This window comes from Rhodococcus sp. NPDC003318 (assembly GCF_042879035.1).
In the GTDB taxonomy this organism is placed as follows: Bacteria; Actinomycetota; Actinomycetes; order Mycobacteriales; family Mycobacteriaceae; genus Rhodococcus_G.
In genome coordinates, this window is sequence record NZ_JBIAOU010000001.1 from 663,523 (window position 1) to 778,293 (window position 114,771).

The following is a 114,771-nucleotide window of genomic DNA, read 5'->3' on the forward strand; positions in this document are numbered from 1 at the left end:
CGCCTGGATTACTTTGGGGGGCACCCATCACAACCGGGCGGCGCCCCCCCCCCCCCCCCGGGGGGCGCCCCCGCCCCCCCCCCCCCCCCCCCCCCCCCACCACTGCGGCGACGCCGCAGGAGGGAACTCGTGGACCTGCTCAGCGAGTACGGGGATCAGCTGATCTCCGCGTTCTGGACGACGATCCAGCTGACCGTGCTGTCGGCGATCGGTGCCCTGGTGATCGGTACCGTCCTCGCCGCGATGCGGGTCTCCCCCGTCCCGGTGGCGCGCTGGCTGGGCACGGCCTACGTGACGATCTTCCGCAACACCCCACTGACGCTGATCATCATCTTCTGCTCGTTCGGCATCTACCAGACGATGGGGATCCGGCTCGCCCCGGAGAATTCCCCGACGTCGTTGGTGGACAACAACTTCCGACTCGCCGTCCTGGGCCTGAGCATCTACACGGCCGCGTTCGTGTGTGAATCGCTGCGGTCGGGCATCAACACCGTGCACGTCGGACAGGCCGAGGCGGGCCGCTCGCTCGGCCTGACGTTCGGGCAGAATCTGCGGCTGATCGTGTTGCCGCAGGCGTTCCGGGCGGTGATCGCCCCGCTCGGCAGTGTCCTGATCGCGTTGACGAAGAACACCACGATTGCCTCGGTGATCGGCGTCGCGGAGGCATCGCTCCTGATGAAGACGATGATCGAGAACGAGGCGGCGATCTTCGTCGTCGGTGGGATCTTCGCGCTCGGCTTCGTGATCCTGACCCTGCCGATGGGGCTGCTGTTCGGGTATCTCGGCAAGCGACTGGAGGTGGCCCGATGAGCGCCCAGGCGACCGTCCTCTACGACGCTCCCGGTCCCCGGGCCCGCGTGAACTACCGCATCGCGTCGGCGGTGGTCGCGGCCGCGCTGCTCGCCGTCGCGTACGCCGTGTACCGGGCCCTCGACGCGAAGGGCCAGCTCACCTCCGAGAAGTGGAGTCCCTTCCTCGAGGCCACGTCGTGGACCACCTACCTGATCCCCGGCATCCGCGGCACCCTGGTCGCGGCGGCCATCTCGATCGTGCTCGCCCTGATCCTCGGCGCGGTGCTCGGCATCGGGCGGCTGTCGGATCACCGCACGGTACGGGCGGTGTCCGGTGTCGTCGTGGAACTGTTCCGGGCGATCCCGGTGCTGATCCTGATGATCTTCGCCTATCAGGTGTTCGCCGAGTACGAGGTGTTCAAGTCGCGGTACCTGGCGCTGGCGGCGGTGGTGACGGGCCTGACGCTCTACAACGGGTCGGTGATCGCCGAGATCGTCCGGGCGGGCATCCTCTCGCTCCCGAAGGGACAGACCGAGGCCGCTCAGGCTCTCGGGATGCGCAAGAGCCTGATCATGCGGACCATCCTGCTGCCGCAGGCGGTCACGGCGATGCTGCCCGCGATCATCTCGCAGATGGTGGTGGCGTTGAAGGACTCCGCACTGGGCTACCTGATCGGCTATGTCGAGGTGGTGCGGTCCGGCCAGCAGCTCGGCGCCTTCTACGGCAACTACCTGCCGGCACTGCTGGTGGTCGCGGCGATCATGATCGTGCTGAACTCCGCACTGTCTGCGCTCGCGACCTATGTCGAGAAGCGGCTGCGGCGGGGACGCCGCGGTCGCGCCGTGTCGGCACCGACCGCGGTCCCCGTCACCGCCGTTCCGGGCATGGACCTGACCGGAAACGAACCGGAAGTACGCGGTTAGCCGAGTCAGCGGTCGAGGTCGCCGGCGTCCGTGCCCGCTTCGGCGAGTGCGGTTTTCACGACGTCGAAGGCCATGCCCTGCGGGTAGCCGCGGCGGGCGAGCATCGAGACCAGCCGACGCACCAGGCGATCGCGTTCACTGCTGCGCCCGCCCGGACCGTCGACCTCGAAGTCGAGTGAGGCCGATCTGAGCTTGCGGCGCACCAGTTCCGCGGCGCGCTCACGTTCGTCCTCGGCGTCGATCTGGTCGAGCGCGACGGCCGCGACATCCGGTGCCACGCCCTTGGTCCGCAGTTCCATCGCCAGGGCACGCTTGCCCTTGCCGGACCAGACGTGCCGGGAGTTGACCCACTGGGACGCGAAGGCGGCGTCGTCGACCAGCCCGACCTCGGCGAGCCGGTCGAGGACGGCGACGACGACATCCGCGTCGAAACCCTTGTCCGTCAGCTTCTTCGACAGCTCGGCGCGACTGCGGGCGCGGTCCGTCAGGAGGCGCAGGCACAGGTCCTTGGCCTGCGCCTCCTGCTCGGCGGGTGTCCGCGACGCGACATCGGCGCCGCGCCGCGGATCGGGCCGGCGGCGTTCCCGAGGGCGGTCCTCCGGGTCCACGGCGCGCGTCCTAGAAGTCGACCGGCGCGTCGTCGGTGTCCTCCGCCGTCACGTCGGCACCGATGCCCAGCTTCTCCTTGATCTTCTTCTCGATCTCGTCGCGGATGTCGGTGTTCTCGAGCAGGAACTTGCGGGCGTTCTCCTTGCCCTGGCCCAGCTGGTCGCCCTCGTAGGTGAACCAGGACCCCGACTTGCGGATGAAGCCGTGCTCGACACCCATGTCGATCAGCGAGCCCTCCTTCGAGATGCCCTGGCCGTAGAGGATGTCGAACTCGGCCTGCTTGAACGGCGGCGACACCTTGTTCTTGACGACCTTGACGCGGGTCCGGTTGCCGACCGCGTCGCCGCCGTCCTTGAGGGTCTCGATGCGGCGCACGTCGAGCCGCACCGAGGAGTAGAACTTGAGCGCCTTACCACCGGTGGTGGTCTCCGGCGAACCGAACATGACGCCGATCTTCTCGCGCAGCTGGTTGATGAAGATGGCGGTGGTGCCCGAGTTGTTCAGGGCACCGGTCATCTTCCGCAGCGCCTGGCTCATCAGGCGGGCCTGCAGACCGACGTGGCTGTCGCCCATCTCGCCCTCGATCTCGGCGCGCGGCACCAGCGCGGCCACCGAGTCGACGACGATGATGTCGAGCGCGCCGGAACGGATCAGCATGTCGGCGATCTCGAGCGCCTGCTCGCCGGTGTCCGGCTGGGAGACCAGCAGCGCGTCGGTGTCGACACCGAGCTTGCGGGCGTACTCCGGGTCGAGGGCGTGCTCGGCGTCGATGAACGCGGCGATACCGCCCGCGACCTGCGCATTGGCGACCGCGTGCAGGGCGACGGTCGTCTTACCGGAGGACTCCGGACCGTAGATCTCGACCACCCGGCCGCGGGGCAGACCACCGATACCGAGCGCGACGTCCAGCGCGATGGAGCCGGTGGGGATCACCGAGATCGGCTGGCGGGCCTCCTCCCCGAGGCGCATCACCGAGCCCTTGCCGAAGTTCTTGTCGATCTGCGCCAGCGCGAGCTCGAGAGCCTTGTCGCGATCGTGTGCCTGCGGTGCCATCGGTTGTCTCCTTGGTCAGCGACTGGTGTTCGGTCAGCAACTCGTGTCCGAGCGGGTCTTTCCTTCTGATGCCGTCACCGTAGAGGGGGGCACCGACAAACTCCGTCGGCGCGGACTGACGTGCACACTTCCAGCATAGGGGAACAGGTGTTCGAGTCAATGAGGCGGGACCGCGTGTCGACCCCGGCACGGGCAGCTACCAGCGGTTACGCGGCACCTCGAACTCGGCGCACAGCGCACGCCACACCTCGCGCGGTTCCCGGCCCTCCTCGATGGCCTGGGCCGCGGTCTTGCCGCCCAGGCTGAGCAGCACGTGGTCCACCAACAGCGATTCGCCGTACAGGCGGCCGAACTCGCCGTGCACCAGCTCGTTGAACTCGGTCAGTCGCACACCCGCCACGGTAGCCGGACGGGAAGCAGGCCGTCACCCCGGCGTCGACCCCGCGACAGCAGCGGCCCGACACACCGTCACCGGATCCGCGACGTCGGCGGCCGTGTCCGCCGCACGGCGCGCCGACTCCGCGAAGGACGGTTCGTCCAGCACCCGCAGCACCGCCTCCCGCAGCGTGTCGGCGCCCAGGGGACGTACCAGCAGCGCACCGCCCTGCCGGGCCGCCCGGTTCGCCAACTCCCACTGGTCACCGCCGCCGGGCACCGTGACGGCCGGCACGCCGGCCAGCAGCGTCTTCGCCAGCATGCCGTGCCCGCCACCGCACACCACCACGGAGGCGTCGGCGAGCAGTGCGTCCTGTCGACCCAGGCCGGCATGCGCCCACGGCGGCAGGTCCGCGGGTGGAGCGTCGAGCATCGACGCCACCACCCGAACGCCGGTGCCGTCGAGCGCCGCCAGCGCCGTCTCGAGCATCCCCTCGGCGCCGGTGTGCGCGGTGGACGGCGCGATCATGACCAGCGGACCGTCGCCGGCCGGCGGATCGAGCAGGTCGGCCGTCGGTTCCCACAGCAGCGGGCCGACGACGTGCGCGTGCTCGGGCCAGTCCGGGCGCGGCATCTCGAGCGCGGGCAGCGTCGCGATCAGCCTGGCTGCGGGACCGGGATCGTCCGCGGACAGCCCGACCCCGATCCGGGCCTCGGACCGTTGCCGCAGGCCCTGTTTGATCGACCGAGCGGTCGCGGCCCGCATCACACTGTCCCGCAGACGTCCCCGCATTCCCTCCCCCGGCGCGAGTCCGCTCCCGATCGGCGGCAATCCCCTGGACGGCGCGTACAGCGGGTGCGGGGACAGCTCCACCCACGGCACGTCGAGACGTTCGGCGGCCATCCCCCCGCCCGCAGTGAGGATGTCGGAGACGACGAGGTCGGGCAGCATCGCGCTCAGGTCGGGCAGGATCTCCGTGGAGATGTACGCCGCCCGCGAGTGGATCCGGGCACCCGCGTCCAGGTCGTCGTCCTGAGGCCGCGGCGCCAACCCTTTGAGCCTGCGCACCGAGATACCCGCCGCCCTCGCGTGCCCGAGCCACCGATCACCGGTGAACAGCACCGGATCATCGCCCGCCGCAAGGAATTTCAGACACAGGGCGATTGCGGGGATGGCATGACCGGGATCCGGTCCGGCGACGACGGCGACACGCATCCGACCAGGGTGCCACAGTCGCCGTTCAGCCGGACACGAGCGGCCCGAGAGCACGGCCGGTGAGCTCGACGATCCCCGGCTCGTGACCGTTGGCGACCAGGTTCACCACGATCCCGTCGATGCCGTGGTCGAGGACGCGAGTCTGGATCTGCTCGGCGACCTCGTCCGGGTCGCCGACGAACTGGCGGTCGGTCGCGGCGGCGCGGGCCTCGTCGGGCAGGGCGTCCAGATCCACCCCACGGGAGAGGAGGAACTCGCGCTGCAGCTGCCGGGCCCGGTCGCCGTCCTCGTCGATCATCACGAAGGCCAGGAAGCTGGTTTCGAGCGTGGTGCGGTCCCGACCCTCCTCCTCGCAACGCCGGGCGAGTGCGTCGAGTTTGCGTGGGAGCTCCGAGGCGTTGCAGATGATGTTGAGGTGGTCGGCGTATCGAGCCGCGTATCCGAACGTCTTGCGTTCACCACCACCACCGAGCAGGACGGGCAGGTCGTCGCGGATCCGTGGTTCGTTGATCGCGCTCTCGGTGCGATACCACTTGCCCTCGACCGTCGGGCGCTGCCCCCGCAGCATCGGCACGATGATCTCGAGGGCCTCGCCGAGGCGCTCGAATCGGTCGCCGAACGTACCGAACTCGTAACCGAACTGTCGGTGTTCGAGTTCGAACCAGCCGGCACCGATCCCGAGAACCGCGCGTCCACCGCTGACCACGTCGAGGGTGGTGACCGTCTTCGCCAGCATCGGCGGATTGCGGTACGTGTTGCCGGTGACCAGCGCGGAGAGCTTGATCTCGGTGGTCGCCATCGCCAGCCCGGCGAGCGCGGTGTACGCCTCGAGCATCGGCTCGTCCGGCTCGCCGATACCGGGCAGTTGGTAGAAGTGGTCCATCACGAACGCGGTGTCGAAGCCGGCGGCCTCGGCCTCGCGGGCCTGGGCCACGACGGTCGGGAAGAGTTCCCGCACGGGGGTCCCGTAGCTGAAGTTGGGCATCTGGTATCCGAGCCGAATACTCATGACGCCCAACGCTACTCCCCGGCCCCGGATCCCGCGCCGGGCCGCGAGGTATGCGCGGTATGCCCGATCAGAACTCCATGCCGGCGTCGGCGCCCATCTGCATCGTGGTGTTCGCACCGTCGAGGCTCTCGCGGATGATGTCGGCGTGTCCCGCGTGCTGGGCCGTCTCCCGCAGGATGTGCATCAGGATCTTGATGCCGCTCCACCACTGCCGCTCAGGCGACCAGGGCGCGGTCGGCAGCGGCACCAGCACATCGAGGTCGAGGTCGCGTACCGCGGCCTCGGTCTCCTCGGCCGCGGCGGCGTGGTCGGCCAGCAACGCGGCGAGGGTGTCGTCGGCACCGACCGTCCAGGATTCCGTACCCGCGGCCATGTCGAACTCGGCGTTCTCGTCCCGCTCGACCAGCGTGCGGATCCAGCCCCGCTCGGTACCCGTGACGTGCTTGAGGAGGGCGATCAGCGTCAGCTCGCTCGTAGTCGACCGGGTCCGGGCACCCTCCTCGTCCAGGCCCCGGTAGGCGATCAGGAACGTGCGGCGCTGCTCGGCGAGCAGGTCGAGAATGTCGGACTTGGCGTTGCTCCGGGATCCAGAGGTCGCTGCGCTGCGGGATTCGGTGGTCATGGCGAGGCACTCCCGAGGGGTCGGTTTCAACCGTGTCGTACCGGACGGATCCAGCCTACGACCGGGGTCCGACACGAACCGTCAGCCGAGCGCGTCGAGCGCCGCCTCGAGCGCGCGGTCGCGATCCTCGGGGACGAGGCCGATGCGGGTGCGCCGGTCGAGGAGGTCGTCGACGTCCAGGGCGCCCTCATGCGTGACCGCGAACGCGAGTTCGGCTCGGGTGACGTCGATTCCGGTGGCCACCGGGGTCAGGTCACCGGCCGCGGCGACGGCCGCGGACTCGGCACCGTAGCGGGCGACCAGCGCTGCCGGGAGTCCGGTCGGGACCACTCCGGCACCGACCACGGGCAGGTTCCGCGTGACACAGGTGCCGGCCGCGAGCCCGCCGACGCGCACCGCCGCGTCCACGCCCTCCTGCGCCATTCGCCGGTACGTCGTGAGCTTCCCGCCGACGACGCTGACCACACCGCTGCCCGAGGTCAGGACGGCATGGTTGCGGGACAGGTCGGCGGTGGCACCGTCGCCGCTGTCGAGCAGCGGACGCAGTCCGGCGTAGCTCGCCAGCACGTCGGCGCGGGTCAGTGCGACGCCGAGCGCGGTGTTGACGGTCGTCAACAGGAAGTCGATCTCGGCGTCGGTGGCGACCGGGACGTCGGGGATCTCGCCGGGCGCGGCCTCGTCGGTCAGCCCGAGGTACACGCGGCCCAACTGGGCGGGCAACGCGAACACGAAGCGGTTGGTGGCGCCGGGAATCGGGACCGTCAGCGCCGCGGTCGGATTGCCGAGCCGCTCCGCGGCGAGCACCAGATGGCTGCCGCGGCTGGGTTTGAGCGTGATCGCGGGATCGACCTCGCCGGCCCACACCCCGGTCGCGTTCACCACGGCACGGGGACGGACGGTCAGTTCCTCGCCCGTCCTCTCGTCCCGCAGCCGCACCGAGTCGCCGGTGACGTCGTACGCACCGACGCGAGTGAGGATCCTCGCGCCGTACCCGGCTGCCGTCCGGGCCAGTGCGACGACGAGCCGGGCGTCGTCGACGAGCTGTCCGTCGAAGGCCAGCAGACCGCCGCGCAGATCCTCGCGGCGGACGGCCGGCGCCAACGCGATCGTCTCCGCACACCCGATCCGGCGTGAGCGCGGCAGCACCGCGGCCGGGGTGCGCGCGGTCGCGCGCAGCAGGTCGCCCGCGAGAAAGCCGGTCCGCACCAGCGTCTTCTCGAACCCGCCCACCGACGGCAGAAGCGGAACCAGTTGCGGCAGGGCCCGGATCAGGTGAGGCGCCGTGCGGGTCATCAGGATGCCCCGTTCGACGGCGCTCTCCCGCGCGATCCCGACATTGCCGGTCGCGAGGTAACGCAGGCCGCCGTGCGCGAGCTTCGAACTCCACCGGCTGGTGCCGAACGCGAGGTCGCGGCGTTCGACCAGGACGGTGCGCAGCCCGCGGGACGCGGCGTCGAGCGCGACCCCGGCGCCCGTGACGCCGCCGCCGATCACCAGTAGGTCGATCGGCGCACCGTCGCCGAGTTCGGCCAGTTCGCGGCCACGACGCCGCGCATCGAGTGCGGTGGGTGCATGCGCGTACACGAGGAACTCCTAGCTCCGGGCGGTCAGATAGGCGTCGACCGCGGTGGTCAGCTCGGCGAGCAGGTTCTCGGGCCGCACCAGTTCCGCGACCATCGCCGCGGACTGCACCGCGGACTGGGCCATCAGCAGCACCATCGTCGCGATCGCGACGGGGTCGCCGCCGCGGATCGAGCCGTCGGCCTGGCCCTGCTCGACCGCGTCGACGATGCGGTCGAGCAGGGCGCGCTGACTGGTGCCGAGCCGGTCGACGACGTAGGTGACGAGGACCTCGGGATCCGACCGCAGGATCTTCACGAACAGGGGATGCGTGCGCACCGTGCCCGCCACCTGCGTCACCACCTCCACCAGTTGGGCCCGCATGGTCCCGGATCCGGAGGGCGGCGGCACGGTGAGCGCGATCTCCCTGGTCAGCAGGTCGGCCACGATCGCCTGGGTGTCGGGCCAGCGCCGGTACACGGTCGGCCGGCTCACCCCGGCGCGACGGGCGATCTCGGCGAGGGTGGTGCGCCGCATCCCGAACTCGAGCATGCACGTGCGCGCGGCGTCGAGGATCTGGTCGTCGACACTGCGGGCGGTGGGCTCGAGGCCGGGCAATTCATCGTTACGGATAGACATCGTGTGTAACACTGTAATGCATGACCGACACCACAGCGACCGGGTTGCCCGCACGACCGGCGAGCGCCGCCCCGATCATGGAGTGGGACGCCTGGGGCCTCGGGGAGTTCCGGAAGCAGCTCTCGCCGCAGGTCCTGGGGTTGCTCAGGGCAGCGCTCGGCGTCGACGCCGCACAGACCGCACCCCCGGAGGAATCCACGGTCACGCTGCGTCCGAGCACCCTCACCGACGCGCAACGCGCGGACCTGCACACACGACTCGGCGCCGAGAACGTCCACACCGACGAGGGCACCCGACTCCGTCATGCCGGCGGCAAGTCCACCCCGGACCTGTTGCGCCGCAAGGACACCGGTGCGCAGGACGCGCCGGACGCGGTCGTGCTCCCCGGCTCGCACACCGAGATCCTCGGACTGCTGCGATGGTGCGCCGACCAGCGGATCGCGGTCGTCCCGTTCGGCGGCGGCACCAGCGTCGTCGGGGGCCTGGACCCGGTGCGCGGCGAGTTCGCCGCAGTCCTCGCCCTCGACCTGCGGCGCCTCGACTCCCTCCTCGACCTCGACCCGGTGTCCGGGATCGCGGTGCTGCAGGCCGGGCTGACCGGACCTCAGGCGGAGGAACTGCTCGGCGCCCGCGGCTTCTCGCTCGGGCACTTCCCCCAGAGTTTCCAGTTCGCCACCATCGGCGGCTTCGCCGCGACCCGCTCCTCCGGTCAGGCGTCGGCCGGGTACGGACGCTTCGACGACATGGTCGAGCGCGTCGTCGTGGCCACGCCCGCCGGAACGCTCGACCTCGGTCGCGGTCCGGCGTCCGCCGCCGGGCCCGACCTGCGTGAGCTGGTCGTCGGTTCGGAGGGCACCTTCGGTGTCATCACCGAGGTCGCGGTGCGGGTCCACCGCGTTCCCGAGACCACCGCCTATCGGGCGTGGTCGTTCCCCGACTTCGACACCGGCGCGACCGCATTGCGTTCCGTCGTGCAGGCCGGGGCGGCGCCGACGGTGCTGCGCCTGTCCGACGAGGCGGAGACGGGCGTCAACCTCGCACTCGCCGGAGACATCGGGGGCGAGAGTCCCACGTCGGGATGCCTGGCGATCACCACGTTCGAGGGCACGTCCGACCACGTGCGGGCCCGGTCCGCGGAAGCGGGTGCACTGCTGGCCGCAGCGGGCGGCACCGACCTCGGTGACGGGCCGGCCCGGTCGTGGGAGCACGGCCGGTTCGACGCACCGTACCAGCGCGACGCGCTGCTCGCGGCGGGCGCGACCGTCGAGACGCTCGAAACCGCGACGCACTGGTCGAACCTGACGACCCTGCGCAGCGCCGTCACCACGGCCCTCACCGAATCCCTTGCCGCGCAGGGCACCCCACCGCTGGTGATGTGCCACATCTCCCACACCTACCCGACCGGGGCGTCGCTCTACTTCACCGTGGTGTGCGGCCAGACCGCGGACCCGCTGGCCCAGTGGGCCGCCGCCAAACGCGCGGCCGGTGACGCGATCGTCGCCGCGGGCGGCACCATCACCCACCATCACGCCGTCGGCCGCGACCACCGCCCCTGGATGGCCGACGAGGTCGGGGACCTCGGTACGACCGTCCTGCGCGCCGTCAAGGAGGCACTCGACCCCGTCGGAATCCTCAACCCGGGCAAGCTGATCCCGTGAACACGGTGACGGTCCTGACCAATCCGCACGCCGGCGGCGGCCGTCCTCACGAGGTGGCCGCAGCGGCGACGGCGCGCCTGCGGGTCCGGGGCCTCGCCGTCACCGAGATCGTGGGCGGCACCGCGGAGGAGGCCCTCGCGCTCACCCGCGCCGCCGTCGGGTCGGGCACCGACGCCGTGGTCGCGGTCGGTGGGGACGGTCTGATCAACATCGCGTGGCAGGCGCTGGCCGGCACCGGGGTGCCGCTCGGGGTGATTCCCGCCGGAACCGGAAACGACCACGCGCGGTTGTTCCACATCCCCGTCGACGACCCCGTCGCCGCCGCGGACATCGTCGCGGACGGCGACGTCGCGGCGATCGATCTGGGCCGCGTCCACCTGGAAGGCGGTGGCTCGCACTGGTTCGGCACCGTGCTGGCCAGCGGATTCGACTCCCTCGTCACCGAACGGGCGAACCGGATGCGGTGGCCACGCGGGCCGATGCGCTACAACCTCGCGATGCTCGCGGAACTGGCGAGCCTGCGCGCCATCCCGTACCGCATCGTCCTCGACGACCGCACCCTCGAGGTGGAGGCGGCGATGGTGTCGTTGGGCAACGGCACGTCGTACGGCGGCGGCATGCGCATCGCGCCCGCCGCGAGTCTGACCGACGGACTGTTCGACGTGATCGTCGTCGCGCCGGGCAGCCGGACCAGATTGGTGCGCCTGTTCCCGACCGTCTACAAGGGCACCCATGTCGAACTCGACGAGGTGCGGGTGTTCCGATCCCGCCGAGTGCGTCTGGAGGCTCCGGGAATCGTCGCCTACGCCGACGGCGAACGCATCACCCCACTGCCCGTCGACATCGAGACGGTGCCCGGCGCCGGGCAGGTCCTCGTCGGCGCACCGGTCACGTGAACCGGTAGAGCTCGAACCCGACCGCGCGCTCGGCGGCGAAGCCGTCGCGGGGGCCGGTTGCCATGGCGATCTGCGCAGCCGCCTGCTCGGCAACCGGGACATCGCCGAGCGCGGCGAGGTAGCGCGCGTGCTCGGTCAGCGACGCCACGGCCCGGTCGACGGTCTCCGTGACGTCGACCGCGTGCGTCACGCCGACCATCACGTTCACCGCCACCCACCGCACGCCGGTCCAGCGGGGTTCGGTGAGGTCGGGGAAGATCCACTCGTTGGCGGCGTCGGACACCGCGTCGAGCGCGGCCTGCCCGACCGCACGGTGGTCGGCGCTGTTGCGCATCCCCGGCGCCCACGTCTCGTGGTGGTTCATGGTGACGACGAGTTCGGGGCGGTGTCGGCGGATCGCGGCGGCGAGCGATCGGCGCAGTCCGAGACCGTACTCGAGGCGTCCGTCGGGGTGGCCGAGGAACTCGACCTCGCTCACACCGACAACCGCGGCGGACCGACGTTCCTCCTCTTCCCGCGTCCGCCCGCACTCCGCCGGTGCGAGTCCCTCGATCCCCGCCTCCCCGCTGGTCGCGAGGACGTAGCGGACGTCCTTGCCCTGCCCGGTCCACCGGGCGACGGCGGCCGCGCAGCCGTACTCGATGTCGTCGGGGTGCGCGACGATCACGACGCCGCGCTGCCAGTCCTCGGGAACGCTCTCGATCTCCATGCGTGTCAGGATGCCTCCCGGCCGGCCGGCGTGCGGGACGCGACGCGCAGATCCGTCAACCACAGGACCGCTCCGCCGATCGCGAGAGCCAGTCCGAGCCAGCAGACACCCGCCCATCCGTGCGTCGACCATGCGACCGATCCCAGCGCGGATCCCGTTGCGCCGCCGATGAAGTACGCGGTCATGTAGACGGAGGTGACACGCGCGCGGGCGTGCGGCGCGAGGGTGTAGACGATGCTCTGGTTGCTCACGTGCACACTCTGCAACGCCATGTCGGCGACGATCATCGCGATCAGGAAGGCAACCAGGTGCTGTGCACCGAGCCCGAACAGCGCCCACGACGCGCACAGCAGCAGCACTCCCCCGCCGGAGGTGAACTGGACGAGGCCGCGGTCCGCGAGCCGCCCGGTCGCGTTGGCCATCAGCGCTCCGGCGACCCCGGCCAACCCGACCAGTCCGATCGCGACGTCGTCGAGCCCGAACGGGTCGCCCGACAGGAGGAACGCCATGGTTGCGAAGACGACGCCGACGGACGCGAAGCTCACCGCCCCGAGCGCGCCGCGGATCCGCAGGCGTGGCTCGTCACGCACCAGCCGCCCCATCGACGCGAGGATCCCTCCGTAGCCCAGACCGAGGTCCTCACGCGAGGACGGCAGCGCCCGCCACAGCGCGAGCGCGATCACCACCATCACCACCGCGGAGACCCGGTAGACGGTCTGCCAGCCGCCGAGTCCGGACAGGAGACCGGCGACGCTGCGGGCGAGGAGGATACCGACGAGCAGGCCACTCATGACGGTGCCGACCGCCGTCGCCCGGCGTCCCGGCTCGGCCAGGGTCGCCGCGAACGGCACGAGCACCTGCGCCGCCACCGAGAACAGTCCCGCGATCCCGGTTCCGAGCATCAACCAGCCGATGCCGGGGGCAATTCCGCTGATCGCCTGTCCGGCCGCGGCGAGCAGCATCAGTCCGACGCTCAGGACCCGGCGGTCGAGCAGGTCACCCAGCGGGACGAGGAACAGCAGCCCGATCCCGTAGGTCACCTGAGCCACGGTGACCGTCACCGCCGCGGTGGACTGGTCGACGCCGAGAGCGTCGGCGATCGAGTCGAGCAGTGGCTGGTTGAAGTAGTTGCCGCCGGCGCACAGGCCGGTCGCCGTCGCCATGAGCAGCAACAGCGGCCGTGAGAGTGCGACGTGGGTTCGGGAGCCGGCGGTGGTGGTCACCCGTCCGATCCTCCGCGCCACCACGTCGATCTGTCACCCCGACCCCGCCTGGCCCCACACGCGGCGCACCCTCACACGCGGCTGGTGTCGTTCGAGTCGCTGTCCGAGAAGGCCTTGACCAACAGGTACACGCCGAACACCACGGCACTGATCGCGAGGATCCAGAACAGACCCTTCACGAGCACCCCGACCAGGGCGAGCGCGATCCAGATCAGCGCCACGATTCCGAGAATCTTCCAGAACACGTCCGTCTCCTCAGCTGTCGTCGACAACCATCACAGTTGGCCGTCGGGTGCCTCCAGCCTGACACGTCACCAACGGCAAATCACCAGCTCAGCGGCAAGATCAGGGAAAGATCAGGGTGATCCCCCATGTCCGTTTCGCCGGCTCGGGCGGGTGGAGCCGACCACGCTGTGACGGCCCTGACATAAGCTCGACCGGTCCCCACCCCACAAGGAGTTCGCACCGCCGTGTCCACCCGTACCTTCGGCGCATCGCCGATCACCGCGCGCGACCTCGCGCAGGTCGCCGTCTTCGCCGCGCTGATCATCGCGCTGGGACTACCCGGCACCATCACCGTCGGCGCCTCCGGTGTCCCGATCACCCTGCAGAGTCTCGGTGTGATGGTGGCGGGCGCGCTGCTCGGCCCGCGCAAGGGTGTGCTCGCCGTGCTGACCGTCATCGCACTGGGTCTGGCGTTGCCGGTGCTGGCCGGTGGCCGGACGTCGCTGACCTCCCTCTCCGGCCCCACCGCGGGCTTCCTGATCGGCTGGATCCCCGCCGTGGCCGTCATCGGCTGGCTCACGGTCAAGGCACTGCCGCGCTACAACGTGATCCTCGGGTCGCTGATCAACATCCTCGGCGGCGTCGTCGTGCTCTACACCTTCGGCATCGTCGGGATGCTGCTGCGCACCGACCTGACGCTGTGGGCGGCGCTGTCCGCGAACGTCACCTTCCTGCCCGGGGACATCGTCAAGGCGGTCGTCACCGCAGTGGTGGCCGCGCAGGTGCACCGTGCATATCCCGCACTGCTGACCGGTCGACGGGTGCCCGCGGCACCGGCCGCCGACCCCGCCTGACCTCGCTCGCACCCTCCCGATGAGTGAGATCCGGTTCCGATCCGTCGCCCACCACTACGGCGAGCGGGCGGTCCTCGCGGACGTCGACCTGACCCTCACCGAGGCCCGCATCGGCGTCGTCGGCGCGAACGGCAGCGGCAAGTCGACGCTCGCCCGGATGGTCAACGGCCTGATCCTGCCCAGTTCGGGGTCGGTCACCGTCGACGGCCTCGACACCGCCCGCGACGGCAGGAAGGTGCGACGCAAGGTCGGGTTCGTGTTCACCGACCCCGACCACCAGATCATCATGCCGACCGTCGCCGAGGACATCGCCTTCTCGCTCAAGCGGTCCGGGCTGTCGGCCGCCGAGCGGGGCGCACGTGTCATCGAGGTGCTCGGACGGTTCGGCCTGGCCGGACACGCCGACCACCCGACCCATCTGCTGTCGGGCGGCCAGAAGCAACTGCTCGCGCTGGCCGCGATCATGGTGACCGATCCGGAGGTGATCGTCGCCGACGAGCCGACCACACTGCTGGACCTGCGCAACACCCGCCTCGTCGCGGAGACGTTCGCGGCGCTGCCCCAGCAGCTGATCGCGGTGACCCATCACCTCGACCTGCTGACCGGATTCGACCGCGTCCTCGTCGTCGATTCCGGCGGGATCGTCGCGGACGGCTCCCCCGCCGAGGCGATCGGGTTCTACCGCCGGCTGGTCGCATGACGACTCTCGGCCTCTACCGCCCCGGGCACTCGGTGTTGCACCGGCTCCCGGCGGGAGTGAAGCTGGGCGCACTCGTGCTCGCGCTCGTGGCCTTGGCCGCTCTCGTGCGGACACCCCGCGACCTGATCCCCGCCACCGTCGCGGTCCTCGCCGGGTTCGCCGTCGCACGGATCCCCCCGCGTGTCGTCCTCGCGCAGCTGCGGCCGGTGTTCTGGATGCTGGCGTTCATCGCCGCGTTCCAGATCGTGTTCACCGGGTGGCGCCGCGCGCTCGTGGTGTGCGGGGTGCTGCTGCTGTCCGTCGCGATTGCGGCGCTGGTGTCGCTGACGACCCGCGTCCTCGACATGGTGGACGCCCTGCACCGGATCCTCGGGCCGCTGCGCCGGTTCGGCGTCGATCCCGACCGGGTCGGTCTGGTACTGGCGATGACCATCCGCTGCATTCCACTGCTCGCCGGGCTGGTGGCCCAGGTGACCGAGGCCCGCAGGGCGCGTGGTCTGAGCTTCTCGGTGCGGGCACTGGCGGTACCCGTGGTGATCGGCGCGCTGCGGACCGCGGACGCGATGGGTGAAGCGCTCGCGGCCCGCGGCGTGGACGACTGACGGCACACGACAAGGGCCCCACCGGACGTCGGTCCGGCAGGGCCCTGTGGCAGGTCGTGACTACTGTGCAGCCGGGCCTTCGGTCTTCGGGGCCGCGGCCGGGGTGGCCGGGGCAGCCGGCGCGGCGGGAGCGGCAGACGGGGTCGCGGTGCCACCGGCAGGCAGTGCCTCGCCCTTCATCGAGGCACGGATCTGCTCGAGGCGGCTGTGGCCGGCCATCTGGACGCTCGCCTGCTGCACCTCCATCATCCGGCCCTGGACCGAATTCTGCGCCAGCTCGGCAGAGCCGAGGGCGTTCGCGTAACGCTGCTCGATCTTCTCGCGCACCGCGTCGAGGCTCGGGGTGTTACCGGGTGTGGCGAGGGTCTGATCCATCGAGCGGAGCGAATCGGAGACCCGCTCCTGCATCTTCGCCTGCTCGAGCTGGCTGAGGAGCTTGGTGCGCTCGGCGATCTTCGACTGCAGTGCCATCGCGTTCTGCTCGACGGCCTTCTTGGCCTGCGCGGCGGCCTGCAGAGACTGGTCGTGCAGTGCCTTGAGATCCTCGACGGACTGCTCGGCGGTGACGAGCTGGGCCGCGAACGCCTCGGCCGCATTGGTGTACTGGATGGCCTTCTCGTTGTCGCCCGCGGCGGCGGCCTGATCGGCGAGGGTGACGGCCTGACGCGCGTTGGCGTTGAGCTTCTCGACCTCGTCGAGCTGACGGCTGAGCTTCATCTCCAGCTGACGCTGGTTTCCGATGACCGACGCGGCCTGCTGCGAGAGGGCCTGGTGCTGGCGCTGCGCGTCCTCGATTGCCTGCTGAATCTGAACCTTCGGATCCGCCTTCTCGTCGATCTTCGAGTTGAAGAGCGCCATCAGGTACTTCCAGCCCTTGACGAACGGGTTAGCCATGGGTTTGATCCTGCCTCCATCTGATGCGCCGCGTCATCCGCGACCCGATGCGCGACCGTCGCACACCGCCTCGTGCACTGCCCTCATGTACTGGCAAACCCACCGGACGCGATCTGGTGGTCTGGGTCCGAATCTACCGCGATCGGACCCCTCGCACCGCGCCCCGCGCTCGATCACCACACCGCCCTCTCGCGGCGGCGGCGAGCACGGAACGCGTTCGATCAGGCCGCGGCGAGCGCTGCAGCAGGCGGGCCCGGGATCACCATCAGCGTGTCCTCGTCGATGTGCGACGTCGTGCCGGCACGCACCGCGGACTGCGCGGCGGTCTCCACCGGAGGCACCGACGCCTCGGAACGCGTCACGGTGGAGTCGGACAGTGTCTCGCTCACGTCGTGCAGCACCTCGGACAGGGGCACGTCGAGGGCGTCGCAGATGGCTGCGAGCAGTTCGCTCGAGGCCTCCTTGCGCCCGCGCTCGACCTCGGAGAGGTAGCCGAGACTGACCCGGGCAGTGCTCGACACCTCGCGCAGCGTCCTGCTCTGGGCGACCCTGGTCCGCCGCAGACTGTCACCGATCGCTTCTCGCAACAACACGGTCATCCGGCACCTCCTTCTTCCGTACCCGACTGTCCGTTCAACGAGTCCTGTTCGTTCAACGAGGTTGAGTGGCGAATAGGTTCCCGACCCTATCCCGCCGTGTCCGATCGCACGCGACCGAGGAGGTCCGACACGGCCTCGACCACCGCGTCGCGGCGAATCTGCCAGCGGCTTCCGGACACCACGAGCTGACGGGTGTGGACCCCGTCCGGGCCCGCAACTGCGAGAAAGACAGTGCCGACGGGCTTGCCGTCCTGCGGATCCGGGCCCGCGACACCGGTCAGTCCGATTCCCCAGTCCGCGCCGCAGCGCGACGCCGCACCGGCCGCCAGCTCCGCCGCCGTGGTCGCCGCGACCGGTCCGTCCGCGGCCAGCGTGTCCCGGTCGACGCCGGCCAGTTCCGCCTTGAGTTCGGTGGCGTAGGCGATCAGCCCGCCCCGCAGGACCGCGCTGGCGCCCGGCACGCCCGCGATCGTCGCCGACAGCAGTCCCGCGGTCAGCGACTCGGCGGTGGCCACCGTCTGTCCGCGAGCGGTCAGTTCCGCGACCAGTTCGACGGCGGGTGTCCCGGCGACCAGTGGGTCGGTGGAGTCGTTCACGACACCGGAGGATGCGCGTGCACACCGGCGCGTAGCCGGATCGACTGCACCACGTAGTCCAGCCCGGTGACCACGGTGAGCAGGACCGCCACCCCCATCACGATCGCCGCGGCGGTCAGCCAGCCGCCGGACAACGGCAGCAGGTACAGCCCGATGGCGACGGTCTGCACGAGTGTCTTGAGCTTGCCGCCCCGACTGGCAGGGATCACGCCGTGCCGGAGCACCGCGAACCGGAGCAGGGTGACACCGATCTCGCGGACCGCGATGATCCCGGTGACCCACCAACTCAGGTCGCCGAGGATCGACAGTCCTACGAGTGCGGCCCCGATCAGGGCCTTGTCGGCGATCGGGTCGGCGAGTTTGCCGAAGTCGGTGACCAGACCGTACTTGCGGGCCAGCTGACCGTCGATCCGATCGGTGACGGCGGCGATCGCGAACACTCCGGTGGCGGCGATCCGCCACGCCGTGTCGTGGCCGCCCCCGGCGAACAGCGTCAGCAGGAACACCGGCACCAGGACGATACGCACGATCGTGAGCACGTTGGCGATGTTGAGCAGCGGGACCTCGTGCTCGGACACTGTCTCGGGATGGTCAGGGGTGGGCATCGCCACACCGTCCGATTCCCACCGCCCAGCAGTCATCGGCGCACCGACTGCGGTACGCACCGACGGACCACGCCCTTGTTTTCGGGGAGGCGGGCGGAGGCGAGTCGGTGCGGCACACGGCTCAGGATATCGTTAGCTGCCCGACTACTGTGCACCCCATGACTTCAAGCCCCAGCGCATCCGACCCGGATGCGCCCATCATCCGGCGGGCGCGCACTTCCGACATCCCGGACATCAAGCGTCTGATCGACATCTACGCCGGCCGCATCCTGCTCGAGAAGAACCTCGTGACGCTCTACGAAGCGGTGCAGGAGTTCTGGGTCGCCGAGCTGGGCGGCCGGGTCGTGGGTTGCGGTGCACTGCACGTGCTGTGGGCCGATCTGGGCGAGATCCGTACGGTTGCCGTCGATCCGGCCGTCAAGGGGCACGGTCTCGGGCACCGGGTGGTGGCGCGGCTGGTCGAGGTGGCCCGCGAGCTGGAACTCGAGCGGGTGTTCGTGCTGACGTTCGAGGTCGCGTTCTTCGGCAGGCACGGGTTCGTCGAGATCGAGGGCACGCCGGTGACGGCCGAGGTGTACGCCGAGATGTGCCGGTCCTACGACACCGGTGTCGCCGAGTTCCTCGACCTGAGCTACGTGAAACCGAACACCCTGGGCAACAGCCGGATGCTGCTCACGCTCTGACAGGATCGACACCCCACCGACATTTCTCACGGAGAGCGAGTCCGCAGTGCCCGTCATCGCAGTCGAGTACACGTACAGCGACACCACCGCAGCCGTCCGCGACACCGTGCGCCCCGACCACCGGGCGTGGCTCGGCGGCCTGGTCGACGCGGGAACCGTCCTGAGCACGGGCCCGTACGCCGACGGCCGCGGGGCACTGATCCTCGTCGCCGCAGCCGACGCGGAGACCGCCCGGGCACTGTTCGCGAACGACCCGTTCGCGAAGGCCGACCTGATCGAATCCGCACGGTTCACCGAGTGGACGCCGGTCATGGGCGCGTTCTCCGCGACCGAGAGCTGACCGACGACCACAGGTCCTTGCGCGGGCCCGGACCGGGCCCGCGCAGGGATGTCCGTCAGGCGCTGGCCTTCTCGCTGTCGCCGCGGGTCTTGATCAGGCTGGCGACCGTGGTCACGACGAGTACACCGACGATGAAGGTCAGCGAGAACGCGATGCTGACCTCGGGGACGGAGACGTGCTCGCCGCCGTTGACGAACGGCAGGGTGTTCTCGTGCAGCGCGTGCAGCACGAGCTTGACGCCGATGAACGCCAGGATGATCGACAGGCCGTACGACAGGTACACCAGCCGCTCGAGCAGGCCACCGATGAGGAAGTACAGCTGCCGCAGGCCCATCAGCGCGAACGCGTTCGCGGTGAACACGATGTACGGCTCCTGGGTGAGGCCGTAGATCGCCGGGATCGAGTCGAGCGCGAACAGGATGTCGGTGAACCCGATCGCGACCAGGGCGAGGAGCAGCGGGGTGACGAAGCGCTTGCCGTCGATCTTGGTGACCAGCTTGTCGCCGTCGTACTCGTCGGTGGTCGGCACGAACTTGCGGACGATCGACACGATCCGGTTGTCGCGCTTCTCCTCCGCCTCCGCTTCGTCGCCGTGGTCCTTGACCAGCTTGATCGCGGTGTACACGAGGAAGAAACCGAAGAGGTAGAAGATCCAGCTGTACGCGTTGATCGCGGCCGCGCCGACCGCGATGAACAGGCCACGCAGCACCAGTGCCAGCACGATGCCGATCAGCAGGACCTTCTGCTGGTACTCACGTGGCACCGCGAAACTCGACATGATGATGACGAAGACGAACAGGTTGTCCACCGAGAGCGCCTTCTCGGTGATGTATCCGGCGAAGTACTCGCCACCCGCACCCGTGCCCCACTGCCACATGACGAAGAGCCCGAACAGGATCGCGATCCCGATGTAGACGACCGACCAGAAGCCGGACTCACGCAGGGTGGGGGCGTGCGGTGTCCGCACGTGTGCGAAGAAGTCGAAGACGAACAGGCCCAGGATCACCAGACAGGTGATGATCCAGACCAGCGGGGTGATGTGCACCAGCATTCCTCCGGGGTCGGTGAAGACACCGGAGGTCTCTCCCGCCGTCCGTCACCCGACCGGCACGCGTAGCGTGCCGTCGGAACGTCCGACCGACAACCCCGGAGCGGCGACGGCGCCGATCGTGTTGACGAGGTTGCCACGGAATTCGGGGATACTCCCCTCCAAAGCCTCCTCATTCAATCACAGCCGCGGCCCCGTGCCACGATCGTGCAGGTCAGTCCGCCGCGGGCGATTCGTCCGGATCACCGCCGCGGATCGACCACAGCAACCCGTCCAGTTCATCCGGTTTGATCAGCACCTCACGCGCCTTGGACCCCTCACTCGGTCCGACGACGCCGCGGGTCTCCATCAGGTCCATCAGCCGGCCCGCCTTCGCGAAGCCGACCCGCAGCTTGCGCTGCAGCATCGACGTGGAGCCGAACTGGCTGGTCACCACCAGTTCGACGGCTTGGAGCAGCACGTCCATGTCGTCGCCGATGTCCGGGTCGACATCCTTCTTCTCGGCGGCCTTGGCGGTGGTGACGCCCTCGGTGTATTCGGGCTCGGCCTGGTTCTTGGTGAAGTCGACGACGGCCGCGATCTCCTCGTCGGTGATGAACGCGCCCTGCATGCGAGTCGGCTTCCCGGCGCCCATCGGCAGGAACAGTCCGTCACCCATGCCGATCAGCTTCTCGGCGCCCGGCTGGTCGAGGATGACCCGGGAGTCGGTCAGCGAACTGGTCGCGAACGCGAGCCGCGACGGCACGTTGGTCTTGATCAGGCCGGTCACCACGTCCACCGACGGGCGCTGGGTCGCCAGCACCAGGTGGATCCCCGCCGCGCGGGCCTTCTGGGTGATCCGGACGATCGCCTCCTCGACGTCACGCGGGGCGGTCATCATCAGGTCGGCGAGCTCGTCGACTATGGCCAGGATGTACGGGTACGGGCGGTACACCCGCTCGCTGCCCAGCGGCGCGGTGATCTCCCCCGACCTGACCTTCTTGTTGAAGTCGTCGATGTGCCGGACCTTGTTGGCCTGCATGTCCTGGTAGCGCTGTTCCATCTCCTCCACCAGCCAGGCCAGTGCCGCGGCGGCCTTCTTCGGCTGGGTGATGATGGGCGTGATCAGGTGCGGGATGCCCTCGTAGGGCGTCAACTCGACCATCTTCGGGTCGATCAGGATCATCCTGACCTCGTCGGGAGTCGCCCGCTGCAGCAGCGACACCAGCATCGAGTTCACGAAGCTGGACTTACCGGAGCCGGTGGAACCGGCCACCAGCAGGTGCGGCATCTTCGCGAGGTTCGCACTGACGAAGTCGCCCTCGATGTCCTTGCCGAGGCCGATGACCAGTGGGTGGTGGTCCTTGCGGGTGCTCGGCGCGGCGAGGACGTCCGCGAGCCGGACCATCTCCCGGTCCGTGTTCGGCACCTCGATGCCGACCGCCGACTTGCCCGGGATCGGGGCGAGCAGCCGCACGTTGTCGGTGGCCACCGCATAGGCGATGTTGCGGGCGAGCGCGGTGATCTTCTCGACCTTCACACCCGGGCCGAGTTCGACCTCGTAGCGGGTGACGGTCGGGCCGCGCGTGTAGCCGGTCACGGCGGCGTCGATCTTGAACTGCTCGAGCACCTCGCTGATCGCCTCGATCATCGACTGGTTGGCGGCGCTGCCGGTCTTCGGAGGGTCTCCCTCGATCAGCAACGACGCCGGCGGCAGCGTGTAGTCGCCCTCGACGACGCGGTCCGGGATCAGCAACTCGGGCTCGTCGTCGGCCGGCTTCGGCGCCGGTTTGGGAGCCGGCCTGGGCTTCGGCGCCGGTTTCGGGGCGGGCGGCTCGGCGGCCACGGCGGCGGGCGGTTCCGGGACGAGCACCTCGGTCGGCTTGTACGCGCTGTCGTCGAGCGGGTAGTTGGTGGCCGGGTCCGCGGGGCCGGGGTCGTCGACGGGATAACCGTCCGCGTCGAAGAGAGCCGGATCGTAGTCGTCGTCCCGGCGTCGCCGCGACGGGCGCAGGGTGCGCAGCCCCTTGAGGTAGTCGGGTGCGTGGTCGCCGTACTCGGATGCCGCGTCGTCGACGAAGTCGGGGTCGTCGGCGAAGTCGGGGTCGTCCCCGCCGTCGTACGGCTGGTAGTCGTCGTGGCGTGAGGTGCCGAACAGTGAGCGCAGCCGGCCCGGAACCTCCCGCACCGTGGTGCCGGTCAACAGGAGGACCCCGAATCCCATCGCGAGCAGCAGGAGCGGGACCGAGAGCCAGAAGGTCAGCCCGTCGGTGAGCGGTCCGCCGGCGGCGTAGCCGACGATGCCCGCACCCTCGGCGCGTCCGGCGGCGTCCCGGGGTTCGCCGCTGATGACGTGGAAGACACCGAGAGCGGGGATCGCGATCAGCAGTGATCCGAGCACGAGGCGCGGACGGACTTCGGGGTTCGGTTCCGACCTCATCAGGATGACCGCGATCACGACACCGACGATCGGCAACAACGCAGCGGCGCCGCCGAACAGTGCCCGGACCCCGGTTTCGATCCAGCTGCCGACCGGTCCGCCGGCGCCGAACCACATGGCGACGGCGATCACCGCGCTGACGGCGATCAGGCCGAGCGCGATGCCGTCGCGGCGGTGTCCGTGTTCGATGTCGGCGGCCCGTCCGACGGTCCGGGTCGTCGCGCCGACCCCCCGCGCGACGAGGGTCCAGCCGCGGCCGAGTCCGGTCCCGACGGCGCGGAGGGCGCCACCCGACGACTTCTTCTTCGCCGCCGGACGGCGGTTGGCCGGTCGCGGAGCGGTCGCCTTACGGGGCGTGGTCACGGTCTTCGTCGTGCGGGTGCGTGGCTTCGACCCTGATCCGGATCCACTCGACGCGCCGCGCGCGGAGGACCGCGGCGCGGACGACGCGCTCGTGGTTGATCGGGTTCCGGACTTACCTGCCATGCCGCTCAGGCTAGTCGCTCAGGCCCCATCGGGACCATCCGCAACACCCGCACCACTGCCCTCAGATGCCGCGGTCCAACGCCGTGACCGCGGCGACGGCGTCCTCGGGACCGTCCATGACCAGCCGGACGCGGTCCCGCCCGAAGGCGTGCAGCGTCAACTCGGCGGGTGTGCCGGACAGCACCACCTCGACACCGCCGGAACGTCCCAGGCTCGCCCGTCTGCCGTTGCCTGCGTCGAGGACGACCGCGCACGGGGCCTTCCGGTACGACCGCCTGCCCATCCTCCTGGCGAGGGTCCACAGGGCGGCGTCCCACGCTGCGCCCAGTTCCCGCGGTTCCCACTCCGGTCCGGCGCGGCGCACGTCCTCGTGGTGGACGAACATCTCCCCCAGGTTGGCCTGCGCGTCGATCGGTCGCAGCGGGGACCAGAGCGGCGGTCCGCTGTCGACGAGCGCGAGCAGCTCGGCATACGGCCGCGACGCGAACTCCGCCTGCACCGTCGCGGTGTGGAATGCCAGGGCCGGGACGAGGATCCCGGCGGAGGCGTCCGGTCGACGCTCGCGCACCACCAGGTGGGCCGCCAGATCGCGGGTGGTCCAGGTACCGCAGAGGGTGGGCGCGTCCGGCCCGACCTCGGTCATCGTCTGCACGAGGGCGTGGCGTTCGTCACGGGCGAGGCTCATGGTCGCGGAGGGTACCGTCCCCGGCCGTCGTCGGCAGTGCAGCGCGCATTAGCGTTCCCCCGGTGAGTGCCTTCGAGATGGTCGTGATCGCCCTGGCGGGATTCTGTGCGGGCGGGATCAACTCGATCGTCGGCTCGGGGACCCTCGTCACCTTCCCGACGCTCGTCGCGTTCGGGTACCCACCGGTGGTCGCGACGATGTCGAACGCGGTCGGGCTCGTCGCCGGTGGCGTCTCGGGCACGTGGGGATACCGCCGCGAGCTGCGAGGCCAGTGGGACCGGTTGCGGTGGCAGATCCCGGCGTCGCTGCTCGGTGCCGCAGTGGGCGCCTACCTGCTGCTGCACCTGCCGGAGAAGGCGTTCGTCACCATCGTGCCGGTGCTGCTCGTCGCGGCGCTGGTCCTGGTGGTGACCGGTCCACGAATCCAGGCGTGGGCGCGGGAACGTGCCGAAGCCGCGGGACGCAGCGCCGACCACGTCGGGACTGGCCGGATGGTGGCACTGACCGCGGGCACGTTCGCGGTCGGTGTCTACGGCGGCTACTTCACCGCGGCGCAGGGCATCCTGTTGATCGCGGTGATGGGCGCGCTGCTGCCGGAGTCGATGCAGCGGATGAACGCGGCGAAGAACCTGCTGTCACTGCTGGTGAACATCGTCGCCGCGACCGCGTACACGATCGTCGCGTTCGACCGGATCAGCTGGGCCGCGGCGGGCCTGATCGCGGTCGGCTCGCTCGTCGGCGGCTCGGTCGGCGCCCGGTACGGCCGACGCCTGTCCCCCACCGCGCTGCGGACCGCGATCGTCGTGCTCGGCGTGATCGGTCTGTGGCGGTTGTTGGCCTGAGACACGGATCGGCCCCCGGTGCGGGACCGGGGGCCGATCGAGTTTCGGTGTCAGACCCCGATGACGGTCGGGACGATCATCGGGCGACGGCGGTATTTGTCGGCGACCCACCGGCCGACGACGCGTCGCACGGCCTGCGCGATCCGGTGGATGTCGGTGACACCCTCGCCGGCGAGCCGGGCCAGCTCGGACTCCACCAGGACCGCCGCCTCCTTCAGTGCGGCCGGGTCGTCGGAGAATCCGCGCCCGGACAGCTGCGGAGTGCTCACCGCCTTGCCGGTGTGCTCGTCGACGGCGAGGGAGATGGAGATGAACCCGCCCTCCCCGAGGATCAACCGGTCCGACAGCGTCGAGTCGCCGACGTCGCCGACGGAGTTGCCGTCCACGTAGACGTGCCCGACCGGGACACGGCCGACGATCTCGGCGAGCCCGTCGACCATGTCGACGACGACACCGTCCTCCGCGAGGACGATCCGGTCCTCCGGCACGCCGGTCGCGGCCGCGAGCGCGGCGTTCGCCCGCAGATGCCGCCATTCGCCGTGCACCGGCATCGCGTTGGTGGGTCGGACGGCGTTGTACAGGTACAGCAGCTCACCCGCGGAGGCGTGCCCGGACACGTGCACCTTCGCGCTCTGCTGCGTGACGACGGTGGCGCCGCGCTTGGCGAGCCCGTTGACGACCGCGAACACCGAGTTCTCGTTGCCGGGGATCAGCGACGACGCCAGGACCACGAGGTCGTTGGCGCGGATGTTGATCTGCCGGTGCTCCCCTCGCGCCATCCGCGACAGCGCCGACAGCGGTTCGCCCTGGGACCCGGTGGAGATGAGGACGAGCCGGTCGTCGGGCAGGTTCGCGGCGGTGTCGATGTCGACGACGACGCCGTCCGGCACGGTCAGGTACCCGAGGTCCTGCGCGATCTGCATGTTGCGGACCATCGACCGCCCGACGAACGCGATCTTGCGGTTGTAGCGGACCGCGACGTCGACCACCTGCTGGATGCGGTGCACGTGGCTGGCGAACGACGCGACGATCACCCGCTGCGTCGCCTTGCCGATGACGCCGTCGAGGACGCCACCGATCTCGCGTTCGGGGGTGACGAATCCGGGGACCTCGGCGTTGGTGGAGTCGACGAGGAACAGGTCGACGCCCTCGTCGCCGAGCCGGGAGAACCCGGCGAGGTCGGTGAGCCGGCCGTCGAGGGGCAGCTGGTCGAGCTTGATGTCGCCGGTGTGCAGCGCAAGACCCGCGGAGGTGCGGATGGCGACGGCGATGGCGTCCGGGATGGAGTGGTTCACGGCGAAGTACTCGCACTCGAACGGACCGTGCGTGGTGCGCTGTCCCTCGACGACCTCGACGAGGGTGGGACGCTGCCGGTGTTCACGGCACTTGGCGGCGACCAGCGCGAGCGTGAACTTCGAGCCGACGACCGGCACGTCGGGGCGCAGGCGCAGCAGGAACGGCAGCGCACCGATGTGGTCCTCGTGCCCATGGGTGAGCACGACGGCCTCGACGTCGGCCATCCGGTCCTCGATGTGCGCGAAGTCCGGCAGGATCAGGTCGACGCCGGGCTGTTGGTCCTCGGGGAACAGCACGCCGCAGTCGACGATGAGCAGCTTGCCCTGGTGCTCGAACACGGTCATGTTGCGGCCGATCTCGCCGATGCCGCCGAGCGCGACGACCCGCAGACCGTTGTGGGGCGCCTTCGGCGGCAGTCCGAGACGTTCGGTGGGGTCGACGCCGACGAGTCCGTCGGGACGGTTGTTCGACTGCTTCTGCGACCGGCCCCCGCCCTGGGACCTGCGCCGGCGGGGCGTCTTCGCCGCGGACGACTTCTCGGGTGGGGTCGCCGCACCCGTGGTGGCACGCTCCGGAGGCGTCGCGGCCGCGGTGACCTCGGGAGCGGAGGTGGCCTCGGGTGCCGGCGCGGACGGCGGTCCGGGCTGTCGCCGCGCGCTGCGGCGGCGCGGCGGGCGGGTCACGAGAGTGCCCCTGCCGCACGGAGATCGGCGGCGAGGGCGTCCAGTTGCTCCGGCGTGGCGGGAACTTGTGGAAGCCGAGGATCACCGACCTCGATGCCCTGCAGCCGCAGACCGGCCTTCGATGCGGTGACGCCACCGAGGGCGCCGGCGGACCGGATCACCGGCAGGAGGCCGGCGTTGATCTCACGGGCCCGCACGACGTCACCGGACCGGTACGCGGCGAGCAGGTCCCGCAGACCGCCGGGCACGAGATGTCCGATGACGCTGACGAATCCGACGGCGCCGACCGACAGCCACGGCAGGTTGAGCGCGTCGTCACCGGAGTAGAACAGCAGGTCGGTGTTGGCGATCAACTCGGCACCGGCTGCGAGGTCGCCCTTGGCGTCCTTGACGGCCTTGATGCGGGGATGCTCGGCGAGCCGGTAGATGGTCTCGGTCGCGATCGGGACCACCGAGCGCGGCGGAATGTCGTAGAGCATCACGGGCAGGTCGGTGGCGTCGGCGACGGCGGTGAAGTGCGCGAGCAGGCCCGCCTGCGGCGGCTTCGAGTAGTAGGGGGTGACGACGAGGAGCCCGTCGGCGCCGGCCTTCGCGGCGTCGCGAGCGAGTTCGACACTGTGGGCGGTGTCGTTGCTGCCCGCACCCGCGACGATCTTGGCGCGGTCACCGACGGCGTCGATCACGGCGCGCATCAGCTCGAGCTTCTCGGATTCGGTGGTGGTCGGCGATTCGCCGGTGGTGCCGGCGAGGACGAGTCCGTCGCACCCGCCGTCCACGAGGTGGGCGGCCAGCCGCACGCCCGCATCCACATCCAGCTTCCCGTCGGCAGTGAACGGGGTCACCATCGCAGTCAGGATGGTGCCGAACGGGTGCTCGACTGGAGCGGATTCAGCGTTGGTCATGGTTGTCAAGGTTACCCGGTGGCGGTGCCCCGCCCGCACCACGTGCGGGCCGGACACACCGACGCCGGTCAGGCCCCGGCGTCGAACTCGCTGAAGGCGATCTCGGAGCCGTCGGACAGCTCCGCAATCTCGAAGTCCCCGAACACGTTCGGGGCCGCAGCGGACAGCTGACGCAGGCACTCGACGGCGACCCCGCGGATCTCGACGTCCGCGTGCTCGGTGGCCCGCATCGTGATGAAGTGCCGCCACGCGCGGTAGTTGCCGGTGACGACGAGTCTGGTCTCGGTGGCGTTGGGCAGGACCGCCCGAGCGGCCTGCCTGGCCTGGCGGCCCCGCAGCGAGCCGTTGGGCACGTGCGCGAGCGCGGTGTCGAGCGCTTCGAGGAGCTCACCGTAGGCGGCCCGGCTGGCGTCCGTGGCGGCCGCGAACAGCGCCTCGAGTTCCGGGTTGCCCGCCACTGCGGGCGGCACCACGACCTTCGAGTCCCGTTCGGGCACGGACCGCTGCGAGAGCTGCGAGAACGACAGGTGCCGATGCCGGATCAGTTCGTGGGTGCACGACCGCGAGATGCCGGTGATGTAGAAGCTGACACTGCCGTGTTCGAGCACCGAGTCGTGCCCCACCTCGAGCAGGTGTCGGATGTATCCGGCGTTGGTCGCGGTGCGCGGATTCGGCTTTTCCCAGCTCTGGTAACAGGCACGGCCGGCGAACTCGACGAGCGCCTCGCCGCCGTCGGCATCGGTCGACCAGGGCACGTCGTCGGGCGCGAAGAACTCCGTCTTCGCGATGAGCCGCACCTCGAGGGACACCGCTTGCCGCACCGCACACCCTTCCGCCATCTGCACTTGCCCGCACCCTATCCAACTTCCGTTCGTTTCCCTTCCGGACACCGATTCCCCACCTGGGTGCCACGTCGACGGTGTAGACCAGAGCGAGCGTCCAGTTGTTTGTCCCGAAGGAGCCCAGGTGACCCGCACCCGATCCCGACTGCTGCGCACGGCAGGCACCGTCGCGGCCGCCGCGCTGTTCGTCGGCGGCACCTCGAGCGTTGCCGCCCTCGCTCCCGCCGCCGTCGCCGTCGCCGTCGCCGACCAACTCGACTTCGATCGTTCGCTGCACCTCGACGGGGCGAGGAACGCCCGCGACGTCGGCGGCTACACGACGACGGAGGGGAAGACGGTCAGGACCGGGCTCGTGTACCGCACGGACACGCTGAACAATCTGAGCGGAGGCGACCTGACGAAACTCGAGTCGCTGGACGTGACGGTGGTCGACGACCTGCGGACCGTCTACGAGCGGAGCATCCAGCCGGACCGGATCCCGTCGGGGGCGACGGCCAACTGGTACGACGTCCTCGGCGGCTCCTCGCCGACCACCCTGGTCGACCTGAACTCCGCCTACGTCGCGTTCATCGACGGCCCCGGCGCGAGCGAGGCGTTCGCGTCGGTGTTGCGCGACATCCGCGACAGCGACGGTGCCGTGCTCTACCACTGCAGTGCCGGCAAGGACCGGACCGGCTGGACGACCGCGGTCCTGCTGACGATCCTCGGCGTGGACCGGGCGACGGTGAACGCGGACTTCATGCTCTCGAACGACTACCGCGGCACGGACGGTGTCACCGGCACCGGATCGATCGACGGGGTGCAGCAGGGCTGGCTGGACACCGCGTTCGCGACCGCCGAGCAGCGCCACGGCAGCTTCGACGCCTACGTGCGCGACGGCCTGGGCCTGACCGACGCGGACATCACGGTACTGAAGACCAAACTCCTCCAGTGACGTCACGGTGACGCCACAAGTCACCCTTGCGTGACGTCACACATGGAGGCACCATGGCGTCATGGACCTGTCGAACCACACCCGGAACCTGCGCCGCGACCTCACCGCCACCGCCGCCCTCGGAGACGAGAACACCCGACGCATCGCGGAGGCACTGACCGACGCCGCGGAGAGCTCGGCGCGCCTGATGCTGATCGACGCCCTGTCCGAGTTCGCGGTCGAGGTCGGAGCCGCCCTCGGCGACCGCGACGTGCACGTCCGGCTCACCGGCACCGAAGCGAGCGTCGAGGTCACCCGGACAGCGGCGCCGGACGAGGAGGCGGCGCCGGACGAGGAGGCGGCACCGAACGAGTCGGGAACACCGGGGTCGACGGCGGGATCGTCACAGGCGGGGCCGTCGCAGGGGTCCACGAACCTCGACGACCTCGGCGGCGACATCTCCCGCGTGACCCTACGACTGGTCGAGCAGGTCAAGGCGCGCGCCGAGGAGGCCGCGGCCCAGAACGGGGTGTCGCTGAACTCGTGGGTGGCCCAGGCTGTCCAGGGCGCCCTCGGCGACCAGATGCGGCGCGGCCGCGGAGGGTCGTGATCGGTTCGTCCGTCGACCGGTCGTAGGGTGTCGGTATCTGGTATTGATTCACCTGTGACAAAAAGACGGTGTCACGGCGAATGCGAAGGGGTGGGTTCATGGCGGTGTCCGGGTCCAAGGAGTTCGAGATCGCGGCCGATCCGGCGACGGTGATGGCGGCACTGGTCGCGGTGGAGCGTCTGCCGGAATGGTCGTCGGCCCACAAGTCCGTCACCGTGGAGAGCACCCATCCCGACGGGCGCCCGCACCGGGTTCGGATGACCGCGTCGGTTGTCGGCATCACCGACGAGCAGGTCGTCGAGTACACCTTCGACGGTGACGAGAAGGTGGTGTGGACGCTGGTGTCCAGCACCCAGCAGAAGCAGCAGGACGGCAGTTACGTCCTGACCGCGAACGGCAACGGTGGCACCCACGTCGCGTTCTCGCTCACCATCGACCCGAGGATCCCGGTCCCCGGGTTCCTGGTGAAGAAGGCGCAGAATATGGCGCTCGACACCGCGTCGAAGGGTCTGACCAAGTTCGTCGAGGGCTGACGGCGACCCTCACAGCTGCGCCGCGAGCTTCGCGGCCAGGTCGCCCCGCTCCCCCACCACGACGTCGGAGAGCCCGAGCCAGTTCGCCATCGAGCGCAGTTCGACGGCGAGCGCCTCGGCGACGGCTCCCGCGTCGGCTCCGCCCTCGACGAAGGCACCCGGAACCCGCAGGGCGTCGGCGGCCCGGTCGGCCTTGAGGTCGACCCGCGCGACGAGGTCGCCGTCGTGCAGGAACGGGAAGACGTAGTACCCGTGGACGCGCTTGTGTGCCGGCGTGTAGATCTCGATCCGGTACCGGAATCCGAAGATCCGTTCCGTGCGGGGCCGGCAGAACACCAGCGGGTCGAACGGACTGAGCAGTGCCGTGCCGGCCGGCCGCCGCGGAGTCCGGGCGTCCGCGGCGAGGTAGGCGGGCTCGTCCCAGCCGCGCACCGTCACCGGCTGCAGGTCGCCGCTGTCGACGAGATCGGCCAGGGCCGGACGGGTTTCGGCGGCGGCGAGGCGGTAGTAGTCACGCAGGTCCGAGGCGGTCGCGACCCCGAGCGCCCGACCGGCGCGGCGCACCAACTCGCGGATCGCGTCGTCCTCGCCGATGTCGGTGGAGAGCAGGTCTGCGGGCAGCACCCGCTCGGCGAGGTCGTAGTGCCGGGTGAACGCGACCCGCCGACCGACCGACAACTCCCCCGCCGCGAACAGCTGCTCACAGACCACCTTGACGTCGCTGCGCCCCCACCACGGGCCGCGCCGGCCGCCCGACTCGATCTCGAGGTGCCGCTCGACCTCACCCGCCGACGTCGCACCGACCTCGGCGATCACGGCGAGGACGTCGCGGCCGAGCGTGGGGTTACGTTCGAGCACCCGCTTCTCCCCGGCCCAGCGGCCGTGGGCGTAACGGCGCATCCGCCAGCGCATCAGCGGCCAGTCCTCGATTGGGATCAGCGCCGCCTCGTGGGCCCAGTACTCCACCAGCGCACGGGGTTTCGCGGCAGTGTGCCGCCACGCGGCCGCGTCGAGCAGGTCCCGGTCGTAGCCCCCGATCCGGCTGAAAACCGGCATGTAGTGCGCCCGCACCGCGACCGAGACCGAATCGAGTTGCAGCAGACCGGTCCTGCCGACAGCTCCGACAACCCGTGCGCGGGTGGCCGCGCCGGTCGATCGCCGGCCGCCGAAACCCTGTGCCGCCACGGCGGTACGACGAGCGGAGGCGGCGGTCATCTCGAGCACGGGTTCCAGCCTGCCATCGACCACCGACAGCCGCGCGGCGGCGACCGGTCGGCCTCTGCCGGCGTGCGGCCGAGGGGCTGTTCGGCACTCAGCCCGCGACTGTCGCCGCCACGGTCGCTCCGAGTTCGTAGCAGCGTTCCCGCGCGGCGGCGTCGACGCCGCCGGTGATCTCGACCGCTTCGGCGATCTTGGTCAGCGCCAGGCCGGAGACGATCTTCTGCACCGCGTTCACTGCGCCGGCGGTGTCGTTGTTGCCGTGAACCCACAGCCCGTACGGTCGGCCGGCGACGGCGTCGAGGCACGGGTAGTAGACGGTGTCGAAGAAGTGTTTGAGCGCGCCGGACATGTAGCCGAAGTTGGCGCTGGTGCCGAAGATGTAGCCGTCCGCGGCCAGCACGTCGGGGATCGTCGCCCCGAGTGCGGGCACGGACCGCACCCGCACTCCCTCGATGTCGGGGTCGTGGGCGCCGGCCAGGACCGCTTCGAGCAGTTCGCGGGTCGGCGGTGACGGGGTGTGGTGCACGACGAGGAGGGTCGGCGATTCGGCGGTCACGGCTGCAGCCTACGAAGCTTCCGCCGCCTCGAGCGCCACGGCTCGGCGCATGGTTTCGCGGGCGCGGGACCGGTCGCCGGCGTAGTCGTACGCCCGCGCCAGTCGGTAGGAGCTGCGCCAGTTGTCCGGGTCCGCCTCCCATTCCGTCTTCACCCGGGCGAACAGGGCGTCGGCGGCATCTCGCTGGATCCGACCGGACGGCATCCGCGGCAGGTCGGAGACGTCGAGTTCGATGCCCTCCTCGCGTGCCCGGGACGCCAGGTGCTGGTGCTGGAATCCGGACCGGACGGTCGCGAACACCATCCAGACACCGAGCAGGGGCAGGACGAGCACCGCGATGCCGAGGATCACGGGGACCGCTCCGCCGTCCCGGATCAGGTCGATGCCGCGCTGCCCGAGGAGGACGAAGTAGAAGGCGAGCGCGACGATGATCCCCGCGATCGCGGCGACGACCTTCGTCGAGGAGCCCTTCACAGGTCGAGCAGGGGGTCGATTCCGACGGTCAGACCGGGCCGGGACGCGATCTCGCGTACACCGAGCAGCACGCCGGGTGCGAACGAGTTGCGGTCGATGGAGTCGTGCCGGATGGTCAGGGTCTCGCCCTGGGTGCCGAGCAGCACCTCCTGGTGCGCGACCAGACCGGCGAGCCGCACCGAGTGCACCCGCACCCCGTCGACGTCCGCGCCGCGGGCACCCTCGAGTTCGGTGGTGGTGGCGTCCGGGCCGGGTCCACGCCCGGCCTCGGCGCGCGCGGCGGCGATCAGCGCGGCCGTGCGGTACGCGGTGCCGGAGGGGGCGTCGGCCTTGTTCGGGTGGTGCAGTTCGATGACCTCGACGGAGTCGAAGAAGCGGGCGGCCTGGGCCGCGAACCGCATCGACAGGACGGCGCCGATCGCGAAGTTCGGGGCGATCAGCACACCGACCTCGGGCTGCTCGACGAGCCAGCGCTGCACCTGAGCGAGCCGCTCGTCGTCGAAACCGGTGGTGCCGACGACGGCGTGGATGCGGTTGGCGACGAGGAACTCCAGGTTGCCCATCACCACGTCGGGGTGGGTGAAGTCGATGACGACCTCGGTGCGGGTGTCGAGGAACGTCTCGATCGGATCGCCGGCGTCGACGCGGGCGACGAGTTCGAGGTCCGGTGCCGCCTCGACGGCCTCGCACATCGCGCGCCCCACCTTGCCGCCTGCGCCCAGGACACCGACCCGAATCACCGTCACCGACCTCACTCCGTTCGTGTTGCTGCAGCTGCGACGGAACCGCACGGACCGTCGGGCGCAAGCCTACGCAACGGGAGTTCACCCGCTTCGGGTGAGTCGGCGGACCCGCTGCACCGTTTCCACGACCTGCCGGACGACTCGATGTCACATTCCGCTCCTCACCGGTGTCTTCATGCCGACAGCACCCACGCGAAGGAGGAATCATGACCGGCACCACACGAATCCCCAAGGCGGAGCTGACCGGAATCAGCGGCGCGCTCGTCACGAGGATGTCGCACCGGATGTTCGGCGAAGTACCGGAACCGGTCGCGGTGGCGTGGCACAACCGGAAGGTCCTGAAGTTCAGTTTCGCCGTCGGCCGCAAGGCCCAGAAGTGGGATGCCTGCGATGCGAACCTGAAGTCGTTCGCGCACATGGCGGTCGCCAGCCTCGTCGGCTGCAGTTTCTGTCTCGACTTCGGGTACTTCCAAGCCCACAACGACGGACTGGATCTGACGAAGGCGCGAGAGGTACCGCGCTGGCGGGAGTCGGACGTCTTCACGCCACTCGAACGCGACGTGATGGAGTACGCGGAGGCCATGACGCAGACCCCGCCAACGGTCACCGACGAAGTGTCCGCGGCGTTGCTCGCCGCGCTGGGCCCGGCCGCGCTCGTGGAGCTGACGGCGTTCATCGCGTTGGCGAACCTGATGACCCGTACCAACACCGCACTCGGGGTGGAGTCGCAGGAGTTCGCCGCCGCCTGCGCCCTGCCGCCGCTCGCCGTACGGTCGACGACATGACCGACGACCCGTTCGTCACCCATCGCAGCCTGCTCTTCACCGTCGCCTACGAGATGCTCGGGTCGGCGGCCGACGCGGAGGACGTCGTGCAGGAGACATGGCTGCGGTGGGCCGACGTCGACCGGGCCGGTGTCCGCGACCCGCGCGCATATCTGGTCCGGATCGCGACCCGGCAGGCTCTGAACCGCCTGCGGTCCCTCGCGCGACGTCGCGAGGAGTACGTCGGCGAATGGTTGCCCGAGCCGCTGCTCACCAGCCCCGACGCGGTCGCGGATGTCGAGATGGCCGAGAACGTCTCGATTGCGATGCTCACCGTGCTCGAAACTCTCGGACCGGTGGAGCGGGCCGTCTTCGTGCTCCGCGAGGTGTTCGACACGCCGTTCGACGAGATCGCCGACGTCGTCGGCAAGTCGTCGGCGGCGACGCGGCAGATCGCCCGCCGCGCCCGCGAGCATGTCGCGGCTCGTCGGCCTCGAATGCAGGTCGATCGGGACGAGCAGCAGGTGGTGGTCGCGAAGTTCATGGCTGCGGTGTCCACCGGCGACGTGCAGGAGCTGATGGACGTGCTGGCTCCCGATGTCGTGGTGATCGCGGACGGCGGCGGCCGGGTCGCGGCCGCGCGCACACCGCTCGTGGGGAGCGATCTGGTGGCGAGGTTCCTGGCCCGTGCGGCACGGTTCCCCGACCTCACGACGGCGCCGGCCGACATCAACGGGATGCCGGGATTCCGGCTGGACCTCGACGGCGGTGTGACCGCGGTCAGCGTGGCGGTCGCGGACGGCCGCATCACCCGCATCTACGCGATCCGCAATCCCGAGAAGCTGGACCGTCTCGACCGCGTCACCGACTTGCAGAGGTGACCGGACGCCCGACCCCGCACTGCGGCCGTCGTCGGAACGGCGGTGGGTCGGTGCCGTCCGGCACGGCCGCGGGACCAGCACCTCGTTTCCGAGTGGGACCACCCGCCACAACCCCATCGTCTCGAGCTGATGGTGGAACGCGCACAGGCACTACAGATTCGACACGATCGCCCACCCGCCGACCACCGCGTTCCACGCCAGGTACTCACGATGTGATCGAGCTGGCTCTGCGTCGCCGGACGATGGCAACCCGGGAACCGGCAATGCCCGGGTGCGTCCCGCCACCTCGGCGCCCCCACCGACAGGTACTCGCCTTTCCACGCACGGATTCCGAACAACTGGCCGAACGTGAAGGAGACCGCACCGGCCCGCTCGACGCAGACGAACGAAGCCGGCCGGACCGCGGTACTGCTGCCCCTTCTCGGACCGATCGACGGCCCACTGTCTCTCATCGAGGTCGGAGCGTCAGCCGGACTGTGCCTGTACCCGGACCGGTACAGCTATCTCTACGACGGGCGACACCGCCTCGATCCGACGGACGGTCCGTCCCCGGTCCTGTTGCGCTGCAGCACCACCGTCGAGCGCACCGTCCGAGCCCTGCCCTGCCGCTGGATCTCCGACGAAGGACCGTCGGTCCTCCCGCACATCACCGATCGGATCGCGGCCATCGACGTCCCGATCGGCGGACGGTTCGTCGTTTCCCTGGACGGCCGACCCCGCGCACTCACCGGAGCCCACGGGCAGTCCCTCGACTGGCTCCACTGACCACCGACAGACAGGGATTCCCGGTGTGTCCGCCGGAGATCACCTGCCACCGTCGACGCCCGTCGTGATCGAACCCCACAACCCGCGGTGGCCTGTCGGCTTCGAGGAATCGACCTCATGTCCGTCCGATCGCCGGCATGTCCACACCTCGTCATCCTCCCGCGTCGACCCGTTCGCCGACGGTGTGCACCACGTGCAGTGTGGGATCCCACGGCAGCAGGTCGTCCACGGCCTGCTCCAGTTCCTCGATCGGCGGCAGCGCGGCCGGTCCGAGGACGGCGATCGTCGCGGTGCGACCCTGCCACGTGACACCGGTGACCTGCGCTCCCGGACTGTCGGCGAGCCAGTCCTGCGCGGCGTCCGCGATGTGTTGTGCCCACACCGACGACAGCGAGTTGAGCACCATCGGGATGGTGACCACGCAGGCGGCGAGCGTGAGCAGGACGTAGGCCCGCGCTCGGCTGCCACCCTGCTCCGCTGCGGCTTCCCGGCCGTATCCGGCGGCGAACAGCACGACCATCGCGGTGATGACCAGGGCGACGACGTTCGACGCGAACAGGACGAAGGCGCCCGCCGCGAGCGCCGGTGCCCCCGAACCCAGGCACACACCGACCACACCGAGCGGCGGCACCAGGGAGATCGCGATCGCGACGCCGGGTAGGACGTCGCCGACGTCGCGGCGGGCGACCGCGATGGCGCCGGCAAATCCGGTCGCGATCGCGGCGAGGAGGTCCATCAGCGTGGGCGACGTCCGGCCGGTCACCTGAGAGTTCGACAACACGTCCGTCGGGTTCGGCAGCAACTGCGCGACGACGGCGCCGATCACCACGACCAGCACGACACCCGCCGCGACATAAAGCAGGCTGCTGCGCACCAGACGGCCACGCGCCGTGGTGATTCCGAGCCCGATCCCGAGGATCGGCGTGGACAGCGGAGCGACGATCATCGCGCCGATCACGGTGGCGGTCGAGTCACCCGCGACACCGGCCACGGCGATGACCGCGGACAAGGTCAGCATCACCCAGAATGCGGAGCGTTTGGCACCACGATCCCCCGTCTCCAGGTCGAGACGATCGTCGAGCTCGTCCAACGTACGTCGCTGGTCGTCCGGTATGAGCAGCATCCGACTCCCCGTCCACCGAGCACTCCCGACGAGCACTCGCGCCGCCCATCCTGCCGATCGCGCGACGTCCGGACCTCACCCTGCCGGAATGAGATCGACCTCCCGATCCCTACTGTTCGGGCCGACGAGGTCGTGGACGCGTGGCCGAAACCGGTACGTTCGAGGGCGCCTCGGGATCGCTCTGCGAGGGGGACAATGGACGGACGGAAGCGATGCGAGGAAGTGAACCACCATGCCTCCCGAGATGATGGCCTGGTGCCATCAGTTCATGATGTGGCTGCACCAGATGGGGCTGCCGATGCCGATGATGCCCGGCCACGGAATGTGACGCCCCGACTCGGCGCGGCGGCCCGATTCAGTCGAAGACGATCACCTGACGGATCGCGTGACCGTCGGCGAGTTCGTCCATGCCGCGGTTGATCTCGTCGAGGGTGATGTGCGAGGAGATGAGCCTTTCCACGGGCAGCCTGCCCTCCCGCCACATCTGGGCGTAGCGGGGGATGTCGCGCGACGGCACCGCGGAGCCGAGGTAGCTGCCGACGATGGTGCGGGCCTCCGCGACCAGGCTCAGCGGCGAGATCGACGACCGCGCTTCCGGATTCGGTAAGCCGACGGTGACGGTGGTACCGCCCGGGGATGTCGCGGCGACCGCCGTCTCGAAGGCGCGGGCATTGCCGGCGGCCTCGACGACGAGGTTCGCGCGGATGCCGTTCTCGACCAGTTCGGTCGGCGTGTACACCGCGGTCGCGCCGAGCCCCCGTGCCACGTCGAGCTTCTCGGGTATCGCGTCCACTCCGATCACCTCGCCGTGACCGAGTGACACCGCGGCCAGGATCGCCGCCATCCCCACTCCTCCGAGCCCGACGACCATGATCGAGTCGCCGGGCACGGTGTGCGCGGCGTTGAGCACCGCGCCCCCACCGGTGAGAACGGCACACCCGAGGACCGCCGCGATCTCGGGTGGCACGTCGTCCCCGACCGGGACCACGGAACGCCGGTCCACCACGGCATGCGTCGCGAAACCGGAGACCCCGAGGTGGTGATGGATGTCGGTGCCGCTGCGGTGCAGCCGGCGTCCACCGGCGAGCAGCACGCCCTCGTTGTTCGCGATGCCGCCCTCGCTGCACGGCATCCGGCCGTCGGTGGCGCAGCCCGCGCACTGCCCGCACCGCGGTAGGAAGGTCATCACGACACGGTCCCCGACCGCGACGTCGGTGACGGCGGAACCGATCTCCTCCACCCGGCCCGCCGCCTCGTGCCCGAGCAGCATCGGAACGGGCCGCACCCGGTTGCCGTCGACCACCGACAGGTCCGAATGGCACAGGCCCGCCGCCTCGATCCGCACCAGCAGCTCCCCGGGACCGGGCCCGTCGAGGTCGAGGTCGGAGATCACGATGGGACGCGAGTCCGCGAAGGGGCGGGCGCGCCCGATCTCCTCGAGTACCGCGCCGCGTATCCGCATCGAACTACCTCCCGGGCGTCTCGGACCGTCTCCGCCCAGCTTGCCACGCCCACACCAGTCCGAGTCCGAGGACCACACCGATCATGTCCGCCGTCCAGTCCCACACGGAGCCGGTGCGCTGGATCGGCAGCACTGCCTGTAGGACCTCGGACACCGCCGCGTACACCGCGCCGCCGAGCAGGATCCACCCGGTCCGGAAGCCCGCGTACCGCGCGGCGACCGCGAGGGCAAGGAACATCAGCAGGTGCGTGACCTTGTCGCTGTTCGGTGGCCCGCTCGGCACCGTCGATCCCGGCGAGAACAGCATCACCAGGGTGACTGCGAGAACGACGAGGAACGGGACCGTCCGCGGGGTTCGCAGCGCCGTGGGCATCAGACGATTCCGCGCACCACGGCGGGCAGGTCACGCGCCCGCTTGTACGGCCCCACCACCGACGCCGCGAACGGCCGGTTCAGCAGCATCGCCGCCACCTCCCGCACCTCGTCTGTGGTGACGGCGTCGATGCGCTGCAGCGTCTCGGTGATGGTGCGGTGGCTGCCGTAGTTCAGTTCCTGACGCCCGATCCGGTGCATCCGCGACCCCGAATCCTCCAGTCCCAGAACCATTCCGCCGCGGATCGAGCCCTTCGCGCGGGCACATTCGGCGTCGGTGATGCCGTTGGTGGCGACCTGGGCGAGCACCTCCCGGATCAGGGTGGTGACGTCGGCGAGGTTCTCCGGCTGGCAGCCGGCGTAGACGGAGAACGCCCCGGTGTCGGCGAAGGTGTCGACGCTCGAGTACACCGAGTACGCGAGCCCGCGCTCCTCGCGGATCTCCTGGAACAGACGGGAACTGAGCCCACCACCGACCGCGGTGTTGAGCACCGACAGCGCCCACCGGTGCCCCTCGTGACGGCCGAGACCGCGGACCCCGACGGACAGGTGCGCCTGCTCGCTGTCCCGCTCGAGCACGCTGAGCGCGGGCGCCGTCCGCGCCCGCAACCTGCCCTCCCGCCGCGGGGCGGGGTCGGCACCGTCGGAGAGGTGACCGCTGAACGCCCGCCGCACCAGCTCGACGGTCTCGTCGTGATCGACGTTGCCCGCGACCGCGACCACCATCCGCTCGGGTGTGTAGCGCCGGACGTGGAACGAGTGCAGCTGGGTGCGGGTCATCGCCTCGATCGACTCCGTCGACCCGATCACCGGCCGGCCCACCGGGTGGTCACCGAACAGGGCGGTCAGGAACTCGTCACCGAGCAGGTCCTCGGGGTCGTCGTCGCGCATCGCGATCTCCTCGAGCACCACCTGCCGCTCGACGTCGACGTCCGCGGAGCGGCACCGTCCCCGCAGCACGACGTCGCTGACGATGTCGATCGCCAGCGGCAGGTCCTCGTCGAGGACGTGCGCGTAGAAGCAGGTGTGCTCGCGGGAGGTGAAGGCGTTGAGTTCGCCGCCGATTCCGTCGACGACCTGCGCGATGTCCAGGGCCGTGCGGGTCGGGGTCGACTTGAACAGCAGGTGTTCGAGGAAGTGGGCCGCCCCGGCGACCGACGTCTGCTCGTCACGCGAACCCACGCCGACCCAGATGCCGACGGACGCCGACCGGACGCCCGGCATGTGCTCGGTGACGACGCGGAGGCCGCCGGGCAGGACGGTACGTCGCACGGTCGATCTCGGCGTTCGGGTCCGTCGCTTCGGTGTGGAGGTGGCGGTGCGGCGGCGGTCTGTGGTGGCCATGTAGTGGTTCAGCGGTCCTCGTCTGCGGTCGGACGTAGAGGACCAAAGACTACAGGTCGGTCACGCGTCACCAGCCCCGGCGGTGCGGCTGGGAGCCGACCGGTCCGCCACGGCCCGAGACGTCGCGGCTGCGGTAGACGATGTACGGCCGGAACAGGTACGCGAACGGGGCGCTGAACGCGTGCACGAGGCGGGTGAACGGCCACAGCGCGAACAGCACCAGCGCGATCGTGACGTGGACCTGGAACGAGGCCGGAGCCTGCACCATCAGATCGCCGCGGGGCTGCAGGATCCAGATCGACCGGAACCACGGTGACACGGTCTCGCGGTAGTTGTGCGCCTCGTTGCCCTCGAAGGCACCGATCGTCGTGGTCGCGAGTCCGGCGACGATGGCGGCGACGAGCACCACGTACATGACCTTGTCGTTGAGGGTGGTCGCGGTGAACACCGGGCCGGTCGTGCGACGCCGGTAGACGAGCAGACCCACCCCGACGAGGGTTGCCACGCCGGCGACGACGCCGGGGACCGCCGCGCCCCAGTGGTACATGCGCTCGCTGATGCCGACCGCGTCGGTCCACGACTCCGGGATCACCAGGCCGATGACGTGACCGAGGATCACCACCAGGATGCCGAAGTGGAACAGCGGGCTCGCGATCCGCAGCAGCCGGTTCTCGTACAGCTGCGACGACCGGGTGGTCCAGCCGAACTTGTCGTACCGGTACCGCCACCACGTCCCGATCACCAGGATCGCGAGCGTCACGTACGGAACGACGTCCCAGTAGATCTCCCCGGCCGACATGTCAGTGCAGTCCTTCCTGCCGCGGTCGATCTCGCCTGGGCGGCACCGTCAGGGTGAACGGCTGCAGGCCGACCGATTCCGCGGGCGGTCCCGCCTGCGCCAGTTCGCGGGCCCGCTGCCGGTCCACCTCGGTCGCCGGCGGCAGTGTCGCGGCGACCGCTCCGAGAACGTCGGCGTAGGGCGAGCCGGCGTCCCTCAGCCTTTCGTGGAGCAGGTCCACGGCCGTGCGATGAGCGGCGAGCAGCCGTCCGCCGGTGTCGGGATCGACGGTGGCCGCGAATTCGAGGACGACCGCGAGGTGGTCGGCGGACTCACCGGCCGGAGGCTCGACGCCCGCCGCCCGGTAGACCCGGACGAACACCAGGATCGCCGCGCCCCGGTTGCGGGTGTCGCCGTCGGTCCAGTACGTGAGCAGCAGGGTCGTCCGGTTGCGCATGTCGAAGGTGTCGACATAGGTGGTCGCCGCTGCGAGCGTGGACGGTCGACGCAGGTCGCGCACCGCCGTCGCGAGCGGCTGCGCCGCCTCCTCCGGGAGATGTGCGAGGAGCTCGTCGACGGTGTCGAGCCGGCGGTGGTGATCGGCGTCCGGGTAGGCCAGCAGCAGCGACGCCGCCTGCCACACGACGCGGTGCTGCCGGATCAGCTCGTCGCGGCCGCTCCGAGCCGGCCTGCGCAGCAGTCTCACGACCGGCCTCCGGGGAACATCCCGTCGGGTGCGCCCTTGCCGTCCCAGTTCAGGAGGTTGACCCGCGACGGACTGCTCGCGTTCGCGCCCATCGCCTCGCTGGTCTGACGCCGGCGCAGCGCGTGGAAGGTCTCCACCGCCACCGGCACCGGCCCTCCGCTCGCCTCCCCGAACGGTCCGGAACCCTGCTCGTACAGCCCGGGTCCGCCCTCGAAGTCGAGCGGGCAGTCGGTGACCGTCTCCTCGAGACCGTGTGCCTGCTCCGCATAGGCGGACGGAATGACGTAGCGCTCTTCGTATTTCGCGAGCGCCAGCAGGCGGTACATCTCGTACACCTGCTCCTCGGTCATCCCGACCGCCGCCGGAATGTGTTCCTGCGGTGGGCGTCCGAGGTTGATGTCGCGCATGTACGACCGCATCGCGGCCAGGCGCCGCAGGACCCCGGCGACCACCTCGGTGTCCCCCGCGGCGAACAGCTCCGCCAGGTACTCGATCGGGATGCGCAGCGATTCCAGTGCGCCGAACAGGTTTCCGAGATCCTCGCCGTCGTGCCCGTCGCGGCTGACGGCGTCCACGACCGGCGACAGCGGCGGCACGTACCAGACCATCGGCATCGTCCGGAACTCCGGATGCAGCGGCAGCGCCACCCGGAAGTCCTTGATCAGAGCGTGGATCGGCGAGCGTTGCGCGGCCTCGATCCAGGTGTCCGGGATGCCCGAGGAGTGTGCGGCCGCCACCACATGCGGATCGTTCGGGTCCAGCAGGGTGTCGAGCTGCGCCTGGTACAGGTCGCGATCGTCCGGCGCGGACGCGGCCTCGAGGACTCGGTCGGCGTCGTAGAGGATCAGCCCGATGTAGCGCAGGCGTCCGACGCAGGTCTCCGCGCACACCGTAGGCAGGCCCACCTCGACGCGGGGGTAGCAGAAGGTGCACTTCTCGGCCTTGCCGGTCTTGTGGTTGAAGTACACCTTCTTGTACGGGCACCCGGACACACACATCCGCCAGCCGCGGCACTTGTCCTGGTCGACGAGCACGATGCCGTCCTCGGTCCGCTTGTACATCGCCCCCGACGGGCAGGACGCGACGCAGGCGGGATTCAGGCAGTGTTCGCAGATCCGCGGCAGGTAGAACATGAAGGTCTGCTCGAGCTCGAGCTTGACCTGCTCGCTCACCTTCTTCAGCACCGGGTCGTCGGCGAGGATCTCCGGCGACCCGCCGAGGTTGTCGTCCCAGTTCGCCGACCATTCCACCTTCATCGGGTCGCCGGTGATCAGGCTGCGCGGCTCCGCGACCGGCATCTGGTCACCGAGCGGCGCGTTGGTGAGGTTCTCGTAGTCGTAGGTCCAGGGCTCGTAGTAGTCCGCGATCGTCGGCATCTTCGGGTTCGAGAAGATCCGCGAGAGCTTCTTCAGCTTGCCGCCGTCGCGCAGCTTCAGGCGTCCCTTCGAGTCCCGGACCCATCCGCCGCGCCACCGCTCCTGGTCCTCGTAGGTGCGCGGATAGCCCTGTCCCGGACGGGTTTCCACGTTGTTGAACCACACGTACTCGGTGCCCGAGCGGTTGGTCCAGGCCTGTTTGCAGGTCACCGAGCAGGTGTGGCAGCCGATGCACTTGTCGAGATTCATCACCATCGCGAGCTGCGCCATGACCTTCATCGGTACGTCACCTCCTGGCTGCGGCGGCGGACCACCGTCACCTCGTCGCGCTGGTTCCCGGTCGGACCGAGATAGTTGAACGCCCACGACGTCTGCGCGTACCCGCCCGCCAGGTGGGTCGGTTTGATCAGCAACCGGGTCAGCGAGTTGTGGATGCCGCCCCGGTTGCCGGTGGTCTCCGTGCGCGGCACGTCGATCGTCCTTTCCTGCGCGTGGTACACGTACACGACGCCCTCCGGCATGCGGTGCGAGACGATCGCCCGGCACACCACCACGCCGTTGCGGTTGACGGCCTCGACCCAGTCGTTGTCGCGCACCGCGATCTTCGCCGCGTCCGCCGGGCTCATCCACATGGTCGGCCCGCCCCGGGACAGCGACAGCATGAACAGGTTGTCCTGGTACTCGGAGTGGATGGACCACTTGCTGTGCGGGGTCAGGTAACGCACGGTCAGCCCGATCCCCTCCCGCACCTCGCCGAGGTGCGGCTCGGAGAACAACCGCGCCATGTCCAGAGGCGGGCGGTAGATCGGGAGTTGCTCGCCGAGTTCCTCGATCCAGTCGTGGTCGAGGAAGAAGTGCATCCGCCCGGTCAGGGTGTGGAACGGCTTGAGCTGTTCGATGTTCACGGTGAACGGCGCATACCGTCGGCCGCCGGTCTCGCTGCCCGACCACTCCGGACTGGTGATCACCGGCACCGGACGCGCCTGGGTGTCCGCGAACGTGATCCGGCGTTCCTCGCTGCCCTCGGCCAGGTGCGCGAGCGGTCGTCCGGTGCGTCGCTCGAGCTGCCGGAACCCCTCGACCGCAAGCCTGCCGTTGGAGGTGCCCGACAGTCGGAGCACCGCCTCGCACATCTTCTCCGCGGTGTCGAGGGCCGGACGCCCCGCTGCCGCACCGGAACTCATCACGCCGTGCCGCTCGGCGAGTTCGGCGACCTCCCGGTCGGGATGGAACGTCACCCCCTTGGTAACCAGGCCTGCCTTCTCCACGAGCGGTCCGAGCGCCGACCACTTCTCCGCGATCGCCGCGTAGTCACGTTCGACGACGACCAGCGGCCCCATCGTCCTTCCGGGCACCGGCACCTCACCGGTGGCGCGCCAATCCGATTCGCTGCCACCGGGGTACGCCATCGCACCGGGAGTGTCGTGCTGCAGGGTGCCCATCACCACGTCGGTGCGGGTGCCCAGGTGGGTCCGGGCCTGCTCCGAGAAGGCCTCGGCGATCGCGGCGAAGGCGTCGAAGTCCGACCTCGTCTCCCACGGCGGATCGATCGCCGCGGTGAACGCGTGCAGGTACGGGTGCATGTCGGTGCTCGACAGGTCCGGTTTCTCGTACCAGGTGGCCGCGGGCAGCACGACGTCCGACAGCAACGTCGTCGACGTCATCCGGAAGTCGATCGACATCACCAGGTCCAGCTTGCCCTCGGGCAGGTCCTCGCCGTCCCGCCAGTCGGCCTCGACGGGCCGCAGGTCCGGTGCGGTCGGGTCGGCCTGCAGGTTGGACGTGGTGCCGAGCAGATGCTTCAGGAAGTACTCGTTGCCCTTGCTCGACGAGCCGAGCAGGTTCGCACGCCAGATGCTCAGCACCCGGGGCCAGTTACGTGGGTTGTCGGGGTCCGTGACGGCCAGCCGCAGGTCGCCGGACGCCAACCGTTCGGTGACGTGGGCGACGACGTCCTTGCCTTCGGCGGCCGCCTCGTCCGCCAGGTCCAGGCTGGAGCGGTCGAACTGCGGGTAGAAGGGCGTCCACCCCATCGCGACCGCCGACGCCATCACGTCCATCGTGTGCCGGTCCGCGAACCGGCCCCGTCCCGTCGGGCTGGCCAGGGCGTCGGCGCGGTATCCGTCGTAGCGCCACTGGTCGGTGTGCGCGTACCAGTAGGACGTTCCGGCCATCTGACGCGGCGGGCGGCTCCAGTCCGTTCCCATCGCCACGGTCGCCCACCCGGTCACCGGCCTGCACTTCTCCTGCCCGACGTAGTGCGCCCAGCCGCCGCCGTTGCGGCCCATCGACCCGGTGAGCAGCAGCAGGCCCAGGATCGCCCGGTAGGTGGCGTCGCCGTGGAACCACTGGCAGATGCCCGCACCCATGATGATCATCGAGCGGCCACCGGACTCGGTCGCGTTGACCGCGAACTCCTTCGCGATCCGGATCACCTGCGCCGCCGACACCCCGGTGATCGGTTCCTGCCAGGCCGGGGTGTACGGCGACGTCGGGTCGTCGTAGCCGGCCGCCCACTGGCCCGGCAGCCCCGGTCGCGCCACCCCGTAGTGCGCGAGCATCAGGTCGAAGACCGTGCAGACCCGGTGGCCCGCGACGGTCCGGACCGGGACGCCCCGGTCGATGGTCTCGCCGCGGCCGTCGACGGTGTCGAAGCGCGGGAACGTCACAGTCGCAACGTCGTTCGACTCGGGGTTCGCGACCGTCAGGGCCGGTGCCAGGTCGCCGAGGTCGAGGTTCCACTTTCCGACGCCGTCGTCGCCGAACCGGAATCCGAGCGATCCGTGCGGCACGGCCGGTGCATTCGTGGCACCGTCGAGGATCACCGGCTTGAAGGCCGCGTTCTCGACATCCTCCCCCAGATCGGCTGCGGTGAGGGTCTTTCCGGCGACCAGGCGGCCGTCACGCTCCTCGAGTTTGATCAGGAACGGCAGATCCGTGTAGCGGCGGACGTAGTCGACGAAGAACGGCTCCCGCGTCTTCACGAAGTATTCCGACAGGATCACGTGCCCCATCGCCATTGCCATCGCGCCGTCGGTGCCCGCCGCGCAGGGCATCCACTCGTCGGCGAACTTGGTGTTGTCGGCATAGTCGGGGCTCACGGTGACGACCTTGGTCCCGCGGTAGCGGACCTCCGCCATCCAGTGCGCGTCCGGGGTCCGGGTGACGGGGACGTTCGACCCCCACATCAGCAGGTAGCTCGCGTCCCACCAGTCCCCCGACTCTGGGACGTCGGTCTGGTCGCCGAACACCTGCGGCGACGCCACCGGCAGGTCGGCGTACCAGTCGTAGAAGGATGTCATCACCCCGCCGAGCAGCTCGACGAACCGGGACCCGGCCGCGAACGACACCATCGACATCGCGGGGATCGGCGAGAACCCGGCGATCCGGTCGGGACCGTACTCCTTGATCGTGTGCACGTGCGCCGCGGCGATCATCTCGGTCGCCTCGTCCCAGCTCACCCGCACCAGACCGCCCTTGCCGCGGGCCTGTTGGTAGCGGCGGCGACGCTCCGGGTCGTTCTGGATGTCGGCCCAGGCCAGGACCGGGTCCTTCAGCCGCGCCTTCGCCTCGCGGTACATCTCGACGAGAAGACCGCGGGCGTACGGATAACGCACCCGGGTGGGCGAGTACGTGTACCAGGAGAAGGCCGCGCCGCGCGGGCAGCCGCGCGGCTCGTACTCCGGCCGGTCCGGCCCGACGGACGGATAATCGGTCTCCTGGGTCTCCCAGGTGATGATCCCGTCCTTGACGTAGATCTTCCAGGAACACGAGCCCGTGCAGTTCACCCCGTGGGTGGACCGCACCACCTTGTCGTGGCTCCAGCGGTCCCGATAGAAGATGTCGCCGTCGCGCCCGCCCTCCCGGGTCACCGTCCTGCGATCCGCCGAGATCTGGCCGGGAGTGAAGAACCGTCCGCTGCGCACCAGCGCATCCTCGACGGCACCTCCCGCTGTCCAACGGTTGGACGTCACGTCCCCTCCTCCACGCCGCGCGGCACTCGGTCTGCTGTTACGTTGTCGCGCTGTCCTTCTCGGGTTCCGTGGCATGCAGCTTCAGCGCGGTGTACGCGAACGCGACCGCCGCTGTCACCGCCAGCAGCAGCAGGCCGACGGTGTAGTCGTTGTTCTCCTCGTTGTACGTCGCGCCCATCACCAGCGGTGGGAAGTAGCCACCGAGCCCCCCGGCCGCGGCGACGATGCCGGTGACGCTGCCGACGTTCCGGGCGGGCGAACGCCGTGCCACCCAGGCGAACACGCCGCCGGTGCCGATGCCGAGGAACACCGCGAGCAGGGTGAACGTCAGGCCGGACCAGATGTCCGGCGGCGGCTGCAGCGTCTCGACGACCGCGAGCACGGCCGTCCCGCCGAGGGACGCGAGCACCACCCACTTCGGCGGAATCCGGTCCGACAGCGCGCCACCGATCGGACGCGCGATCACCGCGGCGAGCGCGAACGCCGCGGTGCGCGTGCCCGCATCCACCGCGGAGAAGTCGTAGATCGTCTTGATGTACGTCGGCAGGTAGTTGCTGAACGCGACGAACCCACCGAACACGATGGCGTAGAGGAACGACATCTCCCAGGTCACACGGAGTTTCGACGCCGCGACGAGTTTCGGTACGACGGGTTCCGGGTTCGGGGTGAACTCCGGGGAGTCCTTCATCAGCACCACGCACAGCACCGCGGTGACCGCGAGCGCCACCGCGATGATCACGTGCGTCGTGATCAGGCCGAACCACCCGACGAAACGCGGCGTGAAGAACGCCGACAGGGCGGTGCCCACCATTCCCGCCCCGAAGACGCCCGTCGCGAAACCGTGTCGGCTCGGCTCGTACCACGACTTCGCGAACGGGATACCGATCGCGAACACGGTGCCCGCGATGCCGAGGACGAATCCCGACGCGAGCAGTCCGACGTACGAGTCGGCCGACGCGGACAACCCGACCGCGAGCACCGGGACGATCGAGGCGACCGCCACGAAGATGAACAGCGCCCGGCCGCCGTACCGGTCGGTGAGCGGTCCCGTCACGATCCGGCCCAGCGACCCGACCAGGATCGGTGTCGCGACCAGCATCGAGGCCTGTGAGCTGCTCAGGTCCAGCCGTTCCGCGTAGGTGGTGGACATCGGTCCCACCATGTTCCAGGCCCAGAAACAGATGGTCGACGTCCAGGTGGCGAGAACCAGATTCCGAGCCTGGGCGGACTTGTCGAAAACAGGAGTTCCTGTGTTCACCGGTCCAGGAAAACACCACCCGAAGTGATCCGCAGTGCGAAACACCTATCCGAGCGGCAACTTTCCGGTCACGAGGCCGGAAACGACGAGTGCCCCCGACCGTGAGGTCGGGGGCACTCGCCGAATCTGCCGGTGTCGACGCTTACGCGTCGTTCTCCGTCTCGGCCGGAGCCTCGGCGGCGGCCTCGTCCTCGACGGGGACGAGGGAGATCTTGCCGCGGTTGTCGATGTCCGCGATCTCCACGCGCAGCTTGCTGCCGACGCTGACGACGTCCTCGACCTTGTTGATCCGCTTGCCGTTGCCCAGCTTCGAGATGTGCACCAGCCCGTCACGGCCCGGGAGCAGCGAGACGAATGCGCCGAAGGCGGTGGTCTTGACGACCGTGCCGAGGAAGCGTTCGCCCACCTTGGGCAGCTGCGGGTTGGCGATGGCGTTGATCATGTCGATCGCGGCCTGCGCGGACGGGCCGTCCGCCGCACCCACGAAGACGGTGCCGTCGTCCTCGATGGAGATGTTGGCACCGGTCTGCTCGGTGATCGAGTTGATCATCTTGCCCTTGGGGCCGATGACCTCACCGATCTTGTCCACGGGCACCTTGATGGTGGTGATCCGCGGCGCGTACGCACTCATCTCGTCCGGGGTGTCGATCGCCTCGGCCATGACCTCGAGGATCGTGGTGCGGGCGTCGTGCGCCTGCGACAGCGCGCCGGCCAGGACCTGCGACGGGATGCCGTCCAGCTTGGTGTCGAGCTGCAGAGCCGTGACGAAATCCTTGGTGCCCGCGACCTTGAAGTCCATGTCGCCGAACGCGTCCTCGGCGCCGAGGATGTCGGTCAGCGCGACGTAGCGGGTCTCGCCGTCGACCTCGTCGGAGACCAGACCCATCGCGATGCCCGCGACCGGAGCCTTGATCGGCACACCGGCGTTGAGCAGCGACAGCGTCGACGCGCACACCGAGCCCATCGAGGTGGAACCGTTGGAGCCCAACGCCTCCGAGACCTGACGGATCGCGTACGGGAACTCCTCGACGCTCGGCAGCACCGGCACCAGGGCGCGCTCGGCGAGCGCGCCGTGGCCGATCTCGCGACGCTTCGGGGAACCGACCCGGCCGGTCTCACCGGTCGAGTACGGCGGGAAGTTGTAGTGGTGCATGTAGCGCTTGCTGGTCTCGGGGCCCAGCGAGTCGACCTGCTGCGCCATCTTGACCATGTCGAGGGTGGTGACGCCCATGATCTGGGTCTCGCCACGCTCGAACAGCGCGCTGCCGTGCGCCCGCGGGATCACGGCGACCTCCGCCGAGAGCGACCGGATGTCGGTGATGCCGCGGCCGTCGATCCGGAAGTGGTCCTTGAGGATCCGCTGCCGGACCAGCTTCTTGGTCAGCGAGCGGAACGCCGCGCCGATCTCCTTCTCGCGGCCCTCGAACTTCGGGGCGACCTGCTCGAGAACGTCGACCTTGACCTCGTCGGTCTTGTCGTCGCGTTCCTGCTTGCCCGCGATGGTCAGCGCGGCCGACAGCTTGTCGGTGGCGGCGACCTCGACGGCGGCGTACACGTCGTCCTGGTAGGCCGGGAAGACCGGGTAGTCACCCGTGGGCTTCGACGACGCGGCGGCCAGGGCCTGCTGCGCCTCGCACAGGCGGGCGATGAACGGCTTGGCCGCCTCGAGACCCTGCGCGACGATCGCCTCGGTCGGCGCCTGCGCGCCGCCGTCGATCAGCTCGATGACGTTCTCGGTGGCCTCGGCCTCGACCATCATGATCGCGACGTCCGCGCTGTCCCCGGAGCCGGAGACGATGCGGCCGGCGACGACCATGTCGAACACGGCGTTCTCGAGCTGCTCGACCGTCGGGAACGCGACCCACTGACCGGCCTTGTTCTCGTCCGAGGTGATCAGCGCGACACGCACACCACCGACCGGACCGGAGAACGGCAGACCCGCGATCTGGGTGGACGCGGACGCGGCGTTGATCGCGACGACGTCGTAGAGGTCCTTCGGGTCGAGGCTCAGGACGGTCACCACGACCTGGATCTCGTTGCGCAGGCCGTCGACGAAGGACGGGCGCAGCGGCCGGTCGATCAGGCGGCAGGTCAGGATCGCGTCGGTGGAGGGACGACCCTCGCGGCGGAAGAACGATCCCGGGATGCGACCCGCGGCGTACATACGCTCCTCGACGTCCACCGTCAGGGGGAAGAAGTCGAAGTGCTCCTTGGGCTGCTTGCTGGCCGTGGTGGCCGACAGCAGCATGGTCTCGTCGTCCAGGTAGGCGACGACCGATCCGGCGGCCTGCTGCGCGAGGCGGCCGGTCTCGAAACGAACGGTGCGGGTCCCGAAGGCCCCGTTGTCGATGACGGCGGTGGACTCGAACACGCCCTCGTCGACCTCAACTGCAGTGTTTGCGGTCATGTCTTCTCTTCTCTTCCCTCTCGTCTTCGCCGTATCCGCGTGGCCGTCGCCGCCCTCCTGGCGGTGACGCGCACCTGATCGGGTGCCGCGCCCCCGGTGGGAAGGCGGGCCCTGACCCGTTGCGCGGAGGCGGCCGTCGATCGAAGCCAATCGCAGATCGTGTGTCGCAACGATCGTTCGAGTGGCCACTACCGAAGACCGACTGCCACGACTTCAGGCACGTACGGCGGGATCCGTCGTGGATCCGATGGTTCACGATGGAACCGCGTCCGCCGGGTGGCGACACCACCCGACAAACACCGGTAGCCAACGAGGCCAGTCTATGCACTCACCTCGTTGGCTACCGGGATGTTCACATCCTCACCGAACCGACGTGTCGCGGGCGGTGGGAACGCTTCACACTTCTTATCGACGCAGACCCAGACGCTCGATGAGCGAACGGTAACGCGCGATGTCGACCTTCTGGACGTACTTGAGCAGGCGACGACGACGTCCGACCAGCAGCAGCAGGCCGCGGCGGGAGTGGTGGTCGTGCTTGTGCGTCTTGAGGTGCTCGGTGAGTCCGACGATCCGCTTGGTCAGCAGTGCAACCTGCGCCTCCGGGGAACCGGTGTCGGTCTCGTGCAGTCCGTACTCGGAGAGGACGGCCTTCTTCTCTTCGGTGGTCAATGCCACTGTGGTGTCTCCTGATACTGATGTCCGCGCGACGAGAACCCGGGACGGACCCGAGATGGTGCAGCCGCCGCGGACCGCAGCACACACCGAGGAAACATCCTACCAGGGACCGGAAGAGCGCAGCCGCGCACGTCGGCCCGGACGAGCATCAGCCCCGCACGTCGGCGCGGCCCAGCACGTCCCGGGACTCGTCCACGTCGCGGCCCATCTGCGCGATCAGCGCCTCGACCGAGTCGAACTTCTCCATACCGCGCAGCCGCCGCACGAAATCGACCGCGACGTGCTGCCCGTACAGGTCGGCCGAGGCGTCGAGGACGTACGCCTCCACCGTTCGGACCCGTCCCGAGAACGTCGGATTGGTGCCCACGGACACCGCGGCCATGTACGCCACCCCCGGCGGCAACGACCCGGCGACCGGGTCCTGGGCCAGCACCGTGAACCACGCTGCGTAGACGCCGTCGGCGGGGATCGCCGCGTGCTCGTGCGGCGCGATGTTCGCCGTCGGGAAGCCGAGGTCGCGCCCGCGCCGCTCCCCGTGCACGACGACCCCCTCGACCCGATGCGGCCGGCCGAGCGCTTCGGTGGCGGCGACGACGTCACCGGCGTCCACACACGACCGGATGTAGGTCGACGAGAAGGTCACGGTGTGCTCGGCGAGCAGGTTCACCCCGTCGACCGCGAAGCCGAACCGGGTACCGATGCCGCGCAGCATCGGGACGGTGCCCGCGGCCTTGCGCCCGAACGTGAAGTTCTCGCCCACCACGACCTCGGCGACGTGCAGCCGCTCGACCAGGATCTCGTGCGCGTACTGCTCCGGGCTGAGCTTCATGAACTCCGGCGTGAACGGGACGACACAGAACACGTCGATACCCAGCGCCTCCGCCAGTTCCGCCCGCCGGGTCAGCGTCGTCAACTGCGCCGGGTGACTGCCCGGCCGCACAACCTCCATCGGGTGCGGATCGAAAGTCATGAGCACGCTGGGGATTCCGCGCTCACTTGCTGCCTTGACCGCACGACTGATCAGCTGCGCGTGCCCACGATGCACGCCGTCGAAGACACCGATCGTGAGTACGCAACGGCCCCAGTCGGCAGGAACATCGTCGAGCCCTCGCCATCTCTGCACGCCTCGCAGCCTACGGCTCGCCACCGCAAGCGTCACGTTCGGCTGTCGCACCGCGGTGTCGACGTGCCACACCTCGTGTGGATTGCCTAAGCTCGGTACCGTGACTGAGCGCAGGAACGGACGGGACGGAACGACCGGTGAGGTCGGCCTGACGACGGTCGCGCAGGACTACCTCAAGGTGATCTGGACGGCCGGCGAGTGGTCCGGCGAGCAGGTGTCGACCAAGATGCTCGCCGAGCGCATCGGGGTGTCGGCGTCGACGGTGTCCGAGGCGATCCGGAAACTCTCCGATCAGGGACTGGTCGACCACGCCCGGTACGGGTCGATCTCACTGACCGACCGCGGCCGGTCCGCGGCGGTCGCGATGGTGCGCCGACACCGGCTGATCGAGACCTTCCTCGTCGGCGAACTCGGCTACGGCTGGGACGAGGTGCACGACGAGGCCGAAGTGCTCGAGCACGCGGTCTCGGACCTGATGATCGAACGGATCGACGCCAAACTGGGTCACCCCGAGCGTGATCCGCACGGCGATCCGATTCCCGCTCCGGACGGCACGATTCCGACGCCACCGGCACGCCAGCTCAGCGACTTCACCGACGGTGAGTCCGGCGTGGTCGCCCGGATCTCCGACTCGGATCCGGCGATGCTGCGGTACTTCGACTCCGTCGGCATCCGCCTGGACCTGACGATCACGGTGCTCGAACGCCGCGACTTCGCGGGGACCGTGTCCGTCCGCCTCGGCGACGACACCGTCGTCGAGCTCGGAAACCCTGCCGCCCAGGCGATCTGGCTCGTCGAGGGCTGACTGCCGCAGACCGCGCGGTAGCGGTGGCGGGCCTACAGGCCGCGCAGGGTCGCGGGCCGCACCACCATCACCGAACCGGCCCGGCGGCCGCGCTCCTGCAGCAGGGCGATCGTGTGACCGGTCGGGTCGATCGCGGCGTACGTCCCCGGGATGCCGATCGGGTCGAGCCACCGGCCCTGGCTGATCGACTCCGCCTCGTCCGCGGAGATCTGCCGGTGCGCGAACGCCGTCTGGCAGGCCTGGTCGATGTCGAGGCTCACCGCCGGATCGTCGGCGAGCTGCTCGAGCGTCCGCGCGTGGTCGAGACCGAACGGCCCCACCCGGGTCCGGCGCAGCGCGGTGAGGTGTCCGCCGACGCCGAGGGTGGCGCCGAGATCGCGGGCCAGCGCCCGGACGTAGGTCCCCGAGGAGCACTCGACCTCGACGTCGAGGTCGACGAAGGTGTCCGTGCGGCGGGTGGTCGTGACGTCGAACCGGTCCACGGTCACCGGCCGGGCCTCGAGCTCGAACTCCTCCCCCGCGCGGACCAGCTTGTGGGCGCGCTGTCCGTCCACCTTGATGGCACTGACCCGGGTCGGGACCTGGGCGATGTTTCCGGTGAGGGTGGTGATCACCGCCGCGATCTCGTCATCGGTGACCGCGGACGCATCGGTCGTGGTGAGCACGTCGCCCTCCGCGTCGTCGGTGGTCGTCGCCTGACCGAGCCGGATGGTCGCCGCGTACGCCTTCGTGGTCAGCGACAGCAGGCCGAGCAGTTTCGTGGCCCGTTCCACACCGAGGACGAGCACGCCGGTGGCCATCGGGTCGAGAGTTCCGGCATGCCCGACCTTGCGGGTGTGCAGGATCTTGCGGCATCGGGCGACGACGTCGTGACTGGTCATGCCTGCGTCCTTGTCGACGATCAACAACCCGGCGCCGTGCAGGCCGGAGGACGGGGGGCGGTGAGCAGACACGGTTTTCGAGCCTACTCGACGTGACTCACCGGACGGTGATCGCGGCGATGACCAGACCACCGTCGACGAGCCAGCGCCCGTCGAACGACGCCAGCGGCGGGCCGTCGACCGTCTCCCCCGACACCAGGAGCTGCGAGTGGAAGGTGCCGGTGACGCCGTCACTCCCCGCCCGGTCGAGCGCGAACGTGATGTGCGCGTCCTCGAAGCCCAGCCACCGCTGCGTCAGCGGGAACCACGCCTTGTAGGTGGCCTCCTTCGCGCAGAACAGCAGGCGGTCCCAGTGGATCCGGTTGCCGGCCCCGGCCAGCCAGTCGCGTTCGGCGGGCAGGCTGACGGCGTCGAGCACGCCGTCGGGCAGCGGGCCGTGCGGCTCGGCGTCGATGCCCACCGACCGCACCGCCAACGTGTGGCCCAGCACCGCCCCGCGGTAGCCGTCGCAGTGCGTCAGGCTGCCCACGACACCGCGAGGGAACAGCGGATCCCCCTTCTCGCCCTTGAGGATCGGTGCCGGGTCGACGCCGAGTTTCGCCATCGCCTGCCGCGCGCAGTGCCGCGCGCTGACGAATTCACGGCGCCGCTTGTCGACGGCTCGTGCGATCAGCGGCGCCTCGCTGGGGTGCGGGGTCAGTTCCGGCGGGTCGGTGAACAGTTCCGCGTACTCGACACCGGTCGGGAGAATCTTCTCGATCACGCGCGGGCCGCCCTCATCCGTTCCATCTCGGCTTCCTGCTCGGCGGTGACCGTGAAGTGACCGCCCCACTTGTTGAGCGTGCCCGGCGCGTAGTCGGGCACGGGGAGAATCTGCCGCAGCAGCCGCTCCGGCAGGCCGCGGCGCTGCCACTCGCGCGGGTAGCCGAGCGAGACCTCCTCGAACCGGACACCGTCGTACCAGGTGGTGCGCGGGATGTGCAGGTGCCCGTAGACACTGCAGATCGCGTTGTAGCGGGTGTGCCAGTCGGCGGTCTCCTCGGTGCCGCACCACAGCGAGAACTCCGGATAGAACAGCACCCGCGTGGGTTCGCGCACCAGCGGGAAGTGGTTGATCAGCACCGTCGGGATCGACAGGTCGAGTGCGTCGAGCCGCGCGCGGGTGGACTCGAGCCTGGCCCGGCACCACGCATCACGGGTCGCGTACGGCTCCGACGACAGCAGGAACTCGTCGGTCGCGACGACGTTCTTGTCGCGCGCGAAGTCGAGCGCCTCCTGCTTCGTCGTCGTGCCCTCGGGGCGGAACGTGTAGTCGTACAGCAGGAACATCGGGACCAGGGTCGCCGGGCCGCCCTCACCGTCCCACACCGGATACGGGTCCTCCGGTGTGATCACCCCGAGCTCCCGGCACATCGTGACCAGGTAGTCGTACCGGGCGACGCCGTGCATCTGCACCGGGTCCTTCGCCGTGGTCCACAGTTCGTGGTTGCCGGGCACCCAGATGACCTTCGCGAAACGCTCACACATCAGCTTCAGCGCCCACGCGATGTCGTCGGTCTTCTCCGAGACGTCACCGGCGAGGATCAACCAGTCCTCGGGCGACTCCGGGTACAACTCCTCGGTGATCGGCCGGTTCCCGCGATGCCCGACATGGGTGTCGCTCACCGCCCACAGTTTGCGTGTCACGCTCACTACCTTCCCACCTGGATGTCGGCGCCCGTCACGGCCCACCGACCCGAGCTCGTCCGCCACACGACGGTGAGCATTCTCAGCACCATGAAGACGGTCAGCCCCGACCAGATCCCGGCCAGGCCCCAGTCGTACGCCAGGGACAGCCAGATCAGGGGCAGGAACCCGACGATCGCGCAGCCGAGGGTCGCATTGCGCAGGAACGCCGCGTCCCCGGCTCCGAGCAGCACCCCGTCGAGGGCGAACACGACCCCCGCGACCGGCATGATCGCCACGAAGAACCACCAGATCACCCGCGTCTGGTCCTGCACCTCGGTGTCCGCGGTGAACAGCGTCGGAATCACGCCGTACCCGAGCGCGAACACCGCGCCGAGCGCCGCCGCGAACACGGTCGACCACCCTGTCAGGCGCCGGGCCAGGTCCTTCGCGGCCGGGGCGTTGCCGGCCCCGAGAGCCGCTCCGACCAGGGTCTGCGCCGCGATCGCCAGCGAATCCAACGTCAGCGCGACCAGGTTCCACAGTTGCAGCACCACCTGGTGAGCGGCGACCGCCGCGGCCCCGAAGCGGGACGCGACCGCCGCCGCCGACAGGAAGCACGCCTGGAACGCGAGGCTGCGCAGAATCAGGTCGCGGCCCAGCACCACCTGGGCCCGCATCACCGCGGCCCGCGGCCGCATCGGCACCCCGGACCGCACCAGCGCCGCCACGAAGCACGTGGCCGTCACCACCTGCCCCGCGACGTTCGCGACCGCCGACCCGGCCAGCTCCAGTCGCGGCGCCCCGAGCAGTCCGTGCACCAGCACCGGACACAGCAGCGCCGACAGCCCGAGTCCGGCCAGCACGAACCGCAGCGGCCGCAACGTGTTCTGCACACCGCGCATCCAGCCGTTGCCCGCCATCGCGATCAGAATCAGCGGTGCACCGAACACCGCGATCCGAAGCCACGACTCGGCCTCACGCGCGATGTCGTGACCTCCGGCGATCACCGACGTCACCGGACGCGCCAGCACCTGGACCGCGGCGACGAGCACGATTCCGATCGCGGCCGCGAGGAACGTGGCCTGCACACCCTCCTCGACCGCACCGCGCTCGTCCCCCGACCCGTGCAACCGGGATGCGCGGGCGGTCGTGCCGTACGACAGGAACGTCAGCTGGGTACTGACCTGGGCGAGAATCAGACCACCGACCGCGAGGCCGGCGAGAGCAAGCGCGTTCAGGTGACCGACGACGGCGATGTCGAACAGCAGGTACAGCGGTTCCGCAGCCAGGACGCCGAGCGCCGGGACGGCCAGTCCCAGGATGCGGCGGGTCGACGGACGGGAGTCGAGCGCCGCGGCGGCCCCGCCCAGCACCTCAGCCAACGGCCGCGAGCAGCTCGGCGACCACGGCGTCCGCCGCGCCGGTGGCGGTGTATCCCGATGCGAACCGGTGTCCCCCGCCGCCGAGCCGGCCGGCGATCGCGGACACGTCGACCGCCGATTTCGACCGCAACGAGACGGACCAGATTCCCGGTTCGTTCTCCTTGAACACGGACGCGACCTCGGCCTGCGCGGTCGTGCGCACGATGTCGATGACCGACTCGATCTCCTCGGCACCCATCCCGGCGGTGTCCTCGTACCGGACCAGCGCGTACACGAGGCCGAGCCCACCGACTGCGGCGGGCACCAACTGCGCCGACCCGAGTACCGACGAGAGCATCGGCAGCCATCCGAACGGGTGGGTGTCGAGCAGGCGGCGGGTGATGCCCGCGGAGTCGATGCCGGTGTCGATGAGTCGTTCGGCGAGCGCATGCGTGCCCGGCTGCACCCACCGGAACGACCCGGTGTCGGTGACCAGTCCGGCGAACAGGCAGTGTGCGAGGTCCCGGTCGATGTCCACGCCCCACAGGTCGAACAGGCGGGTCAGCACGGCCGCGGTCGCCTCGGCGGACTCGTCGATCAGATTGTGCCTGCCGTACCGGGTGTTCGAACGGTGGTGGTCGATGACCAGCGTCTCCCGCGCACGGTCGAGACGGTCACCGAGGCCGCCCAGCCTGCCGCGGCTGCCGCAGTCGACCGTCACCACCAGATCCACTTCGTCGGCCACCCGGTGTGCCGGGACGAGCAGGTCGACGCCCGGCAACGTGCGCATCGACTGCGGCAGCGTCTCGGGTTGCGCGAACGACACCTGGACCGGGACCCCCCGCCGATCCAGCGCGAGGGCCAGGGCCAGCCCGCTGCCGAGGGTGTCGGCATCCGGTTGGACATGACACAGCACCGTCACCGACGTGGCCTCGGACAGCAACGACACTGCGGTCGCCAGGTCGATGTCGCGTCCGGGCCCCTGGGCCGTGGTCTGGGCGGTCACGGTCATCGCCGAGCCCTAGTCGTCCTCGCCCGTACCGGCCGCGTCGTCCGCTCTCGGCTCCCGGTACGGGTCCTCCTCGCCGGCGTGCCTGGCACCCTCGCGGGCCTTGGCGACCTCGTCGTCGGCGGCCCGTGCCCGGGCGAGGAGTTCCTCCATGTGCCGGGCGGCGTCGGGGACGGTGTCCGCGACGAACGTCAACGTCGGGGTGAACCGGACACCGGTTCCCGCACCGACCTTCGACCGCAGCACGCCGGTGGCCTTCGCCAGTCCGGCGGCGGCACCCTCGTGGTCGGGTTCACTGCCGAGGTCCACGCCGCGCACGGTGTAGTAGACCGTCGCGTCGTGCAGGTCGGCGGTCACCTTCGCGTCGGTGATCGTGACGTAGTCGAGTCGCGGATCCTTGATCTCGTGGTCGATCGCCGACGCCACGATGGTCGCGATGCGCTTGGCGAGCTTGCGCGCCCGCGCCGGGTCTGCCATGACCGAAGTCCCTTCTCACACGACGGCCGGGGCCGTCACATCACGCGACGAGATCGTCGTCGCGTCGTCATCCAATCGTTGTACACCGAACCCCGGCGGGGCGGGTGGTCAGTCCTCGGGTCCGAACATCCTTCGGCGTGCGGCCAGCAACTGCAACTCGGGACGGGCCGCGACCGCGCGCTCGCAGGTGTCGAGTATCTCGTTCACATGGTTCACGTCGCTGCTCGCGACCGCGACCCCGATCTCGGTGCGGCGGTACACGTCGTGATCGCCCGTCTCGGCGACCGAGACCCCGTACCGGGCCAGGGCGGCGATGACCGGCCGGATCACCGAACGCTTCTCCTTGAGCGACCTCACGTCGCCCAGCAGGATGTCCAGCTCGAGGGCACCGAGGTACAACCAACCTCCCTTGTCGACACATCGGGTGTCCCGCGAGCCGGGCCGGCCCACGGGACACCCGATGCAACTGACTACTAGTCGCGCGGCTTCTCGCGCAGCTCGTACGCCTCGATCACGTCACCGACCTTGATGTCGCTGTACGTGACGGTCAGACCGCACTCGTAGCCCTCGCGCACCTCGGTGGCGTCGTCCTTCTCCCGCTTGAGCGAGGAGATGGTGATCGTCTCCGCCACGACGACGTTGTCACGCAGCAGGCGTGCCTTCGCGTTGCGACGGATGATGCCGGACGTGACGAGGCAACCCGCGATGTTGCCGACCTTGGACGAGCGGAACATCGCCCGGATCTCCGCCTTGCCGAGCGCGACCTCTTCGTAGATCGGCTTGAGCATGCCCTTGAGGGCCTTCTCGATCTCGTCGATCGCCTGGTAGATCACCGAGTAGTACCGGATGTCGACGCCCTCGCGGTTGGCGAGCTCGGTCGCCTTGCCCTCCGCGCGGACGTTGAAGCCGATGATGATCGCGTTCGACGCCGACGCCAGGTTGACGTTGGTCTCGGTGATACCACCGACACCGCGGTCGATGACCCGCAGCTGCACCTCGTCGTCGATCTCGATTCCGAGCAGCGCCTCTTCCAGGGCCTCCACGGTTCCGGAGTTGTCACCCTTGAGGATGAGGTTGAGCTCGTTGTGCTCCTTGAGCGCGGCATCGAGGTCCTCGAGGCTGATGCGCTTGCGGCTGCGGGCCGCGAGCGCGTTGCGCTTGCGGGCGTTGCGCCGGTCCGCGATCTGCCGGGCGATCCGGTCCTCGTCGACGACGAGCAGGTTGTCGCCTGCGCCGGGCACCGACGTGAAGCCGATGACCTGCACCGGACGCGACGGCAGCGCCTCGAGCACGTCCTCGCCGTGCTCGTCGACCATCCGCCGGACGCGGCCGTACGCGTCGCCCGCCACGATCGAGTCGCCGACCCGCAGGGTGCCGCGCTGGATGAGCACGGTCGCCACCGGGCCGCGGCCGCGGTCGAGGTGCGCCTCGATGGCGACACCCTGGGCGTCCATGTCCGGGTTGGCCCGCAGGTCGAGGGACGCGTCCGCGGTGAGCAGCACGGCCTCGAGCAGCTGGTCGATGTTGGTGCCCTGCTTCGCGGAGATGTCGACGAACATGGTGTCGCCGCCGTACTCCTCGGCGACGAGACCGTACTCGGTGAGCTGACCGCGGATCTTCGCCGGGTCGGCACCTTCCTTGTCGATCTTGTTCACCGCGACCACGATCGGCACGTCGGCCGCCTGGGCGTGGTTGATCGCCTCCACCGTCTGCGGCATGACACCGTCGTCGGCCGCGACCACGAGGATCGCGATGTCGGTGGCCTTCGCACCGCGGGCACGCATGGCGGTGAACGCCTCGTGACCCGGGGTGTCGATGAACGTCACCAGACGCTCGACGCCGTCCAGCTCGGTCAGCACCTGGTAGGCACCGATGTGCTGGGTGATGCCGCCGGCCTCGCCCTCGCGGACGTTGGCCTTGCGAATCGTGTCGAGCAGGCGGGTCTTGCCGTGGTCGACGTGACCCATGACGGTGACCACCGGCGGACGCTGTTCGAGGTCTTCCTCGCCACCTTCGTCCTCGCCGTAGGTGAGGTCGAACGACTCCAGCAGCTCGCGGTCCTCGTCCTCCGGGCTGACGACCTGGACGACGTAGTTCATCTCGCCGCCGAGCAGCTCGAGGGTCTCGTCGTTCACCGACTGGGTGGCCGTGACCATCTCGCCGAGGTTGAACAGCGCCTGGACCAGGGCCGACGGGTTCGCGTCGATCTTCTCCGCGAAGTCGGACAGGGAGGCACCGCGGGCGAGACGGATGGTCTCACCGTTGCCGCGGGGCAGCCGCACGCCGCCGACGGCGGGCGCCTGCATGGAGTCGTACTCTTGCCGCTTCTGCCGCTTCGACTTGCGGCCACGACGCGGGGCGCCACCGGGACGGCCGAACGCACCTGCCGCGGCACCGCGCTGGCCGGGACGGCCACCGCCGCCACCGGGACGACCACGGAATCCGCCCGCGGGAGCTCCACCGGGAGCACCTGCGCCGCCGGCACCGGGAGCGCCGCCGCCACCGCGGTATCCACCGCCGCCACCACCGGGACGACCACCCGGGCCGCCGGGACGACCGCCGCCGGGACGACCCGCGCCGGGAGCCGGGCGGGACGAGCGTGCGGGCATGGCACCCGGGTTCGGGCGAGGAGGCATCGAGCCGGGGCTCGGACGGGGTCCGCCCTGCCCGGGAGCGGGACGCGGACCGCCGGGGCCTGCCGCGGGACGCGGAGCACCCGGAACCGGACGCGGACCGGCCTGGCCGGGACCCGGACCACCGGGGCGCGGCGCGCCGGGCGCGGGACGCGGTGCCGGGCGCTCGGCCGGAGCGGACGAGTACGGGTTGTTGCCGACACGCGGCGCCTTCGGGCCGGGCTTGGGTCCGGGCGCTGCGGGACGCGGTGCCGGAGCCGCGGGGGCGGCACTGGCTGCGGGGGCCGCCGGAGCCGGCGCCGCCGGCTTGGGTCCGGGGGTGGCCGGCTTCGGGGCGGCCGGTCGCGGTGCGGGTGCCGGAGCCGCGGGGGCCGCCGCGGCCGGGGCCGCCGGAGCGGCCGGAGCCGCCGGGGCCGGAGCGGGTGCGGCCGGCCTCGGGCCGGGACGGGGACCGCCGGGCTTGGCGGTGGAGGCCGGCTTCACGGCCTCCGAACGGCCGGCCGATGCCGACTCGCCCTTGGCCGACGGGAAGGATTCCCGCAGCCGTCGTGCGACCGGCGCCTCCACGGTGGAGGACGCCGACTTCACGAATTCGCCCTGCTCCTTGAGCCGAGCGAGAAGTTCCTTACTGGTGACACCGAGTTCCTTGGCCAACTCGTGCACGCGGGCCTTGCCTGCCACTGCTCTCCTCTACTGAGAGGTCGAGCGGCTGACGTGCCCGCACGACCTCGGGTTAACTCCGATGGACGATCATCGTTGGTGCTTCACGGTGTGCTCATGAGTGTGTTTGCCTGACTCTTCTCGAGAGATTGCCTGTGTTCCCGGATACTGCCTGTCGGGTAGTGCCCTGTTCGAGTACCGGGTTCACGAGGTACTGCTCTGTTGTGGATGCGGTCGGATCGTGAGATCGGAATCGATCACGCGATCCAGTGCCGCCGTGTCCAGGCTTCCGGACACTCGCAGCGCTCTGCCGAACGCTCGACGCTTCTCCGCCTGACCCAGACATCCCCGGTCGGGATGCAACCACGCACCACGCCCCGAGAGCCTGCGTCCGGGATCGGGAACCACCACCCAGCCCTCCGGCTGGGTCTGTCGTGCCACGACCCTCAGCAGATCGGCGGCCGGCGCAGGTTTCCGACAACCGATACACGTCCGCACCGGGTGACCGGGGCGAAGGCGTGCGTCTGCCGGGAACTCATGCCGAGCCATTGACCACTCTACCGCTGTTGTCCACCGAACCGCGCATGCCGTCACTGAACGCGCGTCGAGGACGGCCCCGCAGGCGCTCCGGAGTCGGGAGCGGCGTCACTGCGGATGTCGATCCGCCACCCCGTCAGCCGGGCAGCCAACCGGGCATTTTGCCCCTCCTTGCCGATGGCCAGCGACAACTGGAAATCGGGCACGACCACGCGCGCGGCACGCGCCTCCGCGTCGACGACTGTGACAGAGACCACCTTCGACGGCGACAGGGCGTTGCCGACGAACTTGGCCGGGTTCTCGTCGAAGTCGATGATGTCGATCTTCTCCCCGGCGAGTTCGCTCATCACGTTGCGCACGCGCTGGCCCATCGGGCCGATGCACGCACCCTTCGCGTTCAGGCCCTGCACACGCGACGCCACGGCGATCTTGGACCGGTGGCCGGCTTCCCGGGCGACGGCGACGATCTCGACGGCGCCGTCGGCGATCTCCGGCACCTCGAGCGCGAACAGCTTCCGGACCAGGTTCGGATGGGTCCGCGACAACGTGATCTGCGGCCCCCGCTGCCCGCGGGTGACGCCGACGACGTAGCACTTGATCCGCTCGCCGTGCTCGTACACCTCGCCGGGCACCTGCTCCGCGGCGGGAAGGATGCCCTCGGCCCCGGTCGCCTCGCTGCCGATCCGCACCACGACCACGCCGCGGGCGTTGGCCCGGGTGTCGCGCTGGATGACGCCGCCGACGATCTCGCCCTCGTGGGTGGAGAACTCGCCGAAGCTCTTCTCGTGCTCGGCGTCACGCAGGCGCTGCAGGATGACCTGACGTGCGGTCGTCGCGGCGATCCGCCCGAAGCCCTCGGGGGTGTCGTCCCACTCCTCGCCGACGATGTTGCCGTCGACGTCGACCTCGTGCGCCATCACCCGCACGAGACCGCTCTTGGTGTCGACGTCGATCCGCGCGTGCTGCTGATGGCCCTCGGTGTGGCGGTACGCGGTCAGGAGCGCGGTGCGGATGGTGTCGATGATCGTCTCGACCGAGATGCCCTTGTCGTCCTCGATCGCCCGCAGCGCCGACATTTCGATATGCACTTGTCTATCCCTCCGCCTGAATTTCGGAATCTGTTTCGTCGAGGCCTGTTTCGCCGAGATCCGTCTCGACGGGTTCGCCGGGCACGACTCGTCCCTCGGCGACCCCACCCGCCAACTCGAGCTCCCGCGCATTGGGTGGCGAGAACTCCACCTGCACGACGGCCTTCACGACCTCATCGAGCACGATCTCGCGCAGCACCGGCCCACCCTTGGCCGGGACGACGAGCGCCACGACACCGTCGCCGAGCTCCCCGACCCGGCCGAACACCTGCTCGCCCGGGAGGTCGACGCGCACCTTGCGGCCGCGCGAACGACGCCAGTGCCGCGGTTCGGTGAGGGGACGATCGACACCGGGCGAGGTCACCTCGAGGGTGTACGGGGTTTCCCCGAACTCGGTCGCGGCGTCCAGCACCTCGGAGATCAGCCGGCTCAGCTCGGCGACCGCGTCCAGCCCGAGTCCGGAGTCGCTGTCGACCACGATCCGGACCACGCTCCGGCTGCCCGCCTGCGAGACCGTCACATCCTCCAGGTCGTATCCCTGGCTCTGGATGAGATCGGAGAGGAGCTCGACCACCCTCTCCCTCGACGGAACCGGCATCAGTGGAACTCCTCGTTCAGTTGTGGTCGGATCACAAGCGGGTCGGCCACGACGACAGAGCTCTCGCTCGGCGCGGGACGCGAAGACATAGAATAACGCGCATTCGACGCCTCGGTGACCACCTCGATCACCGGGCGGGGACGCGCACCCTCTTGCCACGTCCGTCGACCGGCACCTGACAAGATGGGCGCCGTGCCCGCAGCTCCCATCCTCTCGCCACCGCCCGGCGCCGTCCGACCACCGTCCGCACGCTCTCCGCTGTCCCGGCGCACCGCGCTCAAATGGGGCGCCGCGGCTCTCGGGGTCGCGACCGCCGCCACCGCGACGGGATGCGCCGGCACCGACGACGACCAGCCCGCGGAGCCGGATCCGTTGCGGACCGCACTCGACGCCGCGCAGCGGGACGCCGCGGCCGCCGCAGCCGCATCCGCGCTGGCGCCGGAGCGCGCCGCGGCCCTGTCGGTGATCGCCGTGGAACGGACCGCGCACGCCGACGCCCTGTCCGCCGAGATCGCCCGGGCCGCCGGGCAGGATCCGTCGACCACCTCCACGACCGCGGCCGCCACGACCACCGCGCCCGTCACTCCGCCGACGATCGACGAACTGCGGACCATGCTTGCCCGATCCCAGCGTGGCGCAGCGGACCTCGCGCGCAGGGTGGACGGCCACCGGGCCGGGCTGCTCGGCTCGATCAGCGCGGCCGTCGCCGCCGAGCAGGCGGTGATGCTGCTGTGACGTCCCCGACGACGACATCGACCCTCGGCCCCGAACAGCAGGCGCTGGTCGACGCCCTGCGCGCCGAGCACGCCGCGGTGTTCGCGTACGGCATCGTGGCGGCGTTCTCGAATCCGACCCGCTCCGCGCAGATCAGCGCCGACACCGCCGCGCACCGGGCCCGCCGCGACGCGACGATCGACGCACTCGGCGCGGCGGACGTCGTGGCCCCGGGCGCCGAAGCCGGCTACACCCTGCCGTTCCCGGTGACCGATCCGACGACCGCGATCCAGTTGGCGGTCGCGGTCGAATCCGACACCGCGACCGCGTGGCGGTCGGTGATCGAACGCGCCCGGTCCGAACCGGTCCGCGCGAGCGCCGTCGACGCACTCACCGAATCCGCCATCCGCGCCGCCAACTGGCGGGCCGTCCTCGGGGTCACTCCCCCGACCGTCGCATTCCCGGGACAGCCCTGACGCGCCCGCGCCCGCCTCGCCAGGCCTCGGGCCCGGCGATCATGCACTTCCGCACACTCGCATTCGTCAGGGACGCCCCAGCCTCCGCAGAACGAGTGCGAGCTGGAGCCTCGTCCGACCCGGTTGGCTCCGCAGTGACCCCCAGCCGACGAGCGACTCGGCGTGAGTGAGCCGAGTCTGCATCGTCGAATGGTGCACGTGCAGCGATCGCGCCGCCTCCCTGAGGCTGTCGGCGGACGCGACGGCGTCGAGCGTGGCCAGCATCCACGGCGCGGCCGTCGCAGCCTGATCGAGGGTCCGGACGTCGGGAATCCTCTCCTTCTCCGCGTCCGCCGCGCGGATCAGGATCGTCAGCGCCCCGAGATCGTCGGCACGGACGATTCTGGGGCCGGGATCGGCCGAGGTACCCTCCGCCGTGATCCGCAGGGCGAGTCGGGCTGCTTCCACCGAGGCAGGCAGGTCCCTGGCGTCGACCATCGTTCCGATGCCGGCACGGATACCGGGGTCGATCGTGGCCCCTTCCGGCAGTACCTGCGCGGGTGCGCCCGCCGCCAGTACGACGCAGGCTCGTCCGGAAAGCCCGATCCGACGGGCGATGCGGACCCGGTCCGCTTCCGGCGCCGCGGCATCGAGCAGAAGCTCGATCGAGGCAGGGTCGCACCGGCCGGTTGTCCCGCGCGTCCGGGCGAGGACACCACGAGCAGCGCCGGCGGCGCGTTCGAGGATGACGGCATGGACGGTGCCGGGCGGCCCCGGATGCTCGAGCCACATTCGGGCACCCTCCGCGGTGACCTCCGCCGACGGCCATGTCGGCTGGGGTTCTTCGGCAGGCGATTCCGCGAGCCCGCTGGACAGGGCTCGCACGACCATCCCCCGAGGAGAATCGACGAGCCTGACGGGACACTCGGCGAGTGCAGCGGCCGTTCGGACGATCGAGTGCAGACCGGCTCCGGACTCGAGCAGCGAGTCGAAATGGCGAATCACCGCAACCGCTGCTCCGGCTTCCGGATCGAGCGCCGCGACCTTGAGAGCAAGTACTTCCACGTCACCATCTTCCGGCTGTGGCGTGCCGATGCAACAGCGAAGCGAGTGTGGACTCAGGACTCCAACCGTCGACGAAGCCACTGCAACCGGGCAGCTCGGGTTTCCCGTGAGATCTGGGCATGGGGCGCAAATCCGTAGTACCCGTGATAACCACCGGGCCAGACATGAAGCTCCGCGACCCCGCCCGCGGCCCAGATCGCACTGGCGTACGCGACGTCCTCGTCACGGAAGGTCTCCGCAGATCCGACGTCGATGAATGCAGGTGGCAGTCCGGACAGATCCGTGGCTCGAATCGGTGCGGCATACGGAGAGACGTCCCCGCTGCCGCGCTGGTCACCCAGAAGCGCCGTCCATCCGGTCTCGTTGCAGGTGCGATCCCATATCCCGATCCCGTCGATCTGCTGTGCCGAAACGGTGTTGTTGCGATCGTCGAGCATCGGGCACATGAGCATCTGACCCGCCAACGCGGGACCGTGACGATCACGCGACAGCAGCGCGAGGGCGGCGGCGAGTCCGCCACCTGCGCTGTGGCCGGCCACGATGATGCGTGCCGGGTCGATGTTCAGCTCAGCCGCATGCTCCGCGGTCCAGACCAGTCCTGCGTAGCAATCCTCGACAGGACCGGGGTGGGGAGTTTCCGGCGCCAACCGGTACTCCACCGATACGACGACCAAGCCGAATTCCTCGGCCCAGTCAAGCATTTCGAGCATTCCCTGACGGTTGTTGCCGCTGACCATCCCTCCGCCGTGAATCAGGAAGAATCCCGGCGCAGGCCCGGCAAGCCCGGCGGGAGTGCAGATCAACAGGGACAGATCGGGTGCACCGGTCGGGCCGGGCACGACACGTTCCTCGACGTCGAAGGCACCGTCCCTGCGCAAATCGTCGTCCGAGAGCTTCATGGCGAGACGCTCACCCCTGCTCCTCAAGACGTGAAGCTGATCCAGAGTCACAGCCACCGGCACCTGCCCCTCCATCGCGGCAAGCACAGCTGCACATTCCGCATCGAAGGGCGGGGGCGGCCCCACGACGGCTACCGCGGGAGCGGTGGACGGTTGCACTGTCACGAAGACCTCCACATATGAGAACCGGATCGTCAGTCCAGCTTGCCGGAGTCGGGCTACCGACGTGGCCGCCGCATGGCGGACGTCGTCAACCATCCGGCGGCCTCACACGGTCGGGTCCGCGCCTTGTCGGCAGGGTGCGCCGACCGTCCCGGCCCTTCAGGAATCCCATACCACGGCGTGCCCGTGGTGCCACAATCGGCACAGAACAGACCGAGGAGCCTGCACCGAGTCCCGGAAGTGGGAAGGGAATTCCATGGCTACTGATCCTGATGCTGTGATTCGGGCACTCGGCGAGGTGGGGGTGGATTTCAGCGTTCCCAGAGCAGACCTCGTCGATTGGCTGGGCGACCCGGACTTCACCCCGTTTCCCGCTCTGGCGGCTGCCCTGCTGAGGTTGCTCAATGGCAGGGCTCTGCGGCTGCCGGTGTTCATTGACGTGATCGTGTTCAACTATGAGCACTCGCAGGGAAATCCGTCTCCGCGTCGGCTCGAAGATGTCGACTTCACGGTCCTGGAAGCCGCGGTGATCGAAGGTTTCAACAACCGTCACGGAGAGCAGAACACCGACTTCGATTCGTTGTTGAGGCCACTGGATCATGGGGGGCAACCGTCTCCTGCGCCATCAGGGCCGTCAGAGCCGTCAGAGCCGTCAGGGCCGTCAGGGCCGTCAGGGCCGTCAGGGCCGTCAGGGCCGGGAACTCCGGACATCGTGCTGGAGCACTCGGCGCGTGAACTGTACAAGGCCACACTGGTACCCCTCGACGCAGTTGACGCACCGCACGGCGGCGGACCGGATGTCCTCGCCAAAGCCGTGTCGATTCGCACATTGGGACTGACACCGGGCGAAGTCGATGCAGTACGGAGTCACCTCGAAGCCACTGCCGGTGACGTCGCCGAAGACGACCGCCCCCGAATCAGTGCTCGAACGCTGGCCACGCTGAGCGCATTCGAGGAGCCACCGGTTCCGCTGCTCGAGCCGGCGGCATCGGAGGTCGCCACGATCCCCGCGAGTGAACTCACGGCCTTTGCCGAGGGATTGGCACGCCTGCGCGGCGGGCAACTCGAAACGCACCTGCGCCGGAACGAAGGTGCAGACCAGGTCGGGCGCGCGGCGATCCAACTCAACTCCGCGCTGGTGGCGGCGCACACCCTTGCCCGAGCCGACAAGGCCGCACCGCTCGGCATGTTGAACCTCGAACGTATCGAGATGGCTCCCGCGGGCATCGAACGAGGCGAGTTGGTCGCCACCATTCCCCTCGCACCCGGAGAGCACACCGCGGTGACCTACAAGGAGTGGTCGGTCACCTCGAGAGAATTCACCAAGATCGTCACCGACGAACTCGACGAGGTCAGCGAGACCGGCGTCACCGACAACACCGACCTGTCCCAATCCACCTCCTCGCAGACGCAACACTCCAACCAGTTCAACATCACCGGAACCGTGCAAGGCGGAATCCCGATCATCTCGGGCTCGAGCACGACCGCCTTCAATGCCCAAGGCTCCGAATCGGATTCGGCGACCGTGAGCCGCAAACACGCCAAGTCACTCACACAGAAGGCCTCGTCGCGGTCTCGGCAGGAGCACAAGGTCACGATCGCGACGCGAACCGAAACCGGCTCGGAGCAGACATCGACGCGAACCCTGTCCAATCCGGGTCCCAATGCGATCCGTATCGACTACTTCAGCCTCATGCGGAAATGGCGGGTGCGCTTGTACCGGTACGGCCTTCGGATGACGTACGACGTCGTGGTTCCCGAGCCTGCCGCCGCCATGCGACGGGCCTACGCCCGTCTGGACCTGCTGCGCAGCCAGCAGGGCCCGTTCGTCTTCCCTCACTCGCCGTCCGACATCAGCACGGAAAAGGTCAACGCCGACGGAGCACCCGACCCGAACGGCACACCCCGATATCTGTGGCTCGCGGACAAGTACAAGGTCACTGTCCCCCCGTACCCCGCGCAACCGGCACCCGTCACAGCGGAGATGAACGGCGCCGGTAACGAATCCTGGCTGTACATAGCGCTCGAGTTCACCGTGCCGCAGGGAACTCGGATCGCCGAACTTCGAGTCACCGCCAACATCGGCCGGCACCCCAACGACGAGAACATTCACCTCAACTTGATAGGGACCGACGTCGTCATCCCGAGCGAACCCGGAGGCTCCATACACTTCGTCGACAGACTTGCACTGGCGCCGGACGGCTCGAATTTCCTTCTGAACCACACCGGTCAGCAGAAGGTGACGTTCCTCTTGGACAATTCCGCTGCGCCCTTTGTCCGCGTGAAGGCAATCCTCGCTCACGCGCCAGGCGTGGAGGAGACCTGGCGTGCCGACGTCTGGAATGCGATCTACGGCGCCGCGCAGACGGAGTACTTCGCCCGGCAACAACAGATCAGCGACGAGATCTCGGCACTCACCGAACGACTGTTCACCGTCGACACGCTCACCCTGCGCCGCGAAGAGAACGACGAGATCATGAAGTGCGTCCTGAGATTCGCTCTCGGCCGGGATTTCGAGTACATGCCCGCCGCAGTGCTCGACGCCCTGAAGGCGGCGGCCGCGGGTGACCTCGAGCACGGCATTGCCTTCGACAGCAATTCCCACGGCCTCAGTGCCGAACAGTGGACTGCGGTACGCCAACACGAGGACAAGATCCGCTTCGTCAACCAGGCCATCGAATGGGAGAACGTCGTCAGCTTCCTGTACTCGTACTTCTGGGATGTGCCACCCAGCTGGCCGTTCATCCGTGACCTCCGACACCCGGACGCGACACGGCAAGCCTTTCTGCGGGCCGGCGCCGCGCGCGTGGTACTCACCGTGCGAAAGGGGTGGGAGGCGCGCTGGATGCGTTTCGCCAGAGAAGGCGTGATCGACCCGACAACGCCGGATCCCCCGTACCTGTCCATCGCCAAGGAGATCGCCGCCTACGACGACCGCAACTATCCCGGCATCCCTCCCGCGAATCCCGCCAAACACGCCGCGCGTCTGCAGGACTCCGTCTACACGACCTCACACACCGATGCGTCACCCAGCGCGGAACCGGTCCAGATCGACGTGGAGGACAGCGACGGATTCGTGATCGGCTTGCCTGTCGTCATCGATGTCCACGACGAACGCGGCATCCAGGAGGCCGTACCTGTCGTGGCGATCCCGGACAGGACACACCTCACGGTCGCGAAGCTCAGCTTCGCGCACAACGGCGCGACGGCACCCTTTCCCGTACTGCAACAAGGTGAGAAGGGCGCGCTCATCGCCGAATGGAACGAATACACACCCAACTCCGGCACCGACATCGCGGTCACCACACATCCGCCGGCACCCGGTGGCGACGCCTGACCGCCCGTGGCGCCCACCGAACTGTTCGAACCGACGTCGCAGTCGATCGCACACAAGCGTCTCAAGTCGTCCAACCTTGCCAGCGCCGGCAAGGTCGGCATCTATCAGCTCGATGTCGACCTGTACGAGAGCCGCGTTGCGCTTCTCTCGCGACACGGTCCGCCGCTGCGCGGCTATCTGGACACCGATCTACCCGCCGGTGTCCACACCCTGACGGTCGACCAGCGTCAGCGCCGGTGGAACATCGCCGGTCCGGGGGTGAAACCCGGTCTCCGGTTCGTCGTCGACATCGAGGGCCCCGACCCGTTCGACCTGGAATACGAAAGCCCGCTGCGGCTCGTCGTGCATCCGGGCGCCAACCTGCCCGACGGCGGTGACTCCGTCACGGCCAATGCCGCCCGGATCGAGCAGGCCTGGAGTGAGAACAATCAGCCCTCGATATGGCAACAGCTGCTCGAGCTGAGCGACATCGCGCTCTACGACACCCTCGACGAATTGTGGACGCGCCACTGGGCAGGCCAGGTGATCCTGCACGCTCTGCTGCACAGTGCGCTCACCGTGCTGCAGGACCAGGACGACATCGAGCTCTACAACCGTGTGCTGCGCGCAGCCGAAAGCTTCGCTCACGCGTTCGCCGACACCTACGTCGACGCGTACTCGTCGTATCTGATCGCTCCCGAAAGCGTTGTTCCGGATCCCGCGAGGCTGCCACCGCTGTCAACCCTGCAGCTGTGCTTCACCTACGACAAGGAGGACCCTGTCCGCAGCATCGTGGTCTACGCCGACGACATCCTCGGCCCGACCCCGCCGGATCCGGTTCCACCCGCCTACGGCCAGATGGGGTTGCGCTACCCGCGGTGGCTGTCGCACACCACCACGCCGCGGATGCACAAGGCGAAGCAGGAGGCGCTCGAACACCTGGCCTGGCAGAACCTGATCTCGATCATCGAGCAGACGAAGGACGCGTACGAAACCATCTCGACCGCCTGGATGATCTACGGATTCGCCGGTCCCCTCGCCAATGCCGCCGCAGGAAAGTGGTTCGGCCCCAAGGGACGGCCGCAGGTCGACAGCACGGTCGGCGCCGCGATGCTTCGTCGGCCGCCGTGGAAGTGGCGTGGAATCCAGCCGGCGAAGGGCGGGCCAGGGTCGTGGGAGCCCGAGTTCGGGGCGGGCCGGGGGATGAACGCCGAGGACGCGTGGGCGCAGCTCGACCTCGCCGGGACTCCGCCGGGCTGGCAGTACAGCGTCGACGGCGTTCAATTCGAGAATCTCGTCGACGGCAAACTGATCGACGTGAAGAACTGGAAGCCGTGGGGCGCGGTTCTGCGCTCGCTCCGCGGAGTCTCCGGCCCGGAGATGATGGAAAGCAAGATCGTGCAGGCCGTCCAGCAGACGATCGTCGGTCAGCGTAGGGGCCATGTCGTCCAATGGATCGTCACCGACCGGGAGTCGGCACGCCTGGTGGAGGAGGCGCTGCGATTCCGCGCCATCTCACCGAGACACCTCGAGGTGGTTTACCGGGCCGCGCGCCCGATGCCCGCGGGCTGGGTGCCGCGCATCCCGATCCGACTCTGACCCGAGCGTCGGCGGTCCGTACTTCTCGCGTCGCCCAACCCGCGCCGACCGGGGTTCGTGGTCAGGTGCCCTTGACGTTGAGGATCTGCCGGAGTTCGTGGACGACGCGCACCAGGTCGCGGGCGTCGTCCATCACGACGTCGATCGGCTTGTACGCGTCGGGGATCTCGTCGATGAACTCGGCGCTGTCGCGGTACTCGATGCCGACCATACGGGCCCGCAGGTCGGCCTGGGTGTACCGCCGCTTGGCCTCGGTGCGGGAGAAACGGCGACCCGCGCCGTGCGGGGCGGAGCAGAGTCCGTCGGTGTTGCCGAGGCCCTCGACGACGTAGGAGTGGGTGCCCATCGATCCGGGGATCACGGCCCGGACCCCGGCGTGGGCGTCGACCGCACCCTTGCGGGTCAGCCACACCCGTTCACCGCCGTGGACCTCCTGCTGGGTGTAGTTGTGGTGGCAATTGATCCGGTCGGTCTCCCGATGGTCGGGGGTGCCCATCCAGCGCGCGAACACCGCACCGAACCGGTCCATCATCTCCGCCCGGTTCAGGTAGGCGAAGCGCTGAGCCCAGTGCAGGTCGGTGAGGTAGCGGTCGAACTCGGTGGTGCCCTCGGTCAGGTAGGCGAGGTCGCGGTTCGGCAGCGCGACGTGACGCTGTGCGCACGCCTGCTGCGCGATCCGGATGTGGTGCTGGGCGATCCGGTTGCCCACTCCCCGGCTCCCGCTGTGCAGGAACAGCCACACCCGGTCGGTCTCGTCGAGGCACAGTTCGATGAAATGGTTTCCGCCGCCGAGGGATCCGAGCTGACGGCGCCACTTCGGGGAGTGCGTCAGGTCCACGTCGCCGGTGGCGGCGAGCGCCTCGAGCTCGGCGATCCGCGGCGCGGTGAACGTCCAGCCGGCGGTGCCGCGGTTGTAGTTGCCGGGCGACAGCGGGATCACGTTCTCGATGCGGACGCGCAGTGTCGCGAGCCGGTGGCCGGTGGCCGTGATCCGGCGGTCGACGTCGTCCCGGGTGAATTCGGTGCGGACGGCGATCATGCCGCAGCCGATGTCGACACCGACGGCGGCGGGCATGACGGCTCCGCGGGTGGGGATGACGGTGCCGACGGCACTTCCCTTGCCGCTGTGGGCATCCGGCATCAGTGCGACGTGCGGGTGGATGAACGGCATCGCGGCGGTCTGCCGCGCCTGCGCGGCAGTGGACTCCTCGAGCTGGGACGCCCAGCTCAGCAGTGCGGGGCCCACCGTGGTCGGGGGCATGGCGGCATTCTCCTTCGATTCGGGGGACGCACCCGCTCGGCGGGGTGCACCTCGACCTTGGCACGGTCGAGGTGCACCCCGCACCCCCTTTTTTCGGGACGCACGTCCTGCTCTACGCGCGACTGCGGCCCGGCATCAGGAGGGCCGCGACGAGCGCGACACCCACGGACGCGGCGCCGACGAGCAGGGCCGGCTGCAGCGCGTCGGCGTAGCCGGTCGGGGTGAGGGCGCCGCCGGCGGCGATGAACACCGCAGTGAGGATCGCGACTCCGAGCGCGACACCGATCTCGCGGATCGTGGAGTTCACCGAGCTGGCGGTGGCGTGGTCCACCTCGGGCATGTCGGCGAGCACGGCGGTGGCGTTGGGGGCGAACGTCAGGCCCATGCCGATTCCGGCGAGGGCGAGTGCGGGCACCATCGCCGGGTAGGCCGTCCCGACCTCGAACAGGGTGGACATCCAGATCAGCGACGCCGCCTGCATCGCGAGTCCGGACACGAGCAACGCCCGGAGACCGACCCTCGGCGCGAGCAGTCCCGCGATGGGCGCCACGATCATCGGCGCCGCGGTCCACGGCAGGGTGCGCAGCCCGGCCTGCAGCGGCGAGTACCCCATCACGATCTGCAGGTACTGCGAGAGCAGGAACACCGAGCCCATCATGCCGAGGGTGAACGCCAGACCGATCACGTTGGCGACGGCGAAGCTGCGCGACCGGAACATCCGCATCGGCATCACCGGGCTCGGTATACGCAGTTCGCGAATCACGAACGCCGCCAACAGGACAGCACCGACGATCAGCGCTCCGAGCACCTGAACCGAGGTCCAGCCGTCGTCGTTGCCGTGGACGATGCCCCACACCCCGAGGAAGACGCCGGCGCCGGCGAGCGCGACCCCGAGGAGGTCGAGGGGTTGCCTGCGGCCGCGGGACTCGGCGAGGGCGTACAGCGCCAGCGGAATCGCGATCACCGCCACCGGGACGTTGATCCAGAAGATCGCCTGCCAGGAGAACCCGTCGACCACGGCACCGCCGATCACCGGACCGAGGGCCACACCGATGCCCGACACGCCACCCCAGATGCCGATCGCGAGGGCCCGCTTGGAGGCGGGAACCGCGCCGGCGAGCAGGGTCAGGGACAGCGGCATGACGGCGGCGGCGCCGACGCCCTGCACGGCCCGCGACGCGATGAGCACGCCCGCCGTGGTCGACAGCGCGGACGCGATCGAGGCTGCCGCGAAAAGTGCTGTCCCCCAGACGAACACGCGGCGTCGCCCGAGTAGGTCGCCGAGACCGGCCGCGGCGAGCATCAGGGTGGCGAAGGAGAGCGTGTAGGCGTTGAGGAACCATTGGAGCTGGCCGACGGAGGCGCCGAGGTCGGCCTGCACGACAGGCAGCGCGCTGGTCATCACCAGGTTGTCGAGTGTCGCCATGAACATCGGCAGTGACGCGGCGAAGATCGCCAGCCACAGCGGGACGCGTCGCGCCGCGGCGCTGCCGGGTGACGCTCCGGAGGGCACGTGCAGATCGGTGGTCGTGGTCATCACTTCTCTCCTCGAACGGAGTTTCCAGTGGACTGAGAATTTGTAAGCATCAAATGATTACTTAGCTGCCGGCAACGCTAAGTTATCGAGTGATAACCTGTCAACATGTCTGCGACGACCGATTCCCCCCGTGCCACCAGAATGAGCGCCGCGGACCGACGCGAGCTGGTCCTCGAGGCGGCCGCGACGGCGTTCGCACGCGGCGGCTGGAGCGGGACCAGCACCGACGCAGTCGCCCGCGAGGCCGGGGTGTCCCAGCCGTACGTGGTGCGCATGTTCGGGACGAAGGCCGAACTGTTCCGCGAGGTGTTCGCCCGGGCCCTGGCCCGGATCGTGGACGCATTCGAGGCCGAACTGGACAGGATCGAGGCGGAAACCGATCCCCCCTCACCGGACAGCGAGGAGTACTGGGCGCGGCTCGGCGGCGCCTACGGCGAGCTCGTCTCCGACGGCGACATGCTGCTGGTGATGATGCACGGCTTCACCGCAGGCGGCACGCCGGAGATCGGCGCCCAGGCCCGCGCCGCGATGGCGCAGATCTACACGCTGATCCGCACCCGCACCGGCTGCACCCCCGAGAAGGCCCGCGAATTCATCGCCAGCGGCATGCTGCTCAACGTCCTGCTCGCGATGCGCGCGCCCGTACACGTCACCGAGGAGCCCGCGCTGGCGGAACTGTGCGAGTGCACCCTCGGCGAGGCGCTGCACGCGGCCCTCGGCGTCACCGACCAGCGCTGAGCGGCCGCGAGCACGGACCCGGACCGCTGAGCGGGAGAACCACTCCCGTGTGACGGCCGACACTCTAGGGTCGAGGTCGTGACGGACACCAGGGACACCGATCTCGCGACACGGATCGAGACGCTCGAGCAGATCGAGGCGATCAAGGCGCTCAAGCACCGCTACTGGCGGGCCTGCGACGCCAAGGACCCGACGACGTTCCGTGCCTGCTTCGTTCGGCGCGGCGCCAGCATCGACTACGGCCGGCTCGGGGCCTTCGAGGACGCCGATCCGATGGCCGAGATCTTCACCCGCGTCGCCCTCCACACGGTCGACGGCAGGCACGTCGTCTACGACATGCACCACGGCATGCACCCGGAGATCACCGTGACCGGTCCCGGCACCGCAACCGGCCGCTGGACGTTGCGGTTCCGCCAGGTCAACCTCCTCGACAACACCGAGAAGCTGATGACCGGCGAGTACGACGACGAGTACGTGCTCGAAGACGGCGCGTGGAGGATGTCGAAGTGCCACTTCACCGAGACGTGGGCGATGATCCGTCCCCTGCCGGAGGGCACCACCGTCACCTCCGGCGCATTCGTGGGGGTGACACGATGAGCGCGGACCGGCGCATCGCACTGGTCACCGGCGCGAGCCGCAGCGTCGGCAAGGGCATCGCCCTCGCGCTCGGGTCGGACGGCTGGACCGTGTACGTGACCGCGCGCGGCGAGGTCGGTACCGACGGCCCCCTGGACCGCACCGCCGCGGAGGTGACCGAGCGGGGCGGCGAGGGCATCGCCGTGCAGTGCGACCACAGCGACGACACGCAGATCGAGAAGCTGTTCGCCCGCATCGCCGACGACCGGGACGGCAGGCTGGACCTGCTCGTCAACAACGTGTGGGCCGGTCCGTCCGACGGATACGCCGGTTTCTCGCAGCCGTTCTGGAAGCGACCCGTCAGCGACTGGGACGCCCTGATCGGACTCGGGCTGCGGGCACACTACGTCGCGAGCGTCGAAGCGGCTCGCCTGATGGTCCCCCGCGGCTCCGGGATCATCGCCAACATCTCCTCCTTCGGCACCCGCGGTTACCTGCACTCGGTCCTGTACGGCATGTCGAAGGCCGGCCTCGACAAGATGGCCGCCGACATGGCGGTCGAACTGAAGGGCACCGGTGTGACCGCACTGAGCTTGTGGCCGGGACTCGTCCGCAACGAACGCATGATCGCCAGCGGCATGAAGAGCTTCGAAGGGTTCTCCCTCGCCGAGGCCGAGACCCCGGAGTTCATCGGCCGAGTGATCGTGGCGCTGGCGACCGACCCGGGTGTCGGCGAGCGCAGCGGACGCACCGTGATCACCGCCGAGACCGCGCTCGAGTACGGGGTCGTCGACGTCGACGGCGGTCAGCCGGTGTCGCACCGGGCCGCGTTCGGCGGTGGCGCGGTCTTCGGTCCCTAGCGCGGTCGCTGTCGACGGGGGACGATGAACCGATGACGACGGACGACGCCCTTCCTGCGCGGCTGACGTCTTCGGACGGCCGGGGCGGTCAGCGGCGGTGGGAGTTGCGCCCCGAGCATCCGCGCGTCACCGTCGGCCGGTCCACCGAATCGGAACTCTCCCTCCCCGACGACGACGAGGTGTCCCGGCTGCACGCCGTCCTCGAGTACGTCGGCGGGCACTGGACGATCGTCGACGACGGACTGTCACGCAACGGGACCTTCGTCAACGGCGACCGGCTCACCGGCCGTCGGCGACTCCGTCCCGGCGACAGCGTCCGGGTCGGTGGCACCGCGCTGGTGTTCCAGGAGTTCGGCGGCGGCCCGGAGGACGCGACGATGGTCGCCGGATCGACACCGAACGTCCGGGCTCTCACCGACACCCAGCGGTCGGTGCTGATCGCGCTGTGCCGGCCGTACAAGCACGGCGTTGCGTTCGCCAATCCCGCGTCCAATCAGCAGATCGCGGCGGAACTGTTCCTCACCGTCGACACCGTGAAGGCCCACCTGCGAACCCTGTTCGGCAAGTTCGGCGTCGAGGAACTGCCGCAGAACCAGAAGCGCGTCGCGCTCGCCGAACGCGCCCTGCACAGCGGACTCGTCACGGGCCACGACCTCTGACCGGTCACACGGCCGGCGCGAGGACACCGCCGGACCGCACCCGGGCGACGAGACCGTCGATCGCCGCGGCGACCTCCGGCGCACGTTCGAGGATCACCGAATGGCCGGCGCCACGGATACGCACGAGTTCCGCGCCGGGCAACCGGGCCGCGAGCGCCTCGGAATGCGCGAGGGGTGTCAGCACGTCCGCAGTCCCGCACACCACGACCGCGGGAATTCCGGCCAGTGCGGAGACCGTCGCCGACTCGTCGAAGTCGACGAAGGACTTCAGGAAGCTCGACACGGTCACGATCGACGTCTGTCCCGCCATCGCGGCCGTGATCGCCACGACCCTCGGGTCGACACTGCGGCCTCGGGTCCCCGCGACCCGGACCGCCGCGGCCCCGACCGCGCATCCGACCCGCTTGGAACCTGCCGTGGCCCGCGGCGCCCAACGGGCCGCGGTGTGGAACACGGACACCGCCGGGCTGCGCAGCAGGCGCCCGAGCCCGGCATCGGCCAGTCCGTTCGCGGCGGTCGCGATCAACGCGATGCCCGCGAGCCGGGTGCGGACGAGCTCCGGCTGCTGCCGAACCCAGGCCAACGCCGCCATCCCTCCCATCGAGTGTCCGACGACCACCACCGGCCCCACCGGCACGACGGCCGCCACCACGGTGGCGAGATCTCGGCCCAGTTGGTCGATCGTGTAGGAGCTCGCCGGCGCCCGACCGGAGTCACCGTGACCGCGATGGTCGTAGAACACCATGCGCACCCGGGTGTTCCACGCCGCCTCCAACTGGTCGCGCAGCAGGTCCCAGGACTCGGACCGCATGCAGTGACCGTGGAGGAAGACCGCGGTGACCGCGGCATCGGCGGGCCCGTACTCGCAGACCGCGATCGGCACGCCGTCGTCGGCGACGACGGTGGTGCGTCGGACGTGTCCTGCAACGGTGTTCGACATGTCGTTGCTCCCTCCGCCGGTCCACGAGTACGGGCACTGGATGTATCGCCTCCAGAGGAGCGTTCCTTACAGGCGCTTCCTCACCACGGTCGTTTCCTCACCACGGTGGCTTCCTCAGCGCGCCGGCAGCGGGACGGCGGTGCCGAGGTCGATGCCCCCGAGGTTCACACCGCCCGGGCCGGCCGAGACACCCCCGGCCCCGATCGGGCCGACGTTGACCCCGCCGAGGACGACGCCACCCCCACCGCCCTGTGGCGAGGGCAATGCCCCCGGGGCCACGGCGGCGGCACCCGGCGCGGGTTGCTCGGCTGCGGGCTCGGTCGCCGACGCGGCTGCCGCGACGGACGTCAGCACGAAGGCGGTCGCAGCGACTGCGGTGAGCGTGCCGCGAATGGTGGAGATGATCATGGTCTGTCCTCTGGGTCGGGGTTCAGGGGTCGGGGGTCGCGGGGCGGGGGGCGGGGGGTCAGCAGAAGGGCCAGTAGGCGGGGCAGTCCTTGACCTCGGTGGTCGTGGTGTTGCCGCTGCCGTTGTTGCTGTCGTTGGTGGAGTTGTCGGTGCCACCGTTGGCGCTGCCGCCGTTGGAGTTCGCGTCACCGCTGTTGCCACCGGCACCGCCCGCACCACCGTTGCCGACGTTCTGACCGCTGTTGTTGCCGTCACCGATGTTCACCCCGCCGATGACCACACCGCCGTTGTTGCCTCCCGCGCCACCCGCGCCGCCGGCACCACCCGGGCCCGTGGTCGCCGGACCGCCGTTCGCCGTGCCCCCGTTCGCGTCGGCGGCCGCGATACCGGCGCCACCGGCGATTGCGAAGGCGGCGATCGCCGCGGTGGCCAGAACTCGCTTGATGCTGTGCGCCATGGTGTTTCTCCTGATTTCTTCTGATGGGTTGGTCGTGCTCGGTAACTACAAGACTCCGCTCGAACGCTCTGCGTCGATAGGCACCCAAGGTGGCGACTCACACCCACCCCGCGCGGCACCCTGCCGACGAGGACGGCCCCGTGCCCGGCACTCGAAGTGCCGGACACGGGGCCGTCGTCCAGGGGTTCTCAGCAGAAGAACCAGACGATTCCGCAGTTCTCCTCGGTTGTCGTGGTGGTGTTACCGCTGTTGTTTCCGCTGTTGTTGGTGGAGTTGTCGGTGCCACCGTTGGCGCTGCCGCCGTTGGAGTTCGCGTTGCCGCTGTTGCCACCGGCACCGCCCGCACCACCGTTGCCGACGTTCTGACCGCTGTTGTTGCCGTCACCGATGTTCACCCCGCCGATGACCACACCGCCGTTGTTGCCTCCCGCGCCACCCGCGCCGCCGGCACCACCCGGGCCCGTGGTCGCCGGACCGCCGTTCGCCGTGCCCCCGTTCGCGTCGGCGGCCGCGATACCGGCGCCACCGGCGATTGCGAAGGCGGCGATCGCCGCGGTGGCCAGAACTCGCTTGATGCTGTGCGCCATGGTGTTTCTCCCTCGAGGTGATGGTGAGCGGGTCGGTCCTGCTCTGTGCCATCAACACTCCGCCACCGAGGCCTCCCCCGACAGGCACCCAAGGTGGCGACTCTCCACACCCCTCGGGACACGGGAATCTAGACGGGAGTCAGTTCGGCGATCCGCCACTGTCCGTCCACGAGGTCCACCGTCACCTCGACGCGACTGGACGTGGCGACCGGAGCCGGTTGCGCCGTCGACGTGGTGATCTGGTCGACGAATGCCAGCAGCCGCACGTGATCGTCTGCGCCGGAGAGGAATCCGATCTCCATCACTCTGGCTCGCGTGCTGACTCCGAGTTTCTTGGATTGTGGTGCAACGGTTTTCGTCGTGTAGTCGGTGAAGCTGTCGCGGAAGGACCCGGTGGTGACGGCGGCGGCTGCCGCCAGGTCCTCGTCGACGGTCGGCGCGTTGTAACCGAGGACCTTCTCGAGCAGGGCCGGACTCTCGCTCAACGCCGAGGCGCGCGCCGACTCGCTCGCCGCCTCGGTGCGGGTGATCCCGGTCAGTGTCGCGAAGACCGCGACCAGCAGCGCCACCAGGGACGCCCCCAGCAGGAGCCTGGTCTTCGCGGCAGCGCCGGCCTTCCTGGCGCTCACGGGACGAACTCGACCTTCGACATCAGCAGGCTGCCGTCGACCTCGTCGAGGGTGACCCGCAGGCGGTAGGTACGCGCGGTGGCGTCGGGGCTGCCGGCGTTCGCGACCTCGCCCGACGCGGCGACCAGCACCACACCGGACGTGCCGCCCTCCTCGGCGAGCGCCGCCGAATCGATGCGTCCGGACGAGTCGACCTTCGCATCCCGGATCGCGGCGGCGAGGCCGGACTCGTTGTCCGACAACTCGTCCGCGAACTGGCCGGTGCTCAGATCCCGCAACCGGGCGAGGGTGGCGTCGGCGGTGTCGACGTGGACGTCGATCAGGGCCAGCACCCCCGTCCGCGCCGCGTCCACGAGGTCCGCCCGGTGCGCCTCGCGGGCGCGGTCCTGTGCGTGGGTGACGGCCACCTGCGCCGCCGCGACGGCCAGCGCGACCACCGCGGCGATTGCGGTGATCGACACCGTGATTCGCGGCCACCGGCGCCGCGCCGCCGCGGTCTCGTCGGCCGCCGTCACGGTGTCGGGCCCAGCAACTGTTGCCATCCGGTGTCACCACCCGCCGGTGCGATCTCGGTGTGTCCGTACTGCGCACCGTCCGGTCCGGTGTACAACTCGTCCGGCGCGTTGGTGCCGGCCGGCACGAACGGCTCGTCGCCGCGGCAGGCGGCCGGTGTCGGCGCCCGCACACCCGGCACCTCCATGCACGGGATGTTGCGTGAGCCGCGCACCGCGAACGTCGAGTCGTGCGGAACACTGCACATCAACCCGGGCGGGGTGTCGGGGACGGTGTCGTCGGTGGGATCGCGCCGCTGGTCGGCGGGAAGGTACCCGGTCGAGCACGCCGCCGGATCCTGCGCCTGGAGATGGAAGTTCACGTACGCCGCGCCGTCCGCATTGCCGTTCTGCACCACGGTTTCCTGCGCCGCGACCAGCGGCGGCAGGATCACCAGTACCTGTTCGATCGAGGGGTTGTAGGTGACCGCCACCTGCGCGGTGCTCGTGAAGTTCGCCAGCATCAGCGGCAGCGTCGGCCGCAGTTCCTGGAACAGGGAGTCCGCCTCCGCGGCGAATGCCGGTCCCCTGTCGAGGAGTCCGCGCACCGAACCGTCCGCGACGGCGAGTTGGCCGCTCAGCGCGGCGACGTTCGCCGTCCATCGGCGGATCTCGTCGCCGGTGACGACCTGGGTGTCGAGCAGCGGAGCCAACTGCCGGACGAGTGTCGTCGCGGGAGTCGTCGCGTCCGCGGCCTGGTCGACGAACGACGCCGTCGAATCCAGCAGCCGCGCCAGGTCCGGTCCCCGGCCCGCGAACGCGGCGGCCGCTTCGTCGATCACGGCCCGCAGCGCGTCCTGCGGCACCGCGTCGAGCACGGCCTGCGCCCGGTCGAGGACGGGCCCGATCTCCTGCGGCACCGTCACCTGCTCGGCTGGGATCACGTCGCCGTCGGCGAGATACGGTCCCTCGGTCGTCGTCGGCTGCAGGTCGACGTACTGCTCCCCGATCGCCGACACGCTGCGCACTGCGACCACGAGACCGTCCGTCGCCACCGGAACCGACGACTCGAGCGACAGTTCCGCCCGCACCGCGTCGGGGTCGAGGCGGATCGCGGACACCCGGCCGATCGTGTCACCGCGGTAGGTGACGTTCGCATTCCGGTAGAGCCCACCGGCATTCGGCATCTCCACCGTCACCGCGATCCGACCGACCCCCAGCGCCGCGGGCACCCGCAGGTACGACACCGCGGCCGCCGTCATCCCGATCACCGCGACGACCGCGAAGATCGTCAACTGGATGCGGACGAGTCTGGTGAGGATCATCGCCCACCACCTTCCGTTGCCTGCGGGGCGACTGCCTGCCGGGTGACGTCGAGCGGTGCCGTCAGCGGATTCGCCACGGCACCGTTCGACGTGGGAATGGGCGGCCCGAGCGGGGTACCGAAGAACAGGCTCTGCTGCAGGCGCTCCGCGGTGAGGTCGACGACGATCCACAGGTTCGCGTAGTCGCCCCGCATGCCCTGATCGATGGTGACCTGTGGAAACGGGAAGGTACTGAGGTTGCCGAGGTTGTCGATGATCGTCGGACCGGCGGCCACCACCTGTTCGAGGGTCGGCTCGAGAGCCTCGAGGTTCGCCTTCAGGTCGTCGCGGCTGCGGTTGACCAGATCCGTTCCCACGTCGCCGAACCTGCCGACGGCATCGAGTGCGGCGGTCAGGTCCGCGCGTTGCTCGGCGAGTACCGCCATTGCGGGGTCGAGGGTGCCGAGGGCGCGGCCGAGGACGTCGCGCTCGGCGAGGATCTCGCCGGTGACGCCGTCCAGGTTCGCCATCGTCGTCACCATCGCCGTCCGCTGCTCGTCCAGGGTCGCGGTCAGGGAGTCCAACTGCGAGAGCAGGTCACGCACCGCGTCCTGCCGCCCGGTCAGCGCCGTGTTCAACTCCGTCGTGATCGTCTGCACCTGCGCCAGCCCGCCGCCGCCCAGGACCACCGACAGAGCGGTCAACGCCTCCTCCGTCGTCGGGTACACCGTCGCGTTCGCCAGCGGGATCACCGATCCGTCGACGAGCCGACCCTGCGGCGGCACGCCGACGGGCGCGCCGAGCGCGATGTGCTTGGACCCGAGCAGGCTGGTCTGACCGATCGCGGCCGTGGCGTTCGCCGGCAGGTCTACCGAATCGTCCACGGACACCGTGACCTTCGCGTGCCAGTTGTCCGTCTCGATCGCGGTGATGCTGCCGACCGTGACGTCGGAGACCAGCACCGGTGAGTTGGTGCTGATCGTCGCCGCGTCCGGCATCTCGATCACCACCGAAAAGCTGTTCTCGCCGCGCCCGGCGGTTCCCGGCAACGACACCGAGTTGAGCCCGCTCCAGCCGCACCCGGACGCGAGCAGGGCGACGGCGACGGCGGTCCCGGCGAACCGGGCTCGCGCCCTCATCGCTGCCCCGCCGACGGCGCGAGAAGGCCGCCGAGGTCGGGGACGGGCACGGTCGGCATGGTCAGGGGCGGCAGGGTCGCCGCGGCGACGGTCGTCGCGGCCGCATCCGGTTGCGGCACCGCCGGTTCGAGCCCCGGTTCGCTGTACACCAACTGGTCCGGTGCCGCGCCGAGCGCTCGGCTGGGGTTGATCGTCAGGTCCGGATAGTTCGCCCTGATCGTGTTCAGCAGCGGACCGAGGTACTGAGCGCACAGTTCGGCACCCCTCTCCGAGGTCGCGTTCGCGAGACCCGCGATGCCGCCGCAGATGAAGTTGATCGGGTTCCCGGTGTTCTGGAACGCGGGAACACCGATCATCGACCCCTGCGCCGGTCGGTAGATGTTGTAGTAGTTCCCCAGTGCCGTCGGGCCGAGGTGCAGGATCCGCTCCAGGCCGTCCTTCCGGTCGACCAGCACCTGGGAGACGTCGGCGAGCTTGCGGACGTCCTCGGTGAGTCCGTCCCGGTTCTGCGCGACGAATCGCTGCACGTCGGTGACCGCGACGTCGAGATCGGCGAGGGCGGGGGCGAGCTGGGTCCGGTTGTCCGTCAGCACGTGCGAGACGGTCGCGAGGCGGCCCTGGAACTGCACGATCTGCTCGTTGCTGGCCGCGAGGGCGGTGGTGAAGGTCTGCAGGCCGCGGATCGTCCCGAACAGGTCGTCGCCGCTGTCCGAGAGCAACGTCATCGCCCGGGACAGTTCGGTGACCGATTCGCCGAGAGCGGTTCCGTTGCCCTGCAGCGCGGTTCCCGCTCCGCTCAGCAGGTTCGCCGCGGGGCCGGGATCCCCGTCCTTCGGGCCCAGCGCGTCCGCGGCGCGACCGAGTTCGGCCTTGACCTGGTCCCACTCGACGGGCACCGCGGTGCGGTCGATCCCGATGACGGCGCCGTCCGCGAGGGCGGGTGTCGCGTCGTCGGTGACCGCGGGCGTGAGCTGCACGAACCGCGCCGACACCAGCGACTGCCCGACGATCACGGCCTTCGCGTCCGCGGCCACCGGCACGGTTCGCCGCAGCGTCATCCGCACCCGCATCCGGTCTCCGTCCGGCTCGATGCCGGTGACCCTGCCGACGTCGACCCCGACGACCCGGACGTCGTCGCCGACGTAGAGCCCGGTCGTCGAGGTGAAGTAGGCGGTGATCTCCTGGTAGCGCAGCTGCGCCACGGTGAACCAGCCGGCGGTCAGGGCGGCGATCGCAGCCAGTGCCGCCAGCGCACCGAGGGTGATCCTGCGAGCGGTCATCAGCGGACCTCCGGGATCGGCAGCGGTGCGGGCGGTAGGCCGAGCACGGCGTTGACCAGGGGCTGGGTGTACTGGCCGGGCACCAGGTTCTGGATGTAGGAGTAGTAGAACGGGCCGCTGGCGACGGTGTCGCCCAGGGTTCCCACGTAGGTGCCGAGGCCGTCGATGCCCTGCGCGAGGTTGTCCCTGTTGCGTTGCAGGACACCGAGAACCGTGTCCAGCTTCGCGAGCACCGGAGCCAGTTGTGCCTCGTTGTCGTGGACGAGCCCGCTCAGCTGCCGCGACATCGCGGAGACGTTCGTGACGACCTCGCCGAGCGCGGCCTGCCTGCGTCCCAGTTCGCCGAGCAGGGCGTTGCCGTCCACGAGCAGCGCATCGACCTCCGGTCCCCGATCGGCGAGGATGCCGGCCACGCTGTTCGCGTCGGAGAGCAGGTCACGCAGCATCTCGTCGCGCCGGTTGAGGCTGTCGGAGATGCGGGCGACACCGTCGAGCGCCGGTCGCAGGTTCGGGGCGCTGTCCGCCATCACCGTGCCGATCTCGTCGAGCGACGCCGACAGCCGGTCCAGGTCGATGTCCTGCACCGTGGTGGTGAGGTCGCCGAGAACCTCGGGCAGCGAGTACGCCGACCGGGTGCGCCCGAGGGGAATCTGCTCACCCGCCGCCGCGCGCCCCTCCCCCTGCAGATCGAGGGTCACCGCCCGCTTGCCCAGCAGCGACATGGTGGTGATCGACGCCGACGTCGAGCCGCCCAGCGCGACGTTCTCGTCGAGCACGAATTCCACTCGTGCGTAACCGTTCTCGACGTCGATCGACGACACACTGCCGATCTTCACTCCGGCCGCGTTCACCTCGTCCCCGGACGCGACGCCGCTGGCGTCGGCGAACACGGCACTGTAGGGCACGCCCGACTTCACGAAGGGCAGGTTCTGGTACTGGAGTGCGGCCAGCACGACCGCCGCCGTCACGCTCAGGCCCACGACGCCGACGCGCACCGCCCGGCTCTCGACCATCGTCCTCATCGGGGCGCGCACCTCCCGGTCTTCTGGTCGATCAGGTCGACCGTCATCGGTGTCCCGTCCGCGCCGTCGACCTTCATCGCGATGCCGCACAGGTAGAAATTGAAGAAGGAGCCGTAGGCCCCGATCCGGACCAGCTGCCGGTAGTTCGACGGCATCGACGACACGATCCGGTTCAGCTCGTCCTGCTGCTCGACGACGGGGTCGAGGCTCGCACCCAGTTCGGTCAGTGTCCCCGCGATGTCCGGGCGGGTGTCCGCGAGCAGGTCGGCGAAGGTCCCGGTGGCGGTGTTCACGCTGTCCACCGCGTCGCCGATCAGGTCACGGTCGGCGGCAAGACCGCTGACCAGTTGCTGGAGATGGTCGAGCGTGTCGCCGAACTGGCCACCCCTGCCGCGTAGTTCCGCCAGCACGCCGTCGAGGTTGTCGACGACGCGTCCGATGAGCTCGTCGCGGTCGGCGAGGGTGTTCGTGATCGACCCGGTGTGCGCGAGAACCGAAGCGACAGTGCCCGACTGCCCCTGGAACACCTCGAGCAGCGACATCGACAGCTGGTTGACCTGCTCGGGATCGAGCGCCTGGAACAGGGGCCTGAAGCTGCCGAGCAGCGCGTCGAGGTCGAGGGCCGGTGCCGTCCGCTCCACCGGGATGACGTCCCCGGCGTCGAGCGGCGCGGACGTGCCCGGGCTGTCGAGCAGGTCGAGATAGCGGTTGCCGACGAGGTCCTGGTACCGGACTGCCGCGCGAGTGGCGACGGTCGGGGTGTTGCCGTCGGAGACGTCGAACACCACGTGCGCGCGACGGTCGTCACCGAGCTCGACGGACGCCACCGACCCCACGGGAACACCCGCGATCCGGACCTTGTCGCCGGGCGCGAGCCCGGACGCGCTGGTGAACTCCGCTCCGTAGGTGGTCGAGCCACCGCCGCGAATCTGCCCGAACACCAGCACGAGTCCGGCGTTGACCAGCAGCATGACCGCGACGAAGACGCCGAACTTGACGGCGTAGCCGGGTGCGCGTCGCCGCCCGATCTGCTCGCTCATCGCCCCACCGTCCTGAACAGGTAGCTCATCAGGTCCGCCGTGGTGGTCGGTTGCCCGTCGTTCGGCTGCCGGTCGGGCGCGAACGGGTTCACGCCGATGTCGGTGACGAGGAACGGGGCGGGCACGTTCGGGTCGCGCAGCGGCAGCCCCATGCAGTGCGGTCCACCGCTCGCCGCGACCTCGGGCAGGTCGTCCGGGTACCGGTACGGCTCACTGCCGGGTACCAGGCTGAGCGACATCTTCAGTCCGGGCTGCGCGTTGTAGGCGGCGTCGCCGATGACCTTGCTCTCCTCGATGCCACGGAACATGCACGGAATCACCGGCGAGTACTCCTCGAGCAGTGATGTCGTCGGCCGCATCAGGGACAGCACTGCGGCCGCCGCGTCGGCGTTCGAGCCGAGCACGTCGGTGCCCGTCGCGGCGAGCCCGGTGACGTCGATCAGCAACAGGTCCAGGTTCTGCTGCTGGTCGACGACGGTACCGCCGGTGGTGGTCAGCGATCCCAGCGTCCGCATCAGGTCGGGGGCGACCACCGCGTACGTGTCGGTCACGGCAGGCAGGTCCGTGAGCACCTGCTGCAACTCCGGTCGCGCACCGGAGAATTCGGCCAGCGACGAATCCGCCTGCTCGAGGGCCTGGCCGAGGGTGTCGCCGCGCCCCTGCAGCGCGGTGGCGAGGGCACCGAGGGTCGCGTCGAGCTTCTCCGGCTGCACGGTCCGCAGTACCTGTGTCAACTTCTCGAACACGGTGTTCAACTCGACGGTGACGTGGGAGGCGTCGATGGTGGCTCCAGGTGCGAGCCGCTCGGCCGACGGCTGCTCCGGCGCGGTCATGTTCACGAACTTGGCACCGAATGCGGTGGTGGACGTCACCTCCACCTCGACGTTCGCCGGGATCGCCTCCAGCGCCGCGGGATCGAGGAGCAGCGACAGGGTCGCCGCGTCACCGGCCGCGGGGGTGACTGCGTCGACCGTGCCGATCGTCACGCCCGCCATCTTCACGCGGGCACCGGGATCCATCACCAGGCCCGCGCGCTGCGCGATCACCGTCACCGGAATCTGCGCGGTGAACGCCTGGTCGAACAGCGCCACGGACAGTGCGACAACCGCCCCAACCCCGGCGATCAGCCCCAGCGCCGCCAGTTTGTATCCGTACCTGCGCACGAAGATCCCCCCTAGCCGGACAGGTTGAAGTTGCCGGAGCCGCCGTGGATCGCGAGCGAGACGAGCAGTGTCACCGCCACCACGCAGATCAACGAGAGCCGGACGCCACGGCCGACCGCGGTCCCCACGCCGGACGGCCCGCCGGTGGCGTTGTAGCCGTAGTAGGTGTGGATCAGCATCACCAGCATCGCCATCACCAGCACCTGGACGAACGACCACGCTACGTCGACGGGGTTGAGGAACGTGGTGAAGTAGTGGTCGTACAGGCCGGGTGACTGCCCGAAGACGATCACGGTGGTGAACCGTCCGGCCAGAAACGACGCCACCAGCGCGAGCGAGTACAGCGGCAGGATCGACAGCATGCCCGCCAGGACGCGGGTGCTCACCACGTACGGCACGGAACTGATCGCCATCGACTCGAGCGCGTCGATCTCCTCGGCGATCCGCATTGCGCCCAGTTGGGCCGTCGAGCCGGCGCCGATCGTCGCCGAGAGCCCGATTCCGGCGATCACCGGTGCCGCGATCCGCACGTTGATGAACGCCGAGAAGAATCCGGTCAGCGCCTCGACGCCGATGTTGCCGAGCGAACTGAACCCCTGGATCGCGATGGTGCCACCGGAGGCGAGCGTCAGGAACCCGACCACGGCCACGGTGCCGCCGATCAGGGCCAACGCCCCGGTGCCCATGCTGATCTCGGCGATCAGTCGCAGCACCTCCTTCGGGTGCCTGCGCAGTGCCCACGGGACGTACCCGATCGCGCGACCGAAGAACACCGCCTGGCGTCCCAGGTCGTCCATCGACCTCGACGCGCGAGCGACGCGGGCCCGGGTCGGCCCGAACTTCCCGGTGTGTGTCAGCGCCACCGTCCCTCACCCCGCCGTCAACCGGATCCCGATCGCGGTGACGATCGTGTTCACCACGAACAGCGCCATGAACGCGTAGACGACCGTCTCGTTCACCGCCTCCCCCACCCCCTTCGGTCCGCCGCGCACCGTCAGGCCGCGGTAGCAGGCGACGAGACCGGCGAGCAGACCGAACAGCGCGGCCTTGACCATGGAGATCGCGACCTCGGGCAGACCTGTGAGCAGTGTGACGCCGTCCGCGAACGCGCCGGGATTGACTCCCTGCAGGAACACCGAGAACGCGAACCCACCGGCGATGCCGATCACACACACGAGACCGTTGAGCAGCAGCGCGACCACCGTCGACGCCACCACCCGTGGGACGACCAGGCGGGTGATCGGATCTATGCCGAGCACCTCCATCGCGTCGATCTCCTCCCGGATCGTGCGCGAGCCGAGGTCGGCGCAGATGGCGGTGGCGCCGGCTCCGGCGACGATGAGGACCGTCACCACCGGTCCGACCTGGGTGACGGCACCGAGAGCCGCGCCCGCACCGGACAGGTCGGCGGCACCGATCTCGCGCAACAGGATGTTGAGTGTGAAGCTGACCAGCACCGTGAACGGGACCGCCACCAGCACGGTCGGGACGATCGAGACCCGGGCGATCATCCAGCTCTGCTCCAGGAACTCCCGGACCTGGAAGCGCGTGCGCACCAACCCGACCGCCACGTCGGCGGCCATCGTGTAGAACTCGCCGAGTGCCCGCAGCGGGGCCCGCACCGCGCCGGTCGGCACGGTCGGTCCGGGTCCTGGGAGCGCCGGCACGGTCAGTGCACCACCGGACACTCGTCGGCCACCGAACCGGCCGGCGCCGATGCCGAGGCCGAAGCCGGGCAACCGTAGTCGACCGGCAACTCCTTGATGCCGTTGATCCACCCGGACTGCAGTCGCCGCGGGTCACCGAGCACCGTGATGTCGGGCATGTGGTCGGCGATGGCGCCGAAGATCAGGTCGATCTCCATCCGGGCCAGATTGGCGCCGATGCAGTAATGCGGACCGGTCCCGCCGAAGGCGAGGTGCGGGTTGGGGTCGCGCAGGATGTCGAAGCTGGTCGGGTTCTCGAACACCTCGTCGTCGAAGTTCGCGGATCCGTAGAGCAGCACCACGCGCTGCCCCCGCGCGATCCGGGTGCCCGCGATCTCGGTGTCCACCAGCGCGGTCCGCTGCTGCGAGATCAGCGGCGACGCCCAGCGGATGATCTCGTCGGCCGCCGTCTTCGGCCGCTCCCGTGTGAACAACTCCCACTGGTCGGGGTGCTCGAGGAAGGCCATCAGGCCGAGAGTTGTCGCGTTGCGCGTCGTTTCGTTTCCCGCGACGGTCAGCATCACCACGAAGAACCCGAACTGCTCCGGCGTCAGGGACTCGCCGTCGACGTCGGCCTGCACGAGCGTCGAGATGATGTCCTCGAGCGGCTCGGCGCGCCGGGCCTCCGCCAGTTCGTAGGCGTACCCGAGGATCTGCGCCGACGCCATGCGCGAGGCGCCCGCGAGGGTCTCGTCGTCGTAGCCGGTCATCTGGTTCGACCACTCGAACAGCTGCTGCCGGGCCTCCGCCGGAACTCCCAGGAGTTCCGAGATCGCCTGCATCGGGAGTTCGCTGGCCACCTGGTGCACGAAGTCGCCACTGCCGCAGGCGACGGCTCCCGTCGTGATCCGCGCGGCCCGCTCCTCGAGTTCGCCCCGCATCGACTCCACCGAGCGGGGCGTGAACAGCCGCGAGACCAGCTTGCGCAGCTGGGTGTGCTCGGGGGCGTCCTTGTTGATCAGGACGTGTTTGGTGACCTCGAGCTCGTCCGGCGTGATGCTCGGCTCGTGCCGGGGAATGGCGCCGTTGAGGTTGGACGAGAACTCGTCCGAGCGCAGCGAGACGTCGCGGATGTCGGCGTGCCGGGAGACGACCCAGTACCCCTCGTCCTGGAAGCCGTCGATGCCGGGTGCCTTCGCGTTCCACCACACCGGCGCGTGTTTGCGCAGTTGCGCGTACTCCTCGAACGGTATCCGCTCGCCGTGCAGCCGGGGGTCGGTGAAGTCGAATCCGTCGGGCAGGTCGAGCTGGTCGGTGCTGTCGGCCATGGCAGTTGACTCCTCGCCGGCCCGCGCCGCGCGTCGGGCGTGTGTGGTTGCCCGCGCCGCGCGCGGGCATGTGTGGTTGCTCCGCGTCGAGCGCGGACGTCTAGTCGATGCGGTGATCGGGACCGTGTGTCGCCGCATGGTTCTTCGCCCATCCGTAGTCGGGTTTGCCGCTCGGTGTTCGGATCACCTCGTCGACGATCCAGAACGACCGCGGGATCTTGTAGCCGGCCAGGTGACTGCGGGTGTGTTTCTCCACGGACTCGAAGTCCGGGTCGACGCCCCCTCGCAGGCACAGCACGGTGGCGACGCGGCTGCCCCACCGCTCGTCGGGCACCCCGATCACGATCGCGTCGTAGATGTCGGGGTGCGCCTTGACGACTGCCTCCACCTCTTCGGCGAACACCTTCTCGCCGCCGGTGTTGACGACCATGTTGCCGCGACCGAGCAGGGTGATGGACCCGTCGTCCTCGATCCGGGCGCGGTCGCCGGTGACGACCGCCCGCCCTCCGTCCACCTCGCGGAAGATCTCGGCGGTCCTGACCGGGTCGTTGTGGTAGCCGACGGGGACGTTCCCCAGTTTGGCGAGCCATCCCTCGCCCCCGGACCCCGGTGGCAGGATCCGGTTGTCGTCGTCGACGACCACCGAGTACCTGTTGGCACCCACCTTGGGGCCGCCGCGTTGTTCGGCACCCTTCGTCGCGAAACCGATTCCACCGAAACCGGTTTCGGACGATCCGACCGAGTCCGAGATCATCAGGTCGGGCAGCGCCTCGAAGAAGGCGTCCTTGACCGCGCCGGAGAACAGCGCCGCGCCCGATGCGACCACGACCAGGCTCGACGCGTCCCGGTCCCGCTCGCGGTACGCCTCGATCAGCGGCCGACCCATCGCGTCGCCGGTGATCACCATGACCTGCGGCCGGTACCGCGCCACTACGTCCCACACGTGGGCGGCGTCGAACTTCGGCACCATGACGACGGTGTTGCCGGAGAAGAACGCGTTGAACGTCGGCATGAAGGCGGACGTGTGGATCAGCGGCGGCAGCATCACCCAGCGCATCGGCTCCCCCTGCGCGCCGGTGCGGGATTGCTGGTACTCGTCGCAGACCGGTTCCCCGGTGTAGAAGTCGAGGCCGCCCGCGAGCACTCGCCAGATGTCCTCGTGACGCCAGACGACACCCTTCGGCCTGCCGGTGGTGCCGCCGGTGTAGAAGATGTAGTGGTCGTCGGGGCTGCGCTCGCCGAAGCCCCGCTCCGGGTTTCCGCCGGCGAGCACGTCCTCGTACGGCACCTCGCCGTGCAGCGGAGCCTCCTCACCGGTCGCCAGCTCGTCGGGGACCGAGATCAGGTGCCGGATCCGGGGAGTCGCGGGCAGCACCTCGGCGATCCGGTCCGCGTACCCGCGGTGGAACACCAGTGCCTCGAGGTCGGCGTTGTCGTACAGGTACTGCAATTCGTCGCACGTGTACCGGTAGTTCACCGTCAGCGGGACGGCACGCAGCTTGAACGCCGCGATGATCGCGACCATCGTCTCGATCGCGTTGTGCATGTGGATGCCGATGTGGGATCCCGGACCGTAACCGGCACCGTACAGGTGGTGGGCGAGGCGGTTGGCGCGCTCGTCGAGCTCGCGATAGGTGACCTCCTCGCCGGAGACGATCAGGGCGAGGCGGTCGGGCATTGCGTCAACCGAGTGTTCGAACAGGTCGGCGAACGTGTAGGCCATGCGAATGTCCTTCGAAGGGTCGGCCGCTCCGACTACGCGGGCGTCAGATCACATAGAGCGGCAACGGAATTCCTCGGTCCTCGAAAACGAATGCGGCGCCGGTGCTGACCTTGGTGATCGCGACCTCGCCGCATTCGGCAGCCGGCTGGTCGGTGGTGTCGACGGTCAGCAGCATGCCCGCGGGGTCCTCGCTCAGCACGCGGACGGTGAAATGCGGGTCGACGCCGCGCACGAGCGCCTGCACCGCCTCGAGATGTGCGCCGTCGAGCAGGGCCGGCCACCCCCCGTCGGTGTCGACCAGTCCGTCGCGCCCGAGCCACAGGTGCAGCGCGGTGCCGTCGAAACGGATCTCCCTGTCCACGTACTGTTTCGGATTCAGCAGCGGATGCAGCGACAGCACCGTCGCCAGACCGTGGAGGTCGGCGGGCAACCCGAGGGCGTCGCGGATCCGCTGCGCCGTCACGCCGGCGATGCCGGTCACCTGCTTGCGGGCGATCTCGCGCGCCGTGTCCTCGTCGACGCGCTTGCGGACGGCGAGGAGGAAGCCCAGCGCGAGCAGATGGTGTTGCAGGCACACCTCCTCCGCGATGCGGACCAGCGCCGACTGTGAGAAGTCGCCGAACCGCACGTCCGCCAGCAGCGGACCTGCGTAGTCTCCGCTGCCCTCGTCGGCCGGGTCGATCGGGCTCAGCTCCACGGCGTAGGCGGCGGTCCGGCCGATCCGCTCGGTGTGCGGCGGCGTCACCGGCGGCACGTGGAAGTCGTCGATGACGACCGTCCACGCGCAGTGCGGGTGGCGGTCCGCGGGTCGGCGCGGGGGCCGATGGATCGGTCTCACCTGCGCGTGCGGGTTGGTGGCGAGTGCGGTGGCGTCGAACGTCGGGTCCTCGATGTCGTGGCACATCGCGGTCACGTACTCGTCGCCCAGCGGTTCGACGTCCATCAGCGCACCGCAGTGGTCGAGCCGGAACTCCCCGTGCCGGGGATCGTCGACGCGGTACCGGAAGTCCATGAACTGCGGCGGTGCCCCGATGTCGAGCTGCAGGCCCTTGAAGATGGTGATCACGTCGTCGCCCTCGTACCGCAGGGCCTTCTGCATGCGCCTGGTGTACCAGGGGCTCGACGCCTGCCACTCCTCGATCGCGACCTGCGCCATGCCGTCGCGCCCGAATTCGACGATCAGGTGCGCCATCCCGGAACGGTCGATGAGCTGACCGCACAGGAGCAGTTCCGGAACGAGGGTGGCGAGGCCCGCGCGGGACAGGTCGGCGAAGGACCGCGACGGATGCGCCTGCGTGCTCACCACAGCGGGACCGGGGCCTGACCGGCCGGGTACCAGCCGGGGAGCTGCTCACCGGACACGGACCGCTGGATCCGCGCCTGCATGCCCTTCGACAACGCGTTGTTCCGGATCATCTCCACGAACAGCGCGGACACGTTGCCGAAGTCGAAGAAGTCGCGCTGCCAGGACCACTGGAAGTTGCCGCCGTAGCGGAACCAGCTGCCCCCGATGCCGTACACCGCGTAGTTGCTGCCGTCGGTGCGAGTGGCCTCGGAGACCTGTTTCCACAGCCCGATCACGTTCCCGCTGCGCTCGTCGACGACGAACTCCTGGTAGGGGTACTCCCAGCCGTCGAGGCCGTCCATCTCGAGGCCCAGCGCAACCTCCCGGATCTCCTCGCGACCGACGGCCATGAAGTCCTGCTTCGGACCGTAGTTCCACCCGTACGTGGCGTCCTCGGTGTAGAAGTCGGCCAACGGCTTCCAGTCACCGGCCGCCTCGGCCTTCCTGTTCGCCTCCACCCAGCGCTCCACCATCTCGTCGAGTTCGCTGCGGTCGAATCCGTTCATCGTTGCTTCTCCTCGAAAGTCTCTGTCGGGCCGGAACATCTGCCGGGCAGGGGATCAGTCCTCGGCGATCCGGAGGGCCTGGGTCGGGCAGTAGCGGACGGCGTTCTCCACCTCGGCGCGCAGCGACTCGGGCGGTGTCGGGTCGAGGATCTCGACCTTGCCGCGCTTGGGCACCGAGAACACGTCGGGCGCCTCCATCTCGCACGCGGCATGGCCCTGACACAGATCCAGGTCCACCTCGATACGCATGGTCACACCTCGCTCGTGTGTGCGACCGGGCATCCGGCCGGTGCCGCGGCGGCCGTGCCTGCCGTCCGGGCGCGCACGGTTCGCCTGCGGTACCGGACCTTGCACGGCTGCTGCAGCTGCACGACCATCTTGCTGTGGTCGTTACGATAGCTGTCGGGCGGCTGCGCCATCTCGAATTCGAAGTCCCGCAGCAGAATCGAGAAGATCGCCTTCAGCTGCATCTGCGCGAACGAGGCGCCGACGCAGCGGTGCCTGCCCGCACCGAACGGAATCCAGGTCCACCGGTTGACGATGTCCTCCTGGTTCGGGTCGATGTAGCGGCCCGGGTCGAACGTGTCCGGATTCGGGAAGTCCTCGGGAATCCGGTTGGAGATCGCGGGAGTGGCCGCCACGAGGTTGCCCTCCTCGATCGCGAACCCACCGACCTCGAAGTCGCCACGAGCCACGCGCAGCAGGATGATCAGCGGCGGGTGCAGGCGCAGCGTCTCCTTGATCACGGCCTCGAGCACCGGGATCCGACGCAGGGCGTGGAAGCTGATGTCCGCGCCGTCCGAGTACAGCTCGTCGAGTTCGGTGGTGACCTGCTTCATCGTGTCGGGATGTCGCAGCAGTTCGATCAGCGACCACGCCGCGGTGCCGGAGGTGGTGTGGTGGCCCGCGAACATCATCGAGATGAAGATGCCGGTGATCTCGTCGGCGGAGAACCGCAGGGTGCCGTCCTCGCCGGGGATCGACACGAGGACGTCGAGCATGTCCCTGTCCTCCCTGCCCCGAGGAGGATTCGCGATCCGGTCGTTCATGATCGCCTGCACGAGCTCGACGAGCGCGAGACGGGCCGCGTCCCGGCGGCGGAAGCTCTCGATCGGCGCGTAGGGGTCGACGAAGGCGATCGCGTCGGTCCCCTGTTCGAGCTCGTGGTAGAGCCTGGCGAACCGGTCGTCGAGCTCGTCGCGGAACTTCTTGCCGATCAGGCAGGCCGAGGACGTGTAGATGGTCAGTTCGGCGAAGAACTCGAGCAGGTCGATCACGCCCTCGTCTCCCCAGCCGGCGAGCATGTTCTCGACCTCGACACCGATCGTCGTCGCGTGGCCCTTCATCTGTTCACCGCGCAGCGCGGAGTTGTGGAGCATCTCCTTGCGCCGTTCCGGGCTGGCGTCGAACACCACGCCCTCACCGAAGATCGGCTTCATGAACGGGTAGGCGGCCTGCTGGTCGAGGTCCTCGTCGTCGGAGCGGAAGAAGAACTCGTTGGCCTCGGCACCGGAGAGCAGCACCACGTCCCGGTCGACGAGCCGGAAGACGCCGACGTCGCCGCACTCCGCGCGGACCCGGCGCATCAGCGCGATCGGATCGGTGCGCAGTTCCTCGAGATGGCCGTGTTCGTGTTCGCCGCCGGACACCCGGGGCGGGTTGGGGAGCGTCATCGGGTGGCCTCCTCGCTCTTCGGAAGGGGTGCGAGCGGCGCCTCCGGCTGCACTTCGACGAGGACCAGGTGTGCTCCACGAGGCGCGCTCACCACCGCGACGATCGCGTTCGCGAGGTCGGATCCGCGCAGCATGAAACCGTGCCGGGCGAATCCCCACGTGGCCCACTGTTCGGCGACGGGGGCGAGGATTTCGGGCGTCGAGTCCATCCCCATGCCGGTGAAGGTGGGTCCGGGTCGGACGATGGATGCGCGAATCCCGGTTCCCTCCAGTTCCATTCGCATCTGGCGTCCCATCGCCTCCAGGCCGGCCTTCGCGGCGTCGTAGGCGCCCATCCCGGGCCGCGGACGGTCCGCGCAGTCCGAGCCGATCAGGACGAAGTCGCCGCGGCGACGTTCCCGCATACCGGGCAGGACGCGATGGGCGACACGCTGGGCACCGACCAGGTGCACGTCGATCTGCTTCGCGAAGCGCACCGGGTCCATCTCGTCGGCCATGCCGAATTCGAGGTCGCCGGCACCGGACACGGCGATCTCGATCGGCCCGAGCGCCGCCTCGGCTGCGGTGACGAACGCGTCGACCGAGTCGCCGTCGGTGACGTCGAGGAAGTGCGCGAACGCCTCACCGCCGTTGCTGCGGATCTTCTCCGCGATCGCCTCGGTCTGTTCGATGCGACGCGCGCCGAGCGCCACCGGGTGGCCGAGTTCGGCGAGGGCGTAGGCGGTCGCCTCGCCGATCCCGGAGGACGCACCGCTGATCAGGGCGGGCCGGCGGGCGGGATGGGGTTCGAATCTGGGCATCAGCGCACCTGCACCTTCACCGGCAGGGCCGCGAAGCCCCGCACGTTCGTCGAATGGACCCGTTCGATTCCGGCCTCGTCGACCTCGTAGTCGCGGACCCGGCGGGCGAATTCCGCGAGGGCGATCCTGGCCTCGAGCCGGGCGAGGTGGGCGCCGAGGCAGAAGTGCACGCCGCCACCGAAACTCGCGAGCTTGTTGGTGGAGTCGCGGCCGATCCGGTACTCGTCGGCGTCCTCGAACACCTCCTCGTCCCGGTTCGCCGAGCCGATCAGGAGCAGCATCTTCTCCCCCGCGGGCACGGTCCGCCCGTGATACTCGAGGTCGACCGTGGTGGTGCGGGCGACGATCTGACTCGAGGTGTCGAAGCGCAGCGTCTCCTCGACCCACTCGGAGACGCGATCCGGGCTGCCGAGCACCTGCGCCACCTGATCCGGACAGTGCCCACCCCAGTAGAGGGCGTTGCCGAGCAGTTTGGTGGTGGTCTCGTTCCCGGCGACCACCATCAGGAACATGAAGGCGAGAACCTCCTGGTCGGAGAGCTCGTCCCCGTCGATCTCGGCGTCGAGCAGGGCGGAGGTCAGGTCCTCGGTCCGGGACCTGCGCCGCTGGTCGATCATCTCCCGGTAGTAGGTCATCAGGCTGATGGAGGCCTCGACCGACGCCTGCGGCACGTCCAGGACCCCGTCCTCGCGGTGGACGACGAGATCCGCCAGCCGGCGCAGTTCGGCGCGATCGGGCTCGGGGACGCCCATCAGCTCCGAGATCACATCCATCGGCAGCTTGCCCGCGACCTCGTCGATCCAGTCGAACTCCCCCGACTCGAGGGCGGGATCCAGGTAGCGCCTGGTCAGTTCGAGGATGCGGCCGTCGAGGGCGGCGACCCGGCGGGGGGTGAAGCCACGAGAGACCAACTGCCGCAACCGCATGTGCCGCGGGTCGTCCATCGCGAGGAACGACATCACCAGGTGGGCGTGCGGCCCGTACGCCGCCGGATCCAGCGAGACCCCGTTGGCACTCGACAGCCGGCGGTTGTCCTTGAACGCCTCCAGTACGTCCGCATGCCGGGACAGTGCCCAGAACCCGATGTCCGGGTTGTGGTACAGCGGCGATTCCTCACGCAGTCGCCGGTACGTCGGGTACGGGTCGTCGTGGAAGTCGTAGTCGTACGGGTTGAAGACCACCGGATGGATCAGGGCGCCGGCGCCGGTCGCACCAGTCGGATCTGTCATGTACTACTCCAGAATTATTGTGGCGGAACGCTCCAGTTGATCGGCCAGGTTCTCGTAGGAGCCGTAGCCCATGCCGGCCCGGAGCAAGGCCCCGGCGTACAGAAGTTCGAGAGTCTCGAGCACGTTCGGGTCGTGGCCGACGCCGAGTGCGTTCTCGAGTCGTTCCCGGATCTCGAGCCCGATCCGCACCCTGAGGTGTTCGACGTCGGGATCGCTTCCGAGCAGCGCATTGGTCACCGCGGCGGAGAGTCCCGGCTCGCCGGCGAGCAGCAGCGCGATGTCCCGCAGCACCGTCACCACCCGAGCCGTCCGGTCGAGACCGTCCTGTTCCGGTCGCGGCGACTGCGAGAGCCGACGCCAGAACACCTCGGCGACGAGGTGCTCCTTCGACGAGAAGTAGGTGTACGCCGTCGCCGGTCCGACTCCCGCGCGGGCCGCGACCGTCCGGACGGTCAGACCGGCGAAGTCCTCCTGCCGGAGAACCTCGACCGCTGCCGCGCAGAGGCGGTCGACGGTCTCCGCCTGTTTGGGGGTCAGGCGCCGACGGGTGGACTCGAAGCTGCTGCTCACACTGCTAGACACGTGTCCAGACATTACTACAGATTCCCTCTCGCGGCACCACGGCACGGTCTCGTGTCACGACGACCCCCTTCGCTCGGTCGAACGGGCGAACACGGCGAGGACACCGGCCGGAACCCGTTGCGCCTGACATTTGTTCGAACTATAGTCCAGACACCTGTCCAGCAGAGAGGTTTTGCGCCATGACGCTTCGACCGGCCGACAGTTCGGCACTTCTCGTCGACGGAAAACTGATCCCCGGGTCCGGCGGCACCTTCGACATCGTGAACCCGGCCACCGAGGAGATCGTCGGCCGCGCCGCGGACGGCACCGCAGCGGACATGGACGCGGCGATCGCGGCGGCTCGACGGGCATTCGACACCACCGACTGGTCCCGCGACCACGCCTTCCGCGCCCGGTGCCTGCGCCAGCTGCGCGACGCGCTGCAGTCACACCTCGAGGAACTGCGCGAGATCACGATCGCCGAGGTCGGCGCACCGGCCGTGCTCACCCACGGACCTCAGCTCGCCGGCCCGATCGAGGACCTGGGCTACTGGGCAGATCTCGCCGAAAACTATTCGTGGGAGCAGGATCTCGGAAACGCCACCCCGATGGGAGTTCCCACCCACCGCCGCCTGCTCCGGGAGGCGGTCGGAGTCGTCGGCGCGATCACGCCGTGGAACTTCCCCCACCAGATCAACTTCGCCAAGCTCGGTCCCGCGCTCGCCGCGGGCAACACGGTGGTGCTCAAACCGGCCCCCGACACACCGTGGTGCGCCGCGTTGGTCGCCGCGGTGATCGCCGAGGAGACCGAGATCCCGGCCGGTGTCGTCAACGTGGTCACCTCCACCGATCACGCCCTCGGCGCCCAGTTGTGCAGCGACCCGCGCGTGGACCTGATCACCTTCACCGGGTCGACGGTCACCGGACGCGCCGTGATGGCCGCGGCGTCGGAGTCACTGAAGAAGGTCTTCCTCGAACTCGGAGGCAAATCCGCCTTCATCGTCCTCGACGACGCCGACGTGGCCGGCGCCAGTTCCTACGCGGCGTTCTCCGTGACGGTCCACGCCGGGCAGGGCTGCGCACTGTGCACGAGGCTGCTGGTGCCGCGCGAGAAGTACGACGAGGCCGTCGCGGCCGCCGCACAGGCGATGGCCGGCGTCCGGGTCGGCGACCCCACCGACCCCGGCACCGTGTGCGGACCACTGATCTCGGCGAAGCAGCGGGACCGGGTCGAGAGCTACCTGAGACTGGCGACCGAGGAGGGCGGCACCGTCGTCACCGGCGGCGGCCGCCCCCGAGACCGGGATCGCGGCTTCTTCGTCGAGCCGACTCTGATTGCGGGACTGGACAACTCGTCGCGGGTGGCGCAGGAGGAGATCTTCGGCCCGGTCCTGGTGGTCCTGCCCCACGACGGTGACGAGGACGCGATCAGGATCGCCAACGATTCGACCTACGGGCTGTCCGGGGCCGTGTGGGGCACCGACCCCGACCGCATCGAGCACGTCGTCGCGGGGGTCCGCACCGGGACGCTCGGCGTCAACGGCGGCCTCTGGTACTCCGCCGACGCACCGTTCGGCGGCTACAAGCAGTCCGGCATCGGCCGCGAGATGGGCGTCGCGGGCTTCGAGGAGTACCTCGAGACCAAGCTCGTCGCCGGTCCGGCCACCTCCTGAATCCCCTACGAGCACACAGAAAGCAGGACAGCGGAATGGGACGTTTCGACGGACGCACCGCCATCGTCACCGGTGCGGCGCAGGGTATCGGCGAGAGCTACGCGAGAGCACTCGCTGCCGAGGGCGCCAACGTGGTGGTCGCCGATCTCAACGCCGAACTCGGTGAGCACGTCGCCAAACAGATCGTCGCGGACGGCGGTTCGGCGGTCTTCCAGCGGGTCGACGTGTCGGACGGTGCGTCGGCACACGAACTGGCCGACACGACCATCGACAGGTTCGGCAGCATCGAACACCTGGTGAACAACGCCGCGATCTACGGGGGCATGAAGATCGACTCGCTGCTGACCGTGGACTGGGACTACTACCGCACGTTCATGAGCGTCAACATGGACGGCGCGCTGCAGGTGTGCCGGGCCGTGGTTCCCCACATGCGGGCCAAGGGCGGATCCATCGTCAACCAGTCGTCCACCGCGGCATGGCTGTACTCGAACTACTACGGCCTGGCGAAGGCCGGGATCAACAGCCTCACGCAACAGCTCGCCACCGAACTGGGCTGGTCGAAGATCCGGATCAACGCGATCGCACCGGGACCGATCGACACCGACGCCACCCGCACCGTCACCCCCGGCAACATCGTCAAGGACATGGTTGCGCGGATTCCCCTGCAGCGCATGGGAACCCCCGAGGACCTCACCGGCCTGTGCCTGTTCCTGCTCTCCGACGAGGCGAGCTGGATCACCGGTCAGATCTTCAACGTCGACGGCGGGCAGGTGTACCGCTCGTGACCGCACCCGACTCGCAGCACCCGACCGTCGGCTACATCGGGCTCGGGAACATGGGCGCGCCGATGGCCACGAGGCTCCTCGACCGGCCCGGTGGCCTGGTGGTGTGCGACACCCGACCCGAGGCGGTCGAGCCGTTCGTCTCCGGCGGTGCCCGTGCCGCCGCCACCCCGGCCGCCGTCGCCGCCGAGGCGTCGGTGATCTCGGTGACCGTCGTCGACGACGCCCAGGTCCGCGACGTGGTCGCCGGGCCGGACGGCATCCTGTCCACCGCCCGCCCGGGGACCGTGGTCGCGGTGCACTCGACCATCTCCGACACCACCGCCGTCGACCTGGCGAAGACCTGCGAGGGCGCGGGCGTGCACCTGGTCGACGCCCCCGTCAGCGGCGGAGCCATGGGCGCCCAGCAGGGCAGACTCGCCGTCATGGTCGGGGGCAGCGACGAGGCGTTCGAGGCGGTACGCGAACCGTTCGGCCGGTTCGCCGAACTGGTGGTGCACGCCGGCGGCGTCGGCGCCGGCACACGCATGAAGCTGGCCCGCAACCTGCTGCACTTCATCTCCTTCACCGCCGCGACCGAGGCGCAGCGGCTCGCCGAGGCAGCCGGCCTCGACATCCGGACACTGGGCAAGGTGGTCCGGCACACCGACGCGATCACCGGCGGCGCCGGCGCAATCATGCTGCGCGAGAGCACCGATGCGCTCGCGCAGTCCGATCCGTGGTTCCCGATCCTGGCGCACACCCGCAACCTCGGTGAGAAGGACCTGTCGCTCGCGCTCGACCTCGGCGACCGCCTGGGCATCGACCTCCCGCTCGCCGTCCGCGCCATCGCCGGACTCGGCTCCGGGCTCGGCGTCGGACCGGGCGAGATCGCCACGACATTCGTACAGGAGAACGCATGACCGAACAGAACCGGATCGGCGAGGACGCGATCAGCGACACCGCCACCACCGGGATCGGCGAGACCGGCACCAACGGGATCAGTGAGATCGGCACCAACGGGATCAGTGAGATCCGGGCCCGCGGGCTGAAGACGATGAAGACGGTGTACGGCTGGGACATGCCGTCGGGCGACCTCGGCGACTTCTACAGTCAGACCGTCGAGCACCTCTTCGGCGACATCTGGAACCGGCCGGGTCTGACGATCCGCGATCGCCGGCTGCTGGTGCTCGGGGCGCTGACCGCGCAGGGCCAGTCCGACCTGGCGAAGGTGCAGATCAATGCGGCGCTGCAGAACGAGGAACTGACCGAGGAACAGCTGGAGGAGATCGTCATCCTCCTCGCGCACTACGTCGGCTGGCCCCTCGCGAGCGGGGTGAACAGCTCCCGCATCGCGGTCGTCGCGGACCGTGCCAAGGCCGCCCGTGCGGCCGCGAAGGCGGCCGCGACCGAAAACGGTTCCACTCCGTAACGCAATTTCGCCGCGCAGCCGGCGGTCAGCCGAAATACTGCACTGTGGGCACCCGCACAGCAGGCATCCACCGACGAGAAGGACCCGATCATCCATGGCCGAGGCCACCCCCATCCGTCCCCAGCCCGCCGAGACCGTCACGACCTGGCACCGCGAGGTCGACGTGGTGATCGCCGGTTACGGCATCGCCGGTGTCAGCGCGGCGATCGAAGCCGCCCGAGCCGGCGCCGAGGTGCTGGTGCTCGAACGGACCAGCGGCTGGGGTGGCGCGGCGGCCCTGGCCGGCGGGTTCATCTACCTCGGCGGCGGCACGCCGCTGCAGAAGGCACTCGGATTCGACGACACCCCCGAGAACATGAAGGCCTTCATGATGGCCGCCCTCGGTCCCGGTGCCGACGAGGAGAAGATCACCGACTACTGCAACGGCAGCGTCGACCACTACAACTGGCTCGTCGAGAACGGGGTTCCGTTCAAGGAGAGCTTCTACGGGCAGCCCGGCTGGGAGACGCCGTTCGACGACGGGTTGATGTACTCCGGCGGCGAGAACGCCTCGCCGTTCACGGAGATCGCCACCCCCGCCCCGCGCGGCCACATCCCGCAGATGACCGGTAAGCGGACCGGCGAGAAGGGCGGCGGCTACATGCTGATGAAGCCGCTCGTCGAGACCGCCGAACAGCTCGGCGTCCGAGCCGAGTACGACATGCGGGTCCAACGGCTGGTGACGGACGCCTCCGGCCGCGTCGTCGGCATCACCGCCAAGCAGTACGGCAAGGAACTCGCCATCCGCGCGCGTCGCGGTGTGGTGCTCGCGACGGGCAGCTTCGCCTACAACAAGGAGATGGTGCAGTCGTACGCGCCGCGGCTGATCGGCAGGCCCGGCGCCGCGATCGAGGAACACGACGGCCGGGCCATCCGGATGGCGCAGGCACTCGGCGCGGACCTGGCGCACATGGACGCCACCGAGGTCGCGTTCTTCGGCGACCCGCAGCTGATGGTGCGCGGCATCCTCGTCAACGGCCGCGGCCAGCGGTACGTCAACGAGGACACCTACCCCGGTCGGATCGGCCAGGAAACCTTGCTGCGCAACGAGAACCAGGCATACCTGATCATCGACGAGGCCGCCTACGAGGAAGGGTGCGCGGCGACGAGTTCGACACCGTTCTTCCGGTTCCAGCCCAAGTGGGTGGCCGAGACGGTCGAGGAACTCGAAATCGACATGGGCCTGCCCACCGGGACACTGCAGGCGACGGTCGAGGTGTACAACCGGCATGCCGCGAACGGTGAGGATCCGGTCCTCGGCAAGAAGCCCGAATGGGTCAAGCCGATCGGCTCCCCCGTCGCCGCGCTGGACCTGCGCAACTGCACCGCCGGCTTCACCCTGGGCGGTCTGCGCACCACGATCCACTCCGAGGTCCTGCACGTCTCCGGCGAACCCATCCCCGGCCTCTTCGCCGCGGGCCGCTGCACCGCGGGCGTCTGCGCCGGCGGCTACGCGTCCGGCACCTCACTCGGCGACGGCAGCTTCTACGGCCGCCGCGCCGGCATCTCCGCAGCGAAGGGCTGACAGTGTCGGGAAGGATCGGCCCCGGTTCGCGGGGCAGATCCTTCCCGACACGAGGGCAGGACCGTCTCGCTGATCAGCCGCAGGCTCTCCCACGACGGCTCCTCCGGCATCCCGCCGCACAGCGGATGGCTGGTGACGACGGTGATCTCGCCGGATCGACACAGGGCGATCAGCTCGTCGGGCGTGTGCACCTGGTAGACGCCCGCCGACCGCAGTTCGTCGACGGTGGTCGAGCCGTCCTTCACGTGCGAATCGCGGTCACCGATCCACGCCCGGTACGCGAGGGCATCGGCGAGCAGGTGGTGGCCGTACTTCGCCCAGAACGCATCGGGGTCGTCGGCGCAGAACACCGTCGCCGGTCCGGGCGGCGGCAACATCACGAGTCCGGGCTCGCGGCCGCGTGCCCGGCACTCGTCGACGTAGAGACGCTTCAACGCACGGTCCGCGACCTCGGGCTGGAAGTGCAGTCCCAGTCGAGCCGCCCGGACTGCGGACGCGGGGACACCGCCGCCGTAGAACATCACCGGGTGCGGCGCGGTGAGGGGCGCGGGTGTCACCGTGCCGCTGCCCCAGGCGTCGAAGATCCGCGTCATCGCGACCTCGAGGTCCCGGGCACGCGACTTCCAGGGCCGCCCGAACAGCGCGTACTCCTGGGGCCGGTAGCCCAGACCCACGGTGTACGTCACCCGCCCACCGCTGAGGTGGTCGAGGACGGCGATGTCCTCGGCGAGCCGCAGCGGTTCGTACAGGTTCACCACCAGTGCCGCAACGGAAATCGGTATCCGCGTGGTCCGGGCCGCGAACGCGGACGCCGCCAGCAGCGGACTCGGCAGGTAGCCGTCGTCGGAACCGTGATGCTCGGACAACGTCAGTGCCGCGTGACCGTGCCGGTCCACGTACGCGGCCTGGTCGAGCGCCAGCGCGAACAACCGACCCCGCGCGTCCGCGGCGTAGCCGGGAGCACGGAAGTCGTAGCGGGTCACGAAGTACGTCACGGGCCCTCACTCTCGGCGGGGGTGCTCCAACCCGTCAGTGCGCCGCGCGGTCGAGCTTGCCCGCGAGCCGCTCCAGGTACGCCGTCGCGGTGTCCTCGTCGGCGTCCGGCAGGCCGTAGACGACCTCGTCGACACCGAGATCCTCCCAGCGTGAGAGCGTTTCGGGCACCGGCTTGCGGTCGAGGACCACGATCCGCGGCGAGCCCTCCCGGCCGGCGGCCTCCCACGTCTTGCGCAGCAGCACCACGTTGTCGTCGATGTCCCGCTCGATCGGGGTGGTCATCCACCCGTCCGCGGACCGGGCGATCCACGTGAAGTTCTTCTCGTTGCCCGCGGCGCCGACGATGACCGGAACACGGGGCTGCTGGATCGGTTTCGGCCACGCCCAGCTCGGACCGAAGCTGAGGAACTCGCCCTCGTAGGACGCCTCCTCCTGCGACCAGAGCGCCTGCATGCCCTCGAGGTACTCGCGCAGCATCGTCCGCCGCTTACCGGCCGGCACCCCGTGGTCGGCGAGTTCGTCGAGGTTCCACCCGTAGCCGACACCGAGCGTGACGCGTCCCCCGGACAGGTGATCGAGCGATGCGATCGTCTTCGCGAGGGTGATCGGGTCGTGCTCGACCGGCAGTGCCACCGCCGTGCCGAGCCGGATCCGCTCCGTCACCGACGCGGCGGTCCCGAGCGCCACCCACGGATCGAGTGTGCGCATGTACCGGTCGTCGGGCAGGGTCTCGTCCCCGGTCTGCGGATGGGCGGCGTCCCGCCGCACGGGGATGTGCGTGTGTTCCGGAACGTAGAACGCGTCGAAGCCGTAGCGTTCCACCGCGCGCGCCGCGGCCGCGGGGGTGATGCCGCGGTCGCTCGTGAACAGCGTGATTCCAAACTCCACCGATGCCTCCTTGCGGCCCAACCGGCCTGCGGTCCGATCGCCTCGACCCTAGTTGGCTGGACACCTGTTTATCAAGGTGTCCAGAAAATCCGTGAACAGCGGTTTTGCGCCGGCTGCGCGGCACCGCACCCCGCCCCGCCCCGTTCCGCACCGAGCACCGGGAAGGCCGACGCACCCTGTTGCGGCGCACACCGTCACCCCGCAATACTGACGATGGGAAGTGACACCGGTCACTGACACCGACGACGACGTCCGACGAGGCCTGAGGAATGGGTGGACACGATCCTCTCGAGACCCAGCGCGACACGACTCCTCGGATCACCACCGAGCTGGCGGAGGCAGGCTACGTCGATGCCCGCGTGATCGGCGAGGGCGGATTCGGGATCGTCTACCGCTGCACCGAGACCGACCTCGACCGGACCGTCGCCGTGAAGGTGCTCACCTCCGACCTCGACGACGACAACCGGGCCCGCTTCGTCCGGGAGCAGCGGGCGATGGGCCGACTGACCGGGCATCCCAACATCGTGCCGGTGCTGCGCGTCGGCACCACGGAGTCCGAACGCCCCTACCTGGTCATGCCGTACCACGAGCAGGGCTCGCTCCAGGACCGTATCCACCGGCACGGACCGCTCACCACCGAGGAGACGCTCCGGCTCGGCGTCAAGATCGCCGGCGCCATCGAATCCGCCCACCGGCTCGGCATTCTCCATCTCGACGTCAAGCCGGCGAACATCCTGCTCACCGACTACGGCGAACCCGCCCTGACCGACTTCGGGATCGCCCGGGTCGCAAGCGGTTTCATGACGGCGACCGGTACGATCGTCGGATCTCCGGCCTTCACCGCGCCGGAGGTCCTCGCGGGCGAGCGGCCCGGCCGGGCGTCGGACGTCTACGGCATGGGGGCGACGCTCTTCTGCGCCCTGACCGGGCACGCGGCGTTCCAACGCCGCAGCGGAGAGCAGGTCGTCGCCCAGTTCCTGCGGATCAGCCGGTCGTCGCCGCCGGATCTGGCCGAGGAGGGCATCGACGACGACCTGTCGGGCCTGATCGGGCGCGCCATGGCGCGGGACCCGTCCGACCGGCCGTCGGTGACCGATCTGGCCGACGAACTGCGGCGCATCCAGAGCCACCGCGGTCTCCCGACCGACGAGATGGCCCTGCGCACGGCATCCCTGCTCGACCAGCCCGCATCACCCGTTCCGCTCACCACCGGGCGGTCGCCCGCGGCCCGGCCGGAACCGCGACACGTGGCACCGACCGGCCGGATACCCCAGGAACTGAGCAGCTTCGTCGGTCGCCGCGCCGAACTCTCCGAGGCCCGTACGGCGCTGTCGACCTCGCGTCTGGTGACGCTGTCCGGAGTCGGCGGGGTCGGCAAGACCCGATTGGCGATTCGCACCGCCACGGCTGCGAGAACGGATTTCCCGGACGGGATCTGGATGATCGAGCTCGCCGATCTGCACTCCGACGCGCTCGTCGCCGACCTGGTCGCCGACACCCTCGGCCTCAGCCGCCAGGGCGGCATGCCGGCCACCGACTGCCTCGTCGATTACCTGTCGTCACGGAAATCGCTTCTCGTGCTGGACAACTGCGAGCACATCGTCCTCGCGGTCGCCGAACTGACCGCGGCGTTGCTGCGCAGCAGCCCGGACCTGCGGGTACTCGCCACCAGCCGTGAGGCCCTCGGCGTCTCCGGAGAGGCGGTGCTGGTCGTGCCGCCACTGGCCGTCCCCGGACCGGACAGTGCTCCGCCGCCCGAGGGCGCGGCCGGCTTCGACGCGATCGCGCTGTTCGTCGAACGTGCGGCGGCCGCGCTCCCGGGATTCGCCCTGACCGCCGACAACGCGGCGGACGTGACGGGAATCTGCCGGCGACTCGACGGGCTTCCACTGCCGATCGAGTTGGCGGCCGCGCGACTACGGGTGATGTCGCCGCACCAGATCCTGGAGCGACTGCGTGACCGCTACGCCCTGCTCACCCAGGGCAACCGCAGTGCCCCGAGCCGCCAACAGACGCTCCGGTGGTGCATCGACTGGAGCTACGACCTGTGCACCGCCGACGAGCAGGCGATGTGGGCTCGGACGTCGGTGTTCGCGGGCAGTGCCGACCTCGACGCCGCCGAGTACGTGTGCGGCAGCCCGCTCGGGGCGGACCCAGGACAGCAGGCGCCGGGCCACCCCGACGATCTGCTGGACCTGCTGACCGCCCTCGTCGACAAGTCCGTCGTGATCCGTGAGGAGGCCGGCGGATCGGTGCGCTTCCGGATGCTCGAGACGGTGCGCGAATACGGCAACGACAAACTCGACGCCAGTGGCGACACCACCGAACTGCGCCGGCGGCACCGCGATTGGTACCTGCGTCTCGCACTCGAGGCAGAGGCCGCGTGGATCGGACCGACGCAACCCGAGTGGATCACCCGGCTCGACCTGGAACAGCCGAACCTGCGCGAAGCGCTCGCCTGGTGCCTCGACGACGACGGCCCCCGCTCCGGCGCCGCCCTGGAGTTCGTCTCGGCACTGCAACCCTTCTGGTTCGCCCACGGCCGGATCACCGAGAGCACGCTCTGGCTCGATCGAGCGCTCTCCCGCGCCGCCGGGCCGGAGACGGACAGGGCACTGCTGGCCAAGGCCCTGTACCGCGGCTGCTCGATGAACGACGTCGTGTCCGCCACCGAAGCCGGCGACCTGTACGCGGACGAGGCCCGGCGACTCGCGGTCGACACCACCGACGTGCTCACCCTCGCGCGACTGCGGTTCGCCGAGGGCCTGCACGCGATGTTCCGCGGCGAACTCGCATCCGCACGCGAGTTCTTCGGAGAAGCACTCTCGGGATTCCACACGGCGGGCGACGTGTACGAGCGTGTCGTCGCCCTCCTCTCACTCGGCTGGGCGAACGAGCTGTCCGGAGACGACCGGGGGGCGCTGCAGTGCCATGAGGAGGTCCTCGCCATCTGCGAGCAGTACGACGAGTCGTCCTACCGGTCGCACGCACTGTGGGGGTCGGCGCTCGCCCGGTGGCACCTGGGCGAACGCGATCGCGCATTGGGCCTGCTCGCGGAATGCCTGCAGCTCGCGCGCAGTCGTCGTGACCCCCTGCTCGCGGCGAGCGGCATCGAGACGCTCGCGTGGATCGTCAGTGCCGAGGGCAGCGCCGAGCGCGCCGCGATCCTGATGGGCACCGCGCAGCGCCTATCCCGCGACGTCGGCAGCGCGCCGGGCCTCTTCCCGACACTGGCGGCACACCACGACGACTGCATCCACGTGACCAGGACGGCGCTCGGCGCGGACGCCTTCGCCACGGCCACCCGTCGGGGCGAGGCCCTCGACCTCGACACCGGCGTCGACTACGCACTCGGCGAACAGCCGGGCGCCGGACCCCGCAAGCAGCACACCGCAACCCGCTCCCGCACGGGCACCGACCTGACCACGCGCGAGCGGGAGGTCGCCGCGCTGGTCGCGGAGGGCCTGACGAACAAGGCGATCGCTCAGCGCCTGGTGATCTCGATCCGCACCGCACAGGGACACGTCGAGCACATCCTGACCAAGCTCGGATTCACCAATCGCGCCCAGATCGCGGCCTGGGTGGTGGCGCAACACCACGCGTGACCTCTGTCGAGAAGCACCGCGCAACCGATCCTCGACGCGCCCGGCCGGACGAACGCCGGTCGGGCCTTGTGTGAGGGGAGCCACGTTGCTACGTTGTGACACACAGGAACACTTTTGTTCCATCGTCCCGACCCCCAGGCGACAGGAGTCCGCATGCGGTCCACCCACGAGTCCGTCGGCGACGCTCCGATCGGCGAGCCGATCCGGCCGGCATTCGACGAGGGCATCCGCGAGGCACTGCCGATGCCGGTCGACGACGACACCGCAAACCCGGCGGTGCCGCTGGGCCCGGACTCGCTGGTGTGGAAGTTCTACGGCGACGTGCGCGGCCTGCTCGGCTTCCAGCGCCTCGCCGGTACCGAGAACTGCATCGAACAACTGGGCAAGGCGGTCGAGGACCACTCGGTGATCTTCGCGGACACGATCGGCCGGGCCAAGCGCAGCGGACCGCCGATCATGAAGACCGTCTACAGCGACGATCCGCACAGGTGGGGGCGTACGGTCCGGGATTTCCACAAGCCGATCAAGGGCACCGTTGCGGACGGCTCGCGCTACCACGCGCTCAACCCCGAGTTGTTCTACTGGGCACACGCGACTTTCGTCGACCAGGTGCTCTACGTCACCGACACCTTCATCCGACGTCTCTCCCATGCCGAGAAGGCGCAGATCTTCGAAGAGAGCAAGGCGTGGTACCGGCTGTACGGGGTCAGTGACCGCAGCCAGCCGCAGACCTACGACGAGTTCGTCGAGTACTGGGACGCGATGCTCGACCGGTTCGTGCCGACGAGAACGATCGTGTACGCAACCGGATACATCCGCAAGGGAGTACCCGGCCCCCACCGGATCCCGGCACCGGTCTGGAAGGTCCTGTCCGCACCACTGAACGCCTTCGTCCGCACGGTCGTCGTCGGCACGGTGCCACCGCAGATGCGCGAGGTCTGCCGACTGGAATGGGACGACAAGAAGGAGAAGCGTTTTCAACGTTTCGCGCGCGGAATGCGAGCGCTGAACCCGCTGTTCAACCGACTCCCGATCGGTGCCCTGTACCTGCCCTGGGCCCGCGACGCGTGGCGCCGCGTCGGCGTCGACCCCCGTCCACTGCACAACACCCCCGCCTGACCCCGCGTCACCATCTCGGAGGAGTCTCCATGCGTCGCAAGCAACTGGCCACCGTCCCGGCGGGTAGTGGCCTCAAACCGATTCACGGGACCGGCGACCCGGGTGTGATCGAGGTGCTCCGGTTCTTCCGCGATCCGATCAACACCGTCGCCAGGCGTCGCGCGCAGTACGGCGACATCACCTACATCAACTCGTTCGGCCTCAAGTTCGTGATCCCCCTGAACGCGGACGGCTGCGAGGCCATCGCGATGAACCGGCAGAAGGCGTTCGCCAACGAACCCGCGTGGGGATTCCTCATCGGCCCCTTCTTCCGCCGCGGCATCATGCTGATGGACTTCGAGGAACACCTGCACCACCGTCGAATCATGCAGCAGGCCTTCGGGAACACCCATCTCAAGGGCTACCTGCAGGACATGCAGCCGATGCTGGCGGAGCGGGTCGCGCACCTTCCCGTCGGCGACGACGTGCGCATGCTCGACGAGTTCAAGCAGATCACCCTCGACCTGGCACTCGAGATCTTCCTCGGACTGGACCTGCCGCGCGCCGAGGCGGACCGGATCAACAAGGCGTTCATCGACTGCGTGAACGCGGGACTGTCGATCATCCGCAAGAACATTCCGGGCACCCGGTGGGCGCGCGGGCTCACCGGACGCACGGTGCTCGAGGACTTCTTCCACGAGCACCTGCGCGCCAAGCGCGCCACCGCGACTCCCGACCTGTTCTCGGTGCTGTGCCACGCCCAGGACGAGGAGGGGCACACGTTCACCGACGAGGACGTGGTCAACCACATGATCTTCGTGCTGATGGCCGCGCACGACACCTCCACCATCACCCTGACGACGATGGCGTACTACATGGCCCGGTACCCGCAGTGGCAGGAGAGGGCACGTGAGCAGTCGCGCAACCTGCCGCCCGAGATCTCGTACGACACCCTCGACGAGTTCACGATCCTCGACCGGATCATGAAGGAGTCGCTGCGGCTGAACTCCCCCGTGCCCGGGCTCCCCCGACAGGCCAAGGAGGACACCGAGATCTGTGGCCACCACATCCCCAAGGGCACCTACGTCGCCGCGATCGGGATGGTCAACCACCACAATCCGGCGCTGTGGGCCGATCCCGAGCGTTTCGATCCGGACCGGTTCACCACGGAACGCGCCGAGGACAAGGTGCACCGCTACGCCTGGATGCCGTTCGGAGGCGGCGTGCACAAGTGCATCGGCCTCTACTTCGCACAGATGGAGATCAAGACGATCATGCACAACCTGCTGCTCCGGTACGAGTGGTCGGTGCCCGAGGACTACCGGTGGGAACTCGACAACTCCACACTTCCGGTACCGAAGGACCGCCTGCCGGTGCGCCTGCGCGCACTGTAGGCGGGTACCCGACATGAAGGCCGACGACCGGTATGCTCCCTCTGATGCCCACACCAGCCGAACGCACCGCGACGCGCGTGTCACCCGAGACGGTGATGCTCGACGCTGCGCGGAGGGAGTTCGAGCAGTACGGGATCCGGCGCACCAACATGGACGACATCGCCCGGCGGGCAGGCATCTCCCGCAGCACCCTGTACCGGCGCTTCCCGAACAAGGACGCGCTGGTGGAGATGCTCGTGATGCACGACACCGCGGCGTTCTTCGCGGAACTCGACCGGGTGGCGGCGAACCGCGACCCGCGCAGCGCGGTGGTGGAGTGCTTCACCCGCGGCGTCCGGCTCACGCAGGAGATGCCGCTCGTCGCGCGCATCCTCGACAGCGAGCCGGAGCTGATCCTCGGGCTGACCAACCGGACGGACGGCGCGCCGATCACGCAGGCCGCGACGCAGGTCGCGCGCACGCTGCGCCGCAGCGGCGCCACGATGTCGGACGAGGACCTGGGCGCCGTGTCGGAGATCCTCGTCCGCATCGCCGTCTCGGTGATGCTCAACCCCCAAGGGCAGCTGGACATTTCCGACCTCGAGGCGGTTCGCACGTACGCAGAGCGGTATCTGGTCCGTCTGATCTGGTGACGCGGCGGCCGACGCCTGTCGCGGTGACCGGCGCGGCCGCCACCGCTGACACCCACACGCACCTCCGCCGAGGAGACATCCCGTGACCTCAGTTCGTGTACCCGAGGTCGGTGATCCACCCGCGGCCGATCATCCGCGCGCGGTCGACCCGGCCCTGATCGACTCCCTGCGCGCGCAGCTGCCACCGTCGCGCACCTGGCGCCGCGCGAGCGCACCCTTCACGGGCCTCCCGCTTCCCGCTGTGCCCCAAGCAGATCCGGCGACGGTGGCGGCGCTCGCCCGCTCGGCGCGGTCCGCCCAGACCGGATGGGCACGCCTGCCGGTCCGCGATCGGGAACGTGTCGTGCGGCGCTTCGCGCGCACCCTGATCGACCACCACGACCTGCTCTGCGACCTGATGCAGTGGGAGACCGGCAAGGCCCGCGTACACGCCGCCGTCGAGGCGCAGGGCGTGATCTCCGTGGCCGCCTACTACGGCCGCACCGCCGCCCGCCATCTGCGCCCGACGCGCGCGAGCACCGCCGCTCCCGGGGTCGTGGCCGCCCGCGTCGAGTACCGGCCCAAGGGCCTCGTCGGCGTCATCGCACCGTGGAACTATCCCCTCTTCCTCGCTGTGGGGGACGTGATCCCGGCCCTGGTCGCCGGGAACGCGGTGCTGAGCAAGGCGGACTCCCAGGCGCCGCTGACCCTGCTGCTGGCGCGCAAGCTCGCCGTCGAGGCCGGTCTGCCTCCCCGGGTGTGGCAGGTCGTCGCGGGGCCGGGCGCCGAGCTCGGAGCGGCGGTGATCGACGCGGTCGACCACCTGTGCTTCACCGGTTCCACCGCCACCGGCCGCACGATCGCGCGACAGTGCGCCGACCGGCTGATCGGGGCGTCGCTCGAACTGGGCGGCAAGAACCCGATGATCGTGTGCGCCGACGCCGACATCGCCGCCGCCGCGACCGGTGCGATCCAGGCCTGCTTCTCGAACGCGGGTCAGATGTGCATCGGCATCGAACGCATCTACGTCGACGACCGGGTCTACCCGCAGTTCGTGGACGCCCTCGTCGAACGCACCCGCAGACTGCGGCTCGGCAGCGGCTACACGTACGCCGTCGACATGGGGTCACTGACCTCGCGGCGCCAGCTGGACGCGACCGTCCGGCACGTCGAGGACGCCGTCGTGAAGGGAGCCACCGTGCTGACCGGCGGACGCCCCCGACCGGACATCGGTCCGCTGTTCCACGAGCCGACCGTGCTCGCCGACGTCACCGCCG

General features: G+C 69.5%; 111 protein-coding genes and 1 pseudogene (1 of these 112 only partly in view). 35 read left to right on the forward strand and 77 right to left on the reverse strand.

Going from position 1 to position 114,771, the window contains the following annotated elements; translation table 11 throughout:
- Positions 1–129: 129 nt before the first annotated feature.
- Both ACFYVR_RS02880 and ACFYVR_RS02885 read left to right on the forward strand, forming a co-directional pair.
- Entirely contained in the window at positions 130–810 is a 681-nt protein-coding gene (locus tag ACFYVR_RS02880) for an amino acid ABC transporter permease (RefSeq protein ID WP_387469393.1), read from the forward strand.
- Positions 807–1,715 (forward strand): amino acid ABC transporter permease, encoded by a 909-nt coding sequence (locus ACFYVR_RS02885; RefSeq protein ID WP_387469395.1) that lies wholly within the window; start codon positions 807–809, stop codon positions 1,713–1,715. The genes ACFYVR_RS02880 and ACFYVR_RS02885 overlap by 4 nt, the downstream gene beginning before the upstream one ends.
- 5 nt (positions 1,716–1,720) lie before the next feature.
- On the opposite strand, the gene recX is transcribed toward ACFYVR_RS02885, so the two are convergent.
- The 8 genes from recX to ACFYVR_RS02925 all read right to left on the reverse strand — a co-directional run bounded on the left by recX (position 1,721) and on the right by ACFYVR_RS02925 (position 8,798).
- Positions 1,721–2,323, reverse strand: a complete 603-nt coding sequence (gene recX / locus ACFYVR_RS02890; protein WP_387469397.1) for a recombination regulator RecX — start codon at positions 2,321–2,323, stop codon at positions 1,721–1,723.
- A 10-nt stretch (positions 2,324–2,333) separates the two neighbouring features.
- Complete coding sequence (recA, locus tag ACFYVR_RS02895) at positions 2,334–3,377, reverse strand: recombinase RecA (protein ID WP_387469399.1); 1,044 nt, start codon at positions 3,375–3,377, stop codon at positions 2,334–2,336.
- A gap of 196 nt (positions 3,378–3,573) precedes the next feature.
- Positions 3,574–3,768 (reverse strand): DUF3046 domain-containing protein, encoded by a 195-nt coding sequence (locus tag ACFYVR_RS02900; RefSeq protein ID WP_387469401.1) that lies wholly within the window; start codon positions 3,766–3,768, stop codon positions 3,574–3,576.
- A gap of 33 nt (positions 3,769–3,801) precedes the next feature.
- Positions 3,802–4,968, reverse strand: coding sequence for a glycosyltransferase (locus tag ACFYVR_RS02905; protein ID WP_387469403.1), 1,167 nt, complete (start codon positions 4,966–4,968; stop codon positions 3,802–3,804).
- 25 nt (positions 4,969–4,993) lie between these two features.
- Complete coding sequence (locus ACFYVR_RS02910) at positions 4,994–5,977, reverse strand: LLM class F420-dependent oxidoreductase (protein WP_387469405.1); 984 nt, start codon at positions 5,975–5,977, stop codon at positions 4,994–4,996.
- A gap of 67 nt (positions 5,978–6,044) precedes the next feature.
- Entirely contained in the window at positions 6,045–6,599 is a 555-nt protein-coding gene (locus ACFYVR_RS02915) for a DUF664 domain-containing protein (protein WP_387469407.1), read from the reverse strand.
- A gap of 81 nt (positions 6,600–6,680) precedes the next feature.
- The gene (locus ACFYVR_RS02920) at positions 6,681–8,183 is read right to left on the reverse strand and encodes a glycerol-3-phosphate dehydrogenase/oxidase (protein WP_387469409.1); all 1,503 of its coding nucleotides are present in this window, start codon (positions 8,181–8,183) and stop codon (positions 6,681–6,683) included.
- A gap of 9 nt (positions 8,184–8,192) precedes the next feature.
- Positions 8,193–8,798: a TetR/AcrR family transcriptional regulator gene (locus ACFYVR_RS02925; RefSeq protein WP_387469411.1), complete on the reverse strand. Its 606-nt coding sequence runs from the start codon at positions 8,796–8,798 to the stop codon at positions 8,193–8,195.
- A 77-nt stretch (positions 8,799–8,875) separates the two neighbouring features.
- On the opposite strand from ACFYVR_RS02925, the gene ACFYVR_RS02930 reads away from it, so the two are divergent.
- Positions 8,876–10,456: an FAD-binding oxidoreductase gene (locus ACFYVR_RS02930; protein WP_387470312.1), complete on the forward strand. Its 1,581-nt coding sequence runs from the start codon at positions 8,876–8,878 to the stop codon at positions 10,454–10,456.
- A 5-nt stretch (positions 10,457–10,461) separates the two neighbouring features.
- On the forward strand, positions 10,462–11,352 hold the full coding sequence (locus ACFYVR_RS02935; RefSeq protein WP_387470314.1) for a diacylglycerol kinase: 891 nt from the start codon (positions 10,462–10,464) through the stop codon (positions 11,350–11,352).
- On the opposite strand, the gene ACFYVR_RS02940 is transcribed toward ACFYVR_RS02935, so the two are convergent.
- The 3 genes from ACFYVR_RS02940 to ACFYVR_RS02950 all read right to left on the reverse strand — a co-directional run bounded on the left by ACFYVR_RS02940 (position 11,345) and on the right by ACFYVR_RS02950 (position 13,529).
- The gene (locus tag ACFYVR_RS02940; protein ID WP_387470316.1) at positions 11,345–12,055 is read right to left on the reverse strand and encodes a PIG-L deacetylase family protein; all 711 of its coding nucleotides are present in this window, start codon (positions 12,053–12,055) and stop codon (positions 11,345–11,347) included. The two genes, ACFYVR_RS02935 and ACFYVR_RS02940, sit on opposite strands and share 8 nt — an antisense overlap.
- An 11-nt stretch (positions 12,056–12,066) precedes the next feature.
- Positions 12,067–13,224: an MFS transporter gene (locus tag ACFYVR_RS02945; protein ID WP_387470318.1), complete on the reverse strand. Its 1,158-nt coding sequence runs from the start codon at positions 13,222–13,224 to the stop codon at positions 12,067–12,069.
- 131 nt (positions 13,225–13,355) lie between these two features.
- Entirely contained in the window at positions 13,356–13,529 is a 174-nt protein-coding gene (locus tag ACFYVR_RS02950; RefSeq protein ID WP_387469413.1) for a hypothetical protein, read from the reverse strand.
- Between the two features lie 225 nt (positions 13,530–13,754).
- Between ACFYVR_RS02950 and ACFYVR_RS02955 the strand changes: the two genes are divergently transcribed.
- Genes ACFYVR_RS02955 through ACFYVR_RS02965 form a run of 3 tightly spaced genes read left to right on the forward strand, consistent with a single transcriptional unit; the run spans position 13,755 to position 15,665 of the window.
- Entirely contained in the window at positions 13,755–14,363 is a 609-nt protein-coding gene (locus tag ACFYVR_RS02955) for a biotin transporter BioY (RefSeq protein WP_387469415.1), read from the forward strand.
- A gap of 19 nt (positions 14,364–14,382) precedes the next feature.
- Positions 14,383–15,063, forward strand: a complete 681-nt coding sequence (locus ACFYVR_RS02960) for an energy-coupling factor ABC transporter ATP-binding protein (RefSeq protein ID WP_387469417.1) — start codon at positions 14,383–14,385, stop codon at positions 15,061–15,063.
- Complete coding sequence (locus ACFYVR_RS02965; protein WP_387469419.1) at positions 15,060–15,665, forward strand: energy-coupling factor transporter transmembrane component T family protein; 606 nt, start codon at positions 15,060–15,062, stop codon at positions 15,663–15,665. Before ACFYVR_RS02960 ends, ACFYVR_RS02965 begins: the two co-directional genes overlap by 4 nt.
- 60 nt (positions 15,666–15,725) lie before the next feature.
- On the opposite strand, the gene ACFYVR_RS02970 is transcribed toward ACFYVR_RS02965, so the two are convergent.
- The 4 genes from ACFYVR_RS02970 to pgsA all read right to left on the reverse strand — a co-directional run bounded on the left by ACFYVR_RS02970 (position 15,726) and on the right by pgsA (position 18,359).
- Positions 15,726–16,559 carry a PspA/IM30 family protein gene (locus ACFYVR_RS02970; protein WP_387469421.1) on the reverse strand — a complete coding sequence of 278 codons (834 nt, stop codon included), beginning with the start codon at positions 16,557–16,559 and terminating at the stop codon, positions 15,726–15,728.
- Between the two features lie 221 nt (positions 16,560–16,780).
- Positions 16,781–17,158, reverse strand: a complete 378-nt coding sequence (locus ACFYVR_RS02975) for a helix-turn-helix domain-containing protein (RefSeq protein WP_387469430.1) — start codon at positions 17,156–17,158, stop codon at positions 16,781–16,783.
- Between the two features lie 86 nt (positions 17,159–17,244).
- Positions 17,245–17,754, reverse strand: coding sequence for a CinA family protein (locus ACFYVR_RS02980; RefSeq protein WP_387469434.1), 510 nt, complete (start codon positions 17,752–17,754; stop codon positions 17,245–17,247).
- On the reverse strand, positions 17,751–18,359 hold the full coding sequence (gene pgsA, locus ACFYVR_RS02985; RefSeq protein WP_387469436.1) for a CDP-diacylglycerol--glycerol-3-phosphate 3-phosphatidyltransferase: 609 nt from the start codon (positions 18,357–18,359) through the stop codon (positions 17,751–17,753). The genes ACFYVR_RS02980 and pgsA overlap by 4 nt, the downstream gene beginning before the upstream one ends.
- 158 nt (positions 18,360–18,517) lie before the next feature.
- On the opposite strand from pgsA, the gene ACFYVR_RS02990 reads away from it, so the two are divergent.
- Entirely contained in the window at positions 18,518–19,042 is a 525-nt protein-coding gene (locus ACFYVR_RS02990; protein WP_387469438.1) for an amino-acid N-acetyltransferase, read from the forward strand.
- Between the two features lie 46 nt (positions 19,043–19,088).
- Positions 19,089–19,382, forward strand: coding sequence for a YciI family protein (locus ACFYVR_RS02995; protein WP_387469440.1), 294 nt, complete (start codon positions 19,089–19,091; stop codon positions 19,380–19,382).
- 55 nt (positions 19,383–19,437) lie between these two features.
- On the opposite strand, the gene ACFYVR_RS03000 is transcribed toward ACFYVR_RS02995, so the two are convergent.
- From ACFYVR_RS03000 to ACFYVR_RS03010, 3 genes are all read right to left on the reverse strand, one after another.
- The gene (locus ACFYVR_RS03000) at positions 19,438–20,427 is read right to left on the reverse strand and encodes a TerC family protein (RefSeq protein ID WP_387469442.1); all 990 of its coding nucleotides are present in this window, start codon (positions 20,425–20,427) and stop codon (positions 19,438–19,440) included.
- 217 nt (positions 20,428–20,644) lie between these two features.
- Complete coding sequence (locus ACFYVR_RS03005; protein WP_387469444.1) at positions 20,645–23,335, reverse strand: DNA translocase FtsK 4TM domain-containing protein; 2,691 nt, start codon at positions 23,333–23,335, stop codon at positions 20,645–20,647.
- Positions 23,336–23,396: 61 nt separating this feature from the next.
- Positions 23,397–24,020 carry a TIGR03085 family metal-binding protein gene (locus tag ACFYVR_RS03010; protein WP_387469446.1) on the reverse strand — a complete coding sequence of 208 codons (624 nt, stop codon included), beginning with the start codon at positions 24,018–24,020 and terminating at the stop codon, positions 23,397–23,399.
- Positions 24,021–24,097: 77 nt separating this feature from the next.
- On the opposite strand from ACFYVR_RS03010, the gene ACFYVR_RS03015 reads away from it, so the two are divergent.
- A complete protein-coding gene (locus ACFYVR_RS03015) occupies positions 24,098–24,862 on the forward strand; it encodes a sulfite exporter TauE/SafE family protein (RefSeq protein WP_387470320.1) in 765 nt (254 codons plus the stop codon).
- Between the two features lie 50 nt (positions 24,863–24,912).
- Here ACFYVR_RS03015 and ACFYVR_RS03020 read toward each other — a convergent pair whose 3' ends face one another.
- The 3 genes from ACFYVR_RS03020 to thyX all read right to left on the reverse strand — a co-directional run bounded on the left by ACFYVR_RS03020 (position 24,913) and on the right by thyX (position 28,564).
- Positions 24,913–26,841 carry a ribonuclease J gene (locus ACFYVR_RS03020; protein WP_387469448.1) on the reverse strand — a complete coding sequence of 643 codons (1,929 nt, stop codon included), beginning with the start codon at positions 26,839–26,841 and terminating at the stop codon, positions 24,913–24,915.
- Positions 26,838–27,743 (reverse strand): 4-hydroxy-tetrahydrodipicolinate synthase, encoded by a 906-nt coding sequence (gene dapA, locus ACFYVR_RS03025; RefSeq protein WP_387469450.1) that lies wholly within the window; start codon positions 27,741–27,743, stop codon positions 26,838–26,840. The genes ACFYVR_RS03020 and dapA overlap by 4 nt, the downstream gene beginning before the upstream one ends.
- A 68-nt stretch (positions 27,744–27,811) precedes the next feature.
- The gene (gene thyX / locus ACFYVR_RS03030) at positions 27,812–28,564 is read right to left on the reverse strand and encodes an FAD-dependent thymidylate synthase (RefSeq protein ID WP_387469452.1); all 753 of its coding nucleotides are present in this window, start codon (positions 28,562–28,564) and stop codon (positions 27,812–27,814) included.
- A 145-nt stretch (positions 28,565–28,709) separates the two neighbouring features.
- On the opposite strand from thyX, the gene ACFYVR_RS03035 reads away from it, so the two are divergent.
- From ACFYVR_RS03035 to ACFYVR_RS03045, 3 genes are all read left to right on the forward strand, one after another.
- The gene (locus ACFYVR_RS03035) at positions 28,710–29,519 is read left to right on the forward strand and encodes a tyrosine-protein phosphatase (RefSeq protein WP_387469454.1); all 810 of its coding nucleotides are present in this window, start codon (positions 28,710–28,712) and stop codon (positions 29,517–29,519) included.
- A gap of 61 nt (positions 29,520–29,580) precedes the next feature.
- The gene (locus tag ACFYVR_RS03040; RefSeq protein WP_387469456.1) at positions 29,581–30,108 is read left to right on the forward strand and encodes a toxin-antitoxin system HicB family antitoxin; all 528 of its coding nucleotides are present in this window, start codon (positions 29,581–29,583) and stop codon (positions 30,106–30,108) included.
- A 98-nt stretch (positions 30,109–30,206) separates the two neighbouring features.
- Entirely contained in the window at positions 30,207–30,641 is a 435-nt protein-coding gene (locus ACFYVR_RS03045) for an SRPBCC family protein (protein ID WP_387469458.1), read from the forward strand.
- A 9-nt stretch (positions 30,642–30,650) separates the two neighbouring features.
- On the opposite strand, the gene ACFYVR_RS03050 is transcribed toward ACFYVR_RS03045, so the two are convergent.
- The 4 genes from ACFYVR_RS03050 to dapB all read right to left on the reverse strand — a co-directional run bounded on the left by ACFYVR_RS03050 (position 30,651) and on the right by dapB (position 33,632).
- Positions 30,651–31,865 carry a winged helix-turn-helix domain-containing protein gene (locus ACFYVR_RS03050; RefSeq protein WP_387469460.1) on the reverse strand — a complete coding sequence of 405 codons (1,215 nt, stop codon included), beginning with the start codon at positions 31,863–31,865 and terminating at the stop codon, positions 30,651–30,653.
- A gap of 88 nt (positions 31,866–31,953) precedes the next feature.
- Positions 31,954–32,418 carry a flavodoxin family protein gene (locus tag ACFYVR_RS03055; RefSeq protein WP_387469462.1) on the reverse strand — a complete coding sequence of 155 codons (465 nt, stop codon included), beginning with the start codon at positions 32,416–32,418 and terminating at the stop codon, positions 31,954–31,956.
- Between the two features lie 9 nt (positions 32,419–32,427).
- Positions 32,428–32,892 (reverse strand): hypothetical protein, encoded by a 465-nt coding sequence (locus ACFYVR_RS03060; RefSeq protein WP_387469464.1) that lies wholly within the window; start codon positions 32,890–32,892, stop codon positions 32,428–32,430.
- On the reverse strand, positions 32,889–33,632 hold the full coding sequence (gene dapB, locus ACFYVR_RS03065; RefSeq protein ID WP_387470322.1) for a 4-hydroxy-tetrahydrodipicolinate reductase: 744 nt from the start codon (positions 33,630–33,632) through the stop codon (positions 32,889–32,891). Before dapB ends, ACFYVR_RS03060 begins: the two co-directional genes overlap by 4 nt.
- Before the next feature lie 209 nt (positions 33,633–33,841).
- Between dapB and ACFYVR_RS03070 the strand changes: the two genes are divergently transcribed.
- The 3 genes and pseudogenes from ACFYVR_RS03070 to ACFYVR_RS03080 form a co-directional block, all read left to right on the forward strand.
- On the forward strand, positions 33,842–34,420 hold the full coding sequence (locus tag ACFYVR_RS03070) for a carboxymuconolactone decarboxylase family protein (protein WP_387469466.1): 579 nt from the start codon (positions 33,842–33,844) through the stop codon (positions 34,418–34,420).
- Complete coding sequence (locus tag ACFYVR_RS03075; RefSeq protein WP_387469468.1) at positions 34,417–35,280, forward strand: RNA polymerase sigma-70 factor; 864 nt, start codon at positions 34,417–34,419, stop codon at positions 35,278–35,280. Before ACFYVR_RS03070 ends, ACFYVR_RS03075 begins: the two co-directional genes overlap by 4 nt.
- Positions 35,281–35,601: 321 nt before the next feature.
- A pseudogene (locus tag ACFYVR_RS03080) lies at positions 35,602–36,045 on the forward strand (DUF2332 family protein); the annotation flags it as partial.
- Between the two features lie 151 nt (positions 36,046–36,196).
- On the opposite strand, the gene ACFYVR_RS03085 reads toward ACFYVR_RS03080, so the two are convergent.
- The 12 genes from ACFYVR_RS03085 to ACFYVR_RS03140 form a co-directional block, all read right to left on the reverse strand.
- On the reverse strand, positions 36,197–37,168 hold the full coding sequence (locus ACFYVR_RS03085) for a TIGR00341 family protein (protein WP_387469470.1): 972 nt from the start codon (positions 37,166–37,168) through the stop codon (positions 36,197–36,199).
- 355 nt (positions 37,169–37,523) lie between these two features.
- Complete coding sequence (locus ACFYVR_RS03090; protein WP_387469472.1) at positions 37,524–38,630, reverse strand: alcohol dehydrogenase catalytic domain-containing protein; 1,107 nt, start codon at positions 38,628–38,630, stop codon at positions 37,524–37,526.
- A 4-nt stretch (positions 38,631–38,634) separates the two neighbouring features.
- Positions 38,635–39,003, reverse strand: a complete 369-nt coding sequence (locus ACFYVR_RS03095) for a VanZ family protein (protein ID WP_387469474.1) — start codon at positions 39,001–39,003, stop codon at positions 38,635–38,637.
- A complete protein-coding gene (locus ACFYVR_RS03100; protein ID WP_387469476.1) occupies positions 39,003–40,346 on the reverse strand; it encodes a M16 family metallopeptidase in 1,344 nt (447 codons plus the stop codon). The genes ACFYVR_RS03095 and ACFYVR_RS03100 overlap by 1 nt, the downstream gene beginning before the upstream one ends.
- Positions 40,347–40,413: 67 nt before the next feature.
- Positions 40,414–41,145 carry a respiratory nitrate reductase subunit gamma gene (narI, locus tag ACFYVR_RS03105; RefSeq protein ID WP_387469478.1) on the reverse strand — a complete coding sequence of 244 codons (732 nt, stop codon included), beginning with the start codon at positions 41,143–41,145 and terminating at the stop codon, positions 40,414–40,416.
- Between the two features lies 1 nt (position 41,146).
- Complete coding sequence (gene narJ / locus ACFYVR_RS03110; RefSeq protein WP_387469480.1) at positions 41,147–41,830, reverse strand: nitrate reductase molybdenum cofactor assembly chaperone; 684 nt, start codon at positions 41,828–41,830, stop codon at positions 41,147–41,149.
- Positions 41,827–43,485, reverse strand: coding sequence for a nitrate reductase subunit beta (narH, locus tag ACFYVR_RS03115; protein WP_387469482.1), 1,659 nt, complete (start codon positions 43,483–43,485; stop codon positions 41,827–41,829). The genes narJ and narH overlap by 4 nt, the downstream gene beginning before the upstream one ends.
- Entirely contained in the window at positions 43,482–47,180 is a 3,699-nt protein-coding gene (locus ACFYVR_RS03120; protein WP_387469484.1) for a nitrate reductase subunit alpha, read from the reverse strand. Before ACFYVR_RS03120 ends, narH begins: the two co-directional genes overlap by 4 nt.
- Positions 47,181–47,217: 37 nt before the next feature.
- Positions 47,218–48,438: a nitrate/nitrite transporter gene (locus ACFYVR_RS03125; protein WP_387469486.1), complete on the reverse strand. Its 1,221-nt coding sequence runs from the start codon at positions 48,436–48,438 to the stop codon at positions 47,218–47,220.
- A 142-nt stretch (positions 48,439–48,580) separates the two neighbouring features.
- Positions 48,581–50,845, reverse strand: coding sequence for a polyribonucleotide nucleotidyltransferase (locus tag ACFYVR_RS03130; protein ID WP_387469488.1), 2,265 nt, complete (start codon positions 50,843–50,845; stop codon positions 48,581–48,583).
- A gap of 405 nt (positions 50,846–51,250) precedes the next feature.
- Complete coding sequence (rpsO, locus tag ACFYVR_RS03135; RefSeq protein WP_007533317.1) at positions 51,251–51,520, reverse strand: 30S ribosomal protein S15; 270 nt, start codon at positions 51,518–51,520, stop codon at positions 51,251–51,253.
- 148 nt (positions 51,521–51,668) lie between these two features.
- The gene (locus ACFYVR_RS03140) at positions 51,669–52,643 is read right to left on the reverse strand and encodes a bifunctional riboflavin kinase/FAD synthetase (protein WP_387469492.1); all 975 of its coding nucleotides are present in this window, start codon (positions 52,641–52,643) and stop codon (positions 51,669–51,671) included.
- Positions 52,644–52,743: 100 nt separating this feature from the next.
- On the opposite strand from ACFYVR_RS03140, the gene ACFYVR_RS03145 reads away from it, so the two are divergent.
- Complete coding sequence (locus tag ACFYVR_RS03145; protein ID WP_387469494.1) at positions 52,744–53,448, forward strand: metal-dependent transcriptional regulator; 705 nt, start codon at positions 52,744–52,746, stop codon at positions 53,446–53,448.
- A 32-nt stretch (positions 53,449–53,480) separates the two neighbouring features.
- Here the strand turns inward: ACFYVR_RS03145 and truB are convergent, their stop codons facing one another.
- The 11 genes from truB to rimP all read right to left on the reverse strand — a co-directional run bounded on the left by truB (position 53,481) and on the right by rimP (position 64,360).
- The gene (gene truB / locus ACFYVR_RS03150; protein WP_387469496.1) at positions 53,481–54,401 is read right to left on the reverse strand and encodes a tRNA pseudouridine(55) synthase TruB; all 921 of its coding nucleotides are present in this window, start codon (positions 54,399–54,401) and stop codon (positions 53,481–53,483) included.
- Positions 54,402–54,426: 25 nt separating this feature from the next.
- On the reverse strand, positions 54,427–55,092 hold the full coding sequence (npt, locus tag ACFYVR_RS03155) for a 4'-phosphopantetheinyl transferase Npt (RefSeq protein WP_387469498.1): 666 nt from the start codon (positions 55,090–55,092) through the stop codon (positions 54,427–54,429).
- Complete coding sequence (locus ACFYVR_RS03160; RefSeq protein ID WP_387469500.1) at positions 55,089–56,015, reverse strand: metallophosphoesterase family protein; 927 nt, start codon at positions 56,013–56,015, stop codon at positions 55,089–55,091. Before ACFYVR_RS03160 ends, npt begins: the two co-directional genes overlap by 4 nt.
- Before the next feature lie 5 nt (positions 56,016–56,020).
- Positions 56,021–57,379, reverse strand: coding sequence for an MATE family efflux transporter (locus tag ACFYVR_RS03165; RefSeq protein ID WP_387469502.1), 1,359 nt, complete (start codon positions 57,377–57,379; stop codon positions 56,021–56,023).
- Complete coding sequence (locus ACFYVR_RS03170; RefSeq protein WP_387469505.1) at positions 57,372–58,370, reverse strand: bifunctional oligoribonuclease/PAP phosphatase NrnA; 999 nt, start codon at positions 58,368–58,370, stop codon at positions 57,372–57,374. Before ACFYVR_RS03170 ends, ACFYVR_RS03165 begins: the two co-directional genes overlap by 8 nt.
- A 9-nt stretch (positions 58,371–58,379) precedes the next feature.
- Positions 58,380–58,844 carry a 30S ribosome-binding factor RbfA gene (gene rbfA / locus ACFYVR_RS03175; protein WP_387469507.1) on the reverse strand — a complete coding sequence of 155 codons (465 nt, stop codon included), beginning with the start codon at positions 58,842–58,844 and terminating at the stop codon, positions 58,380–58,382.
- Between the two features lie 108 nt (positions 58,845–58,952).
- Positions 58,953–59,243 (reverse strand): DUF503 domain-containing protein, encoded by a 291-nt coding sequence (locus ACFYVR_RS03180; protein WP_387469509.1) that lies wholly within the window; start codon positions 59,241–59,243, stop codon positions 58,953–58,955.
- Positions 59,244–59,317: 74 nt separating this feature from the next.
- Positions 59,318–62,158 carry a translation initiation factor IF-2 gene (gene infB, locus ACFYVR_RS03185; protein ID WP_387469511.1) on the reverse strand — a complete coding sequence of 947 codons (2,841 nt, stop codon included), beginning with the start codon at positions 62,156–62,158 and terminating at the stop codon, positions 59,318–59,320.
- Positions 62,159–62,341: 183 nt separating this feature from the next.
- Entirely contained in the window at positions 62,342–62,686 is a 345-nt protein-coding gene (locus tag ACFYVR_RS03190) for a YlxR family protein (protein ID WP_387469513.1), read from the reverse strand.
- A 41-nt stretch (positions 62,687–62,727) separates the two neighbouring features.
- Complete coding sequence (nusA, locus tag ACFYVR_RS03195) at positions 62,728–63,750, reverse strand: transcription termination factor NusA (RefSeq protein WP_387470324.1); 1,023 nt, start codon at positions 63,748–63,750, stop codon at positions 62,728–62,730.
- Between the two features lie 16 nt (positions 63,751–63,766).
- Positions 63,767–64,360 (reverse strand): ribosome maturation factor RimP, encoded by a 594-nt coding sequence (gene rimP, locus ACFYVR_RS03200; RefSeq protein ID WP_387469514.1) that lies wholly within the window; start codon positions 64,358–64,360, stop codon positions 63,767–63,769.
- 192 nt (positions 64,361–64,552) lie between these two features.
- Between rimP and ACFYVR_RS03205 the strand changes: the two genes are divergently transcribed.
- The gene (locus ACFYVR_RS03205; protein ID WP_387469516.1) at positions 64,553–65,095 is read left to right on the forward strand and encodes a hypothetical protein; all 543 of its coding nucleotides are present in this window, start codon (positions 64,553–64,555) and stop codon (positions 65,093–65,095) included.
- Entirely contained in the window at positions 65,092–65,550 is a 459-nt protein-coding gene (locus ACFYVR_RS03210; protein WP_387469518.1) for a ferritin-like domain-containing protein, read from the forward strand. Before ACFYVR_RS03205 ends, ACFYVR_RS03210 begins: the two co-directional genes overlap by 4 nt.
- Positions 65,551–65,616: 66 nt before the next feature.
- On the opposite strand, the gene ACFYVR_RS03215 is transcribed toward ACFYVR_RS03210, so the two are convergent.
- Positions 65,617–66,594, reverse strand: coding sequence for a helix-turn-helix domain-containing protein (locus ACFYVR_RS03215; protein WP_387469520.1), 978 nt, complete (start codon positions 66,592–66,594; stop codon positions 65,617–65,619).
- A 53-nt stretch (positions 66,595–66,647) separates the two neighbouring features.
- Positions 66,648–67,493 (reverse strand): alpha/beta hydrolase, encoded by an 846-nt coding sequence (locus ACFYVR_RS03220; protein WP_387469522.1) that lies wholly within the window; start codon positions 67,491–67,493, stop codon positions 66,648–66,650.
- Between the two features lie 439 nt (positions 67,494–67,932).
- Between ACFYVR_RS03220 and ACFYVR_RS03225 the strand changes: the two genes are divergently transcribed.
- Both ACFYVR_RS03225 and ACFYVR_RS03230 read left to right on the forward strand, forming a co-directional pair.
- A complete protein-coding gene (locus ACFYVR_RS03225) occupies positions 67,933–70,992 on the forward strand; it encodes a hypothetical protein (RefSeq protein ID WP_387469525.1) in 3,060 nt (1,019 codons plus the stop codon).
- A gap of 6 nt (positions 70,993–70,998) precedes the next feature.
- Positions 70,999–72,570, forward strand: coding sequence for a hypothetical protein (locus ACFYVR_RS03230; protein WP_387469527.1), 1,572 nt, complete (start codon positions 70,999–71,001; stop codon positions 72,568–72,570).
- 61 nt (positions 72,571–72,631) lie between these two features.
- Here ACFYVR_RS03230 and ACFYVR_RS03235 read toward each other — a convergent pair whose 3' ends face one another.
- On the reverse strand, positions 72,632–73,831 hold the full coding sequence (locus tag ACFYVR_RS03235; protein WP_387469529.1) for an RtcB family protein: 1,200 nt from the start codon (positions 73,829–73,831) through the stop codon (positions 72,632–72,634).
- Positions 73,832–73,943: 112 nt separating this feature from the next.
- Entirely contained in the window at positions 73,944–75,368 is a 1,425-nt protein-coding gene (locus ACFYVR_RS03240; protein WP_387469531.1) for a DHA2 family efflux MFS transporter permease subunit, read from the reverse strand.
- Positions 75,369–75,473: 105 nt separating this feature from the next.
- Between ACFYVR_RS03240 and ACFYVR_RS03245 the strand changes: the two genes are divergently transcribed.
- The 4 genes from ACFYVR_RS03245 to ACFYVR_RS03260 all read left to right on the forward strand — a co-directional run bounded on the left by ACFYVR_RS03245 (position 75,474) and on the right by ACFYVR_RS03260 (position 78,201).
- Positions 75,474–76,106, forward strand: a complete 633-nt coding sequence (locus ACFYVR_RS03245) for a TetR/AcrR family transcriptional regulator (protein WP_387469534.1) — start codon at positions 75,474–75,476, stop codon at positions 76,104–76,106.
- A gap of 78 nt (positions 76,107–76,184) precedes the next feature.
- The gene (locus ACFYVR_RS03250; RefSeq protein WP_387469536.1) at positions 76,185–76,703 is read left to right on the forward strand and encodes a nuclear transport factor 2 family protein; all 519 of its coding nucleotides are present in this window, start codon (positions 76,185–76,187) and stop codon (positions 76,701–76,703) included.
- Positions 76,700–77,542 (forward strand): SDR family NAD(P)-dependent oxidoreductase, encoded by an 843-nt coding sequence (locus ACFYVR_RS03255; RefSeq protein WP_387469538.1) that lies wholly within the window; start codon positions 76,700–76,702, stop codon positions 77,540–77,542. The genes ACFYVR_RS03250 and ACFYVR_RS03255 overlap by 4 nt, the downstream gene beginning before the upstream one ends.
- A 32-nt stretch (positions 77,543–77,574) precedes the next feature.
- Positions 77,575–78,201, forward strand: a complete 627-nt coding sequence (locus ACFYVR_RS03260) for an FHA domain-containing protein (RefSeq protein ID WP_387469540.1) — start codon at positions 77,575–77,577, stop codon at positions 78,199–78,201.
- Between the two features lie 4 nt (positions 78,202–78,205).
- Here the strand turns inward: ACFYVR_RS03260 and ACFYVR_RS03265 are convergent, their stop codons facing one another.
- From ACFYVR_RS03265 to ACFYVR_RS03375, 23 genes are all read right to left on the reverse strand, one after another.
- Positions 78,206–79,141 (reverse strand): alpha/beta fold hydrolase, encoded by a 936-nt coding sequence (locus tag ACFYVR_RS03265; RefSeq protein WP_387469542.1) that lies wholly within the window; start codon positions 79,139–79,141, stop codon positions 78,206–78,208.
- Positions 79,142–79,255: 114 nt separating this feature from the next.
- Positions 79,256–79,549, reverse strand: a complete 294-nt coding sequence (locus ACFYVR_RS03270; protein WP_387469544.1) for a hypothetical protein — start codon at positions 79,547–79,549, stop codon at positions 79,256–79,258.
- Positions 79,550–79,607: 58 nt separating this feature from the next.
- On the reverse strand, positions 79,608–80,006 hold the full coding sequence (locus ACFYVR_RS03275) for a hypothetical protein (RefSeq protein ID WP_387469546.1): 399 nt from the start codon (positions 80,004–80,006) through the stop codon (positions 79,608–79,610).
- Positions 80,007–80,194: 188 nt separating this feature from the next.
- The gene (locus tag ACFYVR_RS03280; protein WP_387469548.1) at positions 80,195–80,593 is read right to left on the reverse strand and encodes a hypothetical protein; all 399 of its coding nucleotides are present in this window, start codon (positions 80,591–80,593) and stop codon (positions 80,195–80,197) included.
- 128 nt (positions 80,594–80,721) lie between these two features.
- Positions 80,722–81,222 (reverse strand): hypothetical protein, encoded by a 501-nt coding sequence (locus ACFYVR_RS03285; RefSeq protein ID WP_387469550.1) that lies wholly within the window; start codon positions 81,220–81,222, stop codon positions 80,722–80,724.
- A complete protein-coding gene (locus ACFYVR_RS03290) occupies positions 81,219–81,764 on the reverse strand; it encodes a hypothetical protein (protein ID WP_387469553.1) in 546 nt (181 codons plus the stop codon). Before ACFYVR_RS03290 ends, ACFYVR_RS03285 begins: the two co-directional genes overlap by 4 nt.
- Positions 81,734–83,038 carry an MCE family protein gene (locus ACFYVR_RS03295; protein ID WP_387469555.1) on the reverse strand — a complete coding sequence of 435 codons (1,305 nt, stop codon included), beginning with the start codon at positions 83,036–83,038 and terminating at the stop codon, positions 81,734–81,736. Before ACFYVR_RS03295 ends, ACFYVR_RS03290 begins: the two co-directional genes overlap by 31 nt.
- Positions 83,035–84,156 carry an MCE family protein gene (locus ACFYVR_RS03300; RefSeq protein ID WP_387469557.1) on the reverse strand — a complete coding sequence of 374 codons (1,122 nt, stop codon included), beginning with the start codon at positions 84,154–84,156 and terminating at the stop codon, positions 83,035–83,037. Before ACFYVR_RS03300 ends, ACFYVR_RS03295 begins: the two co-directional genes overlap by 4 nt.
- On the reverse strand, positions 84,153–85,436 hold the full coding sequence (locus ACFYVR_RS03305) for an MCE family protein (RefSeq protein ID WP_387469560.1): 1,284 nt from the start codon (positions 85,434–85,436) through the stop codon (positions 84,153–84,155). The genes ACFYVR_RS03300 and ACFYVR_RS03305 overlap by 4 nt, the downstream gene beginning before the upstream one ends.
- Positions 85,436–86,458 carry an MCE family protein gene (locus ACFYVR_RS03310; RefSeq protein ID WP_387469562.1) on the reverse strand — a complete coding sequence of 341 codons (1,023 nt, stop codon included), beginning with the start codon at positions 86,456–86,458 and terminating at the stop codon, positions 85,436–85,438. Before ACFYVR_RS03310 ends, ACFYVR_RS03305 begins: the two co-directional genes overlap by 1 nt.
- Positions 86,455–87,498 carry an MCE family protein gene (locus tag ACFYVR_RS03315; RefSeq protein WP_387469564.1) on the reverse strand — a complete coding sequence of 348 codons (1,044 nt, stop codon included), beginning with the start codon at positions 87,496–87,498 and terminating at the stop codon, positions 86,455–86,457. The genes ACFYVR_RS03310 and ACFYVR_RS03315 overlap by 4 nt, the downstream gene beginning before the upstream one ends.
- Positions 87,495–88,661: an MCE family protein gene (locus tag ACFYVR_RS03320; protein ID WP_387469566.1), complete on the reverse strand. Its 1,167-nt coding sequence runs from the start codon at positions 88,659–88,661 to the stop codon at positions 87,495–87,497. Before ACFYVR_RS03320 ends, ACFYVR_RS03315 begins: the two co-directional genes overlap by 4 nt.
- Before the next feature lie 11 nt (positions 88,662–88,672).
- Positions 88,673–89,458 (reverse strand): MlaE family ABC transporter permease, encoded by a 786-nt coding sequence (locus ACFYVR_RS03325; RefSeq protein WP_387470326.1) that lies wholly within the window; start codon positions 89,456–89,458, stop codon positions 88,673–88,675.
- 72 nt (positions 89,459–89,530) lie between these two features.
- Positions 89,531–90,244, reverse strand: coding sequence for an MlaE family ABC transporter permease (locus tag ACFYVR_RS03330; RefSeq protein ID WP_387470328.1), 714 nt, complete (start codon positions 90,242–90,244; stop codon positions 89,531–89,533).
- An 86-nt stretch (positions 90,245–90,330) separates the two neighbouring features.
- A complete protein-coding gene (locus tag ACFYVR_RS03335) occupies positions 90,331–91,635 on the reverse strand; it encodes a cytochrome P450 (RefSeq protein ID WP_387469568.1) in 1,305 nt (434 codons plus the stop codon).
- Between the two features lie 100 nt (positions 91,636–91,735).
- Positions 91,736–93,358 (reverse strand): acyl-CoA synthetase, encoded by a 1,623-nt coding sequence (locus ACFYVR_RS03340; RefSeq protein ID WP_387469570.1) that lies wholly within the window; start codon positions 93,356–93,358, stop codon positions 91,736–91,738.
- A gap of 43 nt (positions 93,359–93,401) precedes the next feature.
- A complete protein-coding gene (locus tag ACFYVR_RS03345; protein WP_387469572.1) occupies positions 93,402–94,664 on the reverse strand; it encodes a hypothetical protein in 1,263 nt (420 codons plus the stop codon).
- Positions 94,658–95,209 (reverse strand): nuclear transport factor 2 family protein, encoded by a 552-nt coding sequence (locus ACFYVR_RS03350; protein WP_387469574.1) that lies wholly within the window; start codon positions 95,207–95,209, stop codon positions 94,658–94,660. The genes ACFYVR_RS03345 and ACFYVR_RS03350 overlap by 7 nt, the downstream gene beginning before the upstream one ends.
- A gap of 54 nt (positions 95,210–95,263) precedes the next feature.
- Positions 95,264–95,458, reverse strand: coding sequence for a ferredoxin (locus ACFYVR_RS03355; RefSeq protein ID WP_387469576.1), 195 nt, complete (start codon positions 95,456–95,458; stop codon positions 95,264–95,266).
- 2 nt (positions 95,459–95,460) lie between these two features.
- On the reverse strand, positions 95,461–96,882 hold the full coding sequence (locus ACFYVR_RS03360; protein ID WP_387469578.1) for a cytochrome P450: 1,422 nt from the start codon (positions 96,880–96,882) through the stop codon (positions 95,461–95,463).
- Positions 96,879–97,682 (reverse strand): SDR family oxidoreductase, encoded by an 804-nt coding sequence (locus tag ACFYVR_RS03365; RefSeq protein WP_387469580.1) that lies wholly within the window; start codon positions 97,680–97,682, stop codon positions 96,879–96,881. Before ACFYVR_RS03365 ends, ACFYVR_RS03360 begins: the two co-directional genes overlap by 4 nt.
- Entirely contained in the window at positions 97,682–98,911 is a 1,230-nt protein-coding gene (locus ACFYVR_RS03370; protein WP_387469582.1) for a cytochrome P450, read from the reverse strand. Before ACFYVR_RS03370 ends, ACFYVR_RS03365 begins: the two co-directional genes overlap by 1 nt.
- A 3-nt stretch (positions 98,912–98,914) precedes the next feature.
- Positions 98,915–99,505, reverse strand: a complete 591-nt coding sequence (locus tag ACFYVR_RS03375) for a TetR/AcrR family transcriptional regulator (RefSeq protein ID WP_387469584.1) — start codon at positions 99,503–99,505, stop codon at positions 98,915–98,917.
- 167 nt (positions 99,506–99,672) lie between these two features.
- On the opposite strand from ACFYVR_RS03375, the gene ACFYVR_RS03380 reads away from it, so the two are divergent.
- The 5 genes from ACFYVR_RS03380 (at position 99,673) to ACFYVR_RS03400 (ending at position 104,902) form a co-directional block, all read left to right on the forward strand.
- The gene (locus ACFYVR_RS03380) at positions 99,673–101,145 is read left to right on the forward strand and encodes an aldehyde dehydrogenase (RefSeq protein WP_387469586.1); all 1,473 of its coding nucleotides are present in this window, start codon (positions 99,673–99,675) and stop codon (positions 101,143–101,145) included.
- A gap of 35 nt (positions 101,146–101,180) precedes the next feature.
- On the forward strand, positions 101,181–101,930 hold the full coding sequence (locus ACFYVR_RS03385; protein ID WP_387469588.1) for an SDR family oxidoreductase: 750 nt from the start codon (positions 101,181–101,183) through the stop codon (positions 101,928–101,930).
- Positions 101,927–102,829, forward strand: a complete 903-nt coding sequence (locus ACFYVR_RS03390; RefSeq protein WP_387469590.1) for an NAD(P)-dependent oxidoreductase — start codon at positions 101,927–101,929, stop codon at positions 102,827–102,829. Before ACFYVR_RS03385 ends, ACFYVR_RS03390 begins: the two co-directional genes overlap by 4 nt.
- 134 nt (positions 102,830–102,963) lie before the next feature.
- Positions 102,964–103,338 (forward strand): carboxymuconolactone decarboxylase family protein, encoded by a 375-nt coding sequence (locus tag ACFYVR_RS03395; protein WP_387470330.1) that lies wholly within the window; start codon positions 102,964–102,966, stop codon positions 103,336–103,338.
- A gap of 94 nt (positions 103,339–103,432) precedes the next feature.
- A complete protein-coding gene (locus ACFYVR_RS03400; RefSeq protein WP_387469592.1) occupies positions 103,433–104,902 on the forward strand; it encodes an FAD-dependent oxidoreductase in 1,470 nt (489 codons plus the stop codon).
- Here ACFYVR_RS03400 and ACFYVR_RS03405 read toward each other — a convergent pair.
- Together ACFYVR_RS03405 and ACFYVR_RS03410 are read right to left on the reverse strand one after the other, a co-directional pair.
- Entirely contained in the window at positions 104,863–105,897 is a 1,035-nt protein-coding gene (locus tag ACFYVR_RS03405; protein WP_387469595.1) for an LLM class flavin-dependent oxidoreductase, read from the reverse strand. The genes ACFYVR_RS03400 and ACFYVR_RS03405 overlap by 40 nt on opposite strands.
- Before the next feature lie 34 nt (positions 105,898–105,931).
- Entirely contained in the window at positions 105,932–106,786 is an 855-nt protein-coding gene (locus ACFYVR_RS03410; RefSeq protein WP_387469597.1) for an LLM class F420-dependent oxidoreductase, read from the reverse strand.
- 269 nt (positions 106,787–107,055) lie between these two features.
- On the opposite strand from ACFYVR_RS03410, the gene ACFYVR_RS03415 reads away from it, so the two are divergent.
- From ACFYVR_RS03415 to ACFYVR_RS03435, 5 genes are all read left to right on the forward strand, one after another.
- Positions 107,056–110,391 (forward strand): protein kinase, encoded by a 3,336-nt coding sequence (locus ACFYVR_RS03415; protein ID WP_387469599.1) that lies wholly within the window; start codon positions 107,056–107,058, stop codon positions 110,389–110,391.
- Positions 110,392–110,634: 243 nt separating this feature from the next.
- Positions 110,635–111,510, forward strand: coding sequence for an oxygenase MpaB family protein (locus tag ACFYVR_RS03420; protein WP_387470332.1), 876 nt, complete (start codon positions 110,635–110,637; stop codon positions 111,508–111,510).
- A gap of 29 nt (positions 111,511–111,539) precedes the next feature.
- Positions 111,540–112,883, forward strand: coding sequence for a cytochrome P450 (locus tag ACFYVR_RS03425; RefSeq protein ID WP_387469602.1), 1,344 nt, complete (start codon positions 111,540–111,542; stop codon positions 112,881–112,883).
- Between the two features lie 44 nt (positions 112,884–112,927).
- The gene (locus ACFYVR_RS03430; protein ID WP_387469605.1) at positions 112,928–113,515 is read left to right on the forward strand and encodes a TetR/AcrR family transcriptional regulator; all 588 of its coding nucleotides are present in this window, start codon (positions 112,928–112,930) and stop codon (positions 113,513–113,515) included.
- An 82-nt stretch (positions 113,516–113,597) separates the two neighbouring features.
- Positions 113,598–114,771 carry the 5' portion of a succinic semialdehyde dehydrogenase gene (locus ACFYVR_RS03435; protein WP_387469607.1) on the forward strand. Its footprint extends 446 nt past the window's final position, so only the first 1,174 of its 1,620 coding nucleotides appear in the window; the start codon lies at positions 113,598–113,600; its stop codon lies off the right edge, out of view.

Excerpts from the sequence above, each read along its gene's own strand:
- ACFYVR_RS03100 (WP_387469476.1), bottom strand. The coding sequence starts at position 40,346 with ATGGCCACCACAGACCGCCGCCGCACCGCCACCTCCACACCGAAGCGA.
- ACFYVR_RS03015 (WP_387470320.1), top strand. The coding sequence starts at position 24,098 with ATGGTCGTGATCGCCCTGGCGGGATTCTGTGCGGGCGGGATCAACTCG.
- ACFYVR_RS02965 (WP_387469419.1), top strand. The coding sequence starts at position 15,060 with ATGACGACTCTCGGCCTCTACCGCCCCGGGCACTCGGTGTTGCACCGG.
- ACFYVR_RS02945 (WP_387470318.1), bottom strand. The coding sequence starts at position 13,224 with ATGGCGACGGCGACCGGCCTGTGCGCCGGCGGCAACTACTTCAACCAG.
- ACFYVR_RS02990 (WP_387469438.1), top strand. The coding sequence starts at position 18,518 with ATGACTTCAAGCCCCAGCGCATCCGACCCGGATGCGCCCATCATCCGG.
- ACFYVR_RS02930 (WP_387470312.1), top strand. The coding sequence starts at position 8,876 with ATGGAGTGGGACGCCTGGGGCCTCGGGGAGTTCCGGAAGCAGCTCTCG.
- ACFYVR_RS03265 (WP_387469542.1), bottom strand. The coding sequence starts at position 79,141 with ATGTCGAACACCGTTGCAGGACACGTCCGACGCACCACCGTCGTCGCC.
- ACFYVR_RS03415 (WP_387469599.1), top strand. The coding sequence starts at position 107,056 with ATGGGTGGACACGATCCTCTCGAGACCCAGCGCGACACGACTCCTCGG.
- ACFYVR_RS02910 (WP_387469405.1), bottom strand. The coding sequence starts at position 5,977 with ATGAGTATTCGGCTCGGATACCAGATGCCCAACTTCAGCTACGGGACC.
- rimP (WP_387469514.1), bottom strand. The coding sequence starts at position 64,360 with ATGCCGGTTCCGTCGAGGGAGAGGGTGGTCGAGCTCCTCTCCGATCTC.
- ACFYVR_RS03340 (WP_387469570.1), bottom strand. The coding sequence starts at position 93,358 with ATGGCCTACACGTTCGCCGACCTGTTCGAACACTCGGTTGACGCAATG.
- ACFYVR_RS03260 (WP_387469540.1), top strand. The coding sequence starts at position 77,575 with ATGACGACGGACGACGCCCTTCCTGCGCGGCTGACGTCTTCGGACGGC.
- ACFYVR_RS03075 (WP_387469468.1), top strand. The coding sequence starts at position 34,417 with ATGACCGACGACCCGTTCGTCACCCATCGCAGCCTGCTCTTCACCGTC.
- ACFYVR_RS03255 (WP_387469538.1), top strand. The coding sequence starts at position 76,700 with ATGAGCGCGGACCGGCGCATCGCACTGGTCACCGGCGCGAGCCGCAGC.
- ACFYVR_RS03085 (WP_387469470.1), bottom strand. The coding sequence starts at position 37,168 with ATGCTGCTCATACCGGACGACCAGCGACGTACGTTGGACGAGCTCGAC.
- ACFYVR_RS02975 (WP_387469430.1), bottom strand. The coding sequence starts at position 17,158 with ATGACCGTGTTGTTGCGAGAAGCGATCGGTGACAGTCTGCGGCGGACC.
- ACFYVR_RS03370 (WP_387469582.1), bottom strand. The coding sequence starts at position 98,911 with ATGACAGATCCGACTGGTGCGACCGGCGCCGGCGCCCTGATCCATCCG.
- narH (WP_387469482.1), bottom strand. The coding sequence starts at position 43,485 with ATGAAGGTCATGGCGCAGCTCGCGATGGTGATGAATCTCGACAAGTGC.
- ACFYVR_RS02925 (WP_387469411.1), bottom strand. The coding sequence starts at position 8,798 with ATGTCTATCCGTAACGATGAATTGCCCGGCCTCGAGCCCACCGCCCGC.
- pgsA (WP_387469436.1), bottom strand. The coding sequence starts at position 18,359 with ATGCCCACCCCTGACCATCCCGAGACAGTGTCCGAGCACGAGGTCCCG.
- ACFYVR_RS03375 (WP_387469584.1), bottom strand. The coding sequence starts at position 99,505 with ATGTCTGGACACGTGTCTAGCAGTGTGAGCAGCAGCTTCGAGTCCACC.
- ACFYVR_RS02970 (WP_387469421.1), bottom strand. The coding sequence starts at position 16,559 with ATGGCTAACCCGTTCGTCAAGGGCTGGAAGTACCTGATGGCGCTCTTC.
- ACFYVR_RS03280 (WP_387469548.1), bottom strand. The coding sequence starts at position 80,593 with ATGGCGCACAGCATCAAGCGAGTTCTGGCCACCGCGGCGATCGCCGCC.
- ACFYVR_RS03420 (WP_387470332.1), top strand. The coding sequence starts at position 110,635 with ATGCCGGTCGACGACGACACCGCAAACCCGGCGGTGCCGCTGGGCCCG.
- ACFYVR_RS03425 (WP_387469602.1), top strand. The coding sequence starts at position 111,540 with ATGCGTCGCAAGCAACTGGCCACCGTCCCGGCGGGTAGTGGCCTCAAA.
- ACFYVR_RS03040 (WP_387469456.1), top strand. The coding sequence starts at position 29,581 with ATGGACCTGTCGAACCACACCCGGAACCTGCGCCGCGACCTCACCGCC.
- ACFYVR_RS03380 (WP_387469586.1), top strand. The coding sequence starts at position 99,673 with ATGACGCTTCGACCGGCCGACAGTTCGGCACTTCTCGTCGACGGAAAA.
- ACFYVR_RS03295 (WP_387469555.1), bottom strand. The coding sequence starts at position 83,038 with ATGATCCTCACCAGACTCGTCCGCATCCAGTTGACGATCTTCGCGGTC.
- ACFYVR_RS03310 (WP_387469562.1), bottom strand. The coding sequence starts at position 86,458 with ATGAGGACGATGGTCGAGAGCCGGGCGGTGCGCGTCGGCGTCGTGGGC.
- ACFYVR_RS03220 (WP_387469522.1), bottom strand. The coding sequence starts at position 67,493 with ATGAAGCTCTCGGACGACGATTTGCGCAGGGACGGTGCCTTCGACGTC.
- ACFYVR_RS03355 (WP_387469576.1), bottom strand. The coding sequence starts at position 95,458 with ATGCGTATCGAGGTGGACCTGGATCTGTGTCAGGGCCATGCCGCGTGC.
- ACFYVR_RS03245 (WP_387469534.1), top strand. The coding sequence starts at position 75,474 with ATGTCTGCGACGACCGATTCCCCCCGTGCCACCAGAATGAGCGCCGCG.
- ACFYVR_RS03290 (WP_387469553.1), bottom strand. The coding sequence starts at position 81,764 with ATGGCAACAGTTGCTGGGCCCGACACCGTGACGGCGGCCGACGAGACC.
- ACFYVR_RS03335 (WP_387469568.1), bottom strand. The coding sequence starts at position 91,635 with ATGGCCGACAGCACCGACCAGCTCGACCTGCCCGACGGATTCGACTTC.
- ACFYVR_RS03385 (WP_387469588.1), top strand. The coding sequence starts at position 101,181 with ATGGGACGTTTCGACGGACGCACCGCCATCGTCACCGGTGCGGCGCAG.
- ACFYVR_RS03365 (WP_387469580.1), bottom strand. The coding sequence starts at position 97,682 with ATGCCCAGATTCGAACCCCATCCCGCCCGCCGGCCCGCCCTGATCAGC.
- ACFYVR_RS03010 (WP_387469446.1), bottom strand. The coding sequence starts at position 24,020 with ATGAGCCTCGCCCGTGACGAACGCCACGCCCTCGTGCAGACGATGACC.
- ACFYVR_RS03395 (WP_387470330.1), top strand. The coding sequence starts at position 102,964 with ATGAAGACGGTGTACGGCTGGGACATGCCGTCGGGCGACCTCGGCGAC.
- ACFYVR_RS03045 (WP_387469458.1), top strand. The coding sequence starts at position 30,207 with ATGGCGGTGTCCGGGTCCAAGGAGTTCGAGATCGCGGCCGATCCGGCG.
- ACFYVR_RS02885 (WP_387469395.1), top strand. The coding sequence starts at position 807 with ATGAGCGCCCAGGCGACCGTCCTCTACGACGCTCCCGGTCCCCGGGCC.
- ACFYVR_RS03270 (WP_387469544.1), bottom strand. The coding sequence starts at position 79,549 with ATGATCATCTCCACCATTCGCGGCACGCTCACCGCAGTCGCTGCGACC.
- ACFYVR_RS03305 (WP_387469560.1), bottom strand. The coding sequence starts at position 85,436 with ATGACCGCTCGCAGGATCACCCTCGGTGCGCTGGCGGCACTGGCTGCG.
- ACFYVR_RS03005 (WP_387469444.1), bottom strand. The coding sequence starts at position 23,335 with ATGGCAGGTAAGTCCGGAACCCGATCAACCACGAGCGCGTCGTCCGCG.
- ACFYVR_RS03240 (WP_387469531.1), bottom strand. The coding sequence starts at position 75,368 with ATGACCACGACCACCGATCTGCACGTGCCCTCCGGAGCGTCACCCGGC.
- rbfA (WP_387469507.1), bottom strand. The coding sequence starts at position 58,844 with ATGGCAGACCCGGCGCGGGCGCGCAAGCTCGCCAAGCGCATCGCGACC.
- ACFYVR_RS03350 (WP_387469574.1), bottom strand. The coding sequence starts at position 95,209 with ATGAACGGATTCGACCGCAGCGAACTCGACGAGATGGTGGAGCGCTGG.
- ACFYVR_RS03130 (WP_387469488.1), bottom strand. The coding sequence starts at position 50,845 with ATGACCGCAAACACTGCAGTTGAGGTCGACGAGGGCGTGTTCGAGTCC.
- ACFYVR_RS02905 (WP_387469403.1), bottom strand. The coding sequence starts at position 4,968 with ATGCGTGTCGCCGTCGTCGCCGGACCGGATCCCGGTCATGCCATCCCC.
- recA (WP_387469399.1), bottom strand. The coding sequence starts at position 3,377 with ATGGCACCGCAGGCACACGATCGCGACAAGGCTCTCGAGCTCGCGCTG.
- ACFYVR_RS03090 (WP_387469472.1), bottom strand. The coding sequence starts at position 38,630 with ATGCGGATACGCGGCGCGGTACTCGAGGAGATCGGGCGCGCCCGCCCC.
- ACFYVR_RS03235 (WP_387469529.1), bottom strand. The coding sequence starts at position 73,831 with ATGCCCCCGACCACGGTGGGCCCCGCACTGCTGAGCTGGGCGTCCCAG.
- ACFYVR_RS03430 (WP_387469605.1), top strand. The coding sequence starts at position 112,928 with ATGCCCACACCAGCCGAACGCACCGCGACGCGCGTGTCACCCGAGACG.
- dapA (WP_387469450.1), bottom strand. The coding sequence starts at position 27,743 with ATGACCAACGCTGAATCCGCTCCAGTCGAGCACCCGTTCGGCACCATC.
- ACFYVR_RS03325 (WP_387470326.1), bottom strand. The coding sequence starts at position 89,458 with ATGGACGACCTGGGACGCCAGGCGGTGTTCTTCGGTCGCGCGATCGGG.
- ACFYVR_RS03330 (WP_387470328.1), bottom strand. The coding sequence starts at position 90,244 with ATGGCCGCCGACGTGGCGGTCGGGTTGGTGCGCACGCGCTTCCAGGTC.
- ACFYVR_RS03315 (WP_387469564.1), bottom strand. The coding sequence starts at position 87,498 with ATGAGCGAGCAGATCGGGCGGCGACGCGCACCCGGCTACGCCGTCAAG.
- ACFYVR_RS03190 (WP_387469513.1), bottom strand. The coding sequence starts at position 62,686 with ATGGCTCGGCATGAGTTCCCGGCAGACGCACGCCTTCGCCCCGGTCAC.
- narI (WP_387469478.1), bottom strand. The coding sequence starts at position 41,145 with ATGTCGGCCGGGGAGATCTACTGGGACGTCGTTCCGTACGTGACGCTC.
- ACFYVR_RS03400 (WP_387469592.1), top strand. The coding sequence starts at position 103,433 with ATGGCCGAGGCCACCCCCATCCGTCCCCAGCCCGCCGAGACCGTCACG.
- ACFYVR_RS03300 (WP_387469557.1), bottom strand. The coding sequence starts at position 84,156 with ATGAGGGCGCGAGCCCGGTTCGCCGGGACCGCCGTCGCCGTCGCCCTG.
- ACFYVR_RS02960 (WP_387469417.1), top strand. The coding sequence starts at position 14,383 with ATGAGTGAGATCCGGTTCCGATCCGTCGCCCACCACTACGGCGAGCGG.
- ACFYVR_RS03170 (WP_387469505.1), bottom strand. The coding sequence starts at position 58,370 with ATGACCGTGACCGCCCAGACCACGGCCCAGGGGCCCGGACGCGACATC.
- ACFYVR_RS03275 (WP_387469546.1), bottom strand. The coding sequence starts at position 80,006 with ATGGCGCACAGCATCAAGCGAGTTCTGGCCACCGCGGCGATCGCCGCC.
- ACFYVR_RS03360 (WP_387469578.1), bottom strand. The coding sequence starts at position 96,882 with ATGACGCTCCCCAACCCGCCCCGGGTGTCCGGCGGCGAACACGAACAC.
- ACFYVR_RS02915 (WP_387469407.1), bottom strand. The coding sequence starts at position 6,599 with ATGACCACCGAATCCCGCAGCGCAGCGACCTCTGGATCCCGGAGCAAC.
- ACFYVR_RS03070 (WP_387469466.1), top strand. The coding sequence starts at position 33,842 with ATGACCGGCACCACACGAATCCCCAAGGCGGAGCTGACCGGAATCAGC.
- nusA (WP_387470324.1), bottom strand. The coding sequence starts at position 63,750 with ATGTCGGCGCTGCGGGCGATCGAGGACGACAAGGGCATCTCGGTCGAG.
- ACFYVR_RS03095 (WP_387469474.1), bottom strand. The coding sequence starts at position 39,003 with ATGCCCACGGCGCTGCGAACCCCGCGGACGGTCCCGTTCCTCGTCGTT.